We start from the raw sequence: 110383 nt of genomic DNA, 5'->3' as shown, positions 1-110383 counted from the left end.
CAAGATCCGAAATCTTGCCGGCACCGCCCAAATGTTTTCCCCACGAAACGCGCCCGCTCGAAAGCGGGTAGCTCGTAGAGGTGGCCTCGCAGACCGGCCGACGATCGCTGAGCGATCAGTCCGCCCGGTTCCCCGCGGGCTTTGTAACTCTACCCGGTCGACCTCGTCGGCGCAAATCCCCGGTCCTGCGGATTTCCGTGCCAACATCGCCCGGTGCTTCGGCTAGCTTAACGCGTACCTCTGCCGCCCGCGTTTGACCTTGCGGCTCGTCACCTTCGTGGCGTTCCGTCCGGGTTTCCCGCGGGCAGAGAGAAAGTTACGTGATCACCCGGGCCCGATGCAAATCGACGCCCTTGCGCGTCGCTCCGGCGAGGCCCCCCGCCGAGCTTGCCGACCATGACAGAGTGAGCGCATGGGTTCCTCCCGGACGCTGGCTGCCGACGCGCTCCTCGATCTGCTCGTCCCCCTGTGGCAAGTGGTGATCGGCGCGCTTGTGCTGGTCACGCTGGTGGTCTCGGTCCTCCGGATCATCCGCCGCGGTCCCTCTCGCATGGGCGGCGCCCTATTGCTGACCGGTTCCGCCGTGATCGGCCTGGCCGTCGTCGGCTACTTGATCCAGCTTTTGTGACCCCGGACACCCATCGTCGAGCTGTGGATGACGCCCGGGAAATGTCGGTCCCTGGCGCTTAACTCTCCCCCACCCAGAACAGGGCGGGGGAGGCGGCGGAACCAGCGACGATCAACGACAACGGCCGACACAGCGCCGACCGGCAGACAGCAGCGACCAAGCTGGGCGACCAGCGCCGCGGGCGGGCCGGCGGACGAACGGACGAACGGGCAAACCGACGGACCAGCGATCAGGCCAGCAACCGACGATTCGCCAGACTGGGCAGCTCGGTCCGGATCTGCTCCAGCCGCGCCAAGTCCAGATCCGCCGTCACCACGCCGACCGTATCCGGCGCCTGGGCGAGCACCGTCCCCCACGGGTCGACGATCATGCTGCGGCCGAAACACGTGCGCTTCGGCTCATGGTCGCCGATCTGGCCGGCCGCGACCACATAGCACTGGTTCTCGATCGCTCGGGCTCGGAGCAGGACCTCCCAGTGGTCCCGGCCCGTGTGCATCATGAAGGCGGCCGGCACCACGAGGATGCGGGCCTCGCCCTGGACGGCCAGGCGGCGGTACAGCTCCGGGAAACGCAGGTCGTAGCAGATGGAGAGGCCGGTGCGGACGCCGGCGATGTCGGCCACCACGGTCTCGGCGCCGGGGGCTACCGAGCGCGATTCCTGGTAGGAGACGCGGCCCGCGATCTCCACGTCGTACAGGTGAATCTTGCGGTAGAGGGTGACCAGCTCGCCGTGCGGATCAAAGACCAGAGAGGTGTTGTACGTACGGCGGTCGTCGGGGCCGATCTCGTGGAAGGAACCGGCGTGGACCCAGAGGCCGAGCTCGCGCGCGGCGGTCGCGAAGAACGTCGCGTACTCCCCGTCGGGTCCCTCCGGTTTGGGAGCGCCCTCGCCGGGACCCAGGTAATCCGTGTACTCCGGCAGGACGGCCAGTTGGGCGCCGGCGGTGGCCGCCTGCTCGAGCAGCCGGCGGGCGACGGCTAGGTTCTGGTCACGCTGGTCACGGGAGTTGAGCTGGCACACGGCTACGCGCATGACGCCAGACTAGCCGCGCGGCACAGAAGAACGCCGCCGAGCGATGCCCGGCGGCGTCCCAGAAGCTAGGCCGACTTTTCCTCGCGGTCGGGGCGACGCCGGCGACCGACGAACTCCCGGGGAACGATCGTGGGGTTCACGTTCTCCAGCACTACCTCGCGGGTGATGACCACGCGGGCGGCGTCGGGGTTGCTGGGCACCTCGTACATCACGGAGAGCAGCACCTCTTCCATGATCGCGCGGAGGCCGCGGGCGCCGGTGCCGCGAAGCATGGCCTGGTCGGCGATCGCCTCGAGCGCGCCGTAGTCGAACTCGAGCTCGACGCCGTCCAGCTCGAAAAGACGCTGATATTGCTTCACGTACGCGTTCCGCGGCTCCGTGAGGATCTTGATGAGCGCCTCGCGGTCCAGGTTGCGGACTGTCGTGATCACGGGAAGGCGGCCGATGAACTCGGGGATCAGGCCGAACTTCAGCATGTCCTCCGGCATGACCTTGCTGAAGATGTCGTCCGTGTTCCGCTCCGAGATCGAGCGCAGGTGGGCGCCGAAGCCGACGCCGCCGTGGCCGACCCGCGACTCGATGATGCGGTCGAGGCCGGCGAACGCGCCGCCCACGATGAACAGCACGTTCGTCGTGTCGATCTGGATGAACTCCTGGTGGGGGTGCTTGCGGCCGCCCTGGGGCGGAACGTTCGCCACCGTGCCCTCGAGGATCTTCAGCAGCGCCTGCTGGACGCCCTCACCGGAGACGTCACGGGTGATCGACGGGTTCTCGCTCTTGCGGGCGATCTTGTCGACCTCGTCGATGTAGATGATGCCCTGCTCGGCCCGCTTGACGTCGTAGTCGGCGGCCTGGATGAGCTTGAGCAGGATGTTCTCGACGTCCTCGCCGACGTAGCCGGCCTCGGTCAGCGCGGTGGCATCGGCGATCGCGAACGGCACGTTCAGCATGCGGGCCAGGGTCTGCGCCAGGTGCGTCTTGCCGCAGCCCGTGGGGCCGATGAGCATGATGTTGGACTTGGCCACCTCGACGTCGCTGCCGCTGCCCGGCGCGCCGCTCGACTCGGCCTGAATGCGCTTGTAGTGGTTGTAGACCGCTACCGAAAGCGCCTTCTTCGCCTGTTCCTGCCCGACCACATAGTTGTCGAGGAAGGCGCAGATCTCCATCGGCTTGGGAAGCTCTTCCCACTTCACCTCGCCGGTTTCGGCCAGCTCCTCTTCGATGATCTCGTTGCAGAGGTCGATGCACTCGTCGCAGATATAAACGCCGGGGCCCGCGATGAGCTTCTTGACCTGCTTCTGGGACTTCCCACAGAAGGAGCACTTCAGTAGGTCGCCGCCGTCGCCGATCCGTGCCACCTACGTTCTCCTTGAGCTCATCGGCCGGCTTTACGCCGACCCCTGACACGAGGACCGATTGCCTCGTTGCCATCTCATCGTCTGCCGAACCGCGTAACTGAGGCTGCTGCCTCGACGTTACCCGCCAAGGGGCATTTCTCCGACCCCCCAAAACGGGCGTGTCAGGGGTCGGCCAGTCTAACTCGACCGGGCCGGCCCCTGAACTGCGGCCTCAGCTGCCGGCGCCGACGGACTGCAGGCTCTTCTTGCGCGTCGCCAGGACCACGTCGACCAGGCCGTACTCCTTGGCCTCGTCCGCCGTCATGATCTTGTCACGATCGATGTCCTTGCGGACCTTCTCGACCGGCTGGCCGGAGTGGCGAGCGATCATCTCCTCCAGCTGCGTGCGCATGCGGAGAATCTCGCGGGCCTGGATCTCGATGTCCGAGCCCTGGCCGTAGCCGCCCTCGGTGGCCGGCTGGTGGATCAGCACCCGGGAGTGCGGCAACGCCATGCGCTTGCCCGCCGTGCCGCCGGCCAGCAGGACCGCGGCGGCCGAGGCCGCCTGGCCCAGGCAGACCGTGGAGATGTCCGGCCGGACGTACTGCATGGTGTCGTAGATCGCCGTCATGGCGGTGAACGAGCCACCGGGCGAGTTGATGTACATCAGGATGTCGCGGTCGGGGTCGGAGCTCTCCAGCGTCAGCAGCTGGGCCATCACGTCGTTGGCCGACGCGTCGTCCACCTGGACGCCGAGGAAGATGATCCGATCCTCGAACATCTTGTTGTACGGATTTGTCTCCTTCATCATTCCGTTCGAGGAGCGCTCGACGAACGACGGGAGAACGTAGCGGTTGTGCACCGGAGCGAACCCGGGAGGCATGGTCAGGTCGGTCATAGTTCTGCTCCTCAGTTCAGCGTTCCGGCGCCCTCGGAGACCTCGGTGGCCCCGGTGATCACCTTGTCGATGAAGCCGTAGTCCTTGGCCTCCTGCGCCGTGAACCAGCGGTCCCGGTCGAAGTCGGCCTCGATCTGCTCCTGGGTCTGACCGGTGTGAAACGCGATCCGCTCCTGGAACATGCGCTTGGTGTAGAGCATCTGCTCGGCCTGGATGGCGATGTCGGCGGCGGTGCCACCCATGCCACCCGACGGCTGGTGCATCATGATGCGCGCGTGCGGCAGGGCGAAGCGCTTGCCGGGCGCACCGGCGCAGAGCAGGAACTGCCCCATCGAGGCGGCCATTCCCATCGCGACCGTCTGCACGTCGTTGTCGATGAACTGCATGGTGTCGTAGATCGCCATGCCCGAGTAGACCGAACCACCCGGTGAGTTGATCCAGAGGTGGATGTCGCGCTCGGGGTCCTCGGCGGAAAGCAGCAGCAGCTGCGCGCAGATGCGGTTGGCCACCGCGTCGGTCACTTCGCTGCCGAGGAAGATGATGCGCTCACGCAGCAGGCGGTTGAAGACCGAGTCGTCGAGGTTGCCACTGAGGGTGTCGCCCCCGCGCAGCACCGGGCTCGCGGGGATGTGGAGATCGGTCATGGCAGCCCTTCACAGCTGACTGTGCCGGCCGAGCTTCCGGCCGGCAGGTTGTCCGTCGTACGACCAACCTAACCGGTCGAAAGAGCATCAGCTTCCCGCTCGGGCAGGTGTTCGCTGACAGCGCAGTGCTAGCTGGCTCCGCTTCGCTCCGCGGGCGATCGCCCCCTTCAGGTTGACGAGGAGGCAGCCAATTTCCCGGCACCGCAAACCCCGCGGCGACGGAAAATCGACTGCCTCCTCGTCAACGGGGCGATCGCGACTCTCCCCGGCTCAAACCAAACTCAGAACCAAAATCAGTGGTTGTGGCCCTCGTGCTCGGCCTCGGAGGCCGCGCGCAGGTCGTCCAGGGTCAGCACGTTGCCCTCGGAGTCCTTCATCTCGACCTGCTCCATCACCGAGGCGAGCGCCTTGCCCCGGCGGACGTCGCCGAAGACCGCGGCCGCCGCGCCCGACTGGACGAGCTGGTCGTAGTACTGCTGGGGCTGCATCTGGGCGCGCTGGGCCCGGTGCACGATCTCGTGGCCGAACTCGTCGTCGGAGACCTGGACGTCCTCGGCGTCGGCGATCGTGTCGAGCAGCAGCTGGATCCGGACGCCCTCCTCGGCCGCCTCGGTCAGCTCCTGGTCGATCTGCTCCTCGGTCTTGTCCTCGGAGGTGAGGTAGTCCTGGAGGGTCGCGCCGATCCGCTCGAGCTGGTCGGTCATGGCCTGCTTGCGGCCCTCGACCTCGTCCTTGACGACGCCCTCGGGCGCGGGGATGTCGGCCGCCTCGACCAGCTGCTTGAGGGCCTCGTCGCGGGCGGCGTAGATCTGCTCGACCTTCTTCACCCGGGTCAGGCGCTCACGCAGGTCGTTGCGCAGCTCCTCGAGCGTGTCGAACTCGCTCGCCAGCTGGGCGAACTCGTCGTCGATCTCGGGCAGCTGCTTGTCCTTGACGCTGCGGACGGTCACCTTCACCTCGGCGTCGCGGCCGGCGAAGTCGCCGCCGACGAGCTGGGTGGTGAACTCGGCGTCGGCGCCCGCGACCAGGCCGACCAGGACCTCGTCGAGGCCCGGGAGCAGCTGCTTGCTGCCGACCTCGTGGGAGATGTTGGTGGCGGAGCCGCCCGGCACCTCCTCGCCGTCGACGGTCGCGTTGAGGTCGAGCTGCACATAGTCGCCCTCGGCGGCCGGCCGGTCGACGGTCTTCAGCGTGGCGAAGCGCTCGCGCAGGCCGTTGATCTGCTCGTCGATCTCGTTGTCGCCGATCTCGACGGCCGGGACGGTGACCGAGATGGTCTTCAGGTCCGGCACCGTGATCTCGGGGCGGACGTCGACCTCGGCGGTGAACTTCAGCGGCTCGTTGTCGGCGAACTCGGTGATCTCCACCTCGGGGCGGCCGAGCGTCTTCACGTCGTGCTCGCGGACCGCGGCCAGGATCTGCTGCGGGATCGCCTCCTGCACGGCCTCGTTGAGGACCGCGCCGCGGCCGACCCGCTGGTCGATCACGGCGGCCGGGATCTTGCCACGACGGAAGCCCGGCACCTGCACCTGCGCGCCGATCTCCCGGTACGCCTTCTGCAGGCTCGGCTTGAGCTCGTCGAACGGCACCTCGATGGCGAGCTTCACCCGGGTCGGGCTCAGAGTCTCGACGGTGCTCTTCACAGGCGTACTCCTTGTAGCTACGAATAGTTGGTGTCAGTCGGGGTGGCGGGATTTGAACCCACGGCCCCTCGCTCCCAAAGCGAGTGCGCTACCAAGCTGCGCCACACCCCGTGGCGCTGGCCAGTGTATGCGGTCCGCTTTCCTCCACGTGCGCTGGAGTCACCTAGGTGGGAATCCCGCTCGCAGTGGCGTGGAGCGATTCAGTAAGCTGGCGGGCGAGCTCCGGGCAACCGGGGCCTCGCGGGCGTAGCTCAATGGTAGAGCCTCAGTCTTCCAAACTGATTACGCGAGTTCGATTCTCGTCGCCCGCTCCACGCATCACCGCAGCTCACAGCGCCTGGGCCCGAGCGCCTGGCGCAGCGCACCCGGAGTGTGGCCGGTCTCCTCGCGGACGGCCCGCGTCATGTGCGCCTGGTCGGCGAAACCCATCCGGAGCGCCAGGGCGGCAAGATCGAGGGACGCCGGGAGCTCATCGAGCGCGGCGCGGACACGCAGACGGCGGCGGTACGCGTTGAGCGTGCACCCGGTGACGCGACGGAACGTGCGGGACAGATGCCAGGGCGACCAGCCGACCGCCCGGCCCAGCGCGGTCAGGTCGAGATTCGGGTCGGTGTGCAGGAGCGCGCGCACCTCGTCGACGGCCGCCACCATGCCGCTCGGTGCGAGAAGCGAGCCCGACGCCGCCGGAGTACCCGGCGGATGCGGGCCCGGCGCGGGGAGCGATTCCGGGAGCAGGGCCGCGATCAGGTCGGCCACCAGGTCGGCACGGTCGGCCGGGTGCGCGGCCAGCAGACGCCGGTGGGCGAGGTCGGCGGCGGCCGAGACCGGCACGCGGTCGCCGTGGCGGTGCGCCAAGCGGTCGGCCATCTCGTCGGGGACGGCGACCGACGTACAGAGATCGCCGCCGGCCGGATGGGCGATCTGCTGGAGCTCGGCGCGGCGTTGCAGATACCCGGCCGTGACGTCGGCAAGGGTCGCGCGCCCGTCGGCGCGCCGCACGAAGACGCCCCGCCGGATCAGCACGACGGCGGCGCCGGAGACCTCCTCCTCGGCACTCCACGCCCGGCCACCGGGGCAGCGCACCGCCGCCACCCGCGCGACGGGCGACTCGAGCAGGATCCGATGCTCCAGCACGGACTCCAACCTAACGACAAAAGGCTTCAAGACGCGTACGCGGTGAGCACCGCACCCTGGCGCCCATGGGCATGACTGAAGAGCTCGCCGCGGCCGGGCCGTGGCCGGGGCACGAGCAGGAGATGGACCTCTACGGCCGGTTGGCCGGGGCCTGGGACGTTGACCAACCGCTACTACGCCGAGGACCGGGACGAGTGGGTCCACGGCACCGTCGTGTGGACGTTCGGGTGGGTGCTGGCCGGCCACACCGTCCAGGACGTCATGTGGTTCACGGCGCCGGGGCCGGACGGCTATCCGCGCCGGGTCACCGGCAGCACGGTCCGCCACTACGACCCGGCCGGCAAGACGTGGGCGATCGTGTGGTTCTCCCCGGCCGGGACGACCACCACGCTGACCGGGCGGGCCGGCGACGACGGCGGCATCGCGCAGGAGGGAACGGACCCCCGCGGCCGGCCGATCCGGTGGTTGTTCACCGACCTGACCGGCGCGAGCTTCCGCTGGCTGGGCTACGTCTCCGACGACGGCGGCGCGACCTGGCGGCTGGAGCAGGAGATGCTCGCGCGCCGGCGATGAACCGGCCCCGTAAAGGGGCACAGCGCCGGGCCGCCACCCGGCGCTGTGCCGTCTCAACTCCGACGGATAGGAAGAACTCCGCCGCCGGGGCGAGGTGATGCACTCCCCCTGACGGGAGTGTGCCGGCGGAACTGGGAGCACTTCCAAACTTGAAGGTTTCCAGTGATTCCGGCCGCCAACGTAACGCCCACCTTCGATGCCGGTCTATTAGGAGGTCCTTAAATCTGACCGGGGATCAGCAAGTTGTCACACAGCGCGAACATCGCGGGGTTGACAGGTGACCAAAAGGTCACATAACTTAGCGTCATGGAAGACGACGACCGGGTGTTCAAGGCGCTCGCCGACCCCAGCCGTCGTTTCCTGCTCGACCTGCTCTTCGAACGGGACGGCCGCTCGCTGGGGGAGCTCGAGTCCGAGCTGGAGATGACGCGTTTCGGTGTGGCCAAGCACCTCAAGGTTCTCGAGGAGGCGGGTCTCGTCGTCACGCGCCGGTCCGGGCGGGAGAAGCTGCACTTCCTCAATCCCGTGCCGATCCGGCTGATCCACGACCGGTGGATCGACAAGTACACCGAGCACCACGTCACGACCCTCGTCGATCTCAAGCACGCGCTGGAGGAAGAGCCATGACCGACACCACTACCGCTACCGCGCTCACGACCCAGGTCTACCGGGTGTGGATCAAGGCGACGCCGGAGCGGATCTGGGCCGCGATCACCGATCCGGAGTGGAACTCGCGGTACGCGTACCAGGCGCCCAGTCACTACGAGTTGTCGAAGGGCGGCTCGTTCCACGCGACCGCCACCCAGGAGATGAAGGACTTCGCCGCCGCCAACGGGTTCGGCGTCCCGGACACGATCCTCGACGGCGAGGTGCTCGAGGTCGACCCGCCGCGGCGGCTGGTGCAGACCTGGCGGATGCTGATGGACCCGACCACGGCGGCCGAGCCGTTCACCACGCTGACCTACGAGATCGAGGACGCCAAGACCCAGCCCGGCGTCTGCAAGCTGACCGTCACGCACGAGCTGACCGGCGCGCCGGCCACGGCCGCGATGGTGGCCGGCACCGACGACGGCGGGGCCGGCGGCGGCTGGGCCTGGATCCTCAGCGACCTCAAGACGCTGCTCGAGACGGGCCAGAACTTCGCGGCGTAGCCACGAGGAGCGCGAAACATCCGGTCCGGCCCTGGGGCGACCCGGGGCCGGACCGGTAGTGTCCGCCGCGTGATCTGGCTCTGGGCATTACTCATCGTGATCGGCATCGCCATGATCGTGGTGGCGGTGTGGCCGAGCCTCCGCGGCACGGACAAGAAGAACGACGGCGAAGGCGTCTGACGTCCCCGAGACGCGGGCTGGCACACTACCAAGGGTGAGCGACGAAGAGCTGGAGACGTACAGTCTCGTCGAGCTCGCCGTCGAGCGTCTGCGGCGCGACATCCTGAGCGGACGGACCGCCCCCGGCGAGCGCCTGGTCGAGGAGCAGCTGACCCGCCGGCTGGGCATCAGCCGGGCGCCGCTGCGCGAGGCCATGCGGCTTCTCGCCCAGCAGGGACTGGTCGAGCACATCCCCCGGCGCGGCGCGCGGGTGGCCACCCTCTCCGACACCGACGTACGCGAGTTGTACGAGGTCCGCGACATCCTCGAGCGGCACGCCGTGGCGACGATGCCCGAGCGTCCGGACCCGGCCGGCCTGCGCGCGGTGCTCGACGTCATGCGCCGGGCGACCGAGGCCGGCGATCGGCTCGAGCTCGCGAACGCCCACCGGCGATTCCACGTCGAGGTGGTACGCCTGGGCGGCAACCGGCAGCTGGCCGGCCTCTACGAGTCGGTCCTGGTGCGCATCCAGCTCTACATGGCGGTCAACATGCAGCGCGAGGCCGAGGCCGCTCGCGCCGAGGACGGCGTGCACCGGCACGAGCGGCTGTTCGCGGCGGTCGAGGCCGGCGACACCGAGGGCGTCCTGCGGGCGCTCGACGAGCACGGCGCTCGCGCCTATCTGACGTAGCGAAACCATCGCGTTACACAACGAGCCTGACCCCGAAACAGGATTGTCGACAATCGACGATGTGGACATCGATGATGTCGTAGCCGAGCTGGCCGGGGCCGAGGGTGTGTGGATCAGCACCTTCCCGGCCGACCAGCTCCGCGAGCGCGCGCGGGAGATCGACCCGGCGCTGCCCCTGGCCGGCATCCCGTTCGGGGTCAAGGACAACATCGACGTCGCCGGCCTGCCGACGACCGCCGGCTGCCCGGACTTCGCCTACCGGCCGGCCAGGAGCGCGGCCGTCGTCCAGCGCCTGGTCGACGCGGGTGCGATCGTGGTCGGCAAGACCAACCTCGACCAGTTCGCCACCGGCCTCACCGGGACGCGCTCGCCGTACGGGACCCCGGAGAGTGTCTTCGGCAACGGGCTGATCGCCGGCGGCTCGAGCTCCGGATCGGCCGTCGCCGTCGCCAACGGGACCGTCCCGTTCGCGCTCGGCACCGACACCGCCGGCTCGGGCCGGGTCCCGGCCGCATTCAACGGGATCGTCGGGATCAAGCCGACCCGCGGGCTGCTCAGCACGCTCGGCGTCGTGCCGGCCTGCCGGTCCCTGGACTGCGTCTCGGTCTTCGCCACCGACCTGACGCTGGCCGGCCGGGTCATGCGGGTGGCCGCCGGCTTCGAGCGGGACGACCCCTGGTCCCGGCCGGACCGGAGGCGCCCGCTGACGACGGCGCCGCGGATCGGCGTACCGGAGAAGCTGGATTTCTTCGGCGACGCCGGGCAGGAGAAGGCGTTCGCCCGGTTCGCCGGCGACCTGACCGTCGACATCGGGCCCCTGCTCGAGGCCGGTGACCTGCTCTATCGCGGCCCGTGGGTGGCCGAGCGGCTCGCCGATCTCGGTGACTTCCTGGCTGCGCACCCGGGGTCGGTGCTGCCGGTGACGCGGCGGGTTCTCGAGACCGGGCAGGGGTTCACCGCCGCCGACGCCTTCCGCGCCCAGCACCGCCTGCGGGAGCTCCGGCACGCCGCCGACCGCCTGTGGGAACGGATCGACGTGCTCGCGCTGCCCACGGTCGGCACCACGTTCACCCGGGCCGAGATCGCCGAGGACCCGATCGGCCGCAACCTGACGCTGGGCCGCTACACGCAGTTCGCGAACCTGCTGGACATGGCGGCCGTGACGGTGCCGAACGGGTTCACCGCGGACGGACGGCCGGCCTCGATCACGCTCTTCGGGCCGGCCTTCAGCGACGAGACACTCCGGCTGGCGGCCCGCGCGCTGCCGGTCGACGACCGGATGACGATCGCGGTCGCCGGGCTGCACCTGTCGGGCGAGCCGCGCAACGGCGAGCTGCTGGAGCTGGGCGCCACGCTGCTCGGCCCCGCCCGCACCGCGCCCTGCTACCGGCTCTACCGGCTGCCGTCCGGCGTGCCGGGGCTGGTGCGTGACCCCGACGGCGGCGCCGCGATCGACGTGGAGCTGTGGGAGCTGCCGGCGGCCCGGCTCGGCGGGTTCCTGGCCGGCATCCGGGCGCCGCTCGGCCTCGGCCGGGTCGCGCTCGCGGACGGCGCCGAGGTCACCGGCTTCCTGTGTGAGGCGTACGCGACCGCCGGCGCCCTCGACATCACCGCCGGCGGCGGCTGGCGGAACCACCGGAGGAGAGGAGCTGACTCATGACCGTGACGATCGGGCCGGTCAAGGCCGACCCGTACCTGTGGCCGTACGACGGGTCGGTGCCCGTCGACAGGACGGCGCTGATCTGCATCGACTGGCAGACCGACTTCTGCGGCAAGGGCGGCTACGTCGACTCGATGGGCTACGACATCGAGCTGACCCGGGCCGGGTTGCCGGCCACCGCCCGGCTGCTGGCGCACGCGCGCGACATCGGGATGCTGGTCATCCACACCCGGGAGGGGCACGACCCGGATCTGTCCGACCTGCCGGCCAACAAGCGGTGGCGGTCGGCCCAGATCGGGGCCGAGATTGGCGGCGACGGGCCGTGCGGGCGGATCCTGGTCCGGGGCGAGCCGGGCTGGGAGATCGTCCCCGAGGTGGCGCCGGTCGCGGGCGAGGTGATCATCGACAAGCCGGGCAAGGGCGCCTTCTATGCCACGAATCTCGACCTGGTGCTCCGTACGCACGGCATCTCGCATTTGATCCTGACCGGCATCACCACCGACGTCTGCGTCCACACGACCATGCGCGAGGCCAACGACCGTGGCTACGAGTGCCTGATCCTCAGCGACTGCACGGGCGCGACCGACCCGGCCAACCACACGGCCGCGCTGCACATGGTGACCATGCAGGGCGGGGTCTTCGGTTGCGTCGCGACCGCCGACGACGTCATCGCCGGGACGGAGGCCTGAAATGCCGCTGGTGGAAGCCCGTCCCGGGCCGCTCAAGTTCGAGTGGGACAGCACGGCGCTGCTCGTGATCGACATGCAGCGCGACTTCCTGATGCCGGGCGGGTTCGGCGAGTCGCTCGGCAACGACGTGTCCCAGCTGCGCCGGACGATCGAGCCGCTCGCCGCGCTGCTCAAGGCCTGGCGCGCGGCCGGCCTGCCGGTCATCCACACCCGCGAGGGACATCTGCCCGATCTGTCCGACTGCCCGCCGGCCAAGCTTCATCGTGGCGCCCCCAGCATGCGGATCGGCGACCCCGGCGCCTTCGGCCGCATCCTGATCCGCGGCGAGTACGGCCACGACATCATCGACGAGTTGCAGCCGGCCGACGGGGAGGCCGTCGTCGACAAACCCGGCAAGGGCGCATTTTACGCGACAAATCTCGCCGAGATCCTCGGCGACACCAAGACACTGGTCGTCACCGGCGTCACGACCGAGGTCTGCGTGCACACCACGGTCCGGGAAGCGAACGACCGGGGCTACGAATGCCTGGTCCTGGCCGACTGCGTCGGCTCGTACTTCCCCGAGTTCCAGAAAGTCGGCCTCGAGATGATCGCCGCGCAGGGCGGCATCTTCGGCTGGGTCGCGTCCTCCCCCGAGTTGATCTCCGCCCTTCAGGAGTAGACATGTCCACTGCTGCCCCGGCTGCCCCGGCTGTCCCGGCGAAACTTCCCTACTGGGTCCGCGGCGACACCAACGCCTTCTTCGGCTTCGGCGTCAACGTGCTGGTCAACGTGCTCACCCTCACCGGACTCTGCATCGGCGTGATCAAGATGCCGGCCGGCGACGTCTTCGGCGTGATCCTGCCGGCGCTCGGCATCGCGCTGGTCGCCGGCAACATCTACTACACCTACCTGGCCCGGCGGCTCGCGGCGCGGGAGAACCGCACCGACGTCACCGCGATGCCGTACGGCCCCAGCGTCCCGCACATGTTCATCGTGATCTTCGTGATCATGCTGCCGATCTACCTGTCGACGAAGAACCCGGTGGCCGCGTGGACGGCCGGCATCGCGTGGGCGTTCATCATCGGCGTGATCGTGCTCATCGGCGCGTTCGTCGGCCCGTACATCCGCAAATATGCGCCCCGCGCGGCGCTGCTCGGCACCCTGGCCGGCATCTCGATCACCTTCATCTCGATGAACCCGGCCGGCAACATGTGGACGGCCGCGTGGATCGCCCTGCCCGTCTTCGGCCTGCTGCTGATCGGCCTGCTCACCGACATCCGGCTGCCCTTCAACATCCCGATCGGCCTGGCCGCGCTGCTGGTCGGCACCGCGATCGGCTGGATCGGCGGCTACATGAGCGCGCCCGACGTCAGCGCGGCGGCCAAGGACATCGCGTTCGCCTTCCCGCACCTCAAGGTCGGCCTGCTGATCGACGGGCTGAAGGACATGGCCCCGCTGCTGGCCACCGCGATCCCGCTCGGGGTCTACAACTTCACCGAGGCGATGACCAACGTGGAGAGCGCGGCCACCGCCGGCGACAAGTACAACCTGCGCAGCGTGCTGCTGGCGGACGGGGCCGGCGCGATCATCGGCTCCTGCCTCGGCTCGCCGTTCCCGCCCGCGGTCTACGTCGGCCACCCCGGCTGGAAGGCGGCCGGCGGCCGCACCGGCTACTCGATGGCGACCGGCGTGGTCATCGCGCTGCTCTGCTTCTTCGGCCTGTTCGGGCTGCTCGGCGCGATCTTCCCGACCCCGGCGATCGTGCCGATCCTGCTCTACATCGGCCTGCTGATCGGCGCCCAGGCGTTCCAGGCGACCCCGCGGGCGCACGCCGCCGCGGTGGTGGCGGCGCTGATCCCGAACATCGCGCAGTGGGTCACCGGCATGATCGACAACTCGCTCTCGGCCGCCGGCACCACTGCCCAGCAGGTCGGCACCGACGCGCTGGTCGGCGCGGGCGTCGTCTACAGCGGGCTGAAGACGCTCGGCGAGGGTGCGATCCTGGCCGGCCTGGTGCTCGGCGCGATCGTCGCCTTCATCATCGACAAGCGGTTCTGGCACGCGGCGATCTTCGCCGGGTCGGGCGCGGTGCTCACCTTCGTCGGCCTGATCCACGCCGAGAAGGTGCAGTGGAACGCCGACGGCCAGGTCACCCTCGGCTACCTGTTCCTGGCCGCGGTGTGCGTGCTGTTCGCGCTGACCAAGCCGGCGCCGCGGGAACCCGACCCGGACGAGCTCAAGCTGCTCGAGGAGGAGGTCTCCGGCAACACGTTCACCGAGGCGCCGGCCGGCGGCGTACCGGTGCCCGCCTCTTCTTGATCGTCCCGGCCCGGCGCTTCGGCGCCGGGCCCTCACCGGGAGAGGAAAGATCGTGGAGATCGACGAGGTCACCGCCGCCTTCGAGGCCTACGAGCGCGCCCTCATCGCCAACGACGTCGACGCCGTCCTGAGCTTCTTCGCCCCCGGCGCCATCCGGTTCGGCATCGCCGACCAGCAGGACGGCCTCGAGGAGCAGGCGCGGTGGCGGCGCGCGCAAGGACCTCTGCCGCCGGGCCGTCGTCTCAAGGACACCACCATCCGCGCGTACGGGATGGGCACCGTGATCGTGACGACGCTGTTCGGCTATCCGGGCACCGACGTGCTCGGCCGTCAGTCGCAGACCTGGGTCCGCCTTCCGGAGGGATGGCGGATCGTCCACGCGCACGTCTCCGAGCCGCGCGCATAAGTCACACATCGCCGGGCATTCGGCCGTCATGGACCCACGCAACCGTTACCCGAAGCCGTCCCTCGACGGCGGCAACCAGGAACCGCCCGGCTCGACCCGCGCCATGCCCGACAAGCCCGACCACGGCGAGGAGAGCTACCGGGGCAGCGGGCGGCTGTCCGGGCGAAAAGCGATCATCACCGGCGGTGACTCCGGCATCGGGCGGGCGGTGGCCATCGCGTACGCGCGGGAGGGCGCCGACGTGCTGATCTCGTACCTCCCGGCGGAGTCCGCGGACGCCCAGGACACGGTCGATCTCATCGAGAAGGCCGGGCAGCGGGCGGTGGCCGTGCCCGGCGACATCCGGGACGAGGCGCACTGCGAGGCGATCGTCGAGCGGGCCGTGCGCGAGCTGGGCGGCGTCGACATCCTGGTCAACAACGCCGCGTACCAGATGATGCAGCCGGGCGGGATCACCGAGATCACCACCGAGCAGTTCGACCGGGTCATGAAGACCAACCTGTACGCGATGTTCTGGCTGTCGCGGGCGGCGGTCCCGCACATGCGACCCGGCGGTTCCATCATCAACACGGCGTCGATCCAGGCGTACCTGTCGTCGAGCGCGCTGCTCGACTACGCCACCACCAAGGGCGGCATCGTGGCCTTCACCAAGGCGCTGGCCGAGGACCTGGCCGAGAAGGGCATCCGGGTCAACGCCGTCGCGCCGGGACCGATCTGGACGCCGCTGATCCCGTCGACGATGACCGAGGAGAAGGTCTCCTCGTTCGGCGGCGACACGCCGCTGGGGCGGGCCGGACAGCCGGCCGAGGTGGCGCCGGCGTACGTCTACTTCGCGAGCGACGACGCCAGCTACACCACCGGCGAGGTTCTGGGCGTGACCGGGGGCAAGCCCGTCAGCTGAGGTTGTCGGCCACCCAGTGGTAGGCGGTCATCACCCACTCGGTCTGCTGGAGGTCGGCGATGGCGACGCCGGCCAGGAACAGGGCGGTCACCAGGTGCGAGCCGCGGGCGCTACGGCGCCGGCGGCCCAGCTGCCGCTCGAGCACCAGGTAGCCCACGACCCGGGCCAGGCAGAACACGCCGGCCGCGACGATCAGGGTGACCAGGAAGACGATCACCGGGGTGATCAGCGGGCCGCCGCCGGAGAGCGCCCAGATGCCCCAGCAGACGAACGCGAACAGCACCGCCGCCGTGGTCCACTCGCTGCCGCCGCGCAGGTCGCTCCAGCGCCAGCTCATGCCGGGCGCCGTGGGTGGGGCGCCGGCGCCGGGCCAGCCCACCCCGGTCGGCTCGTGCTCGGCGTACCGCTGCTGGGGCTGGGTCTGCGGGGTGACCCGCGCCCGGCCCTGCGTGAACGGGTTGTACGCCGGCGGCGCCGCTCCGGCCGCCGCCGTCCGCTCCTCCGGCGCGTGCCCGGCCCACGGATCCTGCGGTGGCATGTCGAGCGTCCGCTCATACGGATGCGGTTGCTCCGGCATCGCTCCCCCTCGTTGATAGCTCGCGCCCCCCATCGAGAGTAGCGAGCCGACAAATCGTTCGCTCTTACGCGACGAGTCCGTTACACAGAAGGCCATGGACGAGTCCGTACGTCTGCGACAGGCCACCGCGCAGGACCACGACGCGATCGTGGACCTGCTGAACTACGTGTTCCACCACGACTACGACGACGAAGACCGGGCCCGCGACCTGCTGACGTTCGAGGCCGAGCGCTCGCTCGTGGCGGACGACGCCGGTTCGGTCGTCGGCCACACCACCGCGCTCACCCGCGAGCTCACCGTCCCCGGCGCGACGGTGGCGGCCGCGCACGTCACGGGCGTCGGCGTGGCGCCCACCCACCGCCGGCGCGGCCTGCTCACCGCGCTGATGCACCGCCAGCTGGCCGAGATCGCCGAGGCCGGGCGCGAGCCGATCGCCGTGCTCTGGGCCAGCGAGACGACGATCTACCCGCGCTTCGGCTACGGCCCCGCCTGCGCCGTGATGTCGTACCAGGCGATGACCCGCGAGCTGCGCTTGCGTCCCGAGGTGCCGGGCGCCGGCCAACGCCTGCGCCTGGTCGACCCGAAGAAGGCGAGCGCCGAGCTGGCCGAGGTGTTCGACCGGGTCCGGGCCGACCGGGTCGGCTGGTCGAGCCGTCCCGGCAGGTGGTGGGAGCAGCGCCTGGCCGATCCCAAGGATCATCGCGGCGGCGGCACCGCGCTGCGCGGCGTGATCTGCGACAACGCCTCCGGCCGGCCCGCCGGGTACGCGCTGTGGCGCACGAAGGGCCGCTGGGACGAGTTCGGTCCCGACGCCGAGGTGCGGGTCAGCGAGGTGGCGGCCGACGACCCGGCGGTCTACGCGGCCCTCTGGCGCTTCCTTCTCGGCATCGACCTGGCCCGGACCCTGACGTACGACTTCGGCGCGCTCGACGAGCCGTTGCAGTACCTGCTGGACGAGCCGCGCCGCCTGGGCCGGAAATACGAGGAAGCCCTCTGGGTGCGCATCCTCGACCTGCCCGCCGCCCTGGAGGCCCGCCGTTACCTGACGCCGGTCGACGCGGTGCTCGAGGTGACCGATCCGCTGCTCGGCTCGAACACGGGCCGCTGGCGCCTGACCGCGTCGGCCGCCGACAAGGCGCGGTGCGTGCGCACCGAGGAGCCGGCCGACATCGCCCTCTCGGTGACCGACCTGGGCGCCCTCTACCTGGGCGGCACGTCCCTGGGCGCACTGATCGCCGCCGGTCGCGCCCGCCCGCTGACGGCGAACCTGCCGTCGGCCGCGTTCGGATGGCACCGGCAGCCAAATCCGATCGAGGTGTTCTGAGTGACGCCCGCGGCGGTACCGTCGGCGACATGGCCGAGCCCGAACGCCGACGCCGCCGCGTGCGTCCCTCCTCCTCGTCCGCCCCGGCGCCCCCGCCCCCGGACGAACCGGCCACCCACACGCCGGCCGCGCTGACCGGGGCGATTCTCGACCCGGAAGCCCCACCCACCCCCGGCGCTCCGGCCGGCGGCATCCCCGGCGAGCGGCCGGCTCCGGGCGGCGGCATCCCCGGCGAGCGACCTCCCCGCCCGGCGCAAGGGCGACGCCCCTACCCCGGCGGAAGCCCCGGCGCCGGCCCGGGCGGCACCCCCACCGACGACCGCGAGGCGGAGCGCGGGTTGCGGGGCCTGGTCGGCTCGGGGTCGTCACAGGTCAGCGTGGGCGCCGCGCTGCGGGCGCGCGACGCGGCCCGGCCCACCGACGAGCAGCTGGCCGAAGCCGACCGCAACCTGACGATCGTCCGCCGCAACTGGGTGCCGCGCGAGGATCTCCCCCGCAACCGCTGACCGCGATGGGCTCAGGAAGCCGGCAGCTCCGGCAGCTTGCGAGTCTGCTCGTACTCGGCCAGCTGGGTGATCCGCCGGGCGTGGCGCGGGTTCCCCGAGAACGGGGTGGCCAGGAACGCCTCGACGAACGCCGTGGCCTCGTCGAGGGTGTGCTCGCGGGCGCCGATGCTGATGACGTTGGCGTCGTTGTGCTGGCGGGCCAGCTGGGCGATCTCGGTCCGCCAGACCAGGGCGGCCCGTACGCCGTCGATCTTGTTGGCGGCTATCTGCTCGCCGTTGCCGGAGCCGCCGATCACGATGCCCAGCGAACCCTCGTCGGCCACCACCTTCGCGCCCGTGTGAAGGCAGAAGGCCGGGTAGTCGTCCTCGGGGTCGTAGACGTGCGGTCCCACGTCGACGACGTCGTGGCCCTGCTTGGTCAGGTGGTTGACGAGGTGCATCTTCAGTTCGTAACCGGCGTGGTCCGAACCCAGGTAGACACGCATATCGGAAGTCTCTCAGAAGGTCAGTGCCGCGCGCAGCGAGGACGCGACCTGGTCGGTCGCGGCGCGGGCGGCGTCGAGCACGGCCAGCTTGCGGGCGAAGCCGTGGTTCATGCCCATGTAGCGGGTGTGCACCACCGGCACGCCGGCCGTGAGCAGCGCGTCCGCATAGTCGGCGCCCTCGTCGCGGAGCGCGTCGTACTCGGCCGTGATGATCAGCGTGGGCGGCATGCCGGACAGATCCGCCGTGGCGAAGACGGCCACGTCGGGAGTCAGCCGGAGGCGCGGGTCGGGGACGAAGGTCTCCCAGGCGAGCTTCATCGAGGCCCGGTCCAGCCCGTAGGAGCCCAGCTCGTCGAACGACGGCGACGCGGTCATCGGATCGAGCGCCGGATAGATCAGGACCTGGTAGTCCAGCGGGGTGCCCAAGTCGCGCTGGCGACGGGCCGCGATGGTCGCCAGCTGGCCGCCGGCGCTGTCGCCGCCGATGGCCAGGCGCGACGCGTCGACGCCGAGGTCGGTCTGCCGGACATGGGACAGGACCGACTCGACGTCCTCGAGAGCGGCCGGGAACACGTGCTCGGGCGCGAGCCGGTAATCGACCGAGAGAACGGCACAGCCGGACCGGAGGGCGATCCGCCGGCAGACCCGGTCGACGGTCTCGACGCTGCCGTAGCACCACCCGCCGCCGTGCAGGTAGACGAAGAGCGGGGCGTCGACCTTCGTGGCGTAGAGGCGGCAGGGAGCCCCGTGCGCGTCGACGTCCACGACCACGGCCAGCGGCACGGCCGGCCCGCACTCGGCGTCGACCGCCTCTTCCATGGCCTTGCGGGTGAACAGCAGCTTTTCGTACGGGTCGGAAATGTCCGACGGCGGGCGGCGGCGGAGCGACCCCGCCGCCGTCACCTGAGGGTCGAGCATCAGTCGAGCTGGGCCAGCACGAGACCGCCCCGGGCCTTGGGGGTGAACCAGGTGCTCTTGCGCGGCAGCTTCTGCCGCTCGAGGTTGACCGTCACGAAGTCGTCGACGGTCACCGGGGCGATCAGCACGGCCAGCTCGGCGCGGCCGGCGTCGACCTCGCCGCGCAGCCACTCGGCCGGGTAGTCGCCGCCGATGTACGAGATCCGCTTGTCGCCCGGGTCGAGGCCCAGCACGTCACCGAGGAGGACCCGCTCCACGAGCGCGTGGTCGAGGTTCTCCACGGCCGGCAGTTGCGGATCGGCGGGCAGCGTCACCGCAAGGGTGCGGCCCCCGGCGTACAGCTCGATCGTGCCCTTGGCCGGAATGGCCGCCGGCCGGGGCAGCTCCTCGACCGACGCGCCGGCCGCCCGCAGCCGGGCCGGCAGCTCGCCGACCGGCAGCGACAGCTCGCTGATCAGCCGGTTGTAGGGCTGGATGGCGACCGACGCCGGCGTGGTCACCACCGCGAGGAAGCGCGGCAGCCGCCCGGTCTGCGCAGCCAGGCTGCGGTGGTTGCCGTCGGCGACCACCAGCTCCCCGCCGCCGGCCAGCGCGGTCAGCTCGTCCTGCAGCGGGCCGGGCCCGACCGCCCAGATCGCGTGCGTGCGGCCGGTCTGGTCGACGTCGGTGGCGGCGGGCTCCCCCGCCGCGTCGGTGGCGGCCGCCAGCGCGGCGTGCAGCTCGTCGCCCTTGGCCGTCTGCAGCAGCAGCACCGGCGACAGCAGCGTCCCCAGCGCGCCCGCGAGCGCGACCCGCTCGCGGACCTTCTCGATGAAGACTTCCTCGTTGCGGATGACCAGCCCGGGCTCGTCGGCGGTGGCGGAGATCTGGTCGGTGTCGACCATGCTCCACAGGCCGTACGCGGCGGGCTCGCCGGGCGCCGTGATCCGGTAGAGCACCACGACGTGCTCGGCCGGGACGTAACCGCCCTCGGCGCGCTCCAGCGCGAGCCGGGCCACCGCGTCGGGAAGGGAGTCGCTGAACGACTTGCCGAGCGAATCGGGCGCCAGGTGCGGCATCTCGATGGCAAGTGCGCTGTGCGGGTTGGCGGAGATGATGGCGGTGATTTCGGCGTCGTCGGCGAACTCGTCGTAGTTCTGCGCGCCGGTGCTCCCCGTGGTGAGCCAGGCGCGGCGGATCGAATGCACGACCGTCATGGCGCGCAACCTACCTGGCGGGCCGGCGGTGCCTCGTCACCGGCATGTTCCCGCGTGACCTGGCTAACTGTGCTTTTCGCCACGTGCCGACCGGACGGCCGATCGGGGTGGCCGAGACCGTGACCGGCGGGGCGACCATGGCCGCGATCTCGGGCGGGATGCCGGTCCATTTCCCGCGCTCCACGGCGATCGTCGACGTCGCAACCGTCTCCGTATCGGCCATCTGAGGTCCTCCGGTCGTTCACGTTCTGGCTCGTTACCCCATCCAACGATCGGTAGTCCGAAGCGGTGGTGCGTTTACCACTTCTGCCGTCAAATCACGTCCGGGTACTCCGGGTGAGGTACGCCACGCACCGGACGCATAGTCTGACGAGGAAAAGCTCGTGCGCTCTGAAGGAGAGTGGCTGTGGCCGGAGTTCGAAACTTGACACAGGTGGAGGCTGCCGACCGCGCCCGCCTGCTCGAGGTGACCGGATATGACATCGCGTTGGACCTGACCGACGGGTATGGCAATCCGGGCGACGGCACCTTCCGCTCCACCACGGTCGTCACGTTCCGCTGCGCCGAGCCGGGCGCCGAGACGTTCATCGAGACGGCCGCGACCTCGGTGCGCTCGGCCACGCTGAACGGCGAGCCGCTGGACCTGACCGGGTTCACCGCCGAGAAGGGCCTCACGCTCACCGGGCTGGCCGCCGAGAACGAGCTGGTCGTCGACGCCGACTTCGCCTACTCGGCGAGCGGCCAGGGCCTGCAGCGCAGCCTCGACCCGGTCGACAAGGAGATCTACCTCTACAGCCAGTTCGAGACGGCCGACGCGCAGCGGGTGTTCGCCTGCTTCGACCAGCCCGACCTGAAGAGCGTGTTCACCTGGCGGGCCACGGTGCCGAAGCACTGGAAGGTCGTCTCCAACATGCCGGTCGACCGCGAGGAGGAGGCCGGCGCCGGCGCCAAGACGGTGCGCTTCCAGACGTCGCCGCGGATGAGCACCTACATCACGGCGATCTGCGCGGGGCCGTACACCGAGGTGCGCGACGAGCACGACGGCATCTCCCTCGGCGTGTTCTGCCGCGCGTCGATGGCGCAGTACCTCGACCCGGACGACCTCTTCCTGATCACCAAGCAGGGCTTCGACTTCTTCCACGAGCAGTTCGGCGTGCGCTACCCGCTCGCCAAGTACGACCAGCTGTGGGTGCCCGACTTCAACGCCGGCGCGATGGAGAACTTCGGCTGCGTCACCCACGCCGAGGCGCACTACATCTTCCGGTCGCAGGTCACCGACTTCGAGTACGAGCAGCGGGCGAACACGATCCTGCACGAGCTCGCGCACATGTGGTTCGGCGACCTGGTCACCATGCGCTGGTGGAACGACCTGTGGCTGAACGAGTCGTTCGCCGAGTGGGCGAGCCACTGGTGCAACTCGCAGGCGACGCGCTTCACCGACGCCTGGACGACGTTCCTCTCCGTACGCAAGAGCTGGGGTTACCGCCAGGACCAGCTCTCCTCGACCCACCCGGTCTACTGCGAGATGCCGGACCTCGAGGCCGTGGAGGTCAACTTCGACGGCATCACGTACGCCAAGGGCGCCGGCGTGATCAAGCAGCTGGTCGCCTACGTCGGTCTCGACTCGTTCCTCACCGGTCTGCGCGCCTACTTCGCCAAGCACGCCTGGGGCAACGCCACCTTCGACGACCTGCTGGTCGAGCTGGAGGCCGCGTCCGGCCGCGAGCTGCGCAAGTTCGCCGCCCAGTGGCTCGAGACCGCGCAGGTCAACACGCTGCGCCCGCTGGTCGAGATCGGCCCCGACGGCACGTACACGAGCGTGGTCGTCCAGCAGGAGGCCCCGGCCGGCTACCCGACGCTGCGCACCCACCGCATCGGGGTCGGCCTCTACGACCTGCAGGGCGACCGGCTCGTGCGCCGCGACCTGCTGGAACTGGACGTGACCGGCGAGCGCACCGAGATCAAGGCGCTGACCGGGGTCCCGGCCGCGGATGTCCTGCTGCTCAATGACGACGACCTCTCGTACACGAAGCTCCGCCTCGATGAGCGCTCGATGGCGACGGTGGTCAACCACATCGCCGGCATCGACTCCTCGCTGGCCCGGGCCCTGGTCTGGAACGCGGCGTGGGACATGCTGCGCGACGCCGAGCTGGCCGCCCGCGACTACGTGACGCTGGTCTGCTCGGGTCTGCCCCGGGAGACCGACATCAACCTCACCACCTGGACGGTCCGGCAGGCGGCCAGCGCGATCGCGCAGTACGCCGACCCGGCCTGGCAGCCGACCGGCTGGGCCAAGCTCGCCGAGCTGTCCCGCGACTCGCTGGCCACCGCCGAGCCGGGCAGCGGCTGGCAGCTGAGCTGGGCGCGGTCGTTCATCAGCTCGGCCCGCACGCCGGACGAGCAGGCCGTGCTGCGCGACTGGCTCTCCGGGCGGAACGTGCCCGAGGGCCTGGTCGTCGACACCGAGCTGCGGTGGAACCTGCTGCAGGCGCTGGCCTCGCTCGGCGCCGCCACGCTGGAGGAGATCGAGGACGAGCTGGCCACCGACCGCACCGCCAGCGGCGAGCGGGAGGCGGCGGTCGCCCGGGCGCTCATTCCGACCGCCGAGAACAAGGCGGCCGTCTGGGCCGAGCTGACCAGCGACGCCGGCGTGCCGAACTGGCTGAACCGCTCGCTGCTGACCGGCTTCCAGAGCGTCAAGCAGGTGGAGCTGACGGCGCCGTACGCGGAGAAGTTCTTCGACGTGGTGGCCGACGTGTGGGCGCGCTCGGACAGCGAGCCGGCGCAGGAGTTCGTCATGCTGGGCTACCCCGTCTACCAGATCAACGAGCGGACGATCGCGCTCACCGACGCGTGGCTGGCGCGGGACGGGCAGCCGGCGTCGCTGCGGCGGCTCGTGGCCGAGGGGCGCGACGGGGTCGTGCGGGCTCTCAAGGCGCGGGCCCGCGACCGGGCGGCGGCGTGATCCGTCGCGATCGGGCCGCGGCGTGATCCGTCGCGATCGGGCCGCGGCGTGATCTAGAGCCAGGCGGCCGGGGCGACCCGGATCGGATAGGGGGCGTCGAGCTTGACCGGCTCGGCGCCCTCGATGCTCCGGTCGGGGCGGTAGCGCTCGCCGCTCAGGATGTAGGTGCGCAGGAGCGGCGTGGCCCGCCCCGGCTCGACCCGCCAGAACGCGTGGATGCCCGCTTCCGCGTACAGCGTCGGCTTGAGGATGCGGTCGTAGCGGCGGGTGGCCGGCGTCTCCACCTCGACCACCAGCGCCACGTCGGCCGGGTCGCTCCAGATCGCGCCGGACGAGCGCGGCCGCAGCACGGTGACGTCGGGAACGACGTTGCTGTCTCCACCGGTTCCCTCGTTGATGGCGATGCCGAGCCGGTCGCACACCCACCAGCCGGGCGGGGCGGCCGAGCGCAGCGTGGTCACGATGCCGCGGACCACCGCCTCGTGCGACTCGGGTGGCGGGGGCGCGGCGTGCAGGCAGCCGTCGATGATCTCGTACCGATGGCCGTCCTGCGGGAAAAGGTGCAGGTCGGGCTCGGTCCACTCGGCCTCCGGCGCACTCCACCGGGGCGGAGTGCTCGCCACCTGACTGGACACCACCAAAGCGGACCACCTCCATCACCGCGGAGTGCCAGCCTACTCACCCAGTGTTGTTGCCAACGTGTTTCCAGTTTCATTTGGCACACACAAAACGACCCTCATCCCCGTGGGATGAGGGTCGTTGCGCGCGGTGGTCAGTGGCGGCCGGCGTGCGACTCAGTGGCGGCCGGCGTGCGACGCGAGCTGGTCGATGCCGGCGAGGACGCCACCGGCGAGGTCGCCGCCCGCGAAGGCCGCCGCCATCGACAGGCCGGCGAGCTTCGCGTCCCGGTCGGAGATGCGCTTGCGCGCGTCGACGCCGGTGACGATCTCGAGACGGCGCTGGTTGGGCGACACCGCGATCAGCACCGCGAGCGCCGAGTTCTCGATCTGCTTGTGCAGCTTCTCCGCCGACTCGCGGGTCGGGACCTCGAGCTCGCCGATGTAGACGCTGAAGGTCAGCCCGGTCTGCTGGTCGGCCACCCGCAGCGCCTCGTCGAGACGCAGCAGCTGCCGGGTGGTGAACGGGCCGTCGGCCACGGCGTCCGGCCCCGACTGCTCCGGGGCGCTGACCAGCGTGTCGCCGCCCGGCTCGTCGAGCGCGGTCAACGGCTGCTCGCTGGGGAGGGCGGCAGTCTTTCCCAGGTCACCAGCTGTCACTTGCGCCTCCTACAGAACCGGGAAGGACCCGATGGCCGGAGATGTCCTCGAGCACAGGCGCCTCGATCGCCCGGCGGGACTGCCCACCGGCGGGACCGGTGACCTGCTCCGGCGACGCCAGGAACCAGATCGGCTGGAAGTCGTAGGGCCGGCCCGGCCGATACCGGCGGGTCTTCCGGTCGCGGCCGCTGCCCGCGAGGACGAGCGACGCCACCAGCAGGATGACGCCCGCCGGGATGATCACGAAGATCAGGACGGTTTCTGATATCGACAACAACCTCAACGCCCCCAGGCGCCTGAATTCCCGTTGATCCGAACAACGTCACGGTAGCGGAGTGCGGGTCGTGCCGGACCGTCGGGTCTCGAACCCGAGGTCTCAGCCGGTAGGGATCTACGCGGAAACGGCGTGGAGGTGCGAAAATCACCCCTACGCGCCGTTCGGGTCATCGCGCCCGCGAACGGCAGGAGGGGGATCTCATGCGCCGGTCTGTCCCCGCCGCCCTGGCGGCACTCGTCGTAGGCCTGTTCGTCCTGTTCCTGGGCCCGGCCGCGGCACGGGCCGCATCGATCTACCTCGAGGTCAACCCGAGCACCGTGCCGGTCGGCGACGAGGTCGGCCTGCGGGCCTCGTGCGACGACAACCTCAAGGCGGCCTCGGTCACCTCGTCACTGTTCGGCACCGTGGCGGTCAGCCCGCAGTACGGGCTGCTCACCGCGACCGTGCGGGTGCCCTCGGGCACCAAGCCCGGCGACTATCGCATCGACCTGCACTGCCCGGACAACAAGACCGCCTCGGCCACGCTGCACGTGGTCGCGAAGGTGGAGCCGGCCAAGGGACCGGCCACCGGCGGGGGCGGCATGGCGCCCGGGCGGAACGCGCCCATGCTCATCGGCAGCGGCCTGCTCGTGATCGGGGCCGGCTTAGCACTGGGACTGGTGACCCTGCGACGCCGTCGCCTCGGCTGAGGCCGCCCGTGGCTACCCGGCAGACGCCCGCGACCGGCTCGCGAGTGCCCGATGCGGTGCGCGCCAAGCAACCGGCCGAGATCGTCGCGCCGCCGCCCGGCACCATCACCGGCCCGCTGCCGCCGACGCCGCCGGCCCCCGGGCGCCCGGCCTTCCGGCTGCCCCACCCGCGGCCCCGGCCCACGTACCCGCCCCGGCCCGGACGCGGCCGGCGCCCGTGGCCGGTCGGGATGATCGTGCTCGTGCTGGTCTTCCTCGGGCTGTTCCTGGTCGCCATGGGCATCGGGGCGGCGACCAGCATCGACCTGCCCGCGTTGTTCGAGCGCCAGGCCGGCGAGCCGCCGCCGCGCTCCTTCCCGGTGCTCGACCCGAGCCGTCCCGAGCGGCTGACGATCCCGTCGATCAAGGTCGAGGCACCGATCCTCGACGTGGGGCTGGCCTCCGACGGCTCGGTCGACGTACCGCCGCTGAAGCGCCACAACGAGGCCGGCTGGTTCGACGGCGGTCCCACGCCCGGGCAGTTCGGTCCGGCGCTGATCGTCGGGCACGCCGACACCAAGAGCGGCCCGTCGATCTTCTACAACCTGCCGAAGCTCAAGCCCGGCCAGCGGATCGAGGTCCTGCGGGCCGACAACTCGGTGGCGATCTTCGAGGTGAACTCGATCGAGCACTTCAACAAGGGCAAACTGCCGATCCAGCGCGTGTACGGGGACTTCAGCCGCCCCTCGCTGCGCCTGATGACCTGCGGAGGCAGCTGGGTCGGCGGCAGCACCGGCTACTCCGACAACGTCGTCGTCTTCGCCTCGCTGGTGGGCACCAAAAAGAGTTAAGCCGCCTCGGCAGTCTCTGCCGGGGCGGCCGGAAGGTCGAGCCAGTCGGCCCAACGCGGGTCGGGCGTGCGGTGTCCGAGGACCCGCCAGGCCACCCCACGTGGCGCCGCTGGTATCTGGTGCAGGCGCCACCCGAGCTCGGCCGGGGTCTTGTCGCCCTTGCTGTGGTTGCACTTGGCGCAGGCGGCCACCACGTTGTCCCAGGCGTGCAGGCCGCCGCGGCTGCGCGGGAAGACGTGGTCGATCGTCTCGGCCGAGCCGCGGCAGTAGGCGCAACGGCCGCCGTCCCGGGCGAAGATCGCTCGGCGGGAGAGGCCGACGTGCGTGCGGTACGGCACCTTCACGTACCGCGTGAGGCGTACCACCGAGGGAACCGGGAGGTTCTGGTGGGCGCTGTGGAGGATGCCGTCACCGTCGGAGACGCATTCCGCCTTGGCGGTCAGGACGAGGATGGTCGCTCGACGCACTGATACGACGCACAGCGGCTCGTACGTGGCGTTCAGAACTAACGCGGATGAGCCCACTGTCGGTCGTATGTCAGGCATCGTGATCACCCTCCGGTGTAGGTGCTTACAACCGCTCCCGGTCTGTCGGTGTCCGTGGTCCGTGCGCCAATAGTCCCTGATGGATGAGCAAATTGCGAGCGCAATCCGTAGCCGGGCGGTAAACGTCTGAGGTCTGTGCGCTGTGTGGCACCTGAAAGCAACCCCAGCTTCGCCCGGTACGGTGGCTCTCCGTGCTACTCCTGGACCCCAGCCCCGGACCCTCGACGTCACCGAGCCCGAGCGTCTTCGCCTCGATCGACGTAACGAAGATCTGCAACACCGACGTGGTGTGCAGCCGCGTCTACGAGTGGACGGGCAACCAGTGGCTGGCCAACTCCAGCTATTGGGTCATCGTCAAGCCGTTGCGGATCCTCGGGATCGTCGTGGCCGCATTGGTGATCCGCTGGCTGTTGCACCGCGCGATCAAGCGGCTCACCAACAGCACCACCCGGGCCTCGATGCCGGCCCTGCTCAAGCCGCTCAAGGAGCGGACCGCGCAGACCGCCGAGGAAGGCCAGTTCATCCCCGAGCGGCGCCGCCAGCGGGCCGAGGCGATCGGCTCGGTGCTGCGCAGCTTCGTCACCGCGGTGGTCTTCACGATGGCCGCGCTGCTCGTCTTCGGCGAGCTCGGCTTCAACCTCGGCCCGCTGCTGGCCAGCGCCGGCATCGTCGGCGTGGCGCTCGGCTTCGGCGCGCAGAGCCTGGTCAAAGACCTCATTGCCGGCCTGTTCATGCTGCTCGAGGACCAGTACGGGGTCGGCGACACGGTCGACCTGGGCGAGGCGGTCGGCGTCGTCGAGACGGTCGGCCTGCGGATCACCACCGTCCGCGACATGCGCGGTGTGCTCTGGTACATCCGCAACGGCGAGATCGTGCGGGTCGGCAACAAGAGCCAGGGCTGGTCGCTGGTGGTGATCGACATCCCGATCGGCTTCATCAACACGGAGGAGGCGATCGGCGTACTCAAGCGGGCGGCCTCCGCCGTCGCCGAGTCGGCCGAGCACAAGACCGAGTTCCTCGAGCCGCCGGACGTGGTCGGCGTCGAGCAGCTCACCGTGGACGGCGCCGTGATCCGGACGATCGCCAAGACCACCGCCGACGGTCAGGCGACCGTCCAGCGCGAGCTCCGCCGGGCGCTGACCGAGGCGATGGACGAGGCCGGACTCTCCGAACGCATCGCCGCCTCTCGATTGATTCCGCGGGCCGCGGTGCCGCCCGGACTGCCTCTTGCGTACGAACCGGAGGATCGGCCCGGCGGAGCCACCTGAGCTGGGATTAGTTCGTCCGGGGGATGGTGGCCCTCCTCCGAACGGCCGACAATCCGCCCGTCCGCCCTAGCATCGACTCGGACGATCGGGCAGAATCCGCTTGAGCATCTGCACATGCGGCATCACGTTCCCGTCGGGCTCACCCGCGGGCGTGCCGGCGGTCGCCGCGATCCGGCGACCGACCGATCGATGGAGGACTGGTGTCCGAAGACTCCGCCCGGAAGGCCGACCCGGCCGGCAAGGTGACGGAAAGCGACCGACCGGTTACATTCCGGGACGTCTTTGCCGTCGGCGAGTACCGAGCGATCTATGCGTCGCTGCTGGTCAACTGGGTCGGCGACTACCTCTCCAAGGCGGCCGTGACCCTGCTGGTCTATCAGCAGAGCAAGTCGGTGCTACTCTCGGCGGCCGCGTTCGCCGTCAGCTTCCTGCCCTGGATCCTCGGCGGCACGGTTCTCTCCGCACTGGCCGAGCGGTACCCGTACCGCCGGGTGTTGATCTGCGCCGATCTCTTCCGCCTGGTGCCCACCGCCCTGCTGATCGTGCCGCACATGCCGGTCTGGGCGATGATGTCGCTGATCTTCATCGCCAGCCTCGGCATGCCGCCCACCCAGTCGGCGCGCTCGGCCCTGCTGCCGCACCTGGTCGGGCGGGAGAAGCTGCCGACCGCGATCGCGATCAACCAGACCACCTCCCAGTCCGCCCAGGTCTTCGGCTACCTGGCCGGCGCCACGATCGCCACGGTGATCAGCCCGCGGCTCGCGCTCGGCGTCGACGTGCTGACCTTCGCCCTGTCGGCCTCCTTCATCGCCTTGGGCGTACGCCCCCGGCCGGCGACACGCACGCGGGCCCAGCGCACCGATCTGCTGCACGAGTCGGCCGAGGGCTTCCGGCTGGTCCTCGGCCGGCGGGTGCTGCGCTCGATCGCCGTCCTGGTCTGCCTCATGAGCCTGTTCGCGGTCGCCCCCGAGGCGCTCGCGGCGGCGTGGGCGGCCGAGGGCAGCGCCGACCCGACGACCCGCGGCCTCGACCAGGGTCTGATCATGGCGGCCGGTCCGATCGGCTTCGTGATCGGCGGCCTGCTCACCACCCGGCTGGCCGCGCCGTCGACCCGCGACCGGCTGATCCGGCCGTACGCGGTGCTGAGCACGCTCGTGCTGGTGCCGGTGATCGCCGGGCCGCCGCCGGTCTGGGCCGCCGTCCTGGTGGCGCTCTCCGGCATCGCCCAGGGCGGCCTGTCGCCGACGCTCAACGGCAAGTTCGTGCTGATGATCCCGCACGGCTACCGCGCTCGCGCGTACGGCGTGGTCCAGATGGGCATGCAGCTCAGCCAGTTCGCCGGCGTGATCATCAGCGGCGTGCTGGCCGACCTCTTCCGGCTGCCGCTGGTGGTGGGACTGATCAGCGTCGCCGGCACCGCCGTGATGGGCGGCCTGGTCGCGCGCTGGCCCACCGGCCGTGAGTTCGACACCGCCATCGAGGAGGCGGCGGCCACCCATCCCCCGGCCGTTCCCGCCCCGTCGCCGGCGGCCGACTCGTATCAACCTCACCACGCCGCCAAGACGCCGGGCGAGACCACGGCCGCCGCCAAGTCGTACAAGCCGCATCACGCGGCCACGACGAGCGTCACAACGGAGAGCTCCTGACCGCCTGGCAGGATGGACAGGTGACCGCACCAGCTCCGGACGAGACCTCCTTCTACGACGCGATCGGCGGCGAGCCCACCTTCCGCCGGCTCGTCGACCGGTTCTACGCGGGCGTGGCGGCCGACCCGCTGCTGCGGCCGATGTATCCCGAGGAGGATCTGGGCCCGGCGGCCGACCGGCTGGCGCTGTTCCTGATGCAGTACTGGGGCGGCCCGAACACGTACTCGGCCTCTCGTGGCCATCCCCGCCTCCGCATGCGGCACGCGCCCTTCAAGGTCGACCCGGCCGCCCGCGACGCCTGGCTGACGCACATGCGCGACGCCGTGGACTCGCTGGAGCTGCCGGCGGAATACCGGACGGCGCTCTGGGACTACCTGGAGCGGGCGGCCTACTTCATGGTCAACCACATGGACTGAGCGTTTCTCGGGCCCGCGCTGGATCGTTTGTCGAGGTGCAAGTCTCGATCACTGACCTGGAGCCGCCCGCATGCGTCGTCGTCTGCTCGCCGCCGCCGTCATCGTCGCAGCCGCCGTCGCCTGCGCCCATCCCGCCGAGGCCGATCCGGCCCAGGCCACGATCGTCTCGGCCAACCCGGTCGACTGGACACCGCACGTGCTCGACGGGACCGTCTGGAGCATGGCGGTGGTGGGCGACACCGTGGTTGTCGGCGGCGCGTTCACCAAGGTCGCCGACAGCGGCCGCAAGAACACGTACGCCCGCAAGAACATCTTCGCGTTCGGGCTCGCCGACGGCCAGATCCGGCCCTTCGCCCCGGACGTGGACGGCGCCGTCTATGCGCTGGCCCCCGGCACCGAGGGCACGGTCTACGCGGGCGGCGCGTTCAAGTCGGTGAACGGCGCCGACCAGCGCGGCCTGGCCCGCATCTCGCTCTCCGGCCAGCGGGTGACCTCGTTCGGCGCGAAGATCAACTGGGGCGATGTGCGGGCGCTGGCCACCCGCGGCACCTTCCTGTACGCGGGCGGGACCTTCTCGGCGATCAGCGGGGTGAACCGCGCCGCGCTCGCCCGGATGAACGCGACCACCGGCGCGGTGGACACCGGGTTCGACGCCCGGCTGACCGCCCCCGGCCTGAGCCGGACCCGGGTCGAGCACTTCGACATCTCCCCCGACGGCCGGCGGCTGGTCGCGGTCGGGGCCCTGCTCAAGTCCGGCTCCTACGACCGGACGCAGATCGCCATGTTCGACGTCTCCGGCGCGGCGGCGGCGCTGACCAGCTGGTACACCGACGCGTACAAGCCGGCCTGCATGAAGGGCTTCGACACGTACCTGCGGCAGGTGAAGTTCTCGCCCGACGGCTCCTACTTCGTGGTGGCCGCGACCGGGCGCGCCTCCTCGCCGGACCGCCTCTGCGACTCGGCCGCGCGCTTCGAGGCCGGCGGCACCGGGCGGCACAACCCGACCTGGGTGCAGCGCACCGGCGGGGACTCGCTCTACGCGGTCGCGGTGACCGGCTCGGCTGTCTATCTGGGCGGGCACCAGCGCTACTTCGACAACCCGTACGGCACCGACGCGAAGGGCCCCGGCCCGGGCGCGGTCTCCCGGCCCGGCATCGGCGCGGTGAGCCCGACCACCGGCCGGGCGCTTTCCTGGAACCCGACCCGGGCGCGCGGCGTCGGCGTGCGGGTCTTCCAGGTCGTGCCGCACGGCCTGCTGGTCGGCTCGGACACCGACGAGCTCGGCCACGAGTACCACGGCCGCGTGGGCATGTTCCCGCTCTGAGGCCTCGTCGCTCTGCTCATTTGGACGCGCCGGCTGTGGACAGCTTCGCGAAAGTGTCGTACGCGGGCCCTAATCTCTCCCCCACCCAGTGACGTGGGTGGGGTGGGTGTGGGCCGGCGGTGCGACGGGCGATTCGGCGCCCGCGCCCTTCGACAGGAGCCCGCGCGTATGGGTGAGCAGAGCAAAAGGGCGCCGCGCGCCCGTCCCGGCGGCCGCCATCGCGGCGGCGGCGGGTGGGCGGCGGCGCCGCAGAAGTCAGAGCAGGGCGCCCTCGTCGTGGAGCCAGTCGACGAACGACGTGGCCACGGCCGCGCCGCAGTCGAGCATCTCCACCAGCAAGGCGTCGTGGCAGCCGGCGGCCAGCGGGACCTGCAGCTCGGCGTAGATCGGGAGCTGGCCCCGCTCGGTCGGGTCGCCCACGTAGGCCTTGCAGAAGCGGCGCGTGTGGTTCCACTCGTTGACCACGCGGTAGGCGCGGTCGGCCCAATCCGGCGGCACGGTCGAGTGCGGCCGGGCGCGCATCACCAGGATCTCGTCGTCGGGGCCCTCGAGCGTGAACAGGACGGCGTGCCGCTCCCACATTGCCAGCAGGCTGCCGCCGCCGTCGGCCAGGAACCGGATGTCGAGCATGTCGAGCGCCTTGCCGATGCGCGCCAGTGTCACCGCCGCGATCTGCTGCTCGCTCTGCTCCGGCTGCACCTCGGAGGGAACCACCACCCGGCTCGGCTCGCGCTGCGCCGGTACCCCGACCCGAACGGTGCTGCGCACCATTGAATCCCCGTCGGTGTCCGGCGCGTTACCCGCGGCCGAACCCGGACGCCATGACCACCACGGCATCGTTGCGCACCTCACTCCCCAGCAGACCCACCACCGGACGTAGCGAGTGGATCCGAGGGCCGACGGTACCCGTACAGGTCGCGGAGGTCATCCCCCCAACCGGAGGGCGGAACCGGTCGTCCGATATGGCATCACCCTTTCGGGTGACTACCTATAGGCATAACAGCCAATTTTGTGACTGGCTGTAGCCAGGCGACTCCATATGGTGCCGAAAGACCCACCCAACGGCCCGCCGTGCGGACCCGGGTGTCGGGCACGTCGGCGCCCGCGGGACCCAGGAAACCCATTCGGGAGACGGCCTGGACGAGGCGCTGGGAGACTTCCACCGGGCCGCCCCCGGCCGGCGTCACGACCAGGGCGACGTGGTCGAGCAGCGCGTCCCGCACCGCCCGCTGGCCGACCGAGCGGCCGGCGAGCCCGCCGGACGAGATCTCGCGCAGCGTCCCGGCGGCGGCCGCGGCCAGCCGGGTCAGCTCGCTCGCCGACACGGTCTCGACCGTCTCGGCGGCGGCCGGCGGAAGCGGCCAGCGCCAGTCCGCGTCGCGCCGGGACGGCAGCCGGTCGCCGCCGCCGGCCAGCACGGCCAGCAGCTCGGCGGCGGAGACGGTGGCGTCGTCCGGCCCGCGCCCGGCGACCTCGCGGGTGACCAGCACGTCCCACGGCAGGCGCGCCCATAACGCCGTACGCCCGCCGGATGCCCGCAGCCGCACCGGAGCGCCCGGATCGAGCCGGGTCAGCCGGGCGAGGAAGGCGCCGGCGTCGGGCACGCCGGTGATGCCGTGCTGAGTCATGCGGCCAGGTAGGGACGCAGGAACTCACGCTCTTCCGGGGTGAGCCGGCGCGGATGCCCGTTGGCCAGGTTGTACGGCACGCAGACCGACCGGGCCCGGCTGGCCAGCACGCCGTCGTCGAACAGCTCGTAGGCGACGGTGAACGATGCCGCCTTCTGCTCGGAGATCCACATCTCGATGCGCACCGGCTCGCCGTAGTCGACCGGGCGCAGGTAGTCGATCTCGTGGCGGGCGATCACGATGCCCTCCTCGAACGACCCGAGCCCGTGCTGCCGGGCGCCCACGAAGAACATGGCAACGCGCGCCTCCTCGTACAGCGTGAGGAAGCGCGCGTTGTTGACGTGCCCGTACGCGTCCATGTCGGACCAGCGCACGGACACGTCATAGATGAACTTGTCAGTCACGAGTGAGCTTGCGGTAGGTGACCCGGTGCGGCCGGGCGGCCTCCGCGCCGAGGCGGTCGATCTTGTTCTTCTCGTACGCCTCGAAGTTGCCCTCGAACCAGAACCACTTGTCCGGGTCCTCGTCCGTGCCCTCCCACGCGAGCATGTGGGTGGCGACCCGGTCCAGGAACATCCGGTCGTGGGAGATGACCACGGCGCAGCCGGGGAACTCCAGCAGCGCGTTCTCCAGGCTGGACAGCGTCTCGACGTCCAGGTCGTTGGTCGGCTCGTCGAGCAGGATCACGTTGCCGCCGATCTTCAGCGTCATCGCGAGGTTGAGCCGGTTGCGCTCGCCGCCGGAGAGGACCTTGACCGGCTTCTGCTGGTCGGGGCCCTTGAAGCCGAACGCCGCGACGTAGGCCCGGGACGGCATCTCGACCTTGCCGACCATCAGGTGGTCGAGTCCGTCGGAGACGACCTCCCACACGGTCTTGCTGCCGTCGAGGCCGGCGCGGTTCTGGTCCACGTACGACAGCTGCACCGTCTCGCCGATGCGCACCGAGCCCTCGTCCGGCTTCTCCAGCCCGACGATGGTCTTGAACAGCGTGGTCTTGCCGACGCCGTTCGGGCCGATGATGCCGACGATGCCGTTGCGCGGCAACGAGAACGACAGGTGGTCGATGAGCGTGTGCCCGTCGAAGCCCTTGACCAGGTCGTTGACCTCGATCACCGTGTTGCCCAGGCGCGGGCCCGGCGGGATCTGGATCTCCTCGAAGTCGAGCTTGCGGGTCTTCTCGGCCTCGGTCGCCATCTCCTCGTAGCGGTCGAGACGGGCCTTGCTCTTGGTCTGGCGGGCCTTCGCGTTCGACCGCACCCACTCCAGCTCCTCGGTGAGGCGCCGCTTGAGCTTGGCGTCCTTGCGGCCCTCGACCGCCAGGCGCTGGGCCTTCTTGTCCAGGTACGTCGAGTAGTTGCCCTCGTACGGGTACGCCCGACCGCGGTCGAGCTCGAGGATCCAGTTCGCCACGTTGTCCAGGAAGTACCGGTCGTGGGTGATGGCGATGACGGTGCCCGCGTACTTGGCCAGGTGCTGCTCCAGCCAGCTCACGCTCTCGGCGTCGAGGTGGTTGGTGGGCTCGTCGAGCAGCAGCAGGTCGGGCGCCTGCAGCAGCAGCTTGCAGAGCGCGACCCGGCGGCGCTCACCACCGGAGAGCTGGGTGACGTCGGCGTCCGGCGGCGGGCAGCGCAGCGCGTCCATCGCCAGCTCGAGCTGCGAGTCGATGTCCCACGCGTCGGCGTGGTCGAGCTCCTCCTGGAGCTTGCCCATCTCCTCCATCAGCTCGTCGGAGTAGTCGGTCGCCATCTGCTCGGCGATCTTGTTGAACCGCTCGAGCTTCGCCTTCGTCTCGGCGACTGCCTCCTCGATGTTGCCGAGGACGGTCTTCGCGTCGTTGAGCGGCGGCTCCTGGGCCAGCATGCCGACGGTGTAGCCGGGCATGAGCCGGGCCTCGCCGTTGCTGGGCGTGTCGAGCCCCGCCATGATCTTGAGAAGGCTGGACTTACCGGCGCCGTTCGGACCCACCACGCCGATCTTGGCGCCGGGCAGGAAGTTCAGCGTCACGTTGTCGAGCACGACCTTGTCGCCGTGCGCCTTGCGCGCCTTCTCCAGGACGTAGATGAACTGGGCCACGGTGCGCCCTACCTCCGCGATCGTTGATTTTCAAGCCGGACGGGTTGCCGAATGCAACGGCCTATCTTTCCAGGTCCTCTTCCGGCCTCCGTAGTCAACCCCGCGGGGCTTCCCCGGATTCCCTCACTCGGACTCGACGACCGGGCTCGACTGGTCGCGCTTGCCGTCCGCGCGGTACAGCGAGAACCGCTTGCGGGTGACCTCGAAGCGGTTGCCCTTCTGGTCGTACACCTCGTACTCGCCGTCGCCCACGGCGCGCACACCGGTCAGGAAGAGGCCGTTGTCGTGCTGCTTGAGCGGGCGGTCGCCGGTCTTGCCCTGGTAGTAGAGGCCCTGGTTCGCGTCCTGGCAGATCCAGACCGTGGTGTGGTCGGCCGTGACGATCTTGAGCACCTGGTACAGGCTCTGGCCCGCCGTCTCCAGCGTCGCGTCCGGGCACAGCGGCCCATCTACCGCCGGGGCCGACGCGACCGGCGCGGTATCCGACGTTTCGGAACCACCGGGCTGGGAATGTGACCGGTCCCGCTCGCCGAGCACGAACCCCGCCGTTATCCCGATGATCGTGAGGAAAACGGTGGCGATGACCACAGGGAAGAAAATCGGACGCCGTGGCGGGGAAAGATCGGCGGACGGTGTCACCGGCTCAGGATGGCACCCGGCAGCCACCCCGGTCCAACGAGGCTGCATAGGAGTGGGCACGCCTCGAGCGCTTACGCACAGTAGGCTCGGGGTGGGAACAGAAACGACCCGGAGGTGCACTCAGCGTGGCCGAACGAAGTTCCTTCGTCGTTGTCGCCAACCGTCTTCCCGTCGATGAGATCACCACTCCGGACGGGGAGCGCCAATGGCGCACGAGTCCGGGCGGCCTGGTCACCGCGCTGCACCCGGTGCTGACCGAGCACGGCGGCACCTGGATCGGGTGGGCCGGCGGCACCGGCGAGGCGCCGGAGCCGTTCGAGCTCGAGGGCATCCACATCCACCCGGTGCCGCTCAGCGCCGAGGAGCTGGAGCGCTATTACGAGGGCCAGTCGAACGCGACGATCTGGCCGCTCTACCACGACGCCGTCGAGACACCGGTCTACAAGCGGCGCTGGCGTGAGGCGTACCGGCTGGTGAACCAGCGCTTCGCGGAGGCCGCGGCCGAGGTGGCCGACGAGGGCGCCACCGTCTGGGTGCAGGACTACCAGCTGCAGCTCGTGCCGGCCATCCTGCGCGACCTGCGCCCCGACCTGAAGATCGGGTTCTTCCTGCACATCCCGTTCCCGCCGATCGAGCTGTTCATGCAGATGCCGTTCCGGGCCGAGGTGCTGCGCGGACTGCTCGGCGCCGACCTGGTCGGCTTCCAGCAGCGGCTGGCGGCGCAGAACTTCGTACGGCTGGCCCGGCATCTTCTCGGTCTGCGGTATGAGGGCCAGTCGATCCAGGTGGACGGCCGCAAGGTCCGGGCGGGCGCGTTCCCGATCAGCATCGACACCCGCGAGATGGAGCGGATGGCGGCCGATCCCCAGGTGCAGGCGCGGGCCAAGCAGATCCGGGCCGAGCTCGGCGACCCCGAGACCGTGATCCTCGGCGTCGACCGGCTCGACTACACCAAGGGCATCGAGCTGCGGCTCAAGGCGTTCCGCGAGCTGCTGGCCGACGGCAAGCTCAAGGTCGGCGACGCCGTGATGGTGCAGGTCGCGACCCCGAGCCGGGAGCGCGTCGAGCACTACCAGACGCTGCGGGTCAAGGTCGAGCGCGAGGTCGGCCGGATCAACGGCGAGTTCGCCCGGGTCGGTGTCCCGGCCGTGCACTACCTGCACCAGTCGTACAGCAAGCAGGAGCTGGCGGCGATGTACGTGGCGGCCGACGTCATGATGGTGACCCCGCTGCGCGACGGCATGAACCTGGTGGCCAAGGAGTACGTGGCGTGCCGGGGCGACTCCGGCGGGGCGCTGGTGCTCAGCGAGTTCGCCGGGGCGGCCACCGAGCTGCGGCAGGCGTTCCTGTGCAACCCGCACGACCCGGACGGCGTCAAGGAGGCGCTGCTGCGGGCGGTCGCGGCCGAGCCGGCCGAGCTCAAGCGGCGGATGCGGGTCATGCAGCGCCATCTGCGTACGCACGACGTCGCCGAGTGGGCCCGCACGTTCCTCGACGAGCTGGCCGCGGCCGCCGGCAAGGACGAGGAAGCCGCCGCCCCGCCGGCTTCAGTCGACGTATAGGCAGAAGGGATGGCCGGCCGGGTCGAGGTAGACCCGGACGTGCTCCTGGGGCTGGAACGAGGCGAGCGTGGCGCCGGCCCGCTCGGCGTGCGCGCCCGCCTCGTCCAGGTCCTCGACCCGGATGTCGAGATGGACGCTCATCTGCTGATCGCCGGGGCCGGCCGGCCACACCGGCGGCACGTGGTTCTTCTCGGTCTGGAAGGACAGCCCGGGCCCGCCGGCCGGGGCGCCGAGCGTGACCCAGTCGGGCTCGTCCTTGGTGGCGGTCCAGCCCAGCAGCCGGTGGTAGAACGCCGCCAGCTCCCGGGCGTCCGGGGAATCGAGCACGATCCCCGTGAGCATCATCTGCGGCCGTGAATCCATGTCACGTTCCTACCCGCCGTGTTCGGGCTATAACCGGACGTCGACCACGTCTCCGATGACGACGGTGGCGGGCGGGCGCAGGCCGGCCTCCACGGTGTCGGCCGCGACCGCGCCGAGCGTGCTGCGCAGCGACCGCTGGTGCGCGGTCGAGCCCTCCTGGACCACGGCCACCGGAGTGGTGGCGGGGCGGCCCTCGGCGATCAGGCGGGCGGCGATGGCGGCCAGGTTCTTCAGGCCCATCATCACCACGACCGTGCCCCGCAGCCGGCCCAGCGCCGGCCAGTCGACCAGCGACTGCGGGCTGTCCGGCGCGACGTGGCCGGAGACCACGGTGAACTCGTGGGCGACGCCGCGGTGGGTGACCGGGATGCCGGCCAGGGCGGGCGCCGCGATCGAGCTGGTCACGCCGGGCACGACCAGCACCGGGATGCCGGCCGAGGCGCAGGCCAGGGCCTCCTCGCCACCACGGCCGAAGACGTACGGGTCGCCGCCCTTGAGCCGCACCACGAACTTCCCCTCGAGGGCCCGTTCGACCAGGATGCGGTTGATCTCCTCCTGCGCCTTCGACGGCCCGTACGGGATCTTGGCCGCGTCCACGAACTCGACCTCCGGCCGCAGATCGCCGAGCAGCAGGCCGGGCACGAGCCGGTCGGCCACCACGACGTCGGCCGCGGCGAGCAGCCGGCGGCCCTTCACGGTGATCAGCTCGGGGTCGCCGGGGCCGGCGCCGACCAGGGCCACGCCCTTGTGCTCGGGCGTGGCCGGGGGCTCGGTCTCGAGCGCCTGGGCGACCAGATCGCGTACGGCCATCGCCCGCCGCCGGTCGCCCCCGTCCGTGACCGCCACCGTGACCTGCCCGTGCCGGGTCACCGCCGGGGTCCAGGCGGTGGCCGCTTCACGGTCGTCGGCCCGTACGCAGAAGATCCGGTGCTCCTCGGCCGCGGCGCTCACCTGGGCCGCCGCCGCCGGATCGTCGATCGCCACCTGCACCAGCCAGGCGCCCTCGACGTCGGCCGGCTCGAACTTCCGCCGCTGCCAGGTCGCCCGCCCGGCGTCGACGTAACCCTGCAGCGCCGGGGTGAGCTCGGGCGAGACGATGTCGATGACCGCGCCCGCCGCGATCAGGGCCGGCACCCGCCGGGTCGCCACCGCGCCGCCGCCTACGACCAGCACCCGCCGGCCGGTCAGCCGCAGCGCCATCGGATAGAGGCTCACTTCTCCGACACTCCCGCCGAGTCGAACGTCGCCACCTCGTGCAGCACCCGCACCGCGGACGCCACCACCGGCAGCGCGAGCACGGCGCCGCTGCCCTCGCCGAGCCGCATGCCCAGGTCGAGCAGCGGGGTGAGGCCGAGGTGGGCGAGCGCGACGGTGGCGCCGGGCTCGGCCGAGCGGTGCCCGGCGACCATGGCGGCGACCGCGTCGGGGGCGAACGCGGCGGCGGCCAGCGCGCCGGACGCGGCGATCACGCCGTCGACGATCACCGGGATCCGGTGCGCGGCGGCGGCCAGGATGAAGCCGGCGATCGCCGCGTGCTCGAGGCCGCCGACCGCGGCCAGCACGCCGAGCGGGTCTTTTTCCGCCGCGGCGTGCTTGGCCAGCGCCGACTCGACGACGGAAACCTTATGCGCGTGCGTGGCGTCGTCGATGCCGGTGCCACGGCCGGTGACCGCGGCCGCCGGCGAGCCGGTGAAGGCGGCGATCAGGGTCGCGGCCGGGGTCGTGTTGGCGATGCCCATGTCGCCGGTGAGCAGGCACATCGCGCCCTCGGCGATCAGCCGTTCGGCGACCTTGACGCCGACCTCGACCGCGGCCCGGGCCTCGTCGCGGGTCAGCGCCGGCTCGACCGTCATGTCCCGGGTGCCGCGCCGCACGTTGGCGTCGACCAGCCCGGCGGCGACCGGGAGCGGGTTGGCCACGCCGACGTCGACCACGGTGACGCGGGCGCCGGCCTGGCGGGCGAACGCGTTCACGACCGCGCCGCCGGCCAGGAAGTTCGCCACCATCTGGGCGGTGACCTCCTGCGGCCAGGGGCTGACTCCCTGAGCATGCACGCCATGGTCGCCGGCGAAGACGGCGACGGCGGCCGGCTCGGGCAGCGGCGGCGGGCAGGCGCCGAACAGGCCGGCCAGGCGCACCGACAGCTCCTCGAGGTCACCGAGCGAGCCGGCCGGCTTGGTGAGCCGGGACTGCAGCTCACGGGCGGCGGCCATGGCCGGCTGGTCGGCGGGCCGGATGGCCGCCACGGTCGTCTCCAGGGTCACGATCGCTCCTCGATCACGTCGGTGAGAGCCGCCACGAATGCGTCGGTGATCGCAGTGTCGCGCACGGCGATCCGCAGCCAATCGGGGCCCAGGCCCGGGAAGGTGTCGCCGCGGCGCACGGCCCAACCGCGTTCGCGCAGCTCAAGTCTTATCTTCTCGGCTTCCGGCAGGCGTACGGTCACGAACGCACCGGCCGGAGAACCGGCGACCGTGAGGTTCGGCACTCGCGCGAGCCGGCGAAGCAGATGGTCCCGCTCGGCCGCGACGCGCGCCGCGATCTCCCGCTCGGCGGCGATCGCGGTCGGTGACGCACAGGCGATCGCGGCCGCGAGAGCCGGCGTCGAGACCGCCCACAGGGGCCGGCACGCGGCCAGGCGCGCGAGCAGGCGGGCCGGCCCGAGCAGATAGCCGATACGCAGGCCGGCCAGCCCCCAGGTCTTGGTCAGGCTGCGCAGCACGACCAGCCCCGGAAGATCGTCACGCTCGGCCAGCGACTCGGGCTCGCCCGGCACGCCGTCACGGAACGTGGTGTCGGCGAAGGCCTCGTCGACCACCAGCACCCGCCCCGGACGGGCCAGCTCGGCGATCTCCGAGGCCGGGTGCAGCACCGAGGTCGGGTTGGTCGGATTGCCCACGAAGACCAGGTCGGCGTCCTCGGGGACGAGCCGCGCGTCGAGCCGGAAACCGTCCTCGGCCCGCAGCAGCACCCGGTCGACGTCGTGGCCGGCGTTGCGCAGGGCGGCCTCGGGCTCGGTGAACTGGGGGTGCACGACGACGGCGTGCTCGGGTTTCTTGAAGTGCGCGAGAAGCACGAAAGCCTGCGCCGCGCCCGCCGTCAGCAGCACCTCCTTCTCGCTCCGCCGATGCCGGCGGGCCACGGCGGCAACCGCCTCACGATCGTCCGGATAGGCCCTGAGCTGCGACAACGACTCCAGGATCGGGGCCGAAAGCCACGCCGGCATCGGCTCGTGCCGCACGTTGACGGCCAGGTCGATCAGCCCGGCGCCGACCTCCGCGTCGCCGTGATGCCCCAGGTCGAACGTCATGCCATCAGCATGCCGGACCGTTTTTCACGTCTCACTTCGGCCGTTTCGTCGGGACATGAACGGTTTTGTCATACCTTCGGGAGGTGGCAGCCGGAAAGATTGCTCCCCTCGTCCGCGCCGGCCTGATCGCGGGTCTCGTGATCGCCGGTCTCGCCTACCCACTGGCGGCCCTCGCCGGCATCGGCGTCAAAGCCGGCTCCGACGCCCTGGCCCGCATGCCGGAGAACCTCATCGAGGTGCCCAGCGCGCAGACCACCTACGTGTACGCCAGTGACGGCAAGACGCTGCTCACGATGTTCTACGAGGAACACCGCAAGCCGATCAAGATCGGGGACATGTCGCCGTACATGACCGAGGCGATCGTGGCCTCCGAGGACTCGCGTTTCTACGAGCACCACGGGGTCGACGCCAAGGGCGTGGCGCGGGCCTTCGTCGCGAACCGGCAGGCGGGCGGCGTCGCCCAGGGCGCGTCGACGCTGACGATGCAGTACGTGCGGATGGCCCTGCGGGACAGCGCCAAGACGCCGACCGAGGCGCTCGAGGCCACCGAGCAGACCACGCAGCGCAAACTGCGGGAGATGCGGCTCGCGATCGAGCTCGAGAAGCGGTTGTCGAAGCAGGAGATCCTGGAGCGCTACCTCAACTCCGCCTACTTCGGGCATCGGGCGTACGGGATCTTCGCCGCCGCCCAGGTGTTCTTCTCCAAGACGCCCAAGCAGCTGAACCTCAACGAGGCGGCCCTGCTCGCGGGACTGGTCAAGGCGCCCTCGGCCTACGATCCGGCGGCCGGTGACCAGCGCGCGGCCACCAACCGGCGCAACTACGTGATCGACCAGATGCTGAAGATGGCCGTGATTACCCCGAGCCAGGCGGCCGACGCGAAGCGGGCGAAGATCCGGCTGCGCCTGAGCACGCCGCCCAACGACTGCGTGTCGATCGCCGAGCCGCACAACGACTGGGGCTTCTTCTGCGACTACCTCAAGTCGTGGTGGCGCGAGCAGCCGGCTTTCGGCGCCACCCCCGAGGACCGCGAGGAGAACCTGCGGCGCGGCGGCTACCAGGTGATCACCTCGATCGACCCCAAGATCCAGGCGTACGCGATGAAGCACGTCCTGAACAAGGAGAAGATGCGCAGCCGGTACGCCCACGGGCAGGTCATCATCGAGCCGGGCACCGGGCGGATCCTCTCGATGGCGGTCAACCGGCACTACTCGCTGCAGCCGAACCCGAAGAAGGGCAACTACCCGAACACGGTCAACCCCCTGCTCGGCGGCGGCACCATGGCCGGTTACCAGGCGGGGTCGACCTTCAAGATCTTCACGATGCTGGCCGCCCTCGACTCGGGCCTGCCCCTGGACACGTCGATCTACGCGCCCCAGCAGTACGTGTCGAAGTACATCACCGCGCCCGGGCCGGCGACCTGCGGAGTGCACTGGTGCCCGAAGAACTCCACCAAAGCCATGACCGGTAACCAGACCATGTGGAGCGGGTTCGGCAAGTCGGTGAACACGTACTTCGTCCAGCTCGAGCAGAAGGTGGGCGCGGACAAGGCGGTCGCGATGGCTTCGCGCCTGGGCCTCAAGTGGCGGACGGACGTCGACCAGAAGCTGGCCACGCCCGAACACGCCTCCGGGTGGGGCGCGTTCACGCTCGGGGTGAGCGACGCGACGCCGATCGAGATGGCGAACGTCTTCGCGACGCTGGCGGCCGAGGGCGAGTACTGCGAGCCGCTGCCGGTCCGGGTGATCCAGAACCGCGACGGCTCGAACCTGAAGTACCGGGGCCAGCTGGTCGCCGGGCCGCGATGCCACCGGGTGGTCTCGGCCGACGTGGCCCGCGCGGCGACCGATGCCGCGCGCTGCGTGACCGGTTACGGTTCCGCCCGCGGCGGCTGCGGCGGGTGGTCGACTTCCCCGATGGTGTACGCGACACTGCACCGTCCCGTGGCCGGCAAGAGCGGCACCACCGACAGCAACAAGACGGCGTGGTTCTGCGGCTTCACGCCCCAGCTGGCGGGCGCGGCGTTCGTGGCCGATCCCGACGATCCCAACGACTACGTGGGCGCGGGCCGCTCGACGATCTCGAAGTACACGCTGGCCGAGACCTTGCGGGATGCGCTGAAGGGCCAGCCCAAGCTCAAGTTCACCCCGCCGTCGAAGCAGATCGCCTGGCACGGCGTCGACAAGAACGACCAGAGCGCCGACGCCACCACCGCGTCGATCGACGGGGCCGATGGCGGCGGCACGAGCGCCGGCGTCAGCAAGAGCGACACGAACGGCGGAGGCAAGCACAAGAAGCACCACCGCAACCACAAGCACAGCGCCGGCACCCAGAGCGGCGACACCCGGAGTGACAGCGCCCGGGGCGGCAGCGCCCGGGGCGGCAGCGCCCAGGGCGGCAGCGCCCAGGGCGACAGCACCAGAGGCGACAGCAATTCGGGCGGCGGCGTCCGGGGCGGCGCCACCGGCAAGCCGGGGAAGTCCGACCACAACGGCCACCGGACCGCCAAGACCGACGGCAGCCGCAAGCACCCCACCGGCGGCACCGGCCGCGCCAGGTCCGGCCAGACCGACACCACCGGCTGGAACGGCGACTGACCTGGTCGGACTAGCGCCGGCGGCCTGCGTCGACGCCGCGGGTGCGTCGACGCCGCGACGGGTCAGGCGGCCGGGGCCTCCGGTCGGCGCCGGCGGCGGGGCTCACGCCAGGCGGGGTCGCGGCCGGCCAGCGCGAGCGTCTGGTCGAGCAGGGTGGCCTCGTCGTCGTCGATTACGCGCGGGCCGAACTCGCCGGGCGTGCCCACGGCCGGACCCTGCTCCAGGAACTCGATCAGCACCTCGAGCGTGCGCGGATCGGCGAAATACTCCTGGCCGGTGCCCTTCGCGAGGTCCCAGCTGTGGACGATCAGCTCGTTCATCGCCGTGATGCCGAGCGCCGTCGCCGGCATCTCGACGCCGCCCACCTTGGACGTGCCGGTCCAGGCGGCCGGATCTTTCCAGGCGGTGGCCAGGTCTTCGAGCAGGACGGGCAGCCGGCTGCGCCAATGTCGGGAGAGGTGCTGCGCGGACGGCCGGGGCGGCGCGCTCTCGGTGCCGGGAGCGTCGGTGCGTTTGCGAGCCGCCTGGGTGAAGGCGAGGGACAGGGCCATCAGATGGTCGAGCAGAGCGGCGACGGTCCAGTCGGGACAGGGGGTGGGGCACCTCAGCTCGTCGTCGTCGATCCCCAGGAGGAGCGCTCGCAGTCTACGAACCGGCGGGTCGAAATCCAGCGGCACACGATCGGCCACGGTCGTCCTCCTTCGGGTCGTCGGTGTTAAACCCACGTTACGGGTGAGGTACGACACTTTCGCGTTCAACGAAGGGCGTTTTCGCGACAGGGCTGGTTTCCGCTCCGAACGTCCGCCCGAGATCCGGCCGGACGGCGGATTGGCCCTGTTCAGGACGTGGTGATGTCGGCCGTGTCGGAGAGGTCGGGCACGCTGGCGACACCGGAGGCCGGAGCCGGTCCGGAGTCGGGCGACGGCCCGCCCGCCATCGGCCCGGAGCCGGGCGCCGGCGGCAGTCCACCCATGATCGGGCCGGAGCCGGGCGCGGGTGGAAGATCGCCGGCCATCGACCCGGACCCGGGTGCGGACACATATCCGCTCATCGGCGCGGGCCCGGGCGTGGGCGCATACCCGCTCATCGGCGCGGGCCCGGGCGTGGGCGCATACCCGCTCATCGGGGCAGAGTCGGGAGTGGGCGTATAACCACCCATCGGCGCGGACCCGGGAGTGGGCGCATACCCGCCCATCGGGCCGGAGCCGAGCACGGACGGGTAGCCGCCCATCGGGCCGGAGCCGGGCGCGGGCGGAAGGCCGCCGGCCATCGGCGGACGCGGGCGGCGGCGCGGAGCCTGGTCGTGCGGACCGCCGGCCGGACCTTGGGGACGGTGATCGGGTAGCGCGCCCGGCGACGAAGGCTGGGCATGCGGCGGTCCATAGGAGTCGTATTGCTCCGGTGGGACGCCGGCGCCCACCGGCGGCCCGAAGAACGGCTCGCCCGGCACGAACGGCGGCAGGTCATGCGGCAGGTCGTGCGGCATCGCGGGCGCGGACGCCAGCGCGGCGGCCGGCATCGACACCGTCGGCGGCTCGCCGTGCGGATCCGCCGCCGGGCTGTGCGGCTCACCCTGCGGGCCGTGCGGCTGCGACTGCGGGCCACGCTGCGACTGCGACCGCGACTGCGACTGCGACTGCGACTGCGACTGCGCACCATGCTGCGGCTGCGCACCATGCTGCGACTGCGCACCATGCTGCGACTGCGGACCGCGCGGCTGAGTGCCCTGCGGCTGGGGGCTGTGCGGCTGCGAACCGTGCGGCTGAGGGCTGCGCGGCAGCATACCCTGCGGCTGGGGGCTGTGCGGCTGTGGACCGCCGTGACCCTGCGCCCCGTGTGGCTGGGCGTGCGCCGGCGGCGGGCCCGGCCGCTCCCCGGCCGGGCCGGCGATCGCGGCGGCGACCACCCGCTTGGCGATCTCGGGGGCGGCCGCCCAGTGCAGGCCGAGCTGCGAGGCGTGCACCTGGCGCCAGACGAAGCCCTCGGGATTGCCGCCCGACCAGGTCCAGGCGGGCACGTTCCCGGCGCGCGGCGTCATGATCGCGCGGTGCTGCTTGTAGCCGGTGATCCGGGCGCCGGCCGGAGCCAGCAGCGACGTGGTCGGCGCCGTCGCCTCGCGGTAGCCGGCCACGGTCTGCTCGCCGGTGACCGCCGACGTGTCGATCACCGCGCACATCGGCCGGCCGTCGAAGTCACGCCCGAGCCAGGGCAGCGCCACGCCCTCGGCCACCACCGGCCAGCCGTCGTGGGCGAACTTGGCCACCGCATTGCAGAGCCGTCGGTTGGCGGAGAGCTCCTCGGCGTACCCCTCCGGAAGTCCACCACCGACGACGAGGGCGCGCGTGCCGGCCGGGAGCGACTCGTCACGCAGTGGGTCGACGACGGCGACATCGGCGCCCGCCGCGGTGAGGAGCTCGGCCGTCTCGACGTACGTGTAAGGCGCACCCGGACCACCCGCAAGCGCGACGATCGGACGCTGCTCGAAGTCACCGCCCACCGCATCGCCCGGCGTCCAGATCGGGCCGGGCAGCGCCGGCGCGCCCCCGGCCAGCGCCATCAGCCGCTCGAGATCGAGCCCGGACAGCACCGCCTCGCCCAGCCGCCGCACCGCCCGGCTCGCCTCGACCGTCCGGTGCGCGACCGGAACCGGGCCGTGCGCGCGGGCCGGCAACACGTTCGGCAGATCGCCGCGGCGCAGCGCGCCCAGCACCGGCATGCCGATGTCGTCGAGCGCCGTGCGCAACATCTGCTCGTGCCGCGACGAGGCGACCCGATTGAGGATCACGCCGCCCAGGTGGACCATCTCGTCGAACATCCGGAAGCCGTGCACCAGCGCCGCCAGCGAGTGACCCATCGCGGCCACGTCGACCACCAGCACCACCGGCGCGCGCAGGGTGGCGGCGACCGCGGCGGTGCCGTCCACCTCGGGCTGGCCGGTCAGTGAGTCGAACAGACCCATGGCGCCCTCGATCACCGAGAGCTGGGCGCCCGCCGCGCCGTGCGCGAAGAGCGGGCCGATCCGCTGCGCGCCCACCAGCCGGGGGTCGAGGTTGCGGCCCGGACGGCCGGCGGCGAGACCGAGGTACGCCGCGTCGGTGTGATCGGGCCCGACCTTGAAGCCCGCCGCCGGAATGCCCCGAGCCACGCACGCCGCGAGCAGACCGACCGCGATCGCGGTCTTTCCGTGCCCCGAGGAGGGCGCGCTCACGACCAGGCGGGGCTGGGCGCTCATCAAAGGTTCTCCCGACTTGTCACTGGGCCGCCGTGCAGGTGAACAGGGCCGCCGTCGGCACAGTACCTGGCTCCGGGAGGTGACGCCGGTCCGCCGGGTAGCCTCGTGGGGTGTACCGGTTCCTGCTGACACCGCGCTGGCTGGGCGCCGCCGCGCTGACCGTGGTCGCCGCCGTGATCATGGTCATGCTCGGCGACTGGCAGCTCCATCGGTACCAGGAACGCAGCGCGATCAACGCGCGCATCGACGCCGCTGACTCGGTCCGGGCGGTGCCGCTGATCTCGGTCCTCGAGCGGCCGAGCCGGGCGGGGCACGCCGGCTCATCGCCCGGCAAACGCTTGGCGTGGACAAAGGTCGAGGTCAGCGGCCGGTACGACGTGACGCACGAGATCCAGGCGCGCGGGCGGACCGTGGACGGGGACGTCGGATTCGAGATCGTCACGCCGCTGGTACTGGCCGACGGCACGGCCGTGCTGGTCGACCGCGGCTGGGTGCCGGCGCCGGCCGCCGGGGCGGGCGCCGCTCCGGTCGTGCCGCCCGCGCCCACCGGCGATGTCACCGTGGTCGGCCAGATCCACCTGTCGGAAAGCCGACCCACCGCCATCGAGCACCGCAATGGCCGCCTCGACACCAGGCGCATCACGGTCTCCCACTTGGCGGGACAGATGCCGTACCCGCTCTATGGCGCCTACGTCCTGCTCACCGACCAGACCCCGCCGAACGACCCGGCCTTCACCCGCATCCCCATCGATCACGAGGACGCCTGGCAGAACGCGGGTTACACGGCGCAGTGGTGGCTCTTCGCGGCGATGGCGCTTTTCGTGTACGTCTGGCAGGCCCGCAAGGAGGCGCAGGGTGCCGGCCGGTCCGAGGGCGCCCCGACCGCGAAGCCGAGCCTGCGCGACCGCGTGGCCGAGGCCGACCGCCGGCGCGAGGCCGCCCGCTTGGCCGCGCTGAGCGCCCCCGTCGACCGCGTGGAGGAGGCCGACCGCAAGCGCGCCGAGGCGGAGGCCAAGCTCACGGCCCCGAGCGGCCAGGACTAGGCCGCGACGGAAGCCAAGCTCGCGGCCCCGGGCGGGCACGACTAGGGTCGCGGCATGACCTCGTCGCCGAGCGACCCGTGGGGAGCGCCGGCTCCGCCGCCGGACGATCCGTGGAGCGTCCCGTCGCCGTATCCCCCGGCTGCGCCGCCCGCCGGTCCCGCGTCCGCACCGCCCGCGGCCCCGGCATCCGCGCCGCCGGGAGGGTCGCCGGGCTCGGTGCCGGCTCCGGCTCACCCGGTCTCCGGCCAGCCGGCGTCGTCACCGCCCGCGCACCCGCCGACCGTGCCGCTGCCGGCCAATGCCCCCACCGCCCCGGTCTCGGCCTACGTGCCCCCGCCCGACCCCCAGCCCGGGCCGGTGATCATGCAGATCGCCGAGATCGCGGTCACCTCGACGACGGTGCACACCCCGACCGGTGACATTCCGCTCGCCGGCTCGCAGTGGCAGGTCAACGACTACTGGTTCAGCCAGCAGCGCATCCCGCGGTGGGCGGTCATCGCGGCGATCGTCGGCTTCTGCGTCCTGACCGTCTTCAGCCTGCTCTTCCTGCTGGTCAAGGAGAACGTCATGCAGGGCACCGTGCAGGTCACCGTGACCAACGGCTCCCGGCAGTACGTCGCCCGCATCCCGGTGGCCGACCAGAACGGCGTGACCGCCATCAACCAGCAGGTCAACTACGTCCGCACGCTGGCCGCCCTCTAGGGTCTGTCCCGTGGATCACGCGAGTGCGAGGCGCGGTCCAGGTGGTGGCTGACGTCGGCCGCGAAGCGGCCGCATCCCGGTGTTGGATTCGGGCGTTTCGCGGACGCCGTCAGGCGCCGCCTGGGCCCCGCCGCAGCCCCGCGTGATCCACGGGACAGGCCCTAGCCGGCCGGCGGGAGGTGCGCGCCCAGCGCCTTGACCGTGTCGATCGTGTCGGCCTCGGCCGCCCGTTTGTCGTCGCGGTAGCGCAGCACCCGGGCGAACCGCAGCGCCACGCCGCCGGGGTAGCGCGGCGACGTCTGGACGCCGTCGAAGGCGATCTCGACCACCTGCTCGGGCCGCACGGTCACCACCCAGCCGTTGTCGCCGGTGGCCAGCTCCTGGAAGCGCGCGGTCTGCCAGCGAAGCAGCTCGTCGGTCAGGCCCTTGAACGTCTTGCCCAGCATCACGAACCCGCCCGTCGCCGGGTCGAGCGCGCCCAGGTGCAGGTTGGACAGCCAGCCCTTGCGACGGCCGTGCCCCCACTCGACGGCCAGGACGACCAGGTCGAGCGTGTGCCGGGGTTTGACCTTGACCCACGCCGAGCCGCGGCGGCCGACGTCGTAGGGGGCCTCGAGCGCCTTCATGACAACGCCCTCCTGACCGGCGGCGAGCGCGGCGGCGAAGGCGGCCGCGGCCTGCTCCTCGGTCTCGGCGATGGTGCGGCCGACCAGCAGCTCGGCGGGCAGGGCGCCGGCGAGCGCGGACCAGCGGACGTGCGCGGGCTCGTCGAGCAGGTCGGCGCCGTCGAGGTGCAGCACGTCGAAGAAATAGGGCACCAGCGCCGAGGTGACCGCGCCGCGGGTGGCGGCGCGGCTCGACGTCTCCTGGAACGGGCGGGGGCGGCCGGACGCGTCGAGCGTCATCGCCTCGCCGTCGAGCACGGCCTCGCGCACGGGCAGCTTGCGGACCGCCTCGACGACCTCGGGCATGCGGGCGGTGATGTCGTCGAGGCTGCGGGTGAAGACGGCGACCTCGTCGCCCGAGCGGTGCACCTGGATGCGGATGCCGTCGAGCTTCACGTCGACCGCGGCCGGGGCGCCGGTGGCGAGCAGGGCGGCGCCGACGTCGGGGGCGCTCTGCGCCAGCATCGGGGTGAGCGGGGTGCCGACCCGCAGATGGATCTCGGCGAGGGCCGCGGCGCCGCCGGTGAGCGCGGCCACGGCCACCTGCTTCAGGTCGCCGGAGAGCAGCAGCGCCCGGCGCACCGCGGTCAGCGGCACCTCGGCCGCCTTGGCGATCGCGTCGGCCAGCAGGCCGGCCTGGGCACCCTGCCGCAGCTCGCCGCCGAACAGGCCGACCAGCAACCGCTGCTCGTCGGCGGTGGCGGCGCCGAACAGCGCGCCGAGCAGGTCACGCCGGCGGGCCTGGGAACCGGCGCCGGCGACGACCGAGATCTCGGCGATCGCGGCGTCGACCTCGCCGACCGTGAGCGTGGGCTCGGCCGCGGGCGCCGGCCGGTCGCGCAGGCTGGCATAGCCCACCCCGGTCTGCCGCTGCCGCAGCTCGCCGGCCAGATAGGCCGAGCCGGCCGCGATCTCGCCGGGATCGAGGCGGCGCAGGGCGTCGGCCAGGAGCTCGATCTTGGCCTTGCGCCCCGAGGTAGCACTCACGGCGGCCGAGGTGGCCGCCAGGTCTGAGAACCGCACGGCCCTATCCTGGCAGCCACCTACGACATTTTCCGGCGAGACGAAGCGACCCCCGTCGCGGCATCAGGCGGCCAGCGGCTCGGCGATCCGGAAGCCTCGGGCCCGGACCGCGTCGGCGACGCGGGTGACCTGCGCGTCGAGCGCGCAGAGCGTGGCAGAGATCTCGTCGAGGTGCTCGGTCAGGGCGGAGTCGTCCCAGCCGGAGACGTCGACGTCGTCGAGGGCGCGCACGGCGGCCCGCAGGCGGACGATGGACTCGAGGCGGTCGTTGGATCGAAGACGATCGATCGCGTCGCGCGGCCCGACAAGGCGGGGCCGCACCAGGAGGGTCACGGAGTTGCCCGGCGAGCGGCTGACACCGGCCGGCTCGGCGGACGCATCTTTAGAACGCATGTTCGAATCCTAACAGGATTCATCCGGTCATGAGGGGCGGAAAAATCCGCGGCGCATCGGCGGGCGCGGCCACCGCGGCGACAAAACCATCGGGGCGTACGAGGTGAAGCAGCCCCGGGCGCAGCAGGGTGCCGGGCGCCTCGGGGAAGACGTGCACGGGCAGGCCCAGGTCCGGAACGGCGGTCGCGGCCAGTCCCCCGTACACGTGGATCTGCCATTGAAGTGACCGCAACGCGGCGAAGTTGTCCCCCGCCCAGGGCAGCCGCCGTCCCACGACCGGGTCACGGCGGCCGCCCGACGCGCGCTCGGCCCCGGGCGTCATCCAATAGTGGATGCGGATCTGCGAGACGTACTGGAAGAGGCGTGAGCCGCCACGCGTGCCGCCCACCACCCGGACCCCGACCGGCGCGATCAGCGGAACCACCGCGCGGCGCAGCGCCCGCGAGAACGCGGTCTGCGAGGTGACGCCCGCGAAGATGCGGTCGGTGGTGGCGACCAGGCGCTTGGCCACCGGGCGACGCTCCGCCTCGTACCGGTCGAGCCAGGCGTCCCGCCGGCGGCCCTGCAGCACGTCGGCCAGTTTGAAGGCGAGGTTGTGCGCGTCCTGGAGCCCGGTGTTCATGCCCTGGCCGCCGACCGGCGAATGCACGTGCGCGGCGTCGCCGGCCAGGAAGAAGGGCCCGTCCCGGAAGGCGGCGGCGATGCGATGGTGTACGCGATAGGTCGCGAACCACCGCGCATGGTCGTAGGTGACGGCGAACCCGCGCAGCCGTGGCCGCACGTCCTCCTCGGTGAGCATCCCGTCGCCGTCCTCGTCGCGCACCAGCCCGATCAGCCGCCACGCACCCCGCCCCCGCATCGGGAAGGCCAGCAGGAAATCGTCCGTCCCGGGCCGTACGTTGATCGCGCCCTCGACCAGACCGCCGGCCGCCACCGCATCGAGCACGTAGAACCGGTGGGGGTTGGTCGTGCCCTCGAAGTCGATGCGCCGCTGCCGGCGGATCGCCGAGTTCGCCCCGTCACAGGCGACGCAGAACCGCGCCCGCACGGTGTCGTTGCCGACCTTGGCCGCGATGCCGTTCTCGGTCTGGGAGACCGTGGTGACCGCGGTCTCCCAGCGCACCTCGTGGCCGAGCTTCTGGAGGCTCTCGTAGAGGATCTCCTCGTTCCGGCTCTGTTCGAGGACCTCGAGGTACGGGTACGGCGTCACGCCCTCGCCCAGCGGCCCGAGCGGAATGCGGCCGAACGCCCGGTCGCGGTAGCCCGGAGCGAGCGCGCTCGCGCGTTGGGCGGTGGCCAGGACCAGGTCACCGAGGCCGAGCTGGTCGTAGATCTCGAGGCTGCGGGCCTGCACCACGAGAGCGCGCGACTCCCGGGTCGGCCCGTCCTTGCCGTCCACCACGATCACGTCGACCCCGAGCTTGACCAGCCAGTTGGCGAGCATCAGCCCGGTCGGGCCGGCGCCCACCACCAGCACGTCGCACGTCCGGTCGGCCATCGGCGACCCTCCTCCTTCAGCTCGTCAGCGCCTCCGCGACGTTCTTGAACAGCAGCGCCTCGGCCAGGCACACCCGCTCGAACTCACCCAGGTGCAGGCTCTCGTCGGGTCCGTGCGCCCCCGAGTGAGGATCCTCCACGCCAGTGACCAGAATCGATGCCTGCGGGAACAGGTCCTGGAACGTGGCGATGAACGGGATGGACCCGCCGACGCCCATGTCGACCGGCGCTACGCCGTCCCACGCCGTGCTGAAGGCCGCGCGCGCCGCCTCGTAGGCCGGGCCGGTCGCGTCGATCACGCACGGCGAGCCGTCGCTCTCCAGCGTGACCTCGACCTCGGCGCCCCACGGCACGTACTTCTCGAGGTGGGCACGGACCGCCGCGTACGCCGACTTCGGGTCGTCGCCGGGCGCGAGCCGCACTCCGATCTTGGCTTTGGCCCGCGGCTGGAGCGCGTTGGCCGCCTCGAAGGTCCGTGGCGCGTCGATGCCCAGCACCGAGATCGACGGCTTGGTCCAGATGCGGTCGGTGATCGTGCCGTGGCCGATCAGCTTGACCCCGTCGAGGATCCCGCCCTCGTGCCGGAACCGGTCCTCCGGATAGTCGACGCTGGCGCCCTCGCGGCCGACCAGCCCGTCGACCGCGACCTCGCCCTCGTCGTCGTGCAGGGTGCTGAGCAGGCGGGCCAGGGTCATCAGCGCGTCCGGCACCGGGCCGCCGAACATGCCGCTGTGCACCGCACTCTTGAGCACCTTGACCTCGGCGAACAGGTTGACCAGACCGCGCAGCGAGGTGGTCAGCGCGGGCCGGCCGATGTCCCAGTTGCCGGAGTCGGCGATGACGATCACGTCGGACCGCAGCTCCTCGCGGTGCGCCGCGATGATGTCGTCGAGCGAGTCGGAGCCGTACTCCTCCTCGCCCTCGACGAAGACGACCACGCCGACCGGCAGCCGGTCGCCCCACGCGCGCAGCGCCGCCACGTGGGCCATGACGCCGGCCTTGTCGTCGGCGGCGCCCCGGCCGTAGAGCCGGCCGTCCCGCTCGACCGGCTCGAACGGGTCGCTGGCCCACAGCGCCGGGTCGCCGACCGGCTGCACGTCGTGGTGCGCGTAGAGCAGCACGGTGGGCGCGCCGGGCGGCGCCGCCTTGCGGCCGATCACGGCCGGCTGGCCGCCGTGCCGCACGACCTGCACGTCGAGGTCGCAGCCGCGCAGCAGCTCGGCCACGGCCTCGGCCGACCGCTCCACCTGGGAGTGGTCGAAGCCCTCGAAGGCGATGCCCGGGATCCGGACCAGCCGCTCGAGGTCGGCACGGACGCCGGGCATCTCCCGCGCGATCGCGGCGCGCAGATCGGTTTCGCTCAAGCTCATGAACCGATCCTAGGGTCTGTGTCGGAGTGGGGGCCGGAGCGAGGCGAGGTCCAGGCGTCGTCTGGGTGTGCGACGCGGGCGCCCGAATACCGGGGTTGTATTCGGGTGTTCGCGGCGTGCGGCCAGGCGGCGGCTGGGCCACGCCGCAGCCCGTCTCCCACTCCGACACAGACCCAGGGTGACCTAGCTTTCCGGCTCGCCGTCCCGGCGTTGGCGGCCGGAGGCCCAGTCGCGGGCGCCGCGGGCGGCCGAGCCGGCCAGGTCGCCGGCGCCGCCGCCGAACTTGCGCAGCAGGCCGACCAGCGGATCCTGCGAGGTCGTGAACGTCTCGCGGTAGGACGAGGCGGCCGCCTTCACGTCGTCGGCGACCGACGCGTCACCGTCCGAGTCGCGGCGCGGGTAGTCACCGCCGAGGATGCGCGCGTAGTCGCCGGAGTCGACCCACTTGCGCAGGTCGGCGGCCCGGGCGACGGGCACCGGGTGCGTGCTCCAGGCGGTGATGCCGATCTTGTGGATGCTGTCCCGCAGGTCGCCGCCGCTCTCGTACTCCGCGGCCTGCTCGAGGAAGGCGGTCGTGTCGATCTGGGAGAGGTCGCCGCCGCCGGCCAGCTTCATCAGCAGTCGCAGCGAGGCGGCCGGGTCCTGGCCGGCGAGCAGGCCGGCCCGGTCGGCGGACAGCTCGGCCTTGCGCCACCACTCGAGCATGGCCACGATGATCCCGCGCAGCGCGAGGGCGCCGACCGGCAGCCAGGCCAGGCTCGTGGTCCACCGGGTGAGGATCATCATGATCGTCTTGTAGACGGCGTGACCGCTGCGCACGTGCCCGATCTCGTGCCCCAGCATGGCCCGCAGCTCGTCGTCGTCGAGCTTCTCGACCGCGCCCGTGGTGATCACGATGAACGGCTTGTCGAGGCCGATGGCCGCGCCGTTGATCATCGGGTCCTGGTTGACGTAGAGCTCGGGCAGCTCGGCCACGTCGAGCGTGGCGGCGGCCTCGGCGAAGCGCTGGTAGACCCTCGGGTACTGCCGGTGGTCGACGCGGATGGCGCCGGCCAGGAACTGCAGGCGGAAGCCCCGCTCGCTCCACATGCCGAAGAACGCCTTCACCACGTCGTCGAACCCACGCAGCTCACGCAGGGCGGTCAGCGCGCCGCGGTCGGCCGGGTGCTCCCAGGCCCGTGAGCTGATCCCGGTCAGCGTGACCCGCCGGCGTACCGGACGGTTCTCTTCATCGGTCATCGTCGCCGCCTCTGAAAACATCGCCTTTGAAAACGTCGCCTTTGAAAGCGTCGTCGCCGGTCGCCGCGGCGCCGTCGACGATCAGGTCGGCGCCGGCCGCGGTCTGGTCCTCGGCGAAGTGCCGGTCCTCGGCAGCACGCCATCGCCCAAGGTACGCCCGGAACGCAACGCTGTCGTCGCCGTCGCGGGCCAGGGCGCGCTCCCACCGCAGCTCGGGCGGTGCATCCACGAACACGGCGAGGGTGAGCTCGGGACGGATCGAACGCCGGGCGGTGCTCACTCCCTCCAGCAGTACGGCGTCCGCCGGCTCGACGGTGACCATCGGACCGGCGAAGCGGCCGCGATGCCAGTCGTAGCGCTGGTAGCGGCCGGCCTCACCCCGCCGCAGCGGCGCCAGCACCTGCCGTTCCAGCCGTTCCCAGAAGGTGAACTGGTCGTCCCAGCCGTCGAGCAGGTCGTCGGTGTGCACGACCGGCGCGTCGAGCTGCTTGGCCAGCCGCAGCGCGAACGTGGTCTTCCCGGCGCCGCTCGGCCCGTCGACCGCGATCAGCCTCGTGGTGCCGAGCTTCGCGGGACGACGCCCGATTTCTGCAGCTAAGTCCGCGTATCTCATGATGGTGCGCCCGGCGGCACGAACGGCAACCCCGGCGGCGGCCCTTCCTCGATCAAGCGCCAGAGGGCGTCGGTGTCGAGATGCTCCTCGACCAGGTCGCCGAGTACGTCGAGGGCACGCTCGCGAACCGCGGCGAACCGCGTGCCGGGCGCGACCGCGAACCCATGCCGTCCCGCCTGCCGCGCCGCCTCGGTGAGGAAGCGCCGGCGGAACTCGTCGGACTCGAATGCGCCGTGCCAGTGCGTGCCACTGACGTTGCCCACGACCGCGCCCTCCGGCCGCCCGTCCGCATGGCGCAGCAGCGGCGCCGGCTCGCCCCGGGAGACGAAGCCGTGGTGGATCTCGTAGCCCCGGACCGGCGCACCCAGCCCCTCCCCCGCCGGCCGGGCCAGCGTCTTGCGCGCGCCGAACGTGATGCCGACCGGCAGCAGGCCCAGCCCCGGCACCTCGCCGCGGCCGCTCTCCACCTCGTCGTCGATGGTCTCGGCCAGCATCTGGAAGCCGCCGCAGATGCCGAGCAGCGGTTTGCCCGCCCCGGCGTGCCGCAGGATCGCGTCGGCCAGCCCCGTCTCGCGCAGCCACTCCAGGTCACTGACCGTCGACTTCGAGCCGGGCAGCACGACCAGGTCGGCGTCGGCGATGTCGCCCGGCTCGATCGTCAGCTGCACCCGGACGCCGGGCTCGGCCGCGAGGGCCTCGGCGTCGGTGGCGTTCGAGATGCGGGGCAGGCGGACCACGGCGACCCGCAGCCATTCGCTTCCGCTGGGCGGTCCGGGACGACCCAGGGTGCGCCCGTACGCGAGGGAGTCCTCCGCGTCGAGCCAGACGTCCAGGTGGAACGGCAGGACGCCGTGCACGGGCCGGCCGGTCACCCGGCTGATCATGTCGAGGCCGGGCCCGAGCAGGCCCGGGTCGCCGCGGAACTTGTTGATCACGAAGCCCGCGACCAGCGCCTGGTCCTCCGGGCTCAGCAGTGCCAGCGTGCCGTGGAACGCGGCGAACACCCCGCCCCGGTCGATGTCGCCGACCACGATCGCGGGCAGCCCGGCGTGGCGGGCCAGCCCCATGTTCACGAAGTCGCCGTCCCGCAGGTTGATCTCGGTCGGGCTGCCGGCGCCCTCACAGATGACCGCGTCGTACTCCGCGCGCAGCTCGTCGAGGGCCGCCCACGCCGTCCCGGCCAGCTGCTCCCGCACCGACCGGTAGCTGCCGCCGGTGACGTTGCCGATCGCCTCGCCGAGCAGCACCACCTGACTCGACCGGTCGCTGCCCGGCTTGAGCAGGACCGGGTTGAACCGCAGGTCGGGCGCGACGCCGCAGGCCGCCGCCTGCATCGCCTGGGCCCGGCCGAGCTCGCCGCCCCGCCCGTCGGCGCCGACCACGACGGCCGAGTTGTTCGACATGTTCTGCGCCTTGAACGGCGCGACCTTGACCCCGCGCCGGTGCAGCCAGCGGCAGATGCCGGCGGTGACCACGCTCTTGCCGGCATCGGACGTCGTCCCGGCCACGAGGAGTCCGCCGCTCATGGCCGGCCCCGCCGGGCCAGCGCCAACCCCGCTGCGATCACCGCCGCGGCCGCGCCCACCGCGCCCGAGACCCGCGCCGCGCGCCGCAGATGCACCGCCGACGGCCGCGGACCGTCGCCGAGCAGCGGCCGCACCTCGCTGCGTCCGAAATAGACGTTCCGCCCGCCGAGCCGCACCCCCAGCGCCCCCGCCATCGCCGACTCGCACTGCCCCGCGTTCGGCGAGGGATGGTCGTTGCGGTCGCGCCGCCACACCCGCAGCGCCTCCCGGGGCGACCCGCCCGCGACCGGCGCCGCCGCGATCGTCAGCAGCCCGGTCAGCCGGGACGGTGCCAGGTTCAGCGCGTCGTCGAGCCGGGCCGCGGCCGTGCCGAACCGCTCGTACCGCGCCGACCGGTGCCCGACCATCGCGTCCAGCGTGTTGGCCGCCCGGTACGCCAGCAGCCCCGGCAGCCCGAGCAGCCCGCCCCACACCAGCGGGGCGACGACCGCGTCGGACGTGTTCTCGGCCACCGACTCGACCGTGGCCCGGGCCAGCTCCGGACCGTCCAACGTCGACGGATCGCGCCCGCACAGATGACTGAGCCGCCCGCGGGCCGCCGCCAGGTCGTCCCGGTCCAGGTGACCGGCCATGATCCGGGACTCCCGCCGCAGCGTGCGCCCGCCCAGCACGGTCCAGGTCGCGGCGGCCACCAGCACCGCTCGGGCCACCGGCCGGTCCCCGGTGGCCCGGGCCGCCGCCACCCCGATCATGGCCGGCCCGCCGACCGCGAGCGCGGCGAACGCCGTCCCCGCCCGGCGGCCGGGTGCGTAGAGGCGGCGTTCGAGAGCACCGGCCGCCGTGCCGAAGCCGGCGACCGGGTGGAACCGCCGGGGGTCACCGAGCGCGGCGTCGAGCAGGTAGCCGGCGATCAGCCCCGCCGCGTCGGCACGCGCCATCTCTCCGGTCCCCCGTTCACTTCTCGGTCATGGGCAAAGATCGCACACCCAGACCGGTCGATCGGCCGGCTCCGCGGGAAACGGCACCGGCTCCAGCTCACCCCAGACGATCGCGCCCGGTGCGCGGTCCTCCAGGAACTCCTTGACGATGGCGTGCAGGTCGCCCGTCACCCGGTACGGGATCGCGAGCGGCAGGTCGTTCCGGCCGCACGAGCCGGTCGAGCAGCGCAACTGCCCGGCCTCCCCGTCGTGCCAGACGTAGAACGTGGCCGGCCCGGCGTACGGCATCGCGGCCACCTGGTCGCGGAGCAGCTCGGCCGTCTCCTCGAAGGCCGCCACCACCTCCTCGGCCGACAGGCCCATCCGTTCGTGCGGCGGAGCGCCGAACCAGCTGGTGTTGGCGTGCTCGGCGTCCAGGTCGTGCGGCGAAAGCACCAGGGTCTCGCCCGCGATCGCGCGGATCTCCTTCAACAGCACGGGCCCAGTCTGCCCGCCGAACCCGGGGCCGGGCCAACCGGGCGGGTGGCCCCTGTGCGGTCGACCTAATCCGAACAGGGGCCACCCGGGAGTCAGGCCGCGACCGGCTCCCGCTTGCTGCGGCGGGTGCGTCGGGTGCCCGCCGGCTGCTCGGCGACCAGCCGCTCGACCTCGAGGGTGAGATCGTCCTCGTCGTCCGGCTTCGCCCCGCCGGCCGCCACCACCTCCGGTTCCGCCGTTCGCGACGGCGTCAGCGCCGGGACCGGCACCGGCTCGGCGAAGGTCGGCTCCTGCTCGTCGGGCACGCCGTCGCCGTACCCGACGACCGCCTCGCCCTCCCGGACCGCGACGGTCGGCTCGCCACCGATCAGTGCCTCCGACTCGCCGTCCTCGAGCTGGCCGGTGCCCGGCAGCGACTTGGCCCGGAAGAACTTGGCCCGGCCGCGAGCCAGGTCGTGGCCGATCGCGTACGCCTCCATCTCGAAGGAGATCCGCGGGTTGCCGTTATCGTCCTTCCAGTCGCGGGTGTAGAGCCGGCCCTGGACGATCACCGGGTCGCCGACCGTGATCGAGGACGCGATGCCCTCGGCCAGCTTGCGCCAGGCGACGACTCGGACCCGCAGGTTGTTGCCGTCGACCCAGCGGCTGTTCTCCCGGTCGTAGCGGCGCGCGGTCGAGGCGACCCGGAAGTTGGCCACGAGCGCGCCGGAGCTGGCGATGCGCCGCCATTCGGGAGCCGTCAGGACGTTGCCGACCACTACGAGGTTGGTGTCGAACATTGGTGCCCTCCCTTTTCGGAACGAGTGAGGCCGCGAGCATGCCTTCACCGCGTACGGGAGCGGGAACTTGATTTTTGAAGGTGGGGACGAAGGCCGACATGGGGAAAACGGCCGCAGCGGCGACGGATCTGCTACGGCTGGGTAGCCTGGGCTCGTGGAGATCGACGTCCTGGGGCAGCCCTACGAGCGGCACACGATCGATTTGGGCAGCGACGACGAGGGCCCGGTCGTCGCCACCCTCGTGCGCCGCCGAGCCGATCGGCCGACGCGCCGTGCGGTGCTCTACGTGCACGGGTTCGTCGACTACTTCTTCCAGACCCATCTGGCCGACTTCTTCGCCGAGCGCGGATGGGACTTCTACGCGCTCGACCTGCGCAAATACGGCCGGAGCCTGCTGCCGCACCAGACTCCGAACTTCGCCCGCAGCCTCACCGACTACTACCCTGAGCTCGACGAGGCGGCGCGGATCGTCCGGGACGTCGACGGGCACGACCAGATGCTGGTCGCCGGGCATTCGACCGGCGGCCTGATCACCGCGCTGTGGTCGCACTCCCGGCAGGGCCGCGGCCTGGTCGACGGGCTCTTCCTGAACAGCCCGTTCTTCGACTTCAACGTGCCCTGGCTGGTCAAACGCCCGCTGATGTCGGCGGTGATCGCGGCCAGCGGCAAGACGCCGTACCGCAAGATCCCGACGGCCTCGCTCAGCTTCTACGGCGAGAGCCTGCATTCCGATCACCGTGGCGAGTGGACGTACAACCTCGAATGGAAGCCGGTGACGGGCTTCCCGGTGACGGCCGGCTGGCTCAACGCCATCCGCCGGGGACAACAGCGCCTGCGCGCGGGGCTGGGCATCGACGCGCCGGTCCTGGTCGCTTGCTCCACGCGTACGTTCAAGGGCCGCGCCTGGCACGACGACATCCACTCGACCGACGTCGTCCTCGATGTCGAGCACATCGTGCGGTGGGCCCCCCGCCTCGGCGCGCGGGTGACGATCGCCCGCTTCGACGGCGGCGTCCACGACCTGACCCTCTCCGGCCCGTCGGTGCGCACGGAGGTGTTTCGCGAGCTCGGCCGCTGGGTGGACGCCTTCGTGCCACCGCCCGGGACGCCCGAGATCTCGGTGCCGCCCGCTCCCGAGGACAAGACGGACGACAAGTCCGGGGTGACCGCCTAGTATGTGCCTGGCCAGCGCTCGTAGCTCAGCGGATAGAGCAACGGACTTCTAATCCGTCGGTCGCAGGTTCGAATCCTGCCGGGCGCGCGAATGCGGCGTGCCCTGCCCGCAGACTGCGCGGGCCGGGGCATCGCGCCATGTCGCTCCGGGGGCCGAGCCCCCGGAGACCCCGCGTTGCGATGGGCGCGGTGGGAGTGACGGTTGCGGTGGACTTGGCTGCGCGCCTGGCCCCAAAAAAACTGGACCCAACCCAACCCAACCCGACCCAACCCGACCCAACCCCTAACCTAACCGCCCAGCCGCCCAACGGCGCAGCCCGCGAAGGAGCTCGGTGCGAAAACTTCGGTACTCGATCAATGTTGCGCTTGATGGCTGTTGCCATCACGAGGCGGGAGTGGCGCCCGATGCGGAGTCGATGCGGTGGTGGGCCGCGGAGATGGGGCGCGCTGACGGGCTGCTGTTCGGGCGGGTCACGTACGGGATGATGGAGTCGGTCTGGCGGCGGCCGGCGGACGGCGCGTGGCCGGGGTGGATGGAAGCGTGGCAGGTTCCGTTCGCGGAGACCATCGACCGGGCGAAGAAGTACGTGGTGTCCGGCACGCTCAGTGACGTCGACTGGAATGCCGAGCTGGTGCGGGGGGACCTGGAGCAGGCGGTTCGGCGGCTCAAGCAGGAGCCGGGCGAGGGGCTGTTCGTGGGGGGCGTGACCCTGCCGCTGGCGCTGGCCGATCGGGGACTGATCGACGAGTACACGTTCCTCGTGCAGCCGGTGCTGGCCGGGCACGGGCCGACGTTGCTCGCCGGGCTGCGCGAGCGGATCGAGCTCGAGCTCGTGGATCGCCATGACTTCCGGTCGGGGGTCGTCGGCCTGCGTTACCGGCCTGCCGGCCGGGGGTGACGGGCCGCCGTACGGCTATGTGAAAAAGCTTTCGGACGACCTCAAATGGGTGTTTTCCGAAATAACCGCCGCGTCGTAGGTTATTTCGCGCCAGGGAACCCCATCGAGGAGGCCTTCCATCTTCACCGCATCGGCCACCGCGGCCGCCCACCCGGCCGTCAGCGCCCCCTGAGATGGGGCCGGATCGCCCGCCGGTCCGCGGCGCCCAGGCGCCAGTCGAGGCGGGACCGCACGTCGAAGTAGACCACCGCCCGCAGCCGGGGGAACGCCCGCGTGGTCATCATCGCGGAGAGCCACGCCGGCCGGTCCGGCCCGGGCGCGCAGCCGAACTCGGTCACCCAGACCGGCAGTCGCGGGTCGAGACCGGTGACGGTCGCATACATCGGGGCGAAGATCTGCCGGAACGACCGCCAGCCGCCCTCGTTCCAGTTGAAGCCGTCGAGCCCGAGCACATCCACGTACGCCGATCCGGGCCAGATCGCCGGGACCCGGGTGTTGGACGGCAGGTCGGAGGCGTCCACGTTGAACACGAACTTCAGGTTGCGCACGCCCCGGTCGCGGAAGAACGACACGACGTGCCGCCAGGCCGCCACGAACTCCGTCGGCGTCCCACCGTCCCGCTTGTCGCCGGCGGGCGTCGGCTGCCAGGTCGACCAGTTCCCGTTGAGCTCCGGCCACGGGCGCACGTACACGTCGTACGGATAGGCGCGCATGGCCTTGGCCACCGCCGCCAGATACGAATCCTGACGCCCCGCGGCGACGTCGCGGAATCGAATTTTCCAGGGTTCCCAGGAAATCAGCACCTGCCGTTTTCCACCGGCCGCCATCCACTTCTCGGTGGGGCCGGGAAAAACATAGGACCAATCCACGTACGTCGACGCGATGTCCACCGGACGGCCCAGCTCGGCCTCGAGGGCCGGCAGCCGCTGACGGCTCGTGCGCAGGTCATCGACGGCCGCGCCGAAGAGGAACGAGGCCGTGACCGGTCGCGCCGCGGCGCCGAAAGAGCTGGAAGAGCCGAGCACCCCGATCGACACCACGACGGCGAGCGCCATTTTCAGGATGCGACTCATGAAAGCGGACGGTACCGAAAATGAACGACGCGACCAAGGAAGGTCGCCGAAACGGGCGAACCATGAAATGGCGATCGGCGGCATTCCTGGCCGCCGCCGGCCTGGCGCTGCCGGCCGGATTCGTGATCGCCGACAAGGCGCCGGCCAAGGGTGAGCCGGCGCGGCCGGTCAACAACGACTGCTCGGGCGGGCACATCGAGCTGACCTTCGACGACGGTCCCGGCGTCCACACCCGTGAGCTGCTCGACCGGCTCAACGCGCTGCACCTGCACGCGACGTTCTTCGTGATCGGCAAGAACATCGAGGACGGCGGCCGCAAGGCGGTCACGCTGATGCACGACCTGGTCGCGGCGGGCAACTCGGTGCAGAACCACACCTACGATCACGCGTCGATCACCGGCGAGTCGACCAAGCGGGCGCCGCTGACCGCGGAGCAGATCACCCAGGAGCTGGACGGCGCGACCCGGACGATCGTGGCGGCCGGCCTGCCCCGCCCGACGCTGTACCGGCCGCCGTACGGCGACATCGACGCGCGGGCCGACGACTTGGCCCGCAAGCTCGGCTACCGGATCGTCTCGCCCTGGGGCATCACCGACTCGAACATCGTGGACTCGAAGGACTGGTCCGGCGCGACCACCGAGCAGATCGTCTCGAACGTGGTCAACGGCTACACCAGCGACGGCTACCGGCTCACCGGGATCCGGGACCGGACGATCGTCACCATGCACGACGGCGGCCGCCAGGACACCCTCAACTCGATCGCCGCGCTGCAGCCGATCGTCGACTACATGAACGCGCACCGGCTGTGCTCGACGACCGCCATCCGCGAGGACGCGACCGGCGGACGGGTGCCGACCCCGCCGCTGCCCGAGCCGGGCGCCGGCAACCTGGTGCACAACGCGTCGCTGGAGAAGCGGCACGGCGCCGAGCCGGCCTGCTTCCAGCACGCCGAGAACGACACCGCGGGCGTACCGGCCCGATGGTCGCGGGTCGCCGGCCGGCAGAGCGGGTCGACCGCCGAGCAGCTGGTCGTCGAGCGCTCGACCGGCGGCGACCGGAAACTGATTATCGCGCGGGACCCGGCCGGCTCGCCCTGCCTGTCCAAGGTCACGCCGGGCATCCGGTACGGCACGTGGCTCTGGTACAAGGGCGACTGGCCGGACCGGACCGACGTCAGCATCGTCGTCTACTACCGCCGCCACTCGGGCGACTGGGAGTACTGGGCGAACGGCCCGTCGGTCGAGGCGTCGCCGGAGTGGACGCTGACCGACTTCGTGACGGCGCCGCTGCCCTCGGAAGCGACCGCCATCAGCTTCGGTCTCGAGATCAGCGGCACCGGAACGATCGTCACCGACGACTATGCGATGGCCCCGCAGTAGCCTCCGGGTCGGCGCGGGACCAGGTCAGCGTGACCGCACGGCGGGGCTGCCGCGGCACCGGGACGTGCAGCGGACGGCCGTCGAGGTCGCGCAGCACGGGCATGACCAGCGTGGGCGTCGCCTCCGGGTCGTGCCGGGCGACGTGGTAGTTCACCGGGGCCGCCTTCGAGGTGCGGGTCTGCCAGCGGTTGTCGAAGAGCTTGAACAGCGCCACGTACCGGGTCGGCGTCAGCAGCAGCAGGTTCAGCAGGATCGCGGCCGGCGTGCCGATCAGGAACGAGAGCCACTTCTCCCGGGCGGGCATGCCGGGCCGGCCGACGAGATAGAGGCCCGACAAACCCCACCGCACGATGACGTACGCGCCGAGGTAGACGCCCAGCGCGAGCAGGCCCTTGCCGCCGCTGTAGCGCTCGTGACCGGAGATGGCGCCGGCCACGATGCCGCCCAGGGCCCACAGCGTGATGGCGGGGGCGATCACGAGCTGGAGCATCCCGTACGTCGGGGAGATGAGCTGCCGCAGGTCCAGGTTCTTGAAGACGTACGGGAGCATCCACCACCACGATCGGGCCCAGCGCAGCCGCTGCCGGTAGGTGCCGGTCAGGTTCGCCGGCATGTCGGTCTCGACCAGTGCCTCGGCCACGCCCACCACCTGGCCGCGCTCGAGTGCGCGCAGCGCCAGCCACCGGTCGTCGCCCGTGCCGCACTCCACCGCGTACGCCTCGAGGTGGTCGTAGAGAAGGTCGGCCCGGTAGATGGCCAGCGCGCCGGAGGTGGTCTCCAGGCAGCCGAGGATGGACCGCGAGGCCCGCATCATCACGCAGCTGGTGCCGATGTCGATGTCCGCCGCCCGGGCGACCAGGCTGTCGCCGTAGTTCCGGATGTAGATCATGCCGGTGGCGGCCTGGATCTTCGGGTTGCTCATCGCCCGCAGCAGGTGCTCCAGCGCGTCCGGCGCCGGCCTCGAGTCGGAGTCGACGGTCAGCACGAACTGGTAGGTGTTCGACCGCCAGCGGCCCGCCACCTTCCGGCCGTGCGCCTTGAGGACCTCGACCTGCGCGCCGCGCTTGCCGGTGTTCGGCTGCCGCCGCCACGTCACCCGCGGGTGCTCGAACGGCAGGATCGGCACGCCCGAGCCGTCGTCGATGACCTCGATGTCCACCGCGATCGTCTGCGCCAGGATGCTGCGCACGCAGCCCACCAGGTTGTCCTGGTCCTCGTTGTAGGCCGGGATGATGCACAGCACCCGGCCCGACGCCGGCTCCCGGTCGAGGTAGCGGCGGCCGAAATGGAAGGCGACCAGGCAGAGCAGGATCACCAGGGCGCCGAAGCACCAGTACCCGATCAGCAGCGGATCGTCGGTCTGGCGGTTCACCACGAAGGTCACCGCCTCCAGGGCCATGATGACCCCGGCGATGATGACCAGGTGGGTGAGGCGGGCTTTAGGCGACGGCACGACGCTCCTGCGGGACGAGGCGAGAGGACAGAACGAGGGCGGTGACGGCGGCCGCGAGTCCGAGCGCGGCCGACGTGGTCCAGCTCAGGCCGCCGGTGTGGGCGAGGTAGGCGACGCCGGCCACGGCCGCGCCGGCCAGCGTGAAGATCGCCTTGCGGCCGCGCCGGATCCGGGAGCCGTACCGGAACGCGGAGATCCCGAACAACACCGCGATGATCGCGGCCGCGAGGATGGTGTCGAGGCCGAGAAAGTGGGACAGGACGAGGGCGCCGGCGCCACCGGTCACCGGAGCAGCGTTGCCGTAGGGCATGGCTGGACTTTCTGGTTGGAAGCTGATTTACCGGACTGACGGACAGAACGTAAGCGAGATCGCTTCTTTCCGGCATCACGCGAAGGGGGTCGTCCGACAGGCAGGCCCGGCGGGTCGCTCGGACGGGTGCGGGCGGGCGACCGGGCATCGGCGCAGATGGTGCCCTTCGAGCCGTTCCAAGACGTCGAACCCGGACTATTCGCCCGCCTCCCGGGCACGCCGAAAGCACGTGCTCCCGCCACACTTTCGTGGAGCGGCCACCGGCCTCCGGTTCGGACGGTTCGGCACGACGGGGCAGCGCGGGGAATGCCGCGGGTCTAGACTCCGGGCCACTCCAGATCGGTGAGGATCTCGGGAGGTTCGCGCATGCGGTACTCGGTTCGGTGGCGCTTCGTTGTCGGGATCGCGGCGGCTCTGGCGCTGGCCACGGGGGTTACGACGCCGGCTCGAGCGGCCGACATCTCGGTCCGGATGGCCATGCCCGATGTGCTGGTGGGAGCGGGAGCGTCGGCCGATGTGCGGCCGATCGTCTTCGCCGATCAGGGGCAGACGCTCATCTTCACGACCATGACCTATGAGCTCTCCGACGGTCTCGAGGGCGTCCGGCTCGCCGGCCCCGCCGACAACTTCGACTGCACCTCGTCCGGGCCTACCAAGGTCAGCTGCCCGATCGTGTCCGAGATCTACGTGTCGCCGGCCGGGAACCGGGAACACCATGCGGTGATCTCCGCCGACCCGGGCGCGAACGGCGAGACCGGGAAGATCACCATGACGTTCTCGGGCGGGGGCGTGAAGCCGGCCAGCCTCACGGTCGACGTCTCGGTCGTCCACGGGGTCGACCTCGCCGCCGGCGGTTCGCAGACGATCAGCGTCGCGCCGGGTGCGACGTTCGGGGCGTCGCTGGAAGTTCGCAACAACGGCGACAGCGTTGTGCACGGCGCCGCGGTCACCATCGACACCGCCTATGCGTTCAGTGCGAGGACGCGGTTCGCCAACTGTCTCTACCGCGACGACCAGCCGCACGCTTGCGTCTTCGATCAGGGTCTGGAGCCCGGCGTCACGTACCAGGTCACCCTGCCCTATCGGTTACGCCGGGACACGTATGCGCCCAGCACGGTGGCCGGCGACTTCGTGTGGCGAACGGCCGACGGCTACCGGAACCTGATCAAATTCATCGAGGACAATGGCTTCGAGGGCCCCGGCACTCCCGGCACCGGCGCGAAGCTGGAGCTGAAGCGGAAGGTGTCGCTGGCCAAGCAGACGGACACCGATCCCGGCAACAACTCGCAGTCGCTGACCGTCAACGTCACCGGTAGGCAGGGCGCCGACCTCGCCGCCGTCGGCGTGACCGCGTCCGCAGCCGCCGGCGCCACCATCACATTGCCCGTCGGCGTCCGCAACAACGGCCCGGCCACGCTTGACCCGCCCGTCGGAAGCCCGGTGTTCATCGTCGTCACGTTCCCGGCCGGCACCGAGGTCGTCACCACGCCGGCGGGATGCATGGAACAGACCCCGCCGCCGCACGCCGACTACGCCTGCTACACGAGCGAGTCCGGTCCGTTCCGGGCCAAAACGACCGTCACCTGGAAGTTCCGGGTGAAGGTCACCAAGGTCGTCGTCAACGCCACGGGAACGGTCGCGGTCGACGACGTTCACGACTTCAGCAAGGACATCAACGAGGCCAACAACGTCGCGAAGATCGTCCTGAACCCGGCCAAGGCCGGGAACAGCGGTGGCGGCCAGAGCGAGGGCGAGGGCGGCGGGAGCGGTGGCGGCCTTCCGATCACCGGCCCGCCGACCTCCCTGATCGGCGCGGCCGGCGCGGGACTCGTGGCGATCGGCCTGGCCGGCTTCCTCATCGCCCGCCGGCGGCGGACCCGCTTCGAGGCCTGACGTGCCTAGTTGACGAAATCCTGGGTGAACCACACCTTGCCGCTGCTGTCGCGGGTGACGGCGAGGCCGATCCGCTTGAAGCCGGCGCTGAGCAGGTTCCGCCGGTGCCCGTCGTTCGGCGCGACCTCGGCCAGCATCAGGTCGGTGAGCCCATTCGCGGCCGCGATGATCTGGGCCTGGTTGTCGGCCGCGTTGCCCTGGCCGATGTTCTCCCCGGCCGAGGTCCACGAGACGCCCGCGGCGGTGAAGCGGTCGCCGAGGCCGGCCTCGCCCGGGCACTGGTGCGAGAGCCCGCATCCGCCGGCCATCAGCGCGTTGTGCGCCTCCGAGGCCCGGGAAAGCTGAGCGCTCAAGGTCAACGGCGACAATCCGTTGGCCGTACGGGCGGAGTTGATGTGCTCCAGCGCGGCCGCGATGATCGGGTCGCCCGCCGGCGCGGTGGTGGCCGGCGGCGCCGCGGTCGGCGCGGTGGTCCCCGGCGTGGTCGGCGCGGCCGTCGTCGGCTCGCCGGCCGGCGGCGTCGCGGTGGTCGGCTCCGCGGTCGAGCCGTTGGTCGGCTCCGTGGTCGGCCCATTGGTCGGACCAGCGGTCGGCCCGGTGGGTCCAGCGGTGGTCGGAGTCCCCGCGGTCGGCTCGGTGGCCGGAGCCCCCGATGTCGGCGCGGTGGGCGGCGGCACGGTCGCGCTCGCGGTGGGCCGGGGCCGGGGCCGCCGCGACCCGGTCGCGGTGGTGGCCGCCCCGAGCTTCCCGGCGGCGGCCCGGTGCGCGGCGTCCGCCGACGTGGCGACGGTCCGATGGCGATCAAAGGTCTGCGCGGAGGCCACTCCCGCCACGGTCGCGCTCCCCACGCCGACCACGAGGGCGGCGATGACGAGCGGTCGTTTGCGGGCAGGCTTGCGATGACGGGCGAGCAAGAGTGTTCCTCATCGATCGACGACATGGGGTAGGCCTCTGCACTATCCGGCCTGCCACTCACGATCGCCGATTCCTTCAGGAGTCCTTAAAGATCGGCTCAGGCCCTCCTAAGCCGGACTGCCCCGGAACCCCCGGCCCGCGGACCATGAAGACGTCGATCGGGTCCTCCACCTCGACGACGAACCCGTGCCGCTCGTACAGCCGCCGAGCCGGGCTGCCCCGCAGCACGTTGAGGGCAACCGTCTCCCCGCGCGCGTCGGTGCCGTCCAGCAGCTCTCGCAGGATCTCCGAGCCCAGGCCCCGCCCCTGATGGTCCGGCGCCAGGTAGAAGTGCTCCAGCCACTGCCGACCCTCGGCGGGACGCAGGGTCACGCTTCCCGCGAGCGCGCCATCGACCAGGACGATGGACGTGTGGGACGGCGAGAACGAGTCGCGCAGGCGTTGGCGCACCCGATGGCTGTCGTAACGGCCGAGACGCTCCAGGTCGGCCCGCAGCACCACCGCCCGCAGCTCGGCCAGCGCCTCGACGTCGGCCGCCGTCGCCGGGCGCAGGCGCCACTCTCGCTTCACGAGCGAGAAGTATTGCCTAGGGCCACGCGACGTCGTCGATGGCCAGCCAGGGGGCCGCGGCCACCGCCGCCGGGGTGAGGCCGGTGAACTCGCGCACCTCGCGATGCAGGTGGGACTGGTCGGCATAGCCACCGGCGGCGGCGACGGACGCGGGCGCGTGCCCGGCCGCCAGCAGGTGGGCGGCGCGGTCGAAGCGCACCAGCCGGGCCGCCACCTTCGGCGTCACGCCGAGCTGGGCGCGGAACCGGGACCACAACCGCTTGCGACTCCAGCCGACCTCCTCGGCCAGGCTCTCGACGCGCACCCGGCCGCGCCCGCCGCGAGTGCGCCGCCAGGCGTACGCGACCTCGGGCTCGACCGCCGGGAAGCGCCGGCCGATCGCCGACGTCGCGATCGCGAATCGGTCCTCCCAGGAACCGGCCGCGCGCAACCGCTCGCCGAGACGTGCCGCCTCGCGTCCCCACAGGTCCTCCAGCGGCAGCACCGCGCCGGTCAGGGCGGCCGGCGCGCCGAGCACCGCGGCGGCCGCCACCGGCGAGAGGCGGATCTGCAGGCAGGCGACGAGGCCCCGGCCGCCGGCGCGCAGCTCGCCGGGCAGCAGGCCGATCACCGTGCTGCCGCGGTGCTGGTGGCCGAGGGCGTCGAAGATCAGTGCGTCGTCCTCGCTCAGGTCGACGAGCAGGGTCACCGACGGGTGCGCGACCATGGCGATGTCCACTGGCGGCGCCGGGACGCGCCGGCGGAACCCGGCCATGCTGATGCCGGGCGGCAGGCTCGACGGGCGCGGCACGGCGACGTCCATGTCGGACCACACCCCCGCGGGCGGTTGCACGGGACCAGCCTAGGCCGCGAAATCCAGGAGCAGCTTGCCCGTCGCCTCGGGATCTTCGAACATCGGCAGGTGCCCCACGCCGGCGAGCATCTCGATCCGCACGTCCGGCACCGCGTAGTACTGCCGGGCCGACTCCGGGTCCCAGCGCGGGTCGGCCGCGCCGAAGATCACCAAAACCGGGAATCCGAGTGCGGCGAGGCGGTGGGGCACGCTTTCCGCCGAGACGTACGCGCCATTGCCGCGCATCACTCCCCGAAAGGCGCTATAGGTGGTGCCGCGCAGTTCGGCCACCGCTTCGTCCGGGATCTCCACCGGCCCGGCCGCGATCGAGGCGAGCCCCTTGCGGGTCAGCTCGTCGGACCGCCGCGACCAGAGCAGCCGGCCCAGCGGCGGCGCCATCAGCACCCGGAGCAGCAGCGGCTGCGGCAGCAGCGCGTCGAGCCGGGGCCCGCAGCTGATCAGCGCGATCGACCGCACCAGCTCGGGGCGCCGCTCGGCGAGCGCGGTGGCCACGTAGCCGCCGCTGGAGTGCCCGGCCACCGTCACGTGCCGCAGGCCGAGCTCGTCGAGCAGCGCCGCGACCCGGGCGGCCTGGTCGGGCACGGCGTAGGACGCGGGCGGCGCCGACCGGCCGCAGCCGGGCAGGTCGACCCGGATCACGTGATGGCGGGCGGCCAGCATCGGGACCATCGGGCCCCAGCAGCCGCCGGCCGCCCCCGATCCGTGGATGAGCACCAGCGGCGGCCCGTCGAGCGGCCCGTCATGGACCACATGCATTCCGTGCGAACTCATGACCTCGACGATGCGCCGCCGGTCGCCGCCGGTCTTGGACGAATGTCAGCCCAGCTCGTAGTCGAACCAGACCCGGTGCGTGCCGTCCTCGTCGACGGCCAGGCCGCCGGTGCCGCGGATGCCGGTCAGCTCGCCGGTGCCGCTGGCCGGGACGATGGTCAGGAACTCGGCCTGCCGGTCCTGGCCCGTGGTGGTCGCCGAGTGCACGAAGTTGAACGCACCCGGCCGCCCGCCGACGCTGCCCTCGAACGACTCCATCGCTACGTACGTCCCGGTGCCGCTCGCCGGGTCGAAGGCGGCCGTGAACAGCGTCTCGGACCGCCCGGCGACCTCACCGGCGAAGGTCTTGCGCATGGTCGCGACCCCGACCGGCAGCCCGGTCTTGATCTCGCCCGCCGGCACCGGCGCGGGGGTGAAGCCGGCTACGTCGAAGGTTCCGCTTGCTCGCATACCGGCACCGTACGGCCTATGGCTGACAGGTTCCGTCAGGTTCGCACGACCAGATGCGGGAGCGTCACCGTCACCACGAGACCGCCCTCGTCGCGCGCGAACGCATCGGCCGTGCCGCCGTGGGCCCGGGCGACGGCGCGCACGATCGACAGGCCCAGGCCCGCGCCCGGCCCGTGCAGCCGGTCCGACCGGTACCGGCGGAACGGCTCGAACAGGCCGGGGACCTCGTAGCGGGGGATGACCGGACCGGAGTTCGACACCTCGAGGACGACCCAGCCGTCCGGGCGCGTCCCCGTGCGTACGCGAACCCAGCCGTTGTCGCCCGAATTGTGCCGCACGCCGTTCTCCACCAGGTTCTGCACCAGGCGTTCCAGCAGCACCGGGTTCCCGGCCACCACCGCCTCGGCCGGCTCGGTCACCACCTTCACCGTGTCCGACACCGCGACGTGCTCGACGATGTCGGCCAGGTCCACGTAGGACCGCTCGGCCACCGGGCGGTCCGACTGCGCCAGCAGCAGGAGACCGTCGATCAGGCGCCCGTGCCGGTCGTTGATGGCCAGCAGCGTCGTGCCCAGCTGCCGCACCTCCTCCGACGGCGACTCCGCGGCCAGCGCGACCTCCAGCAGCGTCCGGTTCAGCGTCAGCGGCGTCCGCAGCTCGTGCGACGCGCTCGCGATGAACCGGCGTTGCCCGTCGAAGGAGTGGTCGAGGCGCTCGAGCATGACGTCGAACGTGTCGGCCAGCTCCTTGATCTCGTCGTACGGGCCGGTCAGCGCGATCCGCTCGTACAGCCCGCGGTCGGCGTCCGGCGGCGCCTGGGCGATCCGGCGCGCGGTCGCGGTGATCTGGTGCAGCGGCTGCAGCATGCGCCCGGCGACCAGCCAGCCGAGCGCGATCGCGGCCGCGCTCACCACCGCCAGCGCGATCAGCCCCTGGGTGAGCATCGTGTGCAGGGCCGTGCTCTGGGTGCCGTCGACGATCTTCTGGACGAACTTCGGCTCCGGGCCGACGCCCGCTCCGTCGCCGGGCCCGACCGCGTACGACGCCTCGCCGGCCACCGCCATCGGCAGGCGCTCCTGCACCAGCACGTAGGTGACGCCCAGCAGCACGATGCCGGCCAGCACGAACAGGCCGCCGTAGACGAGGGTCAGACGCGTGCGAACGGTGACTCTCATGGGATCCGATACCCCACTCCCGGCTCGGTGAGCACGATCGGCGGGTCGCCGAGCTTCCGCCGCAACTTCAGGATCGTCATGCGTACGGCGTGGGTGAAGGGGTCCGCGTTCTCGTCCCACGCCTTCTCCAGCAGCGACTCGGCCGACACCGCGGTGCCGTCGGCGCGCAGCAGCTCGGCGAGCACGGCGAACTCCTTGCGGGACAGCGGCACGTAACGGCCGTCGCGGTGCACCTCGCGGCGGTACGGGTCGAGGCTGATCCCGGCCCGGCGCAGCACCGGCGGAGCGGCCGGACGCGCGCGCCGGCCCAGGGCGGCGACCCGCGCGGAGAGCTCGCGGAAGGCGAACGGCTTCGGCAGATAGTCGTCGGCGCCGAGCGCGAGCCCGGTGACCCGGTCGTCGACGCCGGCCGCCGCGGTCAGCATCAGCACCCGCGCGGCGCCGCCGCGGGCGGCCAGGGCGGTGCAGACGTCGTCGCCGTGCACCACCGGCAGGTCGCGGTCGAGCACCACCACGTCGTAGTCGTTGACGTCGATCCGCTCCAGGGCCGCCGCGCCGTCGTACGCGACGTCGACCGCGTGCGCCTCGTGCCGCAGGCCCTGCGCCACCGCGTCGGCGAGCAGCGGCTCGTCCTCGACCACCAGGATCCGCATGCCTCCATGGTGCCGCGTGCTCGCGTCACTTCGGCGTCACGTTTTTCCGTGACGGCCGGGAAACCCGCCGGCGGCTCTACTTCAGAGCCGGAAAGGAGACGGACATGCGATTCAAGACGGCCGCGGCACTTCTGCTCCTGCCGGCTCTGGTGACGGCCTGCGGGCAAGCCGCGGCGGACGACCCACAAGTGGCGAGCGCGGGAAAGGGCAAGGCGAGCGCCAGCGCGAGCCCGAGCGCGAGCCATTCGGCCGACCCGGACGCGCCGCTGAAGTTCGCGCGGTGCATGCGCGAGCACGGGATCACCTGGTTCCCCGACCCGGGCAACGGAAAGCAGTCGATCGCGATACCGCAGGGCACCGACGCGAAGAAGTTCGAGGCGGCCCAGGAGGCGTGCAAGCAATTCATGCCCGACGGCGGCCAGGTGCACAAGCCGAGCGCCGAGGATCTGCAGGCGATGCGCGACCAGGCCAAGTGCATGCGCGACAACGGCGTTCCCAACTTCCCGGATCCGCAGCCGGACGGCGGCCTCATGATCGACCCGAGGAAGCTCGGGACCGGGCCCGGCGACCCGACCTTCGACAAGGCGCAGAAGACCTGCGAGAAGTACATGCCGAAGGGCGCCGAGAAGCACACCGAGAACCATTCGAACTCCGGCGGCGGGGGCGTGACGAACATGGGAGGCGGGGCATGAACGCGCGGCGGACGGCGGGCGTCGTGGCCGGGGTGGTGACGGTGGGCGCGGTGGCCGCGGCGGTCACCGTGTTCAACCTGCCGGACGCCGAGAGCAGCAGCAACTCATCGAAGGACAACAATGTCGCGAACACGGCCGACATCGCCCGGGAGAGGCTTGTCGACCGCGAGACGCACGACGGGACGCTCGGTCACGGCGCCACCATCGCCCTTGCGTCCCGCGGGAGCGGCACGGTGACGTGGCTTCCCACGGCCGGCTCCACGATCACGCGCGGGAAAGCTCTCTACCGCCTCGACAATCGGCCGGTCGTTCTTCTCTACGGGACGCTTCCGGCGTACCGGAAACTCTCCTCCGGGGTCAAAGGAACCGATGTCCGGCAGTTCGAGAAGAACCTCTGGGCGCTCGGATATCGGGGATTCACGGTGGACGGCACCTTCACGTCGGCCACCGCCGCCGCGGTCGAACAATGGCAGGAGGACCTCGGCCTGAGCGAGACGGGAGCGGTGGAGACCAGCCAGATCGCGTACGCCGAGACGGCCGTCCGCGTCGATTCCCAGAGCTCGGCGAAGGGCGCCGTGGTGCAACCGGGCACCGAGCTGATCAAGTACACCGGCACGAGCCTGGTCGCCACCGTCGACCTCACGATGGACGCCCAGCGTCTCGCCAAGCCCGGCGCCGCGGTCCAGGTCGGCATGCCCGACGGCAAGCGGCTCCCCGGGAAGATCGTCAAGGTCGGCACGACCGTGCAGGAGGGGCAGGGCGATCAGGAGGACACCACGCTGATCGAGGTCACGATCGCCTTCACCGGCGCGCCCACGGGCATGGACGAGGCGGCGGTGTCGGTCGGCTTCACCGCCGGCGAGCGCAAGGACGTGCTGACCGTGCCGGTCGCGGCGCTGCTCGCGTTGTCCGAGGGCGGGTACGGCGTCCAGGTCGTGGACGGCACGACCACCCGGATCGTCGCGGTCGAGACCGGCCTGTTCGCCGACGGCAAGGTCGAGATCAGGGGCGACGGGCTCCGCGCCGGCATGAAGGTCGGGATGCCGGTATGAGCCCGGTGATCGAGCTCTCCGGAGTCACCAAGTCCTACCCCGGCGGGGTCACCGCCGTGCGCTCGGTCGACCTGGCCGTCGAGTACGGCGAGCTGGTCGCGATCGTCGGCCCGTCGGGGTCGGGCAAGTCCACCATGCTGCACCTGATCGGCACGCTGGACCGCCCGTCCCAGGGCACCGTGAAGATCGACGGGCACGACGTGGCCACCCTCTCCGACCGGCAGCTCTCGGCTCTGCGGGCGCGCCGGATCGGGTTCGTCTTCCAGCAGTTCCACCTCGCGCCGGGGCGGAACGCGGTGGCGAACGTCGCGGATGGGCTGCTGTATGCCGGCGTACCGAAGCGGGAGCGGGAGTGGCGCGCCGAGGCCGCCCTGGTCCGTGTCGGCCTCGGCGACCGGCTCACCCACCGCCCGCACCAGCTCTCCGGCGGTGAGCGTCAGCGGGTCGCCATCGCCCGCGCCGTGGCCGGGGACCCGGCGGTGCTGCTGGCCGACGAGCCGACCGGAAACCTCGACTCGGTCTCCGGCGCCGGCGTGGTGCGGCTACTGCGCGAGCTGCACGCGGCCGGCACGACGGTGCTGGTCATCACCCACGACCACGAGATCGCCGGCGGCCTGCCCCGGCAGGTGCCGATGCGCGACGGGGAGGTGATCGACGATGTCGCTGAATCCGGCCCGGTTGGGACCGTCTGACCCGGATCCGGCCCGGCCGCGACCGTCTGACCTGGCTCCGGCCCGGCTGCGACGGTCTGACCTGGCTCCGGCCCGGCTGCGACCGTCCGACCTGCTGCGTCTCGGCGGCACCGGCCTGCGCGCCCGCCCGTTGCGCGCGGTGCTGTCGGCGCTCGGCATCGCGATCGGCATCGCGGCGATGACGGCGGTGGTCGGCATCTCGTCGTCCAGCCAGGCCGCCCTGGACCGCGCCCTGGCCGCGCTGGGCACCAACATGCTGACCGTCACCCCCGGCCAGACCATGTTCGGCAAGGACGCGAAGCTGCCGGACCAGTCGGTCGCGATGATCCGCCGGATCGCGCCGGTCCGGTCGGCGACGGCGACCGGATCGGTCGACGGGGCCGCGGTCTACCGCACCGACAAGGTGCCGGCCGGCCAGACCGGCGGTCTCGCGGTGCTGGCGGCCCAGCTGGATCTGCCGTCGACGGTCGGTGCCGAGCTGACCCGGGGAACATGGCTGAACGCGGCCACGGCCCGCTATCCGGCGGTGGTGCTCGGCGCGGACGCGGCCCGCCGGTTGGGGGATGTCCCGGCGGTCTACATGCTGGGCCGCTGGTGGACCGTGATCGGCGTGCTCGGCCGCGTGCCGCTGGCCCCCGAGCTGGACTCGTCGGTGCTCGTCGGCTGGCCGGCGGCGGCCTCGTACCTGGGCTTCGACGGCCACCCGACCACGGTCTACACCCGGGCGGTGGACTCCCAGGTGGAGGCGGTGCGCGGGGTGCTGGCGCCGACGGCCAACCCGGAGAACCCGAGCGAGGTGAAGGTCTCGAAGCCGTCCGACGCGCTGGCCGCGCGGCGGGCCACGAACGCGACGTTCACCGCGCTGCTGCTCGGCCTGGGCGCGGTGGCGTTGCTGGTGGGCGGCATCGGCGTCGCCAACACCATGGTGATCTCGGTCCTCGAGCGCCGGGCCGAGATCGGCCTGCGCCGTTCGCTGGGCGCGACGAAGGGCCAGGTGAGGACGCAGTTCGTCGCCGAGTCACTGTTGCTGTCGCTCCTGGGCGGGGCGGCCGGGGTGCTGCTCGGCTACCTGGTGACCGGCGTGTACGCGACCACGCAGAGCTGGCCCGCGGTGGTGCCGCTCTGGGCCATGGCCGGCGGCATCGCCGCGACCGTCCTGATCGGCGCGATCGCCGGCCTGTATCCCGCAATCCGCGCCGCGCGGCTGGCGCCCACGGAGGCCCTGGCCGCGGCGTGATGGCGGGGGCGTGCCCGGGAAGCGCTACGGGGGCTTCCCGGGCACGGCCGCGAGGGCTTCCCGGGCACCGCCGCGGGGGCTTCCCGGGCACCGCCGAAGGTCAGGCGACCTGGCCCGGAGTGTGGCCCGGGGCGATCGACGCCTGGACGACCAGCGCCGCGGCTCCGATGCCGGCCGCGTCGCGGGGCTGGGCGGACAGCTCGACCGTCACCGGGTGGCGGTTGCGGGCGTGGGCGGTACGCTCCAGGTGGGCGCGCACCCGCCGGGCGTAGATGGACCCCGCCACCGCCACGCCGGGGCCGGTCAGGACCAGGCGGCCCAGGTCGAGCAGGTTCACCACCGACGTGACGGCCACGCTCAGGTGGGCGGCCGCCCGCTCCAGGACCTCGAACGCGATCTCGTCGCCGCTCACCGCGGCCCTGGCCACCGCGTCGTACGCGCTCGAGTCGCTGGTGGCCGTCGCCAGGCGGTCGCGCAGCTGGGGGGTCTCGCGGGCGTCGGCGACGATCGCGGCCATCGAGGCGTAGCGCTCCACGCAGCCCTGGTTGCCGCAGGGGCAGGGGCGGCCGGCGTAGTCGACCGAGACGTGGCCCAGCTCGCCGGCGTCGAAGCTCGCGCCGCGGAAGAGGGCGCCGCCGAAGACGAAGCCGGCGCCTATGCCGGTGGAGACGTAGATGCTGCCGAACGCCTGCTCGCGGGAGACCCGGCGGCTCCAGAACTCGCCCAGCGCGGCCGCCGCGGCGTCGTTCTCGACGATCACCGGCAGGCCCAGGCGGGACGACAACCAGGCGCGGTCGAAGGTGGGCTCGGGGCGGCCGGGGTACGGGGTGGGCGCGACCACCGCCAGACCTTCGATGCGGCTCGGGGGCAGGTCGAGGCCGGCGGTGAAGTCGTCGAAGCGCGTGGCCAGCAGGCCGGCCAGGTCGCCGGTGGGGCGGGGCACCACCTCCCGGCCGATCATGCCGCCGGTCAGGTCGATGGCGACGCAGGTGATCGTCTCGGCACCGAGGTGGAAGCCGACGCCGAAGCGGTTCTGCGGGTTGATGGCGATCAGCTTGCGGGGCTTGCCGCGCAGCGAGCCGGCCGAGCCGACCTCGTGGATGATGCCGTCGGCGATCAGGTCGCGGACGATGTTCGAGATCGACGGCTGGGTCAGACCGGTGACGTCGGCGAGCTCGACCCGGCTGATCGCCACGGCCGAGCGGATCACGTCCACGATGAGGGCCCGGCTGCCCGGTCCCGCCGCGGGCGCTTCCCGACGTGCCATGTCGTCTCCGCTGTAGTGCCGACGTCTGGCGATACGGTACCCACCGCGCGAACGCCGCCGGTCCCGGCACGCCTCAGACCTCGACGCCGCGCGGGCGCGCCCGGCGCCGGAAACCCGGCCTCAGACCTCGACGCCGCGCGGGCACGCCCGCCGCCGGCGACCCGGCCTCAGACCTCGACGCCGCGCGGGTGCTCCGCGCCCGGCGACCCGGCCTCCGGAGCGCGGCCCGCGGCCAGGGAGCCGGCCCCCGAGGTGGCGCCGGCCTCGGCCGATGCGGCGGCGGGGCCGGTGGTGCGGCGGGCCAGCCCGATCACGCCGAGCGTCATGACCACGGCGGCCAGGGCGACGACGACGCGGCCGGCCACGCCGAAGCGGAAGCCCTCCTCGAAGACGACGATGCCGGCGACCGCGGCCACGATCGGGTTGGTGACGCTCACGGTGGCCAGCGGGGCGGCCAGGCCGGCCCCGCGGTACGAGAGCTGGCCGAGCAGGTAGCCGCCGGTCGAGAGCAGGATGACCATGCCGGTCAGGAACAGCGAGACGGCGCCGGCGCCGTGCTCGGTCAGGGACGCCAGGACGGCCTTGGACAGCACCGACGAGATGCCGAACGCGACGCCGGCGGCGGCCGACAGCATCAGGGCCCGCCAGCGCGGCGAGCGGGCGGAGAGGGCCGCGGCCGTCCCGGTCAGCACGGCGACCACGGCCAAGGTGATCATCGAGAGGACGCGGCCGGCCGTCTCGGTGAGCAGCGGCGGGTCGTCGGACTCGACCGAGAGCGACAGGATCAGGGCGAGGGCGGCGACGGTGAGGCCGGCGTCGATCCAGGCCGGCACGCTGATCCGTACGCGGTAGCGCAGCGCCGAGATCGGCAGGGCGAACAGCAGCGTCAGGGTGCCCAGCGCCTGGACCACGGCGACGGTGCCGAAGTTCAGCGCCAGCACGTGCAGGCCGACCCCGCTCGCCGTGAGCAGCAGCGCGACCGCCCACCGGGCCAGACCCCGCTGGCGGTGCTCGGCCAGCCGCTCCTGAGCGACCGCCGCGCCCGCATAGCTCGCGGCGGACAGCACGGACAGCGCGACAGCCCACCCCAGCGACCCCATGGACACCCCTCTTCGAGCTTGCCTCACCGACCCACTGGTCAGCCTGTCGAAGCCGCCGGATCTTGGCGTCCTCCTGAAGGGGTAGATGACCCCTACATCACCCGTGGTACCCCCTGCTCCGGAGGAGAACGCTCCGGATCGGCGCGATCTTCCCGGGCACGGGCCCGGCGGCGGGCCTCGGCCAGGCGGGCCGCGTTGCGGTCGACCATGCCGTGTGTGCGGCGGCGCGCCGCCAGCCGGCGCTGCTCGGCGCGCTGCTCGCGGCGGCGCTGCGCCTCCTGGGCGCGGGCCCGCAACGCGGCGAGCCACTCGTCGTCGGTCGCCGGCATCGGGGGCGGGGGGTTCGTGGGCGTGGGGTGAGTCCGCATGGGGGTGAGTCTGCTGGAGGGGTACGACGGAAATCCCGCTTTCGCCCCGGCGGCCCGGGCTGCCACGATCAAGCGCATGACACAGGCGGCGAGGGTCCGGATCGGCTGGCGGGACATGCCCGAGGCGGTGCGCTGCCGGACCGAGGAGATCATCGGCGGCGGCCGGGTGACCACGGCCGAGTCGCAGGCCGGCGGCTTCTCGGCGGGCTCGGCCGACCGGGTGGTCACCGAGTCCGGCCGGCGCGCGTTCGTCAAGGCGGTCAGTCCGGCGATCAACGCCCGCTCGGCCGAGCTCGCCCGCCAGGAGATGCGGATCACCGCGGCGCTGCCCGCGGCGGCGCCGGTCCCGCGCATGCTGGGCGGCTTCGACGACGGCGACTGGGTGGTGCTCGTTCTCGAGGACGTCGACGGCGCTCAACCCCGTACGCCCTGGGTGGAGAGCGAGATCGACGCGGCCGTGACCGCGCTCGGCGAGCTGGCCGCCACGCTCACGCCCGCGCCGATCTCCGGGATGCCGACCGCGGCCGAGCAGATGGCCGACGACTTCGCCGCCTGGGACGCGATCGCCGCCGACCCGCCGGCCGACCTCGACCCGTGGGCGAAGGGCCACCTGAGCGAGCTGAGCACGGCCGCCGCCCGGAGCCTGGAGTCGGTCGCCCACGGCGACACGCTGCTGCACTGCGACGTACGGTCCGACAACATGCTGGTGCGTCCGGGCGGCGGCATCGTGGTCGTGGACTGGCCCTGGGCCTGCACCGGCCCGGCCTGGATCGACCGCATGTGGCTGGCCTGCGACATCGTGGTCTCCGGCGGCGACCCGGCCCGGGCGATCGACGGGATCGACCCCGGCCTGGTGACCGACTTCGCGGCGGGGATGGCGGGTTCCTTCGAGCGGGTCGGCCGGCTGCCCGACCCGCCCGGCATCCCCACCGTCCGCGCCTTCCAGCGGCGCTGGGCCGGCGCGCTGCGGGGCTGGGTCCGCGACCGCCTCTGATCCGGGCGCGGCCCCGGGCCCGTACTCATCGGCGGCTGGTTACGGCCATCGCACCAGATGGGAGGTCCGGCACACCGGCCCGGGCCGGGACCGGCCGCGCACTAGGCTGGTAGATCTGGGCTTCGGCGTGGCGGCCCGGACGGCCTCAACTTCTGACACGGAACGGATGATGATGAGCGAGCAGGCCAAGGTGCGAGTCCTTCTGTTGGAGAGCATTCACCGCGACGCGGTGTCCCGGCTCGAGGCCGAGGGATACCAGGTCGAGTCCGTCCGCAACGCCCTCGACGAGTCCGAGCTCCTCGAGCGCATCCCGGGGGTGCACCTGCTGGGCATCCGGTCCAAGACCAAGGTGACCGCCAAGGTGCTCGAGGCGGCCGACAGCCTGGTCGCGATCGGGGCGTTCTGCATCGGCACCGACCAGATCGACCTGCACGCCGCCTCGGCCGCGGGCGTCGCGGTCTTCAACGCGCCGTTCTCGAACACCCGCTCGGTGGTGGAGCTGGCGATTTCCGAGATCATCGCGATGACCCGCCGCCTCACCGAGAAGAACGCGCTCATGCACGAGGGCGTGTGGGACAAGTCGGCGGACGGCGCGCACGAGATCCGCGGGCGGCGGCTGGGCATCGTCGGGTACGGCAACATCGGCACCCAGCTCTCGGTGCTGGCCGAGAACCTGGGCATGCACGTCTCGTTCTACGACACGGCCGACAAGCTGGCCCTCAGCAACGCACACCGCTGCGCCTCGCTCGAGGAGCTGCTGGAGACGTCCGACGTGGTGACCCTGCACGTCGACGGCCGGCCGGGCAACGCCGGGTTCTTCGGCGCCGAGCAGTTCAAGCGGATGAAGCCGGGCGCGCTGTTCCTCAACCTGTCGCGCGGCATCGTGGTCGACCACGTGGCGCTGCGGGACGCGCTGACCGGCGGGCACCTCTCCGGCGCCGCGGTCGACGTCTTCCCGGCCGAGCCGAAGGGCCGGGGCGACGAGTTCGTCTCCGAGCTGCGCGGCCTGCCCAACGTGATCCTCACGCCGCACATCGGCGGGTCGACCGAGGAGGCGCAGTCCGACATCGGCGACTTCGTGGCCAACAAGCTGGCCCACTTCGTCAACGACGGCAACACGACGCTGAGCGTCAACCTGCCGGGGGTGGCGCTGCCCGAGCAGAGCGGCATGAGCCGGATCGTGCACGTCCACATCAACACCCCGGGCGTGCTGGCCCAGGTCAACAGCATCCTGGCCCAGCACGCGGTGAACGTCGAGGGCCAGCTGCTGAGCACCCGCGGTGAGTACGGCTACCTGATCACCGACATCAGCGGCGGTTACAGCGACGAGGTGCTCGACCAGCTCCGCAGCATGGAGCAGACGGTCCGGCTGCGCGTGCTGTCGTAGTCAGGCGCTCTCCACCGTCAGCGCCGTGATGCGGGCGCCGGCGGTGACGTCGTAGCGGTCGGTGGTGTCCCAGCCCTTCGGGGTCAGGGTCGAGCCGGCCGTTACGTCTTTCAGGGTCCGGGTGCCGGCGACCACGGTCTGCGCGCCGCCGCCCACCTTGATCCGCACCGGGTTGGCCGCCGGCGCCTTGAGGACGAGCTTGTCCACGGCGCCATTGATCTTCACGGGCACGGTTCCGGCCGGCTGCGACAGGGTCAGCTCGGCCTCCCGCATCCCGGCGACCATCTCGATGCCGCTGATCTGCCCGCCGCTCACGTCGATGCGCTGCTTCTCGGCGTACCCGGAGAAGCGCAGCTGCCAGCGCACCTTCGCGGCCAGCACGATCTCGATCTCGCCCCCGGTGCCGTCGCCGTCCCGGGTGGTCTGCAGCTTCACGTCGTCGTTGCGGATGGTGGCGCTGGGCAGGATGCCGGCGTCGTCCGGTGTGGAGATCCGGTAGAGGTCGTCGCCGAGCTCGCCGATCGTCACGTGCACGGTGTTGGCCCCGGCGAGCAGCTCGAAGCTGGCCTTGGTGCGGTTGTCGAGCGGGGCGCTGACCGTACGCTTGCCGGTCCCGCCCGCCCCGAGCTGGAGCACCGAGTCGATGTTGTCGTCCGAGCCGGAGAAGTACATGACGCCGACGATCGAGCCGGCGACGAGGACAACGGCCGAGAGCACGACGATACCCAGAGTGACCATCCGGGACTGTCGCGGCGGCAGCGCCGGGGCGGGCGCCGCTTCCCGGCGCGGCGGTTCGTGCTGCGGCGCCTCACGCGGAGGCGGCGGCAGGCGGCGCTCGCCGGTGTCGGTGCGCCAGGCGGCGTGCTCCCCCGACGGCGTCCGCAGCGCGCCGGTCGAGCCCGAGGGTCCCGCAGATGACGAGCCCGGCGACGAGAGGACCGGGGATGGCGAAGCCGAAGATGACGAGGCCGGAGCGGGCGGCGCCGAGGTCGGCCCGTGCCGCATCGGCGAGATCGGCGTCGCGGTGAAACCGTAGGACGCCCGGCCCGATCCGACCGGGGTGGCCGGCCCGTACTCGGGAGCGGCCGGCGCCGGCACGTCGGTGCCACCGGTGAACCACGACCCTCCGGTCGTGGATTGCGCCGGCGGGTTCGCCGGCGGGCGCCGATAGAGCGTGTCCCCCTTGACCGCCACATCGGACATCGCGTCGTCAGCTGCTGCTCGGTCCACCGCGAGTCTCCCCTGTCGCAAGCACCGGCTTCGCCGGCTGTCCCCGGACAGTGGTACGGATCTGGCGTTCTCGCGGATGAGTACTGGCAGGAACTACTTACCGTTACTGCCGGCCGGGCCGGATCAGGCCCCGGCGGGTGGCGATCGCGACCGCCTCGAGCTGACTGTGCGCGCCGAGCTTGGCCAGCACCGCCTTCACGTACCCCCGGCACGTGTGCAGGCTGATGCCGAGCCGGCGGGCGATCGCCCGGGCGTCCAGACCGGCCGCCATCAGGTGCAGCACCTCGTCCTCACGAACGGTGAGTCCGCCGCCACGCGGCGCCGCGACCGGCGTCGTGCTGCGCAGCAACCGGGCCAGGATGTCGGTGGAGACGGTCATGCCGCCGCCGTGCGCGGTGCGCAACGCGTTCAGCACGTCACCGAGCGCGCCGTTCTTGGACAGGAAACCCGCGGCGCCGGCCGCCGTGGCCCGCCCGACGAGCGCGCCCTCATCGCTGGCAGTGAGGATCACCACACGGGTGTCCGGCTGGCGAACGCGAATCAGCTCGGCGATCGCAATTCCGTCCGCATCGGACAGATCGGGATCGAGGAGGATCACATCCGGCTGCAGCTGCGCGGCGAGCTGCAACGCCTCGGCACCGGTGCGGGCATGACCCACGTACTCGAGGTCGGGCTGGCCGGCCAGAGCGTGTCCGAGCAGCTCGGCGAACGTCTGGTGGCCGTCGACGACGAGGACACTGATCGCTTCGCCGTGTTTCATGCGCCACCTTTCAAACCGATGAGGACCTCGGAAGTCTAAGGAGTACCAGCTCTCATCTTTGCCCTACCAACAGCCTGCCGCAGCGACGGGCCGGATCCGTTGCGCCGGTACCACCGACAGAAGGATGAGGCCAAGCGGCCGCGATCACCAGTCTTTCGGTGGATAGCACCCCCAGCATTGGGCCTTGCCGGTCAACTGTGCCAGACGCAGAGTTCTCATTCATGTTCGACATCCAGCTCTTCGGTCGCATCGAAGTTCGTACCCGGGGCGAGCGCCTGTCCGGCGCCGACTTCGGTGGCGATCGGCCGCGGCACCTCCTCGCCCTGGTCGCACTGCGGGGCGAGGTGTCCATCTCGGAGCTGGCCGAGCTGCTCGGCACGGGCAAGAAGTCCGTGGAGGCCGACTTGTCGGTTCTGCGGGCCCATTTGGAGCCCGGTGTGACCACGCGGGATTCCGTGTTGCTCACGCACCGTGGCCGCGTGCGCTTCGATCCCGATCGCGTACGCGTCGACGTGGCCCGTTTCGACGAGCTGGTGACCGCCGCCGCGAGCCGGCCCGCGCCGCGTGCGATCAAGCCGCTGACCGCCGCCGCGTTCCTCGCGAGCCGTCCTCTTCTCGAGGAGGAGGACGCGCCGTGGGCGGCCGAGGCGCGAAGCGAATACCGGGCCAAACTGGTCATGGCGGCACCGTCCGCGACCGTCAAAAGTTAAGGAAGAAATTAGACTCGGCGGGTGCTGCGACCGGTTCCGCTGACCCCCGAGATCTCGCTGCATCTGGCCGATCCCGGAACCGGTCTCTTCGACCTCACCGGCGGCGAGTTCCGCAGCGACGAGCCACCGCCGTTCTGGTCGTTCGTCTGGGCCGGCGGCCAGGCCCTCGCGCGCTATGTGCTGGACCATCCCGAGGTGGTCGCCGGCAGGCGCGTACGGGATGTCGCCACCGGCTCCGGCATCGTCGCGATCGCCGCCGCCCGGGCCGGCGCCGCCGCGGTCGCCGCGACCGACATCGACCCCCGGGCGGTGGCCGCCGCCCACCGCAACGCGGCTGCCAACCACGTCACCCTGCGCGACGACGTGCCCGACCCCGAGGTGATCCTGGCCGGCGACGTCTTCTACAGCCCGACCGTGGCCGCGGCCCTCATCGGCGATCTCCGGACGGAACGGCGGAAATCCGTCGAGGTCCTGGTTGGCGACCCGGGACGGGGGTACTTCCCGGAGCGGCTGTTCGAGCGCGTGGCCGAGTACACCGTGCCGGTGCCCGCCGCGCTGGAGGAAGCCGAGACGCTGACCACCGGGATCTGGCGGATGCGATAAGCGTCACGTTCCGCGTCGATCAGCAAGATGCTTTCAACACGCAACAAGTTGTACGCTGCATGCATCAATCAAGCTTCTCAGGACGGCAGCACGTGCAGACGATGGACGCGGCCGGTGGCGCCTCGCGTCTGGCCGACGAACTTATGCGGTTCTTCCGGCTCGGCGCCCGGGCGAAGGGCATGCTCAACCGGGGAGACCTGGGTGCGGAGTTCTCCGCGTTGATGCTGCTGTTCCCCTTGCGGTTCCACGGCCCGATGCGCGTGACCGACCTGGCCGAGGCCAAGCAGGCCGACCCGTCCACGGTCAGCCGGCAGGCCGCACAGCTGGTGAAGGCGGGCCTGGCCCGCCGCGAGGCAGATCCGGAGGACGGCCGGGCGTCGCGTCTGGCCATCACCGAGGAGGGACTCGCCGCCTGCCGGGAGTTGCACGACGATCGCGAGGCCTTCCTCGCCGCGGTGCTGAGCAACTGGCCGGCCGAGCGGGTCGAGGCCTTCATCGAGCTCTTCACCGAATTCAACAGCGCGGCCGAGGCGCATCTGCGCAGTGTGGCGGCCGCGACACCACCACGGGAGAACGCGTGAGCAACACCGAGACCACCGCGCCGCCGCCCACCGGCTCCGCGGACTTCACCCACCGCCAGATCCTCACGGTTCTCGCCGGCCTCATGATGGGCATGTTCCTGGCCGCGCTGGACCAGACGATCATGGCGACGGCCACCCGGACGATCGCCGACGACCTGCACGGCTTCGACCTGCAGGCCTGGGCCACGACGGCCTTCCTGATCACGTCGACGATCTCCACGCCGCTCTACGGCAAGCTGTCGGACATCTACGGGCGGCGGCCGTTCTTCCTGTTCGCGATCGGCATCTTCATCGTCGGCTCGATGCTCTGCGGCCTCTCCCAGAACATGTACGAGCTGGCGGCGTTCCGGGCGATCCAGGGCGTCGGCGCCGGTGGCCTCATGTCGCTGGCCCTGGCGATCATCGGTGACATCGTGCCGCCCCGCGAGCGGGCCCGCTACCAGGGCTTCTTCCTGGCCGTCTTCGGTACCGCGAGCGTGCTCGGCCCGATCCTGGGCGGCTTCTTCGCGGGCGCCGACAAGCTGCTGTGGGTGGACGGCTGGCGCTGGGTCTTCTACCTGAACGTGCCGATCGGCATCGCGGCGATGGCGGTCGTGGCCAAGGTGCTGCACCTGCCCCACCACCGGGTCAACCACCGCATCGACTGGCCCGGCGCGATCACCCTGATCGTCGGTCTCGTCCCGCTGCTGACCGTGGCCGAGCAGGGCCGCACGTGGGGCTGGGACTCCGGCCGCTCGATCCTCTGCTACGTCATCGGCGCCATCGGCATCGTCGCGTTCGTCTTCGTCGAGCGGGCGTACAAGGAAGAGGCGCTGCTTCCGCTGCGGCTGTTCGGCAACCGTACGGTCAAGGTCGGCGCGATCTCCAGCTCGATCCTGGGCATGGCGATGTTCGGCGGCCTGATGACCGTCCCGCTGTACCTGCAGATCGTCAAGGGCGCCTCGGCCACCGCGGCCGGCCTCCAGATGATCCCGTTCGTGGTCGGCATCATGGCCGGCTCGATCACCGCCGGTCAGCTGATCGCCCGTACCGGCCGCTACCGGATCTTCCCGATCATCGGCAGCATCCTGATGGTCGCGGCGCTCGCACTGTTCGCCACGATCGGCGCCGACACCCCGCTCTGGCGAACCATGCTGATCATGGTGCTGATGGGCCTCGGCCTCGGCGGCAACATGCAGCCGATGATCACCGCGGTGCAGAACGCGGTGAGCCCGCGCGAGATCGGCGTGGCCACCAGCTCGGTGACGTTCTTCCGCTCGATGGGCGGCACGCTCGGTACCGCGATCTTCCTGTCGGTGCTGTTCAACGTGCTGCCCGGCAAGATCAAGGACGCCTTCACCTCGGCCGCGCAGACCGACGAGTTCCGGACCGCGCTGGCTCAGCACCCGGACCAGGCGAAGATCCTGCAGCAGGCGACCAGCGGCGGCGGCGGCGACCTCAGCGATACGTCCTGGATCAACAAGCTGACCGACGTGCTCGCGCACCCGTTCAAGGTGGGCTTCTCGGACGGCATCCAGGTGGTCTTCCTGCTGGCCCTGGCCGTGATGATCGTCGGCCTGGTCGTGGTCTTCTTCCTGCCGGAGATCCCGCTGGCCCAGCGCTCGGCCCAGGCCCAGCGCGAGGCCGACATCCTGGCCGCGGAGAACAGCGACGGCGTCCCCGGCGAGGTCGGGGCGGGCCCGCTGGCGGGCTCCGCCGCCCCGGTCCCGGCCGGCAAGAGCAAGGACGGCGGCGCGTAACGCCATCGCGCGACAAAGGCCGAGGCGCACCGCGTCTCGGCCTTTGCTCTGCTCACCCCGGCGCGCGCCCGGACAGGTAAGCAGAGCCGCTCTGCTCACGCCACGCGCGGGCAGGCGCGGGCGAGCGCGGGACGCGGCGGTCAGGCGTTGCGGGCGGCGGCGGCGATCAGGCGTTGCGGGCGGCGGCGGAGGCGGCGATCAGGCGTTGCGGGCGGCGGCGGCGATCAGGCGGTCGGCGACGGCCTGGCGGTCGAGCCCCAGCCGCTGTGCGGTCTCGCCGAGCACGTCGTAGGCCTCGCGCACGCCGCACCCGCGCTGGGCGATGATCACGCCGACGGCGCGGTCGATGGCGGCACCGGTGCTTGCCTCGTCGCGCCGGCGGAGTTCGCCGAGCAGGACCTCGGCCTGGTTGACCAGGGCCATGGCGGTCAGCGTCAGGTCGGGGCCGAGGCCGCCGGGGCGGTCCAGGTAGAGGCTGAGCGAGCCGACCTCGGCGCGCGGCACGTCCAGGGGCACGGCCACCACCGAGCGGACGCCCTCGGCGCGGGCCGGCTCGGCGAGCTCGGGCCAGCGCTCGTCGGCCGCCAGGTCCTCGACCGTCACGAGCGAGCGGCTGCGGGCGGCATCGAGGCCCGGGCCGGCGCCCGACGCGTACTGGAGCTCATCGACGCCCTCGCCGCTCGGACCGTAGGCGGTGCAGCTGAGCGGGCCGCCCTCGCCGATCAGCGCGATCGAGCAGCGCACCGCGCCCGGCACCGCGCCCACCGCGAAGGAAGCCAGGCGCTCCAGCGCCGAGGCGAAGCTCTCCGCGCCGAGAAGGCGCACCGATACCTCGTGCAGCAACCCCGCCAGTTCGATCGGGTGGGGACCGCTGAGGGGCGCCGCATGCGGGCGACGCGACCGCCGGAGACGGCTCAGCACACGCACGGGACCGCGCTTGGGGCCAGAAATCCGGCGATTCGGGGCAGACACGCCCGGCACTATGCCATGACCATCGACAGGCACGGAAGTTCGATGCCCCTACTGGGTGGTCTCGTCGGAGTGGCGGCTCTCCAGCGCCTCGGGATCGTGCTCCCGCCGGTCGGAGTCGGCCAGGATCGCCTCGGCCTGCGCCTTCGGGTCGGCGCTGCCGGCCGCGTGCTCCTCGGGGAGCAGGTCGGCGGCGCGCTGGTCGATCCGGTGATCACTCATGGAGGTCGAATACCCCGCGCGGAAGGCGGGTGAAACACCACGCGGCCCCCGGGAGAAACCCGGGGGCCGCGCAAGAGATGTCGGTGTGCATGTCGCCTCTCGGCGAGTGGCACAACACGGCTCCAGCCGAACGGTATTCCGTGAAGGCATTAGTGGTGAGGCCCGGGGACACTGGACACACCGACATCCGTACTCAACCGTCGGCGGCCCGGGACGATTCCGTAAGCGATTGTGACCCGGGTCACTTCTCGCCGGCGGCGCCCTTGGCCGCGTCGTAGGCCATCTGCAGGAAGTCGGAGGCGGCGGTGGCGGTCAGGACCGTCGCCGCCAGCCGGGTCAGGCGCGGGGCGAGCACCAGCCCGCCGGTCAGGCCGGTCGCCACCCACACGGCGAGGCAGAACGGGCACGTGATCAGTTCGCCGATGCCGTGCCGCAGCGAGCTGCCCTCGTCGCGTACCTCCTCGTTGAGCTCGGCCGCCCCGGCCGGCTCGGCATAGCGCGTGAAGGGCGCCCGCAGCGGGCTCGTCACCGCATCCTTGGCCAGCAGGCGGCTGAGCTTGTGGGTGGCGATCGAGATGAGCACCACGTCGGCGGTCGCGGGCCGGCCCGGCACCGGGCGGCCGGTGAGCTTGGCCGCACCGGCCAGGGCGGCGGCCAGCGTGCCGAACGCGCCCATCGCGGCCAGGTAGCCGGCGAGCGGGCGGTGCTCGTGCGGCGCGTACGAGTCGGCGACGTGCGACAGGCGGTCACGCATGGTGTCCGTCATGAGGGGGGCCCTTCGGGTCGGCGGTCAGAAGTCCTGCGTCAGGCGGGACGGGTCGACCTCGCGGCCGGGGTACCGGACCATGTACTCGGTCTCCAGGTCGGCGGTGCGCCGGAAATGGTTGTCCAGGGCCGCGTCGGGACCGTGCCGCAGCGTCGCCAGCCGGGTCCGGTAGAGGCTGGCAAGCTCCCGGAAGAGGTCCTCGTCCGCGAGCGTGGCCGGCTCCACGCCGGTCTCGTTGTGAAGCTGGGCGTCCGTCATGGTTACCTCCGTTGGTGTGCTTGCCAGCACGGTTGCCCATGCGGACGGCGGCCAAACGCGCGCCGGTACGCTGGCGGGCATGAAGGGGCTGTGGACGCCGGCCTGGATCGTCCGGCACGTCCTCGCGCTCGCCGCCGTGGTGGGCTGCCTCGGCCTGGGCTGGTGGCAGTTCAGCCGGGCCAGCGGTGGCAACACACTGAGCTGGGGTTACACATTCGAGTGGCCGGTCTTCGCGGCCTTCTTCGCGTTCCTCTGGTTCCGCGAGGTGCAGCTCGCCCGCCGTCCCCCCGCGCCGCCGGAGGACGACGAGGCCGAGGAGGAACGGCTCCCAGGCTCGCCTGTTACGGTCGGCCGGCCGGTCCGGGTCGCCGTGCCGGCGCCGGCCGCCGAGGACGACCCCGAGCTGGACGCCTACAACGACTACCTCACCTGGCTGGCCGCCCACCCCGGCGCCCGCCCCTCGGACTACCCGGGTTACTCCAACAAATAGGAAGTGCACCGTGCAGGGAGCCCTCACCCGCTATCGGATCATCGCGTGGATCGTCGGCGTCTGCCTGCTCGCGCTGGTGCTGGTCGGCATGCCGCTGAAGTACCTCGGCGACAACGACACCGTGGTTGCGGTCGTCGGCCCGCTGCACGGTTTCCTGTTCATGGTCTACCTGGTGCTGACCTTCGATCTGGCCCGCCGCGCCCGCTGGCCGTTCCCCCGGATGATCCTGGTCATGGCGGCCGGCACGATCCCCTTCCTCTCGTTCTGGGCGGAGCGTAAGGTCACCAACGCGTGGGTTCCCGCCGAGCTGGCGAAAAGTCCCGTTTGAGGGCCGCGAATGACGCGCCGTCTTCGTCGAATGACAATGTGTTATCGGGATCATTGGCGCATATCTGGCGATTACCTTAAATCCCGCACAGAGACCTTGATTTTGTTTCCCGCATCGATAAGTTAATGCGGTTGGTTCGGTCCGCAGCCACTTCCCTCCGGGTGGCGCCGGCCAACGCCGCCGAATCGGCGCGCCGTCCCCCGGGCGCGTGGCCGAACCGGGGAACCGCGTTACCGGGGTGAATCCGCGTCCAGCGGTAGGGCCTTCTTCCCGCCCACTGATCTTCCGGAAACGCAGGCGTCAGCTAACCCGGTAGGCGGCCGAAGCGGAAGAAAGGTTCAGCAACCGGTGCCAACCCCCCGCACCAGGCTTCGTTCCCTCGTGGTCGCGGCCATGGCGGTCGCGCTGACCGGGTCCATGGCGACCTCGGCCCACGCGGCGCCGTCGGAGAGCGAGCTCAAGAAGCAGATCGAGACCGCGTCGAACCAGCTCGAGGACATCACCGAGTCGTACAACAAGCTCAACATCGACCTGAAGAAGACCGCCGACGACCAGAAGAAGCTGGCCGCGTCGATCGCCCCGGCCAAGGCCAAGATGGTCGTCGCCGAGGCCCAGGTCCAGTCGGTCGCCGCCACCGCCTACATGCAGGGTCGGGTCGGGCCAATGAGCGCGCTGCTGGGCGGCGACCAGAGCAGCCTGATCGACCGGATGAGCTACCTCGAGATGATCAGCCGGTCGAACCAGCGCGACATCAGCGACTACACGGAGACCACCCGGACGTACGCCGACCGGCAGGCCGCGCTGAAGACGACGCAGGAGAAGCAGCAGGCGCAGCTCAAGGCGATGGCCGCCCGCAAGAAGACGATCGAGGCCAACATCAAGAAGCTGCGCGCGATGCGGGAGCAGGCGTTCGGCAGCGCGACCGAGCCCGGCGTCTCGGGGGCCGCGGGCAAGGCGCCGAGCATCTCCGGCTCGGCCGGCATCGCGGTCGACTTCGCGTACGTGCAGGCGAACAAGCCGGCGTACTACGGCTACGGCGACTCCGGGCCCAACACCTTCGACTGCTCGGGCCTGACCATGGCCGCCTGGGCCAAGGCCGGCAAGTCGCTGCCGCACAACGCGGCCGCCCAGTACAGCGCCACGGCCCGCATCACCAAGTCCCAGCTGAAGCCGGGCGACCTGGTGTTCTACCGCAGCCTCGGCCACGTCGGCCTGTACGTCGGCGGCGGCATGATCATCGACGCCTCCCGCGAGGGCGAGCCGATCAAGAAGAGGTCGATGAACATCATGACCCCGTACGGCTACGGCCGGGTCCGGTAGTTCCCCGCGCACCAAGAAGGCCGGTACCCGTCCGGGTACCGGCCTTTCGCGTCTCTGTCGTCGGGGGGGGTTCGGTGCTCAGGCGGCCTGCAGACCCTCGGCCCGGGCCAGCTCACGCAGCCGGCCGAGCGCCTGGATCTCGAGCTGGCGGATGCGCTCCCGGCTGAGCGAGAAGCGCGAGGCCACCTCGGTCAGCGAGTGCTCCCGGCCGTCCTCGAGACCGTAGCGAGCCCGCATGATGCCGGCCGACCGGTCGTCGAGGTGGTTGAGCAGGCCCTCGATCCGCTGCCGCTCGAGCGCGGTCAGCACGATCTCCTCCGGGGAGGGAGCGTCGCTGTCGGCGACCAGGTCGCCGAGGTTGGTGTCGCCGTCGTCGCCGACCGGGGTGTCGAGCGAGACCGTGTCCTGCGCCCACCGGGTGAGCTCGTTGACCCGCTCCACGGTCACGCCGAGCGCCGCCGCGATCTGCTCGGGCTCGGGGTCGGCGCCGAGCTCGCGGACGAGCTGGCGGGTGACGTTGCGCATCCGGTTGACGTCCTCGACCAGGTGCACGGGGAGGCGCACGGTGCGCTCCTGCTGGGCGATGGCCCGGCTGATCGCCTGGCGCACCCACCACGTCGCGTACGTCGAGAACTTGTAGCCGCGCTCGTAGTCGAACTTCTCCACCGCGCGGACCAGGCCGGTGTTGCCCTCCTGGATCAGGTCGAGCATCGGCATGCCCGAGCGCACGTAGCGCCGGGCGATCGAGACCACCAGACGCAGGTTGGCCCGGATGAACAGATCCTTCGCCCGCTGACCCTCGTGGACGATCCGCTCCAGCTCCTCGCGGCTCACGCCACGGGGCATCTCGCCCTCGTCGAGCAGGAACTCCGCGTAGAGGCCCGCCTCGATCTGCTTGGAAAGCTCGACTTCCTCGGCTGCGCTCAGCAGTGGCGTCCGGGAGATCTCGTGCAGGTAGACGCCGACCAGGTCTCGCTCCTCGGCGACCTGGTCGGTCCGCATGACGGTGCTCTTCTCCACGTTGCCCACGGTCCCCTCATTGCGTTCACTACTTACCCCGTTACGGGCAAACCCTGTGTTCATCAGTTCCTCCCCGTAACGTCCGCAAGACGTGCATTGCGGTTACTGGCATCTACACAACAAATGACTGGTCGCACTGATTCCGGCTGGTGGGTCGAAAGTGTCACGAATGCCTGGGTGATTGCTGAGAGCCGAGTGCGATGTTCCTGAGGAGGAGGCTCTCCAAGCGGCATTCGCGCGCCGCGGCCGGCGGCGGTCGCGCACCAAGACGCATACCCGCCATCGCCTCAATGACACCATCGGCCCCTCATCCGTCGCAGCGACGGGCATCACCACAGACCATGGGACATCCGTCACTACCCAGTACGGCCGCTCGGCTTCCCGGGTTCACGTGCAGCATCGACAGGTTCGCGACCGTCTTGAAACAAAAGGCTCATCGAAAAGATCCCGATGGGCCGGGCCGAACGGGACACCTGCCACAATGCGGCACGCGCGCCTCCACTTCACTCGCCCGCAAGGGTGACGCCCGTGCAGGTGACGGCCCTTTTCGCAACGAACCGCGACCCATGGATCATCCTGCGACGGACGTGACGAGAACCACACCGTCCGGGGCGGATGAGCGGGCAGCATGATCCTTATGGAAAACGGACGGACGGCATTCGTCACCGGCGGCGCCGGCGGGCTCGGCCGGGCCACGGTGGCGGCCTTCGCGGCCGCCGGCTGGCGGGTGGTGGCACCGGTGCGGCCGGGGTCCCGGGCCTCCCTGCCGGACGCGATCGTGGTCGAAGCGGATCTCGCCGATGAGACGGATATCACTGCCGCGATGGCGGTCGCGGCCGCGGAACCGGGGGCGCCGCTGCGGGCGGTGGTCAATCTCGCGGGTGCGTACGCCGGGAGCGGTCTCGTGGCCGACACCCCGGTCGCGGAGTTCGAGCGCCTGCTCGCGCTGAACCTGCGTCCCACCTACCTGGTGACGGCCGCGGCCCTGCCGCACCTGGTGGCGGCCGGCGGTGGCGGCATCGTCTGCGTCTCGTCGCGGGCCGCGGTGGCGCCGTTCGCCGGGGCGGCCGGCTATGTGACGGCCAAGGCGGCGGTGCTGGCCTTCGCCGGGGCGGTCGCGGTCGAGTACCGCAAGCAGAAGGTGCGCTGCAACACGATCGTGCCCAGCGTGATCGACACCCCGGCCAACCGGCGCGACATGCCGGACGCGGACTTCTCCCGCTGGGTGCGCCCGGCGGAGATCGCCCCGACGATCGTCTTCCTGGCCTCGGACGACTCGGCGCCGACCACGGGCGCGACCATCCCGGTCTACGGCCAGGCCTAGCCGGCCGCCCGGCGCCGGCCCGCCGCCCGGCGCTGGACCGCCGCCCGGCGCTGGCTGGGCGGCCGGCCTACAGCGTCTCGGCCAGCTGGTAGCCCAGGGCGGTGGCGCCGGCGATCAGGGGGCCGCCGGCCAGGATCATCGCGCGGACCCGGGAACGGGCCGGGGTCACCGGCGCCGGGAGCGGCAGCCGGGCCCGGATCTCGGCGGCGACCTCGGCCGGGGTGCCGTTGGCGTCGATGAGCACGAAATCGGCGTACTCGGGCAGCGAACGGTAGGCGGCCGCGGCGGCCGACAGATACTCGACCCTCTCGTGGTCGTAGCCGCGGCGCTCGATGCGGTCGTGGGCGATCAGCGGGTCCACGGCCAGCAGGAAGGTCACGTCCGGGCGCGGGAACAGGCGGTAGGCGAGACGGGCGCGGCGCTCGGCGGACGGGCCCGCGGCCCGGGCGCGCAGGCTCGCGTACTGGCAGGCGGCGTAGCGGTCCATCACCGTGATCTCGCCGGTGAAGGCCCGGCGCAGCAGGGTGCGGAGGATGGCCAGCCAGCGCAGCACGGACTCGATGAACAACATGCCGCGGCGGCCGAGCAGGTCCTCGGCGTCGTCGCCGCGGCCCAGGGCCGCGGCCAGGCGACCGAACCAGCGACGGCCCCCGGCGTTGCGGCGGTAGGCGGCGCGCAGGCCTTCGGCGGCCAGGTCGTCGGCCAGGCGGTGGGCCTGGGTGGTCTTGCCCGATCCGTCGATGCCGACCAGGGCGATGGTGCGTGGCTGGCGGGTCATGCCTACCAACGGTAACCAGGGTTGCCCAGTGTGTTTCCGAGCAACGGTGCTCATTCCGTACCAAAATCGGGTGTAGCAGTTGATTTTGGCGTGAGGTTCAAGGGGAAGCGGCTCGGGTACCGCAATACGACCCGAACCGCACACGTCGAACAGGGAGAACGCCCATGCCGCACCACGTGGACGAAGGCTTGGCCGGCACGCTCAAGCGGGTGGCCTCCACCCTCAAGGCGGCCGACATCCCCTTCGCGCTCGGTGGGAGCTTCGCGGTGTACGCGCACGGCGGTCATTCCAGCGACCACGATGTCGACTTCCTGATCCGCGAGCAGGACGCCGAGCAGGCACTGAAGGCGCTCGCGGCGGTCGGCTTCCGCACCGAGCAACCGCCCGAGGACTGGCTGGTCAAGGTCTACGACGAGGACCGCATGGTGGACCTCATCCATCGGCCGGTGGAGACGCCGGTCACCGACGAGACGCTGCGCGACAGCGAGATGATCTCGGTCGAGGCGATCAACATGCCGGTGATCTCGGCGACCCAGCTGATGATCCACAAGCTGCTGAGCTACAGCCAGCACTACTGCGACTTCGCCACCGGCTTCCCGGTGGCACGGTCGCTGCGCGAGCAGATCGACTGGGATCGCGTACGCCGGGAGACGTCCCGATCTCCGTACGCCGAAGCGTTCCTGATCCTGCTCGACCGGTTGGACGTCGTTCCCGCCGGTGGGAACGAGCCGGATGGGGGTAGGGGAGACAGATGAGCACTCAACTCGACGAATACCTGGAAGCCGAGATCCAGAGTCTGCTCACCGACGGGCGGATCGCGGAGCTCGGCATCACCGTGCAGCGCCGCGAGCACCTGCTCGTGCTCGGTGGCGAGGTGGAGAGCGCGCACCGGCGGGACGAGATCTGCCGGCAGATCAACGAGCGCTTCCCGGACGTGGAGATCACCTGCGACATCGGGATCACGAGGACACAGGCACCCAGCGAGGTGGAGGAGATTTCATGATCAGGATCGCCGCCGTGGGCGACGTGCACGTGGACAAGGACGTGCTGGGCCGGTTCCGGCCGGCCCTCGAGCAGCTGCCCGAGCGGGCCGACGCGCTGCTCGTCGCCGGCGATCTGACCCGGCACGGCACCGTCGAGGAGGCGCGCTGCTTCGCGACCGAGTTCGGCGGGCTGGGCGTGCCGGTGGTGTGCGTGCTGGGCAACCACGACCACCAGAGCGACCAGCAGGCCCGGGTCACCGACGTGCTGACCGACTCCGGCATCACCGTGCTCGAGGGCGACACGACCGTCCTCGAGCTGCACGGGCACCGCCTCGGCATCGCCGGCGTGAAGGGCTTCGGCGGCGGGTTCGCCGGGGCCTGCGCCAGCAACTTCGGCGAGCGCGAGATGAAGGACTTCGTCGGCACCACCGAGGTGATCGCCCAGCGCCTCCAGGACGCCCTGCTCTCGATCCAAGTCGACGCGCTGGTCGCGCTGACCCACTACGCCCCGGTGCCGGACACGCTGCTCGGCGAGCCGCTGGAGATCTACCCCTTCCTCGGCTGCTACCAGCTCGGCCGGGCGATCGACGCGGCACCGACGGCGCTCGCCCTGCACGGGCACGCACACCACGGGTCGGAGCGCGGCCGTACGCCGGGCGGCGTCCCGGTGCGCAACGTGGCCCACCCGGTGATCAAGCAGGCGTACAACGTCTACCAGCTTCTGTCCGATGAAGTCGATCTCGAATTGGTCGCCACATAGGTGGGTTTTCTTTTCGAGGCGTCCGGGTAACTCGACCGCATGGACGTTCTCCTCTGGATCCTCGCAGTCATCCTGGTGGTCGCCGGCATCCTCGCGCTGTTCCGGCGGCAGCTCCTCTGGGGCATCGTGCTGATCATCGTTGGCCTGCTGGTAGGCCCGGGTGGCGTCAGCATCTTCACCTGATCCCTCCTCCCTCGAAACCGAGTCGCGAACCGGGACCGCCGTATCGGCGGTTCCGGTTCCTCTTTGTGATGGGACCGCACACGGCGTGCGATGAACGGCCGCCCATTTGGCCGTAAATCACCTGCGAACATCCGTCGATCCATCGCGAGGTTCGCAGTGACCGAGGTCCATCACTTCACGTACGGGGTCTTCAACCCCCTCGCCGCCTACCTGCTGGCATTCCTGGGCTCGTTCTTCGGGCTCCTCTGCACCGCCCGCGCCCGCGACGCCCGCACCCGGGGCCGGCGCAACCGATGGCTCGGCATCGCGGCGTTCGCCATCGGCGGCGGCGCCATCTGGCTCATGCACTTCGCCGCCATGCTCGGCTTCGACGTGCCGGCCAGCCCGGTCCGCTACGACCTGCCGATGACCCTGCTCAGCATGATCGCCGCCGTGGTCGCGGTCGGACTCGGCCTGGTCATCGTCGGCCACGGCAAGCGCAGCCTGCCCAAGGTGATCGGCGCCGGCACGCTGACCGGCTCCGGCGTGCTCGTCATGCACTACACCGGCATGGAGGGCATGCACGTCGCCGGGCACATGACCTACAACCTGTCGCTGGTGGCGGCCTCGGTGGTCATCGCCTGCGTCGCCGCCACCGTTGCGCTGTGGTTCGCCATCTCGGTGCGCGGCTGGCCCCGGGTCAGCGTGGCCGCCGGGATCATGGCGATCGCCGTGTGCGGCATGCACTACACCGGGATGGCCGCCATGTCGGTCCACCTCGATCCGTCCGCGATCATGCAGGTGCACGGCGTCCGGCCGCTCACGATGATCGTCCCGATCACGCTGATCACCGCGGCCACGATCGTCGGGGTGGCGCTGAGCGCGCTGCAGGCGATGACCGAGGAGGAGTTCACCGACGGCGCCGGCAACCCGAAGCGGGGCGTGCACGCCGAAAGCGGTAATGCCTGGTCACTCAAGCAGGCATCGTTCGACACGACCGCCGCGGCGGGCTCGCGTCGCCCGTCACCCCGTCCGGTCCCGATCCGGTCCACCACCGGGAACTGACCATTAAAGTGTCGGCATGGCGCCACGGATGCTGCTGTCGATGCCGTTGCATGCGATCACCGAGGTCTATGGCGTGGAGGGGCTGCGCGAGCGGTTCCTCCTGGAGGTCGAGTCGTTCCCGCCCGACGAGCGGGACCAGCTCGTGGCGGCGCTCGAACTGGCCGCCAAGCTGCACGCCGGCGACCGCCGGGTCCGCGAGCCGTACCTCAACCACCTGCTGCGGGTCGCGATCCGCATCATCAAGTACTACGGGGTCCACGACGTCGACGTGCTGACCGCGGCCCTGCTGCACGACGCCGTCGAGGACCACCCGGCCGAGCTCGGCATGCTGGCCGAGGGCACGCACGGCGAGCTGACCGAGGCCGCGATCGCCGAGCTGGCCCGCCGCTTCAACCCGCGGGTGGCCGAGCTGGTCCGCTCGGTCACCAACCCGCAGTACGACCCCGAGCGCGACCGCCACGAGCAATATCGCGAGCACGTGGCGGCCAGCCTCGACCGGGACCCGTGGGCTCGGGTGATCAAGGTGTCCGACTTCACCGACAACGGGGTGGGCGTCGTGCACACCACCCCGGACAAGGCGTACTCGTCGGCCACCAAGTACCGGCCTCTCGTGCCCAAGCTGCGTGAGCTGGTCGGGCGGCCGGACACGCCGCTGTCGCTGGAGGCCAAGGACCACATCCTCGACCAGCTCGACCTGGCGGAGGAGAGATTCGCGGCAATCCTCGACGGCTAGCCTGGGCGGCATGCACAACCGCTGGTGGCGCGACGCCGTCATCTACCAGGTCTATCCCCGCTCGTTCGCGGACAGCGACGGCGACGGGATGGGCGATCTGCCCGGCATCACCGGGCGCCTGCCCCGCCTCAAGGACCTCGGCATCGACGCCGTGTGGCTATCGCCCTTCTACCCCTCACCGCAGAACGACGCCGGCTACGACGTGGCCGACTACCGGGCGGTGGATCCGCTCTTCGGCGACCTCGGCGACGCCGACAAGCTCATCGCCGAGGCGCACAACCTGGGGCTGAAGGTCATCGTCGATCTCGTGCCCAACCACACCTCGAGCGCGCACGAGTGGTTCCGCCAGGCGCTGGCGGCGGCGCCGGGGAGCCCCGAGCGCGACCGCTACATCTTCCGCGAGGGCCGCGGGCCGGACGGCGCCCTCCCGCCCAACTCGTGGACCAGCATGTTCGGCGGCAGCGCGTGGGAGCGGGTGCCGGACGGCCAGTGGTACCTGCACCTGTTCGACGTCAGCCAGCCCGACCTCGACTGGGGCAACCGGGAGGTGCGCGAGGAGTTCCTGGCCATCCTGCGGTTCTGGCTCGACCGGGGCGTGGACGGCTTCCGGGTCGACGTCGCACACGGGCTGGTCAAGGAGGAGACGCTGGCCGAGTACGACTACCCGACCGCCGTCCTCGGCGGCCTCGAGCCGGTCGGCCCGCCGCCGCCGATGTGGGACCAGGACGGCGTGCACGAGATCTACCGGGAATGGCGGGAGCTGCTCGACACGTACCCGGGCGGCCGCATCCTGGTCGCCGAGGCGTGGGTGCAGCCGGCCGAGCGGCTCGCCCGCTACGTGCGGCCGGACGAGATGCACCAGGCGTTCAACTTCCTCTACCTGGAGGCGCCCTGGCGCGCGGACGCGCTGCGCGACACGATCAACACCACGCTCCAGGCGAACGACGAGGTCGGGGCGACCACGACCTGGGTGCTGTCGAACCACGACGTGGTACGGCACGCCAGCCGGCTCGGCCTGCCGCCCGGTCACGGCCGGCTGCACGGGATCGGGCCGGAGGACCCTCAGCCGGACACCGCGCTCGGCCTGCGCCGGGCCCGGGCGGCCACCCTGCAGATGCTGGCGCTGCCCGGCTCGGCCTACCTCTACCAGGGCGAGGAGCTCGGGCTGCCGGAGCACACGACGATGCCGCACGAGCACCGGCAGGACCCGGCCCGGGCCCGGTCGGGGCACACCGTGGTCGGCCGCGACGGCTGCCGGGTGCCGATCCCGTGGGAGGCGGACGCGCCCTCGTACGGCTTCGGCCCGTCCGACGCGAGCTGGCTGCCGCAGCCGGCGATCTGGGCCGAGTACGCGCTCGACCGCCAGCAGGGCGTGCCCGGCTCGACCTGGGAGCTCTACCGGGCGGCGCTGGCGGCCCGCAAGGAGCACGCGCTCGGCTCGGGCTCGATCGCGTGGCAGCTTCCGGGCGACTCCGGGTTCTCCGCGCCGTCCGGAGGACCGGGCGCCGGTGACGACGGAGCCGACGTGCTGGCGTTCCGCAACGGCGACGTGCTGGTGCTGACCAACTTCGGCGCGGCGCCGGTCTCGCTGCCCGAGGGCGCGACCGTGCTGCTAACGAGCGAGCCCCTCGACGCCGACGGGCGGGTCCCCACCGACGTCACCGTCTGGGCTTCGATCTGAGTCACCGGCCGCGGCCAGCAGGGCGTTGTGCGTGTTCTGCATGTCCTTCGCCACCGTCCTGCTGGCCAGCCAGAACATGACGCCGGTCGGCACCCAGAAGAACTGGAACGCGGCCAGCCCGGCGGCGTAGTTCAGCGGCGGCGGGAACGCGCCGGCCAGCCCCCGGAACGCCACCGCCACCATCGCGTTGCCGCCGGCCCGGCCGAAGCCGTTGACCAGGTTGCCGAGGCTGTAGACGGTGCCGCGGTGCTCGGGCGGGTTGACGTCGGCGATCAGCGCGAACCAGTTCGGCGAGTTGGCCGAGGTGAGCATCAGCGCGAAGACGGCGATGGCCAGGCAGAGGCCGACGGTCGGCTCGGTGAAGACGTCGGCGAGGACGGCCCGGATCACGGCGCCGGCGCCCGCGCCCTCGGGCACGTCGATGGTCATCGGAACGAAGAACAGGACCAGATAGAAGGGTACGGCCGCCAGCACCCCCACCGACGCGACCAGTGCCCGGCCCCGGGGCGTCCGCCGCTGCAGCCGGTCGCCGACCAGCCCGCCCAGGATGCTCAGCGCGCCGCCGAGCTGGAAGAGCGTGGCGAAGACGCTGCCGACCAGGACCGCCGTGCTCGACGAATACCCCTGGTCCTCGGCCCGCGACCGGAACAGGATCGGCAGCCACACCAGCGAGCCGAGCGCGATCTGGGCCGTGAAGCCCTGGAAGATCAGCCAGATGTTGGTGCGCCGGCCCAGGATCACCGGCAGGTCGCCGACGTGGATGCGCTCGTCGTACTGGACGCCGGTCAGCTCGGGCTGGCTCTCGCCGCGGGGCACGTTGTAGGTGAACAGGTAGGCCACCGTCGCGACCACGCCGGCGGCCGACGCGACCAGGAACGGCTCCCGCCAGTCGGCATGGCCGAGCAGCCCGCCCAGCAGCGTGCCGGCGAGCGTGCCGACGCCCTGGGAGAGGCCCCAGAAGCTCATCACGAGGCCGCGGCGCCGGGGCGAGATCAGGTCGCTGACCACGGCGAAGCTGACCGACGCGACGGCGCCGAGACCGAACGCGGCCACCACCTGGGCGATCAGGAACGACGGGTAGCCGCCGGAGAGCCCGGACCAGGCGGTGCCGGCGACCCAGATCGTGGTGCCGAGGATGAGCACCGGCTTGCGGTCGGTGCGATCCCCGGCGTACGCGAAACCGATCGCCGCCACCGCGCTGATCAGGAACATCATCGTGGTCGCCAGCGCGATCCGGGCCTCGCCGACCCCGAAGGTATCGCCGATGCTGCCGTAGAGGGGCGGCACCAGGCCGATCGCCACGTTGTCCAGCGACGCCAGGATCACGAAGACCACGACGCTGTAGACGCGGTGCGCGGTGCCGCCCTTGCTCACCCGAGGAAGGTTAGCGGGGACGGTCGATCACCGCGTTCTGAGCGGCCTGGTACTGCTCGCGGATGATCGGGGCGGCGGTCGCGTCGTACGTCTCCGGGGTCTCGGCCGACCAGACCGGCGGCTCGTCCCCGCCCTGGGCCACCCACGCGGCCTGGCGGGCGGCGCCGTCGGCCACGTACTCCCCCGGCGGCGGGACGAGAACCGGCAGGCCGAACAGCTCGGGCGCGATGCGGCGGACCGCCTCGCTGCGCGCGCCCCCGCCGACCAGCACGATCCGGTTGGCGGTGGCGCCGTGCCGCACCAGCGCGTCGAGGCCGTCGGCCAGTGCGCAGAGCATGCCCTCGACCGCGGCCCGGGCCAGATGCGCCGGGTCGGAGGTCTTGAGCGTGAGGCCGTGGATCGCGCCGGTCGCGTCCGGCCGGTTCGGCGTGCGCTCGCCCTCGAGATAGGGCACCAGAACCAGCCCGTCGGCGCCGGCCGGCGCCTGCAGCGCCAGCCGGGAGAGCTCGTCGTGGTCGACGCTGAGCAGCTTGGCCGCGGCGTCGAGCACCCGGGCCGCGTTGAGCGTCACCACGATCGGCAGGAACCGGCCGGTGACGTCGGCGAAGCCGGCCACCGTGCCGCTCGGGTCGTCGGGCGGGACGTCGGAGCTGACGAAGACGGTGCCCGAGGTGCCGATCGAGACGACCACGTCGCCCGGGCCGGCGCCGGTGCCGAAGGCGGCCGCCGCGTTGTCGCCGGCGCCCGGGCCGAGCGGCGCGCCGTGCGGCAGGTGACCCGCGACGCCGGTCGGGCCGAGCACGCCGGGGGTTCCGATGACGCGTCCGAAGCCGAGCTCGAGCAAGTCCGGGCGGTAACCGTTGGTCTTGGCCGACCAGTAGAGCGTGCCGCTGGCGTCGCTCCGGTCCGTTTTGATCGTCGCGATGTCGGTCGACCCGGACAGCTTCCAGGTCAGCCAGTCGTGCGGCAGGCAGACCGCGGCGACCCGGGCCGCGTTCTCCGGCTCGTTGCGGGCCAGCCAGCGCAGCTTGGTCAGGGTGAAGCTGGCCACCGGGACGATGCCGACGGCGTCGGCCCACGCTTGCCGGCCCTTCTCGCCGCCGCCGAGGTCCTCGATGAGGTCGGCGGCCGCCCCGGCGCTGCGGGTGTCGTTCCACAGCAGCGCCGGGCGGACCACCTGGCCGTTCTCGTCCAGCACCACCATGCCGTGCTGCTGGCCCGCGACCGAGGCCGCGGCCACGTCGTCCAGGCCGCCGGCCTGGTCGATCGCCTCTTGCAGCGCGGCCCACCACGCGTCCGGATGCACCTCGGTGCCGTCCGGATGCGCCGCCCGGCCCTGACGGACCAGCTTGCCGGTCTCCGCGTCGCGGATGACCACCTTGCACGACTGGGTGGAGCTGTCGATCCCGGCTACCAGAGTCATGTCTTCCCTCAGTTGGCGCGGAGGACGTGGTCGATCGCGAGCTGGTGGAGCTTGACGAAACCGTAGCCCTGGGCGCCCACGGCGTCGACGTCGAACTCCTCCCAGGCGCTCTTGTCGTTGAGCAGGTCCTGGTAGGTCTCGCCCGGGTTCAGGGTCGGGGTCTCGAGGTCGAGCACCTTGCTCTCGCGCAGCGCCTCCTGCACCACCGGGTCGGCCCGGAACTCCTGCGCGCGCTCCTTGAGCAGCAGGTACATCCGCATGTTGGCCTTCGCCGACTCCCAAACCCCTTCGAAGTCCTCGGTACGCGAAGGCTTGTAGTCGAAGTGACGCGGGCCGTCGTACTTCGGTCCGCCGCCGATCGGGCCGTTCTCCAGCAGGTCGACCAGCGCGAACGCGTTGAGCAGGTCACCGTGGCCGAAGACCAGGTCCTGGTCGAACTTGACGCTGTGCTGGCCGTTCAGGTCGATGTGGAACAGCTTCTTGTGCCAGAGCGCCTGGGCGATGCCGGCGAAGAAGTTGAGATTGGACATCTGCTCGTGCCCGACCTCGGGGTTGATGCCGAACAGCTCGGGGCGCTCGAGCTCCTGGGTGAAGGCGATGGCGTGGCCGAGCGTGGGCAGCAGGATGTCGCCGCGGGGCTCGTTCGGCTTCGGCTCGATGGCGAAGCGCAGGCCGTAGCCCTTGTCCTCGGAGTACTGCGCGACCAGGTTCAGGCCCTCGCGGTAGCGGTCGAGGGCGGCGTAGATGTCCTTGGCCACGTCGTACTCGGCGCCCTCGCGGCCGCCCCAGAGCACGAAGGTCTTGGCGCCGAGCTCGGCGGCGAGGTCGACCTGGCGCAGGATCTTGCGGAGGGCGTAGCGGCGGACCGAACGGTCGTTGCTGGTGAACGCGCCGTCCTTGAACACCGGGTGGGTGAACGTGTTGGTGGTCACCATCGGCACCACCAGGCCCGTCTCCTCCAGCGCCTTCTTGAACGAGGTGATGATGCTGTCGCGGGTCGCCGCGTCCGAGCCGAACGGGACGAGGTCGTCGTCGTGGAACGTGAGGCCGTAGGCACCGAGCTCGGCGAGCTTGTGGACGGCCTCGATCGGGTCGAGCTCGGGGCGGGTCGCGTCACCGAACGCGTCGCGGGCCTGCCAGCCAACGGTCCAGAGACCGAAGGTGAACTTGTCTTCGCGGGTGGGCTGGACCGGCACGGTTACCTCCACGTAACAGATCTGATTTGTTTATTGGTTGAATTATTTGGCCGCGGTGTGGCATTGTCAAGGCCGTGAGCGGCCGTCTTCTCAGTGCTTCCCGGGCTCCCGTCCGGCAATCGAGCGTGCGAGCCCACAATCTCGCGCTCGTGTTGCAGACAGCGGCAAACAGCTCAAACCGGCCATCCCGGGCGGCAATCGCGGCCGCCACCGGCCTGACCCGCGCCACCGTCTCGGCCCTGGTCGACGACCTGATCGCGGGCCGCCTGCTGACCGAGCACGACCCCGCTCCGCGCACCGGCGCCGGCCGTCCCGCCGCCGGGCTGGCGCTCAACCCCGAGGGCCCGGCCGGTCTCGGGCTGGAGATCAACGTCGACTACCTGGCCGCCTGCGTGGTGTCGCTCACCGGCGAGGTGCGGCACCGGTTCGTCGAGCACGGCGACCAGCGGCCGCTCTCACCCACCGCCGCCCTCGAGGCCCTCGACGCGCTGGCGACCCGGGCCCGGTCGGCGGCCGAGGCCGACGGGCTGACGGTGGCCGGCGCCGCGCTCGCGGTGCCGGGCCTGGTCGCCGCCGACGGGCTGGTCCGGGTGGCGCCCAACCTGGGCTGGCAGGACGTCGAGGTGCCCCCGTTGCTGCCCGGGCTGGCCGGGCTGCCGCTGGTGGTCGACAACGAGGCCAACCTGGCCGCCCTCGGCGAGCTGCGGGCCGCCCCCGACGGCCGGACCTTCCTCTACGTCTCGGGCGAGGTCGGCATCGGCGCCGGCATCGTGCTCGACGGCGAGCTGTTCCGCGGCGTACGCGGCTGGAGCGGCGAGATCGGCCACGTGACCGTGTTCCCCGACGGCCGCCCGTGCCGCTGCGGGGCGAACGGCTGCCTCGAGCAGTACGCGGGCCAGGAGGCGATGGCCGCCGACGCGCCGCTGGCCGCCTCGGCGCTCGGCATCGCGCTGTCGGCGGTGGTCAACCTGCTCGACATCGGCACCATCGTGCTGGGCGGCGCCTACGCTCCCGAGCTGCCGCGCCTGCAGGCGGGCATCGAGGCCGAGCTGGCCCGGCGGGTGCTCACGGCCGGCCTCGCGCCGGTCTCCCTGCGCGCCGCCACGCTGGGCGCCGACGCCGCGATGCGGGGCGCGGCCGACGCGGTGATCCAGGCCGTACGCGACGACCCGGCCGCCTGGCTCGGCCGCTGACCCGCTGGTCAGGCCGTGCGGGCCGGGGCGGTGGCGGCCTGGTCGTCCTCGACGGCGGCCGCGTACTCGGTGAGGCCTCGCAGCAGGGCGGCCCGGCCGGAGGCGGACATCTTCTCCAGCGTGGCCGACAGGGACAGCCGGCGGATGCGGCGCAGCTCGGCGAGCAGGCTCCGGGACGACGGGGTCAGGTAGAGGGCGATCTCGCGCCGGTCGGCTCGGCCGGGGACGCGCTCGACCATGCCCGAGGCGACCAGGCGGTCGCACAACCGGCTCGCCGACGAGAGCAGCATGTTGAGCTCGGCGGCGAGGCCACCGAGGTTGACGCCCTCGGCCCGCTCGACGGCGAGCAGGGCGTTGAGCTGAGGCCAGGACAGACGCGGGGTGACCTGCTCGCGCGCCTGGTCCCAGGCGAACAGCAGGGCTTGCGCGGCGTCGTCGATCGCCGCGGCGTGCATCGGGTCCGGCCCTTCGTCAACGGCCATGGTGCAGCAGACACTACCCTGCAGGCATTCCCGGAGGCAGCAACGGCCGCCACCGCGATCGGTGGCGGCCGTGGCCTCGTACGACATTCCGGTTTAATTCGCCCCGGAGCGCGATGCGATCGCCTCGAGGAAGATCTCACCGATCTTCGCCGGGTCCTCGGCGATGAACACGCCGCCCGCGCTCGTCGGCTTCACGATCGTCTCGAGCTCCTTCTGGTTGACCTCGGTGCCGATACCGACGATCACCACGCGGACCGGCCGCTTCGGGTCGTTGAGCTGCTTGAGCCGGTTGACCAGGGTCTGCTGGCTGATGCCGTCCGGGTTCTTGTTCTCGCCGTCGGTGAAGAGGATCACCGAGTTGATCTTGCCCGGCTCCCACGAATTCTGGACACGCTGGTAGGCGGCGAGCAGCGTGTCGTAGAGACCGGTCTGACCGCCGCTCTTCGGCACGATCTTGCTGATCGACTTCTCGAGGTCGCTGCGGGCCGACGAGAGCGGGCTGATCGGCACGATCTCCTTGTACGGCTTCTTGCCGTCCAACTCGGTGGAGAACAGCCACACGCCGACGGCCCACTTGTCGTCGAACAGGTCGAGACCGCCCTTGGCCGCGCCCCGGGTGACCGTGGCCCGGTCGGCGCCGCCGGCCGTGGGCACCGGCGTCTGCATCGAGCCCGAGACGTCGAAGACGGCGAGCACCCGGCCCGGCAGCGTGATGGCGGCCCAGCTGCCCAGCACCTGGCTGAGCGCGCTGGCTTCGAGGCCGGCCGCGGCCGAACCGCCGGACGACTTGCCCTCGGCGCCGGCGCTGCTGCTGATCGAGGGCGACGCCTCCGGCGCGCCGAGCGGGGCGGCGAAGCCGGCGCCGACCGAGCCGTCCGGGGCCCGCAGGCCCGCGGCGGCCAGCGAGTTCTTGAACGAAGCCGAGGCGAGCTGCTGGCGCAGGCCCTGCGCGGCGGCCGACTTCTGCAGGTCGACCTCCGGCATGATCGCGTACGGGTAGTCGAGCGGCAGCGGGCTCGGGTCGAGGTAGAGCGCCGCCAGCTTGACCGGCGGCTGCTCGGCGTTGTACGCGACCACGGCCTGCTCGGACAGCGGCGCGGCACTGAGGCTGGTCGCGATGTCGTTCGGATCGGCCGAGTGCGGGAACTTCTGCAACAGGTCGTCGCGCAGCGCGGACGCGCTCTGCGCCAGCGCCTTGATCGCACCCACCTTGACCTGCTGGGCCTTGGCGCCGGCGCCCGCCGCCTGACCGAGCGCGAGCAGCCCGGAGAGACCGGTGGCGTCGCGGGTCGGGTCGACCAGACCGGTACGCAGCCGGGTGCTGGTGGTCAGCTGGGCGAGCAGGTCCTTCCAGCCGAGCTTCTTGTTGGGCCAGCCGATGCCCTCGGCGACCTTCTGCGGCATGGCGACCACGACCGGGCTCTGCGCGACCGGCTTGCCGTCGGTCGGCACGAAGCCGGGCGCCTCCTGCTTGAGGCGCAGCAGCCAGGTCGACGAGTCGGCGATCCAGACGTCGGGCACCTTCACCGACTCGGGAGCGGCGCCGAGCCCGGTCAAGCTGACCTTGTGCTCGCTCGCGACCGCCGCGGCCATGGTCGCGGGGTTCACCGCGTTCACGGTGACGGCGACGCAGGTCCCGTTGACGTTGGCGCCGTCCTGGATCCAGCGCTGCGCCGTCTGATCGACGGCAGGCGCGATCTCCGTCGCGGCGGCGACGGTCAACCGGACGGAGCCGGTGCAACCGGAGTCGGACAGTTGTTGGTAGCCCAGGTACGACCCGGCAATGACGACGATGATCGCCATCGCTGCCCCAACGACGCCCGCTCCTCGGAAATTAAAGTTTCGACGATGGCGGCCTGACACGCGCTCTATAGTGCGCACCACAGAAGCTGAGCGCCATATACGTTTGGCGGAAAGTTACTCGGATTAGGTCATCTGGCCGACAAAATCACGCAGCGTACTGCCGCCATCTCGATCAGTGCGGGCCCCTGCCGGGTTTAGAGCGATTTTCCGGACCGGTGGGCAATCGCCCCATCTCGCGCATCATCTGACCGCCATCGATGTCCAGCGCAGCAGGCATGTGGGGCTGGCTTCGGCGGTCGGCTCACCCTGCGCCGTAGGGATGCCGGTGTCCGGATCGATCCGGAAGGTCGTGACACTGTGTGACAGCTGATTGGCTACGTAGAGGTGATCCCCGAGCAAGATCATGTGGCGTGGCCAGTCACCGCCGGTAGGCACCTCGGCGATCAGTTCGGCCCGGTCACCGTCCCACGCGATGGCCGAGACCGTGTTCGGCCCGCGGTTCGCGACGTAGACGAAACGGCCGTCACGGCCCGTGGTGATCTCGGACGGGTAGTTGACGCCCTCCGCCGTGCTCGACGGCGCCTCGCCGGCCGGCTCGAGCGAGCCGTCGGCGGCCGGGCGGTACCAGGTGAGGTTTCCGGCCAGCTCGCCGACCAGCAGCAGGGTGCCGTCCGGGGCGCAGAGCAGGTGGCGCGGACCGGTGCCGGGCTTGGCCTCGACCGCGGGCGGCAGCATGCTCAGCCGGCCACTCACCGGATCGAGCCGGCAGCACCACACCCGGTCCGCGCCGAGGTCGGCGACGAGCACCCGGCCGCGGTCGGTGACCACCATGTGCGCGTGCGGGCCCCGCTGGCGCTCGGGGTCGGGGCCGGATCCCTCTAGATCGAGCAGGTCCGAGCGCTCCCCCGGCGCACCCTCGGGGTCGAGCGGGTGCACCGCCACCGAGCCGCTGGTGTAGTTGGCCACCAGCAGGAACCGGCCGTCCGGGGTGACCGAGAGGTGCGCCGGGTCGGAGCCGCCGGTGGGCTGCACCGACAGCGGCGTGAGCTCGCCGTCCTCGGCCACCGTGAACGCGCTGATCGTGCCGGCCGACTCGAGCTCGTTGACCGCGTACAGGATCGGCAGCGTGGGGTGCTGGGCGAGGAACGAGGGCGACGGGGTGCGGGCGGCCACGCCGAGGCGGGTCAGCACGCCCGAGGTGGTGTCGCGGCGCAGCAGGGCGATGCCCTCCGCCTCACCGCCCTTGTCGCCCGTGTAGCCACCGACGTAGACGTACTCAGCGTTCGCAGCCATGCCCCGATCCCATCACATCCGGGTTGCCCGGTCACCGGGAGAGGGCCAACGCCGGACGGCGGCGGGACGGCAGCGGAACGGCAGCCGGCCGCAGCACGGCGGCAGCGGTTCGGCGGCACCGGTGCGCAGGATTCGATCCGCATCGGAACCCCACCGGAGAAAGACGAAGATGATGACCACACGCAACGCACAGCTCGCCGGGATCGCCACTGTCCTGGCTCTCACCGTCACCGGTTGCGGCGCCGTCCGCGGCGATGGCGCCGTCGCCGATCCCGCGGCCGGGCCGTCGAGCGCCGCGGCCGACCCCCGCCAGGCGCTGCTCGACTCGGTGCCCGACGAGACCGTCGGGGCCTACGCGTTCGACGTGCGGGGCGGCGACTCACCGTTCTCCGGCGTGCTCGACGCGCCGAAGAAGGCCATCGAGTTGCGGCTCACCGAGAGCGGCGAGCCGAACATCACGCTGACCATGGACATCCGCGCGATCGGCGGGAAGAGCTGGATCAAGCTCGCCGTCAAGCCCGCCGGCACCCCCGGGCTGCCCAAGATCCCGAAGAAGTGGCTGCTGGTCGACAAGGCCAAGATGAGCGGCGACGGCAAGGACATCGTCGGCTACGACGGGTCGACCGATCCCGGCTACGCCGCCGACGTGATCGAGAACGGCACCGGGATCCGGCCGACCGGCGCCGGCCACTTCGCCGGCACCACCGACCTCACCCGATCCACCCAGGCCGAGATCCTCGACGGCAAGGCGCTCGAGGCGCTCGGCGACAAGGCCAGGAAGGTGCCGTTCGAGGCGGTCGTCGGCGGCGACGGGCACCTCAGCACGCTCACCGTCAAGATTCCGGCGGCGGGCCGGACCAAGGCGCGGACGTACGCCGTGCGCTACAGCGGCTACGGCCGGACCCCGACGCCGACGGTGCCGGCCGCCGGCGAGCAGCAGAAGGCGACGCCGATCGTCTACCAGCTGCTCGGCTGAGCGTCCGCCCTTGCGGCCGCGCGGAACCGACGGGGGTCCGCGCGG

At 71.5% G+C, this 110383-nt stretch carries 113 protein-coding genes, 3 tRNA genes, 1 pseudogene and 1 riboswitch; of the genes and pseudogenes, 54 read left to right on the top strand and 63 right to left on the bottom strand.

What is annotated here, in order from left to right:
- Positions 1-412: 412 nt before the first annotated feature.
- A complete protein-coding gene (locus ACQP2F_RS07255; RefSeq protein ID WP_433301835.1) occupies positions 413-628 on the top strand; it encodes a hypothetical protein in 216 nt (71 codons plus the stop codon).
- A 229-nt stretch (positions 629-857) separates the two neighbouring features.
- Here ACQP2F_RS07255 and ACQP2F_RS07250 read toward each other — a convergent pair whose 3' ends face one another.
- The 6 genes from ACQP2F_RS07250 to ACQP2F_RS07225 form a co-directional block, all read right to left on the bottom strand.
- Positions 858-1661 carry a carbon-nitrogen hydrolase family protein gene (locus tag ACQP2F_RS07250; RefSeq protein WP_433301833.1) on the bottom strand — a complete coding sequence of 268 codons (804 nt, stop codon included), beginning with the start codon at positions 1659-1661 and terminating at the stop codon, positions 858-860.
- Positions 1662-1726: 65 nt separating this feature from the next.
- On the bottom strand, positions 1727-3019 hold the full coding sequence (gene clpX / locus ACQP2F_RS07245) for an ATP-dependent Clp protease ATP-binding subunit ClpX (protein ID WP_433301831.1): 1293 nt from the start codon (positions 3017-3019) through the stop codon (positions 1727-1729).
- A gap of 211 nt (positions 3020-3230) precedes the next feature.
- The gene (locus ACQP2F_RS07240) at positions 3231-3896 is read right to left on the bottom strand and encodes an ATP-dependent Clp protease proteolytic subunit (RefSeq protein WP_433301829.1); all 666 of its coding nucleotides are present in this window, start codon (positions 3894-3896) and stop codon (positions 3231-3233) included.
- Between the two features lie 11 nt (positions 3897-3907).
- Complete coding sequence (locus ACQP2F_RS07235; protein WP_433301827.1) at positions 3908-4540, bottom strand: ATP-dependent Clp protease proteolytic subunit; 633 nt, start codon at positions 4538-4540, stop codon at positions 3908-3910.
- A 293-nt stretch (positions 4541-4833) separates the two neighbouring features.
- Positions 4834-6183 carry a trigger factor gene (gene tig / locus ACQP2F_RS07230; RefSeq protein WP_433301825.1) on the bottom strand — a complete coding sequence of 450 codons (1350 nt, stop codon included), beginning with the start codon at positions 6181-6183 and terminating at the stop codon, positions 4834-4836.
- A 37-nt stretch (positions 6184-6220) separates the two neighbouring features.
- Positions 6221-6294 (bottom strand) — tRNA-Pro (locus ACQP2F_RS07225).
- A gap of 129 nt (positions 6295-6423) precedes the next feature.
- On the opposite strand from ACQP2F_RS07225, the gene ACQP2F_RS07220 reads away from it, so the two are divergent.
- Positions 6424-6497: transfer RNA gene (locus ACQP2F_RS07220), tRNA-Gly, on the top strand.
- Positions 6498-6501: 4 nt separating this feature from the next.
- Here ACQP2F_RS07220 and ACQP2F_RS07215 read toward each other — a convergent pair.
- Positions 6502-7317 (bottom strand): helix-turn-helix domain-containing protein, encoded by an 816-nt coding sequence (locus ACQP2F_RS07215; protein WP_433301823.1) that lies wholly within the window; start codon positions 7315-7317, stop codon positions 6502-6504.
- A 159-nt stretch (positions 7318-7476) separates the two neighbouring features.
- Between ACQP2F_RS07215 and ACQP2F_RS07210 the strand changes: the two genes are divergently transcribed.
- The 10 genes from ACQP2F_RS07210 (at position 7477) to ACQP2F_RS07165 (ending at position 15848) form a co-directional block, all read left to right on the top strand.
- On the top strand, positions 7477-7890 hold the full coding sequence (locus ACQP2F_RS07210) for a hypothetical protein (RefSeq protein WP_433301821.1): 414 nt from the start codon (positions 7477-7479) through the stop codon (positions 7888-7890).
- Between the two features lie 306 nt (positions 7891-8196).
- A complete protein-coding gene (locus ACQP2F_RS07205) occupies positions 8197-8517 on the top strand; it encodes an ArsR/SmtB family transcription factor (protein ID WP_433301819.1) in 321 nt (106 codons plus the stop codon).
- Complete coding sequence (locus tag ACQP2F_RS07200; RefSeq protein ID WP_433301817.1) at positions 8514-9041, top strand: SRPBCC domain-containing protein; 528 nt, start codon at positions 8514-8516, stop codon at positions 9039-9041. The genes ACQP2F_RS07205 and ACQP2F_RS07200 overlap by 4 nt, the downstream gene beginning before the upstream one ends.
- 214 nt (positions 9042-9255) lie before the next feature.
- Positions 9256-9891: a GntR family transcriptional regulator gene (locus ACQP2F_RS07195; RefSeq protein ID WP_433301815.1), complete on the top strand. Its 636-nt coding sequence runs from the start codon at positions 9256-9258 to the stop codon at positions 9889-9891.
- 61 nt (positions 9892-9952) lie between these two features.
- Positions 9953-11551 (top strand): allophanate hydrolase, encoded by a 1599-nt coding sequence (gene atzF, locus ACQP2F_RS07190; protein ID WP_433301814.1) that lies wholly within the window; start codon positions 9953-9955, stop codon positions 11549-11551.
- Positions 11548-12240: a biuret amidohydrolase gene (gene biuH, locus ACQP2F_RS07185; protein ID WP_433301812.1), complete on the top strand. Its 693-nt coding sequence runs from the start codon at positions 11548-11550 to the stop codon at positions 12238-12240. The genes atzF and biuH overlap by 4 nt, the downstream gene beginning before the upstream one ends.
- A gap of 1 nt (position 12241) precedes the next feature.
- On the top strand, positions 12242-12901 hold the full coding sequence (locus ACQP2F_RS07180; RefSeq protein ID WP_433301810.1) for a cysteine hydrolase family protein: 660 nt from the start codon (positions 12242-12244) through the stop codon (positions 12899-12901).
- Between the two features lie 2 nt (positions 12902-12903).
- On the top strand, positions 12904-14541 hold the full coding sequence (locus tag ACQP2F_RS07175; RefSeq protein ID WP_433301808.1) for a regulator: 1638 nt from the start codon (positions 12904-12906) through the stop codon (positions 14539-14541).
- A gap of 52 nt (positions 14542-14593) precedes the next feature.
- Positions 14594-14947 carry an AtzH-like domain-containing protein gene (locus tag ACQP2F_RS07170; protein WP_433301806.1) on the top strand — a complete coding sequence of 118 codons (354 nt, stop codon included), beginning with the start codon at positions 14594-14596 and terminating at the stop codon, positions 14945-14947.
- Positions 14948-14975: 28 nt separating this feature from the next.
- Complete coding sequence (locus tag ACQP2F_RS07165; protein WP_433301804.1) at positions 14976-15848, top strand: SDR family oxidoreductase; 873 nt, start codon at positions 14976-14978, stop codon at positions 15846-15848.
- Here ACQP2F_RS07165 and ACQP2F_RS07160 read toward each other — a convergent pair.
- Positions 15841-16425, bottom strand: a complete 585-nt coding sequence (locus ACQP2F_RS07160) for a DNA-directed RNA polymerase II (RefSeq protein ID WP_433301802.1) — start codon at positions 16423-16425, stop codon at positions 15841-15843. The two genes, ACQP2F_RS07165 and ACQP2F_RS07160, sit on opposite strands and share 8 nt — an antisense overlap.
- Positions 16426-16519: 94 nt before the next feature.
- On the opposite strand from ACQP2F_RS07160, the gene ACQP2F_RS07155 reads away from it, so the two are divergent.
- Both ACQP2F_RS07155 and ACQP2F_RS07150 read left to right on the top strand, forming a co-directional pair.
- Complete coding sequence (locus ACQP2F_RS07155; protein WP_433301801.1) at positions 16520-17749, top strand: GNAT family N-acetyltransferase; 1230 nt, start codon at positions 16520-16522, stop codon at positions 17747-17749.
- A gap of 29 nt (positions 17750-17778) precedes the next feature.
- A complete protein-coding gene (locus ACQP2F_RS07150) occupies positions 17779-18255 on the top strand; it encodes a hypothetical protein (RefSeq protein ID WP_433301799.1) in 477 nt (158 codons plus the stop codon).
- A gap of 11 nt (positions 18256-18266) precedes the next feature.
- Here ACQP2F_RS07150 and ACQP2F_RS07145 read toward each other — a convergent pair whose 3' ends face one another.
- Genes ACQP2F_RS07145 through ACQP2F_RS07135 form a run of 3 tightly spaced genes read right to left on the bottom strand, consistent with a single transcriptional unit; the run spans position 18267 to position 20854 of the window.
- Positions 18267-18740 (bottom strand): ribose-5-phosphate isomerase, encoded by a 474-nt coding sequence (locus ACQP2F_RS07145; protein WP_433301797.1) that lies wholly within the window; start codon positions 18738-18740, stop codon positions 18267-18269.
- A 12-nt stretch (positions 18741-18752) separates the two neighbouring features.
- Positions 18753-19658: an alpha/beta hydrolase gene (locus ACQP2F_RS07140; RefSeq protein ID WP_433301795.1), complete on the bottom strand. Its 906-nt coding sequence runs from the start codon at positions 19656-19658 to the stop codon at positions 18753-18755.
- Positions 19658-20854, bottom strand: coding sequence for a DUF1015 family protein (locus tag ACQP2F_RS07135; protein WP_433301793.1), 1197 nt, complete (start codon positions 20852-20854; stop codon positions 19658-19660). The genes ACQP2F_RS07140 and ACQP2F_RS07135 overlap by 1 nt, the downstream gene beginning before the upstream one ends.
- A gap of 44 nt (positions 20855-20898) precedes the next feature.
- On the opposite strand from ACQP2F_RS07135, the gene ACQP2F_RS07130 reads away from it, so the two are divergent.
- Together ACQP2F_RS07130 and pepN are read left to right on the top strand one after the other, a co-directional pair.
- Positions 20899-21081: a hypothetical protein gene (locus tag ACQP2F_RS07130; protein ID WP_433301791.1), complete on the top strand. Its 183-nt coding sequence runs from the start codon at positions 20899-20901 to the stop codon at positions 21079-21081.
- A gap of 179 nt (positions 21082-21260) precedes the next feature.
- Positions 21261-23819, top strand: coding sequence for an aminopeptidase N (pepN, locus tag ACQP2F_RS07125; RefSeq protein WP_433301789.1), 2559 nt, complete (start codon positions 21261-21263; stop codon positions 23817-23819).
- Between the two features lie 53 nt (positions 23820-23872).
- Here the strand turns inward: pepN and ACQP2F_RS07120 are convergent, their stop codons facing one another.
- The 3 genes from ACQP2F_RS07120 to ctaJ form a co-directional block, all read right to left on the bottom strand.
- The gene (locus tag ACQP2F_RS07120; RefSeq protein WP_433301788.1) at positions 23873-24454 is read right to left on the bottom strand and encodes a Uma2 family endonuclease; all 582 of its coding nucleotides are present in this window, start codon (positions 24452-24454) and stop codon (positions 23873-23875) included.
- A 159-nt stretch (positions 24455-24613) separates the two neighbouring features.
- On the bottom strand, positions 24614-25012 hold the full coding sequence (locus ACQP2F_RS07115; protein WP_433307381.1) for a DUF5130 family protein: 399 nt from the start codon (positions 25010-25012) through the stop codon (positions 24614-24616).
- 70 nt (positions 25013-25082) lie between these two features.
- Positions 25083-25370: an aa3-type cytochrome oxidase subunit CtaJ gene (gene ctaJ / locus ACQP2F_RS07110; protein ID WP_433301786.1), complete on the bottom strand. Its 288-nt coding sequence runs from the start codon at positions 25368-25370 to the stop codon at positions 25083-25085.
- Positions 25371-25573: 203 nt separating this feature from the next.
- On the opposite strand from ctaJ, the gene ACQP2F_RS07105 reads away from it, so the two are divergent.
- Together ACQP2F_RS07105 and ACQP2F_RS07100 are read left to right on the top strand one after the other, a co-directional pair.
- Positions 25574-26062 carry a hypothetical protein gene (locus tag ACQP2F_RS07105; protein WP_433301784.1) on the top strand — a complete coding sequence of 163 codons (489 nt, stop codon included), beginning with the start codon at positions 25574-25576 and terminating at the stop codon, positions 26060-26062.
- Between the two features lie 8 nt (positions 26063-26070).
- Positions 26071-26892, top strand: a complete 822-nt coding sequence (locus ACQP2F_RS07100; RefSeq protein WP_433301782.1) for a class F sortase — start codon at positions 26071-26073, stop codon at positions 26890-26892.
- Here the strand turns inward: ACQP2F_RS07100 and ACQP2F_RS07095 are convergent.
- Positions 26889-27437, bottom strand: a complete 549-nt coding sequence (locus ACQP2F_RS07095; RefSeq protein ID WP_433301780.1) for an HNH endonuclease — start codon at positions 27435-27437, stop codon at positions 26889-26891. The genes ACQP2F_RS07100 and ACQP2F_RS07095 overlap by 4 nt on opposite strands.
- Before the next feature lie 191 nt (positions 27438-27628).
- Between ACQP2F_RS07095 and ACQP2F_RS07090 the strand changes: the two genes are divergently transcribed.
- The 4 genes from ACQP2F_RS07090 to ACQP2F_RS07075 all read left to right on the top strand — a co-directional run bounded on the left by ACQP2F_RS07090 (position 27629) and on the right by ACQP2F_RS07075 (position 32091).
- Positions 27629-28705 (top strand): mechanosensitive ion channel family protein, encoded by a 1077-nt coding sequence (locus ACQP2F_RS07090; RefSeq protein WP_433301778.1) that lies wholly within the window; start codon positions 27629-27631, stop codon positions 28703-28705.
- A gap of 200 nt (positions 28706-28905) precedes the next feature.
- Positions 28906-30351, top strand: coding sequence for an MFS transporter (locus tag ACQP2F_RS07085; protein WP_433301776.1), 1446 nt, complete (start codon positions 28906-28908; stop codon positions 30349-30351).
- A 20-nt stretch (positions 30352-30371) separates the two neighbouring features.
- Complete coding sequence (locus tag ACQP2F_RS07080; RefSeq protein ID WP_433301774.1) at positions 30372-30767, top strand: globin; 396 nt, start codon at positions 30372-30374, stop codon at positions 30765-30767.
- A 70-nt stretch (positions 30768-30837) separates the two neighbouring features.
- Positions 30838-32091, top strand: a complete 1254-nt coding sequence (locus tag ACQP2F_RS07075; RefSeq protein WP_433301772.1) for a PKD domain containing protein — start codon at positions 30838-30840, stop codon at positions 32089-32091.
- A 255-nt stretch (positions 32092-32346) separates the two neighbouring features.
- Here ACQP2F_RS07075 and ACQP2F_RS07070 read toward each other — a convergent pair whose 3' ends face one another.
- The 5 genes from ACQP2F_RS07070 to ACQP2F_RS07050 form a co-directional block, all read right to left on the bottom strand.
- Positions 32347-32928 (bottom strand): YbjN domain-containing protein, encoded by a 582-nt coding sequence (locus ACQP2F_RS07070; RefSeq protein WP_433301771.1) that lies wholly within the window; start codon positions 32926-32928, stop codon positions 32347-32349.
- Between the two features lie 131 nt (positions 32929-33059).
- Positions 33060-33719, bottom strand: a complete 660-nt coding sequence (locus ACQP2F_RS07065; protein WP_433301769.1) for a hypothetical protein — start codon at positions 33717-33719, stop codon at positions 33060-33062.
- The gene (locus ACQP2F_RS07060; protein WP_433301767.1) at positions 33716-34123 is read right to left on the bottom strand and encodes an acyl-CoA thioesterase; all 408 of its coding nucleotides are present in this window, start codon (positions 34121-34123) and stop codon (positions 33716-33718) included. Before ACQP2F_RS07060 ends, ACQP2F_RS07065 begins: the two co-directional genes overlap by 4 nt.
- Positions 34116-35792: an energy-dependent translational throttle protein EttA gene (gene ettA / locus ACQP2F_RS07055; RefSeq protein WP_433301765.1), complete on the bottom strand. Its 1677-nt coding sequence runs from the start codon at positions 35790-35792 to the stop codon at positions 34116-34118. Before ettA ends, ACQP2F_RS07060 begins: the two co-directional genes overlap by 8 nt.
- Before the next feature lie 123 nt (positions 35793-35915).
- Positions 35916-36380: a hypothetical protein gene (locus ACQP2F_RS07050; protein ID WP_433301762.1), complete on the bottom strand. Its 465-nt coding sequence runs from the start codon at positions 36378-36380 to the stop codon at positions 35916-35918.
- Positions 36381-36556: 176 nt separating this feature from the next.
- Between ACQP2F_RS07050 and ACQP2F_RS07045 the strand changes: the two genes are divergently transcribed.
- Positions 36557-37993: an alpha,alpha-trehalose-phosphate synthase (UDP-forming) gene (locus ACQP2F_RS07045; protein ID WP_433301761.1), complete on the top strand. Its 1437-nt coding sequence runs from the start codon at positions 36557-36559 to the stop codon at positions 37991-37993.
- Here the strand turns inward: ACQP2F_RS07045 and ACQP2F_RS07040 are convergent.
- Genes ACQP2F_RS07040 through cobC form a run of 4 tightly spaced genes read right to left on the bottom strand, consistent with a single transcriptional unit; the run spans position 37979 to position 41666 of the window.
- Positions 37979-38356: a VOC family protein gene (locus ACQP2F_RS07040; RefSeq protein WP_433301759.1), complete on the bottom strand. Its 378-nt coding sequence runs from the start codon at positions 38354-38356 to the stop codon at positions 37979-37981. The genes ACQP2F_RS07045 and ACQP2F_RS07040 overlap by 15 nt on opposite strands.
- A 27-nt stretch (positions 38357-38383) precedes the next feature.
- Positions 38384-39571 (bottom strand): uroporphyrinogen-III C-methyltransferase, encoded by a 1188-nt coding sequence (gene cobA, locus ACQP2F_RS07035; protein ID WP_433301757.1) that lies wholly within the window; start codon positions 39569-39571, stop codon positions 38384-38386.
- Complete coding sequence (gene cobT / locus ACQP2F_RS07030; protein ID WP_433307379.1) at positions 39568-40569, bottom strand: nicotinate-nucleotide--dimethylbenzimidazole phosphoribosyltransferase; 1002 nt, start codon at positions 40567-40569, stop codon at positions 39568-39570. Before cobT ends, cobA begins: the two co-directional genes overlap by 4 nt.
- Before the next feature lie 47 nt (positions 40570-40616).
- Positions 40617-41666: an Rv2231c family pyridoxal phosphate-dependent protein CobC gene (cobC, locus tag ACQP2F_RS07025; protein ID WP_433301755.1), complete on the bottom strand. Its 1050-nt coding sequence runs from the start codon at positions 41664-41666 to the stop codon at positions 40617-40619.
- A 65-nt stretch (positions 41667-41731) separates the two neighbouring features.
- On the opposite strand from cobC, the pseudogene ACQP2F_RS07020 reads away from it, so the two are divergent.
- Positions 41732-43831 (top strand): annotated as a pseudogene (locus ACQP2F_RS07020) (transglycosylase domain-containing protein); the annotation flags it as partial.
- A gap of 494 nt (positions 43832-44325) precedes the next feature.
- Here the strand turns inward: ACQP2F_RS07020 and ACQP2F_RS07015 are convergent.
- Both ACQP2F_RS07015 and ACQP2F_RS07010 read right to left on the bottom strand, forming a co-directional pair.
- Positions 44326-44952 carry a TIGR03086 family metal-binding protein gene (locus tag ACQP2F_RS07015; RefSeq protein ID WP_433301753.1) on the bottom strand — a complete coding sequence of 209 codons (627 nt, stop codon included), beginning with the start codon at positions 44950-44952 and terminating at the stop codon, positions 44326-44328.
- A gap of 149 nt (positions 44953-45101) precedes the next feature.
- Positions 45102-47495, bottom strand: a complete 2394-nt coding sequence (locus ACQP2F_RS07010) for a cobyrinate a,c-diamide synthase (RefSeq protein ID WP_433301751.1) — start codon at positions 47493-47495, stop codon at positions 45102-45104.
- Between the two features lie 110 nt (positions 47496-47605).
- Between ACQP2F_RS07010 and ACQP2F_RS07005 the strand changes: the two genes are divergently transcribed.
- Both ACQP2F_RS07005 and ACQP2F_RS07000 read left to right on the top strand, forming a co-directional pair.
- Positions 47606-48538, top strand: a complete 933-nt coding sequence (locus ACQP2F_RS07005) for an SURF1 family cytochrome oxidase biogenesis protein (RefSeq protein WP_433301749.1) — start codon at positions 47606-47608, stop codon at positions 48536-48538.
- A 54-nt stretch (positions 48539-48592) separates the two neighbouring features.
- Positions 48593-49240, top strand: a complete 648-nt coding sequence (locus ACQP2F_RS07000; protein ID WP_433301748.1) for a hypothetical protein — start codon at positions 48593-48595, stop codon at positions 49238-49240.
- Positions 49241-49401: 161 nt separating this feature from the next.
- Here the strand turns inward: ACQP2F_RS07000 and ACQP2F_RS06995 are convergent, their stop codons facing one another.
- The 10 genes from ACQP2F_RS06995 to ssb all read right to left on the bottom strand — a co-directional run bounded on the left by ACQP2F_RS06995 (position 49402) and on the right by ssb (position 59760).
- Positions 49402-50928, bottom strand: coding sequence for an ATP-dependent DNA ligase (locus ACQP2F_RS06995; RefSeq protein ID WP_433301746.1), 1527 nt, complete (start codon positions 50926-50928; stop codon positions 49402-49404).
- A gap of 63 nt (positions 50929-50991) precedes the next feature.
- Positions 50992-51216: a hypothetical protein gene (locus ACQP2F_RS06990; protein WP_433307377.1), complete on the bottom strand. Its 225-nt coding sequence runs from the start codon at positions 51214-51216 to the stop codon at positions 50992-50994.
- 124 nt (positions 51217-51340) lie between these two features.
- Positions 51341-52819: an FAD-dependent monooxygenase gene (locus ACQP2F_RS06985; RefSeq protein ID WP_433301744.1), complete on the bottom strand. Its 1479-nt coding sequence runs from the start codon at positions 52817-52819 to the stop codon at positions 51341-51343.
- Positions 52820-52835: 16 nt separating this feature from the next.
- Positions 52836-54182: a dipeptidase gene (locus ACQP2F_RS06980; protein WP_433307376.1), complete on the bottom strand. Its 1347-nt coding sequence runs from the start codon at positions 54180-54182 to the stop codon at positions 52836-52838.
- Positions 54183-54371: 189 nt separating this feature from the next.
- Positions 54372-55427 (bottom strand): M48 family metallopeptidase, encoded by a 1056-nt coding sequence (locus ACQP2F_RS06975; RefSeq protein ID WP_433301742.1) that lies wholly within the window; start codon positions 55425-55427, stop codon positions 54372-54374.
- Positions 55417-56040, bottom strand: a complete 624-nt coding sequence (locus tag ACQP2F_RS06970) for a uridine kinase family protein (protein ID WP_433301740.1) — start codon at positions 56038-56040, stop codon at positions 55417-55419. Before ACQP2F_RS06970 ends, ACQP2F_RS06975 begins: the two co-directional genes overlap by 11 nt.
- The gene (locus ACQP2F_RS06965) at positions 56037-57566 is read right to left on the bottom strand and encodes a cobyric acid synthase (protein ID WP_433301738.1); all 1530 of its coding nucleotides are present in this window, start codon (positions 57564-57566) and stop codon (positions 56037-56039) included. Before ACQP2F_RS06965 ends, ACQP2F_RS06970 begins: the two co-directional genes overlap by 4 nt.
- Positions 57563-58504, bottom strand: coding sequence for a cobalamin biosynthesis protein (locus tag ACQP2F_RS06960; protein WP_433301737.1), 942 nt, complete (start codon positions 58502-58504; stop codon positions 57563-57565). Before ACQP2F_RS06960 ends, ACQP2F_RS06965 begins: the two co-directional genes overlap by 4 nt.
- A 27-nt stretch (positions 58505-58531) precedes the next feature.
- On the bottom strand, positions 58532-58981 hold the full coding sequence (locus ACQP2F_RS06955) for a hypothetical protein (protein WP_433301735.1): 450 nt from the start codon (positions 58979-58981) through the stop codon (positions 58532-58534).
- A gap of 92 nt (positions 58982-59073) precedes the next feature.
- Entirely contained in the window at positions 59074-59760 is a 687-nt protein-coding gene (gene ssb, locus ACQP2F_RS06950) for a single-stranded DNA-binding protein (protein ID WP_433301733.1), read from the bottom strand.
- Positions 59761-59914: 154 nt separating this feature from the next.
- Here ssb and ACQP2F_RS06945 point away from each other — a divergent pair, with 154 nt between their 5' ends.
- The 3 genes from ACQP2F_RS06945 to ACQP2F_RS06935 all read left to right on the top strand — a co-directional run bounded on the left by ACQP2F_RS06945 (position 59915) and on the right by ACQP2F_RS06935 (position 61832).
- Positions 59915-60934, top strand: a complete 1020-nt coding sequence (locus ACQP2F_RS06945) for an alpha/beta hydrolase (RefSeq protein WP_433301731.1) — start codon at positions 59915-59917, stop codon at positions 60932-60934.
- 14 nt (positions 60935-60948) lie between these two features.
- A tRNA-Arg gene (locus ACQP2F_RS06940) sits at positions 60949-61021 on the top strand.
- Positions 61022-61265: 244 nt separating this feature from the next.
- Positions 61266-61832, top strand: coding sequence for a dihydrofolate reductase family protein (locus tag ACQP2F_RS06935; protein ID WP_433301729.1), 567 nt, complete (start codon positions 61266-61268; stop codon positions 61830-61832).
- A gap of 158 nt (positions 61833-61990) precedes the next feature.
- Here ACQP2F_RS06935 and ACQP2F_RS06930 read toward each other — a convergent pair whose 3' ends face one another.
- Positions 61991-62905, bottom strand: a complete 915-nt coding sequence (locus tag ACQP2F_RS06930) for a glycoside hydrolase family 26 protein (protein WP_433301727.1) — start codon at positions 62903-62905, stop codon at positions 61991-61993.
- Between the two features lie 62 nt (positions 62906-62967).
- On the opposite strand from ACQP2F_RS06930, the gene ACQP2F_RS06925 reads away from it, so the two are divergent.
- A complete protein-coding gene (locus ACQP2F_RS06925) occupies positions 62968-64284 on the top strand; it encodes a polysaccharide deacetylase family protein (protein ID WP_433301725.1) in 1317 nt (438 codons plus the stop codon).
- On the opposite strand, the gene ACQP2F_RS06920 is transcribed toward ACQP2F_RS06925, so the two are convergent.
- Both ACQP2F_RS06920 and ACQP2F_RS06915 read right to left on the bottom strand, forming a co-directional pair.
- Entirely contained in the window at positions 64253-65737 is a 1485-nt protein-coding gene (locus ACQP2F_RS06920) for a glycosyltransferase family 2 protein (RefSeq protein WP_433301723.1), read from the bottom strand. The genes ACQP2F_RS06925 and ACQP2F_RS06920 overlap by 32 nt on opposite strands.
- Positions 65724-66047 carry a hypothetical protein gene (locus ACQP2F_RS06915; RefSeq protein ID WP_433301721.1) on the bottom strand — a complete coding sequence of 108 codons (324 nt, stop codon included), beginning with the start codon at positions 66045-66047 and terminating at the stop codon, positions 65724-65726. The genes ACQP2F_RS06920 and ACQP2F_RS06915 overlap by 14 nt, the downstream gene beginning before the upstream one ends.
- A gap of 366 nt (positions 66048-66413) precedes the next feature.
- On the opposite strand from ACQP2F_RS06915, the gene ACQP2F_RS06910 reads away from it, so the two are divergent.
- The gene (locus ACQP2F_RS06910; protein WP_433301719.1) at positions 66414-67940 is read left to right on the top strand and encodes an LPXTG cell wall anchor domain-containing protein; all 1527 of its coding nucleotides are present in this window, start codon (positions 66414-66416) and stop codon (positions 67938-67940) included.
- Positions 67941-67945: 5 nt separating this feature from the next.
- Here the strand turns inward: ACQP2F_RS06910 and ACQP2F_RS06905 are convergent, their stop codons facing one another.
- From ACQP2F_RS06905 to ACQP2F_RS06875, 7 genes are all read right to left on the bottom strand, one after another.
- Positions 67946-68854, bottom strand: coding sequence for a CAP domain-containing protein (locus ACQP2F_RS06905; protein WP_433301718.1), 909 nt, complete (start codon positions 68852-68854; stop codon positions 67946-67948).
- Between the two features lie 76 nt (positions 68855-68930).
- A complete protein-coding gene (locus tag ACQP2F_RS06900) occupies positions 68931-69425 on the bottom strand; it encodes an N-acetyltransferase family protein (RefSeq protein ID WP_433301716.1) in 495 nt (164 codons plus the stop codon).
- A gap of 16 nt (positions 69426-69441) precedes the next feature.
- Positions 69442-70257: a helix-turn-helix domain-containing protein gene (locus tag ACQP2F_RS06895; RefSeq protein WP_433301715.1), complete on the bottom strand. Its 816-nt coding sequence runs from the start codon at positions 70255-70257 to the stop codon at positions 69442-69444.
- A 9-nt stretch (positions 70258-70266) separates the two neighbouring features.
- A complete protein-coding gene (locus ACQP2F_RS06890) occupies positions 70267-71049 on the bottom strand; it encodes an alpha/beta fold hydrolase (RefSeq protein WP_433301713.1) in 783 nt (260 codons plus the stop codon).
- 45 nt (positions 71050-71094) lie between these two features.
- On the bottom strand, positions 71095-71499 hold the full coding sequence (locus tag ACQP2F_RS06885) for a DUF3224 domain-containing protein (protein WP_433301712.1): 405 nt from the start codon (positions 71497-71499) through the stop codon (positions 71095-71097).
- Between the two features lie 35 nt (positions 71500-71534).
- Positions 71535-72674 (bottom strand): sensor histidine kinase, encoded by a 1140-nt coding sequence (locus ACQP2F_RS06880; RefSeq protein WP_433301710.1) that lies wholly within the window; start codon positions 72672-72674, stop codon positions 71535-71537.
- The gene (locus ACQP2F_RS06875; RefSeq protein ID WP_433301708.1) at positions 72671-73327 is read right to left on the bottom strand and encodes a response regulator transcription factor; all 657 of its coding nucleotides are present in this window, start codon (positions 73325-73327) and stop codon (positions 72671-72673) included. The genes ACQP2F_RS06880 and ACQP2F_RS06875 overlap by 4 nt, the downstream gene beginning before the upstream one ends.
- A gap of 104 nt (positions 73328-73431) precedes the next feature.
- Here ACQP2F_RS06875 and ACQP2F_RS06870 point away from each other — a divergent pair, with 104 nt between their 5' ends.
- Genes ACQP2F_RS06870 through ACQP2F_RS06855 form a run of 4 tightly spaced genes read left to right on the top strand, consistent with a single transcriptional unit; the run spans position 73432 to position 77000 of the window.
- Complete coding sequence (locus ACQP2F_RS06870; protein ID WP_433301706.1) at positions 73432-74019, top strand: hypothetical protein; 588 nt, start codon at positions 73432-73434, stop codon at positions 74017-74019.
- Positions 74016-75071, top strand: coding sequence for a peptidoglycan-binding protein (locus ACQP2F_RS06865; protein WP_433301704.1), 1056 nt, complete (start codon positions 74016-74018; stop codon positions 75069-75071). The genes ACQP2F_RS06870 and ACQP2F_RS06865 overlap by 4 nt, the downstream gene beginning before the upstream one ends.
- 5 nt (positions 75072-75076) lie before the next feature.
- Positions 75077-75763 (top strand): ABC transporter ATP-binding protein, encoded by a 687-nt coding sequence (locus ACQP2F_RS06860; RefSeq protein WP_433307375.1) that lies wholly within the window; start codon positions 75077-75079, stop codon positions 75761-75763.
- A gap of 46 nt (positions 75764-75809) precedes the next feature.
- Positions 75810-77000: an ABC transporter permease gene (locus ACQP2F_RS06855; RefSeq protein WP_433307373.1), complete on the top strand. Its 1191-nt coding sequence runs from the start codon at positions 75810-75812 to the stop codon at positions 76998-77000.
- A gap of 100 nt (positions 77001-77100) precedes the next feature.
- Here the strand turns inward: ACQP2F_RS06855 and ACQP2F_RS06850 are convergent, their stop codons facing one another.
- The 3 genes from ACQP2F_RS06850 to ACQP2F_RS06840 all read right to left on the bottom strand — a co-directional run bounded on the left by ACQP2F_RS06850 (position 77101) and on the right by ACQP2F_RS06840 (position 79735).
- Entirely contained in the window at positions 77101-78267 is a 1167-nt protein-coding gene (locus tag ACQP2F_RS06850; RefSeq protein WP_433301702.1) for an ROK family transcriptional regulator, read from the bottom strand.
- Positions 78268-78434: 167 nt separating this feature from the next.
- Positions 78435-79367: a DMT family transporter gene (locus ACQP2F_RS06845; protein WP_433301700.1), complete on the bottom strand. Its 933-nt coding sequence runs from the start codon at positions 79365-79367 to the stop codon at positions 78435-78437.
- A gap of 92 nt (positions 79368-79459) precedes the next feature.
- The gene (locus ACQP2F_RS06840) at positions 79460-79735 is read right to left on the bottom strand and encodes a hypothetical protein (protein WP_433301698.1); all 276 of its coding nucleotides are present in this window, start codon (positions 79733-79735) and stop codon (positions 79460-79462) included.
- Between ACQP2F_RS06840 and ACQP2F_RS06835 the strand changes: the two genes are divergently transcribed.
- Together ACQP2F_RS06835 and serA are read left to right on the top strand one after the other, a co-directional pair.
- Positions 79734-80729, top strand: a complete 996-nt coding sequence (locus ACQP2F_RS06835) for an aminoglycoside phosphotransferase family protein (RefSeq protein ID WP_433301697.1) — start codon at positions 79734-79736, stop codon at positions 80727-80729. The genes ACQP2F_RS06840 and ACQP2F_RS06835 overlap by 2 nt on opposite strands.
- 190 nt (positions 80730-80919) lie before the next feature.
- Entirely contained in the window at positions 80920-82116 is a 1197-nt protein-coding gene (gene serA / locus ACQP2F_RS06830; RefSeq protein WP_433301695.1) for a phosphoglycerate dehydrogenase, read from the top strand.
- Here the strand turns inward: serA and ACQP2F_RS06825 are convergent, their stop codons facing one another.
- Both ACQP2F_RS06825 and ACQP2F_RS06820 read right to left on the bottom strand, forming a co-directional pair.
- Positions 82117-83346 carry a hypothetical protein gene (locus tag ACQP2F_RS06825; protein ID WP_433301693.1) on the bottom strand — a complete coding sequence of 410 codons (1230 nt, stop codon included), beginning with the start codon at positions 83344-83346 and terminating at the stop codon, positions 82117-82119.
- Between the two features lie 103 nt (positions 83347-83449).
- A complete protein-coding gene (locus tag ACQP2F_RS06820) occupies positions 83450-84106 on the bottom strand; it encodes a response regulator (protein ID WP_433301691.1) in 657 nt (218 codons plus the stop codon).
- Positions 84107-84327: 221 nt separating this feature from the next.
- On the opposite strand from ACQP2F_RS06820, the gene ACQP2F_RS06815 reads away from it, so the two are divergent.
- The 4 genes from ACQP2F_RS06815 to ACQP2F_RS06800 all read left to right on the top strand — a co-directional run bounded on the left by ACQP2F_RS06815 (position 84328) and on the right by ACQP2F_RS06800 (position 87739).
- Entirely contained in the window at positions 84328-84816 is a 489-nt protein-coding gene (locus tag ACQP2F_RS06815) for an AfsR/SARP family transcriptional regulator (RefSeq protein WP_433301690.1), read from the top strand.
- A 21-nt stretch (positions 84817-84837) separates the two neighbouring features.
- Positions 84838-85419 carry a class I SAM-dependent methyltransferase gene (locus tag ACQP2F_RS06810; protein WP_433301688.1) on the top strand — a complete coding sequence of 194 codons (582 nt, stop codon included), beginning with the start codon at positions 84838-84840 and terminating at the stop codon, positions 85417-85419.
- A gap of 101 nt (positions 85420-85520) precedes the next feature.
- Positions 85521-86000 carry a MarR family winged helix-turn-helix transcriptional regulator gene (locus ACQP2F_RS06805; RefSeq protein ID WP_433307371.1) on the top strand — a complete coding sequence of 160 codons (480 nt, stop codon included), beginning with the start codon at positions 85521-85523 and terminating at the stop codon, positions 85998-86000.
- On the top strand, positions 85997-87739 hold the full coding sequence (locus ACQP2F_RS06800) for an MDR family MFS transporter (RefSeq protein WP_433301687.1): 1743 nt from the start codon (positions 85997-85999) through the stop codon (positions 87737-87739). Before ACQP2F_RS06805 ends, ACQP2F_RS06800 begins: the two co-directional genes overlap by 4 nt.
- A 198-nt stretch (positions 87740-87937) precedes the next feature.
- Here ACQP2F_RS06800 and ACQP2F_RS06795 read toward each other — a convergent pair whose 3' ends face one another.
- The 4 genes from ACQP2F_RS06795 to ACQP2F_RS06780 form a co-directional block, all read right to left on the bottom strand.
- Complete coding sequence (locus tag ACQP2F_RS06795; RefSeq protein ID WP_433301685.1) at positions 87938-88564, bottom strand: GAF and ANTAR domain-containing protein; 627 nt, start codon at positions 88562-88564, stop codon at positions 87938-87940.
- 195 nt (positions 88565-88759) lie between these two features.
- A complete protein-coding gene (locus ACQP2F_RS06790; protein WP_433301683.1) occupies positions 88760-88930 on the bottom strand; it encodes a hypothetical protein in 171 nt (56 codons plus the stop codon).
- Positions 88931-89171: 241 nt separating this feature from the next.
- Entirely contained in the window at positions 89172-89696 is a 525-nt protein-coding gene (locus tag ACQP2F_RS06785; RefSeq protein WP_433301681.1) for a DUF1360 domain-containing protein, read from the bottom strand.
- Between the two features lie 24 nt (positions 89697-89720).
- On the bottom strand, positions 89721-89954 hold the full coding sequence (locus ACQP2F_RS06780) for a DUF6158 family protein (RefSeq protein ID WP_433301679.1): 234 nt from the start codon (positions 89952-89954) through the stop codon (positions 89721-89723).
- Between the two features lie 79 nt (positions 89955-90033).
- On the opposite strand from ACQP2F_RS06780, the gene ACQP2F_RS06775 reads away from it, so the two are divergent.
- From ACQP2F_RS06775 to ACQP2F_RS06765, 3 genes are all read left to right on the top strand, one after another.
- Entirely contained in the window at positions 90034-90444 is a 411-nt protein-coding gene (locus ACQP2F_RS06775) for a hypothetical protein (protein WP_433301677.1), read from the top strand.
- 10 nt (positions 90445-90454) lie between these two features.
- The gene (locus ACQP2F_RS06770) at positions 90455-90772 is read left to right on the top strand and encodes a DUF3817 domain-containing protein (RefSeq protein WP_433301675.1); all 318 of its coding nucleotides are present in this window, start codon (positions 90455-90457) and stop codon (positions 90770-90772) included.
- Positions 90773-90940: 168 nt separating this feature from the next.
- A riboswitch (cyclic di-AMP (ydaO/yuaA leader) is annotated at positions 90941-91106 on the top strand.
- 14 nt (positions 91107-91120) lie between these two features.
- The gene (locus tag ACQP2F_RS06765; protein ID WP_433301673.1) at positions 91121-92092 is read left to right on the top strand and encodes an NlpC/P60 family protein; all 972 of its coding nucleotides are present in this window, start codon (positions 91121-91123) and stop codon (positions 92090-92092) included.
- A 78-nt stretch (positions 92093-92170) separates the two neighbouring features.
- Here ACQP2F_RS06765 and ACQP2F_RS06760 read toward each other — a convergent pair whose 3' ends face one another.
- Complete coding sequence (locus ACQP2F_RS06760) at positions 92171-93175, bottom strand: sigma-70 family RNA polymerase sigma factor (RefSeq protein ID WP_433301671.1); 1005 nt, start codon at positions 93173-93175, stop codon at positions 92171-92173.
- Between the two features lie 565 nt (positions 93176-93740).
- Between ACQP2F_RS06760 and ACQP2F_RS06755 the strand changes: the two genes are divergently transcribed.
- Positions 93741-94436, top strand: a complete 696-nt coding sequence (locus tag ACQP2F_RS06755; protein ID WP_433301669.1) for an SDR family NAD(P)-dependent oxidoreductase — start codon at positions 93741-93743, stop codon at positions 94434-94436.
- Between the two features lie 67 nt (positions 94437-94503).
- Here ACQP2F_RS06755 and ACQP2F_RS06750 read toward each other — a convergent pair whose 3' ends face one another.
- The gene (locus ACQP2F_RS06750) at positions 94504-95214 is read right to left on the bottom strand and encodes a dTMP kinase (protein ID WP_433301667.1); all 711 of its coding nucleotides are present in this window, start codon (positions 95212-95214) and stop codon (positions 94504-94506) included.
- A gap of 164 nt (positions 95215-95378) precedes the next feature.
- Here ACQP2F_RS06750 and ACQP2F_RS06745 point away from each other — a divergent pair, with 164 nt between their 5' ends.
- The 7 genes from ACQP2F_RS06745 (at position 95379) to ACQP2F_RS06715 (ending at position 100598) form a co-directional block, all read left to right on the top strand.
- Complete coding sequence (locus ACQP2F_RS06745) at positions 95379-95969, top strand: nucleotidyltransferase (RefSeq protein ID WP_433301665.1); 591 nt, start codon at positions 95379-95381, stop codon at positions 95967-95969.
- The gene (locus tag ACQP2F_RS06740; RefSeq protein WP_433301663.1) at positions 95966-96217 is read left to right on the top strand and encodes a hypothetical protein; all 252 of its coding nucleotides are present in this window, start codon (positions 95966-95968) and stop codon (positions 96215-96217) included. The genes ACQP2F_RS06745 and ACQP2F_RS06740 overlap by 4 nt, the downstream gene beginning before the upstream one ends.
- Complete coding sequence (locus tag ACQP2F_RS06735) at positions 96214-96957, top strand: metallophosphoesterase family protein (RefSeq protein ID WP_433301661.1); 744 nt, start codon at positions 96214-96216, stop codon at positions 96955-96957. The genes ACQP2F_RS06740 and ACQP2F_RS06735 overlap by 4 nt, the downstream gene beginning before the upstream one ends.
- Before the next feature lie 39 nt (positions 96958-96996).
- Complete coding sequence (locus tag ACQP2F_RS06730) at positions 96997-97140, top strand: GPGG-motif small membrane protein (protein WP_179855124.1); 144 nt, start codon at positions 96997-96999, stop codon at positions 97138-97140.
- A 156-nt stretch (positions 97141-97296) separates the two neighbouring features.
- A complete protein-coding gene (locus ACQP2F_RS06725; RefSeq protein ID WP_433301659.1) occupies positions 97297-98184 on the top strand; it encodes an MHYT domain-containing protein in 888 nt (295 codons plus the stop codon).
- Between the two features lie 16 nt (positions 98185-98200).
- Positions 98201-98917 carry an HD domain-containing protein gene (locus tag ACQP2F_RS06720; protein WP_433301657.1) on the top strand — a complete coding sequence of 239 codons (717 nt, stop codon included), beginning with the start codon at positions 98201-98203 and terminating at the stop codon, positions 98915-98917.
- Between the two features lie 10 nt (positions 98918-98927).
- Positions 98928-100598: a glycoside hydrolase family 13 protein gene (locus tag ACQP2F_RS06715; protein WP_433301656.1), complete on the top strand. Its 1671-nt coding sequence runs from the start codon at positions 98928-98930 to the stop codon at positions 100596-100598.
- On the opposite strand, the gene ACQP2F_RS06710 is transcribed toward ACQP2F_RS06715, so the two are convergent.
- Genes ACQP2F_RS06710 through xylA form a run of 3 tightly spaced genes read right to left on the bottom strand, consistent with a single transcriptional unit; the run spans position 100530 to position 104591 of the window.
- Positions 100530-101972 carry an MFS transporter gene (locus ACQP2F_RS06710; RefSeq protein ID WP_433301654.1) on the bottom strand — a complete coding sequence of 481 codons (1443 nt, stop codon included), beginning with the start codon at positions 101970-101972 and terminating at the stop codon, positions 100530-100532. The two genes, ACQP2F_RS06715 and ACQP2F_RS06710, sit on opposite strands and share 69 nt — an antisense overlap.
- Positions 101973-101982: 10 nt before the next feature.
- On the bottom strand, positions 101983-103395 hold the full coding sequence (gene xylB, locus ACQP2F_RS06705; RefSeq protein WP_433301653.1) for a xylulokinase: 1413 nt from the start codon (positions 103393-103395) through the stop codon (positions 101983-101985).
- An 8-nt stretch (positions 103396-103403) separates the two neighbouring features.
- Entirely contained in the window at positions 103404-104591 is a 1188-nt protein-coding gene (xylA, locus tag ACQP2F_RS06700; protein WP_433301651.1) for a xylose isomerase, read from the bottom strand.
- Between the two features lie 149 nt (positions 104592-104740).
- Here xylA and ACQP2F_RS06695 point away from each other — a divergent pair, with 149 nt between their 5' ends.
- Positions 104741-105784 carry an ROK family protein gene (locus ACQP2F_RS06695; protein WP_433301649.1) on the top strand — a complete coding sequence of 348 codons (1044 nt, stop codon included), beginning with the start codon at positions 104741-104743 and terminating at the stop codon, positions 105782-105784.
- An 8-nt stretch (positions 105785-105792) separates the two neighbouring features.
- On the opposite strand, the gene ACQP2F_RS06690 is transcribed toward ACQP2F_RS06695, so the two are convergent.
- From ACQP2F_RS06690 to ACQP2F_RS06680, 3 genes are all read right to left on the bottom strand, one after another.
- The gene (locus ACQP2F_RS06690) at positions 105793-106266 is read right to left on the bottom strand and encodes a MarR family winged helix-turn-helix transcriptional regulator (protein ID WP_433301647.1); all 474 of its coding nucleotides are present in this window, start codon (positions 106264-106266) and stop codon (positions 105793-105795) included.
- 93 nt (positions 106267-106359) lie between these two features.
- The gene (locus ACQP2F_RS06685; protein ID WP_433301645.1) at positions 106360-108069 is read right to left on the bottom strand and encodes a VWA domain-containing protein; all 1710 of its coding nucleotides are present in this window, start codon (positions 108067-108069) and stop codon (positions 106360-106362) included.
- Positions 108070-108309: 240 nt separating this feature from the next.
- Positions 108310-109362 carry a lactonase family protein gene (locus tag ACQP2F_RS06680; protein ID WP_433301643.1) on the bottom strand — a complete coding sequence of 351 codons (1053 nt, stop codon included), beginning with the start codon at positions 109360-109362 and terminating at the stop codon, positions 108310-108312.
- Positions 109363-109534: 172 nt separating this feature from the next.
- Here ACQP2F_RS06680 and ACQP2F_RS06675 point away from each other — a divergent pair, with 172 nt between their 5' ends.
- Positions 109535-110338 carry a hypothetical protein gene (locus tag ACQP2F_RS06675; protein WP_433301641.1) on the top strand — a complete coding sequence of 268 codons (804 nt, stop codon included), beginning with the start codon at positions 109535-109537 and terminating at the stop codon, positions 110336-110338.
- Positions 110339-110383 lie beyond the last annotated feature (45 nt).

The organism is Actinoplanes sp. CA-030573, from assembly GCF_050951115.1.
Lineage (GTDB): Bacteria > Actinomycetota > Actinomycetes > Mycobacteriales > Micromonosporaceae > Actinoplanes.
Note: the sequence above shows the minus strand (reverse complement) of the source record. Positions and strands in the feature narration are given on the sequence as shown.

Coding starts and splice junctions, on each gene's coding strand:
- ACQP2F_RS06750 (WP_433301667.1), bottom strand. CDS start 95,214: ATGACCCGCCAGCCACGCACCATCGCCCTGGTCGGCATCGACGGATCG.
- ACQP2F_RS07070 (WP_433301771.1), bottom strand. CDS start 32,928: ATGCCGTGGTGGTCATGGCGTCCGGGTTCGGCCGCGGGTAACGCGCCG.
- ACQP2F_RS06780 (WP_433301679.1), bottom strand. CDS start 89,954: ATGACGGACGCCCAGCTTCACAACGAGACCGGCGTGGAGCCGGCCACG.
- ACQP2F_RS07040 (WP_433301759.1), bottom strand. CDS start 38,356: ATGGATTCACGGCCGCAGATGATGCTCACGGGGATCGTGCTCGATTCC.
- cobC (WP_433301755.1), bottom strand. CDS start 41,666: ATGACGTTCGACCTGGGGCATCACGGCGACGCGGAGGTCGGCGCCGGG.
- ACQP2F_RS06675 (WP_433301641.1), top strand. CDS start 109,535: ATGACCACACGCAACGCACAGCTCGCCGGGATCGCCACTGTCCTGGCT.
- ACQP2F_RS06925 (WP_433301725.1), top strand. CDS start 62,968: ATGAAATGGCGATCGGCGGCATTCCTGGCCGCCGCCGGCCTGGCGCTG.
- ACQP2F_RS06690 (WP_433301647.1), bottom strand. CDS start 106,266: ATGGCCGTTGACGAAGGGCCGGACCCGATGCACGCCGCGGCGATCGAC.
- ACQP2F_RS07235 (WP_433301827.1), bottom strand. CDS start 4,540: ATGACCGATCTCCACATCCCCGCGAGCCCGGTGCTGCGCGGGGGCGAC.
- ACQP2F_RS06755 (WP_433301669.1), top strand. CDS start 93,741: ATGATCCTTATGGAAAACGGACGGACGGCATTCGTCACCGGCGGCGCC.
- ACQP2F_RS07065 (WP_433301769.1), bottom strand. CDS start 33,719: ATGACTCAGCACGGCATCACCGGCGTGCCCGACGCCGGCGCCTTCCTC.
- ACQP2F_RS07150 (WP_433301799.1), top strand. CDS start 17,779: ATGGCCGAGCCCGAACGCCGACGCCGCCGCGTGCGTCCCTCCTCCTCG.
- ACQP2F_RS07075 (WP_433301772.1), top strand. CDS start 30,838: ATGCGTCGTCGTCTGCTCGCCGCCGCCGTCATCGTCGCAGCCGCCGTC.
- ACQP2F_RS06820 (WP_433301691.1), bottom strand. CDS start 84,106: ATGAAACACGGCGAAGCGATCAGTGTCCTCGTCGTCGACGGCCACCAG.
- ACQP2F_RS06735 (WP_433301661.1), top strand. CDS start 96,214: ATGATCAGGATCGCCGCCGTGGGCGACGTGCACGTGGACAAGGACGTG.
- ACQP2F_RS06805 (WP_433307371.1), top strand. CDS start 85,521: ATGGACGCGGCCGGTGGCGCCTCGCGTCTGGCCGACGAACTTATGCGG.
- ACQP2F_RS06985 (WP_433301744.1), bottom strand. CDS start 52,819: ATGGCCGACCGGACGTGCGACGTGCTGGTGGTGGGCGCCGGCCCGACC.
- ACQP2F_RS07200 (WP_433301817.1), top strand. CDS start 8,514: ATGACCGACACCACTACCGCTACCGCGCTCACGACCCAGGTCTACCGG.
- ACQP2F_RS06745 (WP_433301665.1), top strand. CDS start 95,379: ATGCCGCACCACGTGGACGAAGGCTTGGCCGGCACGCTCAAGCGGGTG.
- ACQP2F_RS06865 (WP_433301704.1), top strand. CDS start 74,016: ATGAACGCGCGGCGGACGGCGGGCGTCGTGGCCGGGGTGGTGACGGTG.
- ACQP2F_RS07130 (WP_433301791.1), top strand. CDS start 20,899: ATGTTCCCGCGTGACCTGGCTAACTGTGCTTTTCGCCACGTGCCGACC.
- ACQP2F_RS06890 (WP_433301713.1), bottom strand. CDS start 71,049: ATGAGTTCGCACGGAATGCATGTGGTCCATGACGGGCCGCTCGACGGG.
- ACQP2F_RS07240 (WP_433301829.1), bottom strand. CDS start 3,896: ATGACCGACCTGACCATGCCTCCCGGGTTCGCTCCGGTGCACAACCGC.
- ACQP2F_RS07095 (WP_433301780.1), bottom strand. CDS start 27,437: ATGCCTGACATACGACCGACAGTGGGCTCATCCGCGTTAGTTCTGAAC.
- ACQP2F_RS06870 (WP_433301706.1), top strand. CDS start 73,432: ATGCGATTCAAGACGGCCGCGGCACTTCTGCTCCTGCCGGCTCTGGTG.
- ACQP2F_RS06930 (WP_433301727.1), bottom strand. CDS start 62,905: ATGAGTCGCATCCTGAAAATGGCGCTCGCCGTCGTGGTGTCGATCGGG.
- ACQP2F_RS07145 (WP_433301797.1), bottom strand. CDS start 18,740: ATGCGTGTCTACCTGGGTTCGGACCACGCCGGTTACGAACTGAAGATG.
- ACQP2F_RS07180 (WP_433301810.1), top strand. CDS start 12,242: ATGCCGCTGGTGGAAGCCCGTCCCGGGCCGCTCAAGTTCGAGTGGGAC.
- ACQP2F_RS07165 (WP_433301804.1), top strand. CDS start 14,976: ATGGACCCACGCAACCGTTACCCGAAGCCGTCCCTCGACGGCGGCAAC.
- ACQP2F_RS06970 (WP_433301740.1), bottom strand. CDS start 56,040: ATGAGATACGCGGACTTAGCTGCAGAAATCGGGCGTCGTCCCGCGAAG.
- ACQP2F_RS07140 (WP_433301795.1), bottom strand. CDS start 19,658: ATGCTCGACCCTCAGGTGACGGCGGCGGGGTCGCTCCGCCGCCGCCCG.
- ACQP2F_RS06835 (WP_433301697.1), top strand. CDS start 79,734: ATGGGGGTGAGTCTGCTGGAGGGGTACGACGGAAATCCCGCTTTCGCC.
- ACQP2F_RS06680 (WP_433301643.1), bottom strand. CDS start 109,362: ATGGCTGCGAACGCTGAGTACGTCTACGTCGGTGGCTACACGGGCGAC.
- ACQP2F_RS07205 (WP_433301819.1), top strand. CDS start 8,197: ATGGAAGACGACGACCGGGTGTTCAAGGCGCTCGCCGACCCCAGCCGT.
- ssb (WP_433301733.1), bottom strand. CDS start 59,760: ATGTTCGACACCAACCTCGTAGTGGTCGGCAACGTCCTGACGGCTCCC.
- ACQP2F_RS06785 (WP_433301681.1), bottom strand. CDS start 89,696: ATGACGGACACCATGCGTGACCGCCTGTCGCACGTCGCCGACTCGTAC.
- ACQP2F_RS06740 (WP_433301663.1), top strand. CDS start 95,966: ATGAGCACTCAACTCGACGAATACCTGGAAGCCGAGATCCAGAGTCTG.
- ACQP2F_RS06845 (WP_433301700.1), bottom strand. CDS start 79,367: ATGGGGTCGCTGGGGTGGGCTGTCGCGCTGTCCGTGCTGTCCGCCGCG.
- ACQP2F_RS06960 (WP_433301737.1), bottom strand. CDS start 58,504: ATGGCGCGTGCCGACGCGGCGGGGCTGATCGCCGGCTACCTGCTCGAC.
- ACQP2F_RS06965 (WP_433301738.1), bottom strand. CDS start 57,566: ATGAGCGGCGGACTCCTCGTGGCCGGGACGACGTCCGATGCCGGCAAG.
- ACQP2F_RS06715 (WP_433301656.1), top strand. CDS start 98,928: ATGCACAACCGCTGGTGGCGCGACGCCGTCATCTACCAGGTCTATCCC.
- ACQP2F_RS06880 (WP_433301710.1), bottom strand. CDS start 72,674: ATGAGAGTCACCGTTCGCACGCGTCTGACCCTCGTCTACGGCGGCCTG.
- cobT (WP_433307379.1), bottom strand. CDS start 40,569: ATGGCCGCCGCCCGTGAGCTGCAGTCCCGGCTCACCAAGCCGGCCGGC.
- ACQP2F_RS06840 (WP_433301698.1), bottom strand. CDS start 79,735: ATGCGGACTCACCCCACGCCCACGAACCCCCCGCCCCCGATGCCGGCG.
- ACQP2F_RS07250 (WP_433301833.1), bottom strand. CDS start 1,661: ATGCGCGTAGCCGTGTGCCAGCTCAACTCCCGTGACCAGCGTGACCAG.
- ACQP2F_RS07255 (WP_433301835.1), top strand. CDS start 413: ATGGGTTCCTCCCGGACGCTGGCTGCCGACGCGCTCCTCGATCTGCTC.
- xylB (WP_433301653.1), bottom strand. CDS start 103,395: ATGACTCTGGTAGCCGGGATCGACAGCTCCACCCAGTCGTGCAAGGTG.
- ACQP2F_RS07135 (WP_433301793.1), bottom strand. CDS start 20,854: ATGACGGTCGTGCATTCGATCCGCCGCGCCTGGCTCACCACGGGGAGC.
- ACQP2F_RS06885 (WP_433301712.1), bottom strand. CDS start 71,499: ATGCGAGCAAGCGGAACCTTCGACGTAGCCGGCTTCACCCCCGCGCCG.
- ACQP2F_RS07160 (WP_433301802.1), bottom strand. CDS start 16,425: ATGCCGGAGCAACCGCATCCGTATGAGCGGACGCTCGACATGCCACCG.
- ACQP2F_RS06875 (WP_433301708.1), bottom strand. CDS start 73,327: ATGCGGATCCTGGTGGTCGAGGACGAGCCGCTGCTCGCCGACGCGGTG.
- ACQP2F_RS07105 (WP_433301784.1), top strand. CDS start 25,574: ATGCGCCGGTCTGTCCCCGCCGCCCTGGCGGCACTCGTCGTAGGCCTG.
- ACQP2F_RS06760 (WP_433301671.1), bottom strand. CDS start 93,175: ATGAACACAGGGTTTGCCCGTAACGGGGTAAGTAGTGAACGCAATGAG.
- ACQP2F_RS06815 (WP_433301690.1), top strand. CDS start 84,328: ATGTTCGACATCCAGCTCTTCGGTCGCATCGAAGTTCGTACCCGGGGC.
- ACQP2F_RS06850 (WP_433301702.1), bottom strand. CDS start 78,267: ATGGCACGTCGGGAAGCGCCCGCGGCGGGACCGGGCAGCCGGGCCCTC.
- ACQP2F_RS06720 (WP_433301657.1), top strand. CDS start 98,201: ATGGCGCCACGGATGCTGCTGTCGATGCCGTTGCATGCGATCACCGAG.
- ACQP2F_RS06775 (WP_433301677.1), top strand. CDS start 90,034: ATGAAGGGGCTGTGGACGCCGGCCTGGATCGTCCGGCACGTCCTCGCG.
- ACQP2F_RS06910 (WP_433301719.1), top strand. CDS start 66,414: ATGCGGTACTCGGTTCGGTGGCGCTTCGTTGTCGGGATCGCGGCGGCT.
- ACQP2F_RS06975 (WP_433301742.1), bottom strand. CDS start 55,427: ATGACCGATGAAGAGAACCGTCCGGTACGCCGGCGGGTCACGCTGACC.
- ACQP2F_RS07175 (WP_433301808.1), top strand. CDS start 12,904: ATGTCCACTGCTGCCCCGGCTGCCCCGGCTGTCCCGGCGAAACTTCCC.
- ACQP2F_RS07000 (WP_433301748.1), top strand. CDS start 48,593: ATGACCTCGTCGCCGAGCGACCCGTGGGGAGCGCCGGCTCCGCCGCCG.
- ACQP2F_RS06790 (WP_433301683.1), bottom strand. CDS start 88,930: ATGAGTGATCACCGGATCGACCAGCGCGCCGCCGACCTGCTCCCCGAG.
- ACQP2F_RS07010 (WP_433301751.1), bottom strand. CDS start 47,495: ATGAGCGCCCAGCCCCGCCTGGTCGTGAGCGCGCCCTCCTCGGGGCAC.
- ACQP2F_RS06685 (WP_433301645.1), bottom strand. CDS start 108,069: ATGGCGATCATCGTCGTCATTGCCGGGTCGTACCTGGGCTACCAACAA.
- ACQP2F_RS06915 (WP_433301721.1), bottom strand. CDS start 66,047: ATGCCCTACGGCAACGCTGCTCCGGTGACCGGTGGCGCCGGCGCCCTC.
- ACQP2F_RS06730 (WP_179855124.1), top strand. CDS start 96,997: ATGGACGTTCTCCTCTGGATCCTCGCAGTCATCCTGGTGGTCGCCGGC.
- ACQP2F_RS07155 (WP_433301801.1), top strand. CDS start 16,520: ATGGACGAGTCCGTACGTCTGCGACAGGCCACCGCGCAGGACCACGAC.
- biuH (WP_433301812.1), top strand. CDS start 11,548: ATGACCGTGACGATCGGGCCGGTCAAGGCCGACCCGTACCTGTGGCCG.